This is a genomic window from Ruegeria sp. BHSC223, from assembly GCF_059613025.1.
The window spans coordinates 53,647-143,019 of the sequence record NZ_JBXWRR010000009.1; the positions used below are offsets into that span (position 1 = coordinate 53,647).

The window sequence follows — 89,373 nt, forward strand, 5'->3', positions numbered from 1 at the left end:
GGTACCATCCGCGTGCTGGTCGAGCCGGTGGGCAGCGTGCTGCCCGAACCGATGCTGGCCGAGCTGGTCGATGCCCGCGCCGCGCGTCAGGCGCTGGCCTATGTGGTCGACACTGCGCGCGGCACAAGGGCGCTGGTACGGGATGGCTATCGCGAACGGATGCGGATGGACCGGTCCGGCTTCGAAGAGGACGGGCGCACCTTTGTTGCCGTGCACAACCCGCCCCTGCGGCTGATCGTGGTGGGGGCCGTTCATATCGCCCAGGCGCTGGTGCCGATGGCGCGCATCGCGGGCTATGATCCGGTGGTGATCGACCCGCGCGAGGCCTTTGCCAGCGACGCGCGCTTTCCCGGCGAGACGATCCTGCATGACTGGCCCGACGAGGCGGTTTCGAAACTGGGTCTTGATGCGCGCACCGCGCTGGTGCTGCTGACCCATGACCCCAAGCTGGACGACCCCGCGCTCGAGGCTGCCTTGGCGGCGGATGTGTTCTATATCGGCGCGCTGGGTTCGACTCGGACCCATGCGAAACGGGTTGCGCGCATGCACGAGGCCGGGTTTACCGATGCCCAGATCGGGCGCATTCACGGGCCTGTCGGCCTCGATATCGGGGCGGCGGGCCCGGCCGAGATCGCGGTGGCGATCCTGGCGCAGATGACGGCGGTGCTGCGGGGGCGGGCATGAGGTTCGGCCCTGTCCCGGTGGCCGGGGCCGACGGCGCGATTCTGGCCCATTCGGTGCAGGCGGGGTCGAAGAAACTGCGCAAGGGGCTGCGGCTGGAGCCCGAGCATCTGGAACAGCTGACTCAGGCGGGCATCGCCGAGGTGATCGTGGCGCGGCTCGACCCCGGCGATTGTCACGAGGATGCCGCCGCCCGGCAACTGGCCGATGCGCTGGCGCCCGACCCGGGCGCCGCCGGGCTGCGGGTGACCGCGCCCTTTACCGGCCGTGTCAACCTGCTGGCGGACGGGCCGGGGGTGGTCTGCCTCGACGTCGACGCGATCGAGCGTTTCAACCTGGTGCACCCGATGATCACCGTGGCCACGGTGCCGCAGCATCAGCAGATGGGGCCAGGCGGCATGGTCGCCACGATCAAGGTGATCTCCTACGCGGTGCCGCAGGCCGATGTCGACCGCGCGGCAGATGCGGCACGTGGCGCGATCCGCCTTGCGGCGCCGGTGTTGCGCAGCGCCGGGCTGGTGGTCACCGACATTCCCGGCGGTCCGCCCAATGACAAGGGCATCGCCGCGATCCGGGGCCGGATCGAGGCGCTGGGCCTGACGCTCGACGACCTGCGGCTGGTGCCTCATCGCGGTGCCGAGCTTGCGGCGGCGATCTCCGAGGTTCGGGGCGACATGGTCTTGATCCTCACCGGCTCGGCCACTTCGGACCCCGAGGACGTGGCCCCCGCCGCCCTGCGTCGCGCGGGCGGCGTGGTCGAGCGGTTCGGCATGCCGGTCGATCCGGGCAACCTGCTGTTTCTGGGTGCTCTGGGCGCGCGCCCGGTGATCGGCCTGCCGGGCTGCGCCCGCTCACCGGCGTTGAACGGGGCCGACTGGGTGCTGTCCCGGGTGGCCTGCGGGGTGCCGGTAAGCGGCCGCGACATCGCCGCAATGGGGGTCGGAGGGCTTCTCAAGGAGATCCCAACCCGTCCGCAACCGCGCGCCGGACGCGGTGCCACGTCATAAACGGGGCCAAGCAGGGCTCGCAATCTGCTTCGTGGGCTGACCGAGCCTTGGCGGATCGGTTCGGGCGCGCCAGCTCTTCCACCGCATGAACTGGCATGTCGGTGACAGAGTTTGCCAATGCAAACTCTGCAACCAAAATCTCTGACGAGATTTTGCTAGCGCCCCAACAAAGAAAACCCCGCCGGGATGCGGCGGGGCTAGGTCTTTGCGCTGCGAGTAAGATTACTTCTGCGGCAGCGGGCCGATCATCATGATCATCTGACGGCCTTCCATCTTGGGCATATTCTCGATCTTGCCCACTTCCTTGACGTCTTCTGCCACCCGTTCCAGCAGCTCGCGGCCCAGGTTCTGGTGCGCCATCTCGCGCCCGCGGAACCGCAGCGTGACCTTCACCTTGTCGCCATTCTCCAGGAACTTGAAAACGCTGCGCATTTTGACGTCATAGTCATGAGTGTCCGTGTTGGGGCGGAACTTGACTTCTTTGACCTCGATGATCTTTTGTTTCTTGCGTGCTTCGCTTTCGCGTTTCTGCTGCTCGTACTTGTATTTGCCAAAGTCCATGATCTTGCAGACCGGGGGCGTGGCATTGGGGGAAATTTCGACCAGATCCAGACCGGCTTCCTCGGCCATGGCCATGGCCTTGGCGGGATGCACGACACCGACATTTTCACCATCTGCGCCGATCAGGCGGATCTCGGGTGCACGGATCTTGTCATTGACGCGCGGGCCGGTGTCGCGTTGCGGCGGCGCGTTGTGGGGTCTGCGGGCTATGGGAATATTCCTTTGTTGTTGCCAGAAATTCGAGGCCGGAAGGTAAACCGGCCCGCCCCGCGTTTCAAGCGGCATCGGCGGGCAGGCCCTTAAAAAAGGGGATATGTGCCGTTCAGGTTCACCCGGGCCGCGGCCTGGGCCGAAACTTAGCCCACAAAGGCCTTTTCGATCACGAATTCGCGCGGGTCGGAATTGGCGCCCTCGGTCAGGCCGAACTCTTCCAGAATGGCCTTGATGTCGTGGTTGAAGGCAAGGCTGCCGCAGACCATGGCGCGGTCGGTTTCCGGCTTGATGCCGCCCTCGATACCCAGATCGGAGAATACGGTGCCGTCTTTGAGCAACTCGGTGATCCGGCCCATGCGCGGGCTCTCTTCGCGGGTGGTGGTGGGGTAATAGCGGATCTTGTCGGCAAAGCCCTCGCCCATCATTTCGGCCAACAGCTCGTCCTGCCGGACCTCCTCGATCAGCTGGCGGCCATATTCCAGCTCGGCCACCTCGCGGCAGGTATGGGTGATGATGACCTCGTCGTAATCCTCATAGGTCTGCGGCTCGCGCAGGAGCGAGGCAAAGGGGGCAAATCCGGTGCCGGTGGCAAAGAACCAGATGCGCTTGCCGGGCAAAAGCGCGTCATGCACCAGCGTGCCAACCGGCTTGGGCCGCAGAATGATCTCGTCGCCGGGCTGGATATGCTGAAGCTTCGAGGTCAGCGGGCCGTCCTGCACCTTGATCGAGTAGAACTCCAACTCTTCGTCCCAGGCGGGCGAGGCGATGGAATAGGCGCGCAGAAGCGGTTTGCCATTGTCGCCCAAGAGGCCGATCATCACGAACTCGCCCGAGCGGAACCGCAGGCTGGCGGGCCGGGTCACGCGGAACGAGAACAGCCGGTCAGTCCAGTGTTTCACTTGCGTCACGGTCTGGGCGTCGGGCAGGGTGGGGGCCTTGATGGCGGCGGCTTCGGTCACGGGTCTCATCTCGGTCATTGTTCATGTCACCGGTGCGGTAAGCCGGCGCCTCTCTCTAGTCTTTGACATACATCATGAAAAGGGGAATGTCTCCCCTTTTCATTAGTATACTAATGAATTTGGACGTCAGGTCAGCCGCGCAGACGGGCCTGATAGTCATGCGCCTGCCAGTCGGCGCGGGCCAGCCATTGCGCCTCGGGCTGGCGGTCGGCCAGGGTTGTGTCGATCTCGACCTCGTCGAACCCGGCCCGGCGGGCCATGGCATATTGATCGGCCAGCACATGACCCTTGGCCCGCAGCCGCCCGGTATAGCCATGCAGGCGCAGGGTGCGCGCGATGGTAAAACCGCGCCCATCGGCGAAAGAGGGGAAATCCACCCGCACCATGCGCACCCGCTGCAACCGAGCCGCCAGCGCGTCGGGGTCGGCATCGGCGGGAACGTCCAGCGCCACCACGTCATTGGCCACATCGCCCAGGGCGGTGAAACCGTCGGTCCAGTCGTCGGGCCGAAAGCCCTGGTCGGTCACGATCACAGTCATGTCTTGTCTCCGTTGCGCACCATCTTGCCATCGACGAAATGAATGCCGCATTCTTCCTTGTTCTGATTGCGCCAGCGTCCGGCGCGCGGGTCTTCTCCGGGAGCCACCGGCGAGGTGCAGGGCGCGCAGCCGATCGAAGGGTATCCCTGTGCCACCAGCGGATGCCGGGGCAGGCGGTTTTCCTCCATATAGGCGCGCACGTCCTCGGGGGCCCAATGGGCCAGCGGGTTGACCTTGATCCGGCCGGTGCCGTCCTCGACCTCGAAGAAGTCGAGCGCGGCGCGGGTGCCGGCCTGGAACCGCTTGCGCCCGGTGATCCAGCCGTCATAGCCCGTCAGCGCCCGTTGCAGCGGGATCGTCTTGCGCAGGGTGCAGCAGGCATCGGTGTCGCGCAGGCGCAGCGCGCCATAAGGGTCGTCGCGGGCGACGTCATCTTCGGCGGCGCGGATCACGTGGACGTTCTTCAGGCCCAGGCGCTCGCTCACCTCCTGCTGATAGACCAGCGTTTCGGCAAACAGCATCTGGGTGTCGATGAACAGCACCGGTACCTGCCGGTCGATCACCGCCGCCATGTGCAACAACACCACCGATTCCGCGCCAAAGCTTGACACCAGCGCGATATTGCCCGCCTCGCGCAGCGCCCCATGCATGACATCGGTGGCGCTGTGATGCTTGTAGCGGGCGTTGAGCGCCGCGAACTTCTGCGTCAGAACGCTTCGGTCGCGGCCCAGTTCGGTCTGGAACTCGTCAAGCGGCATCGGCGCGGGCCTCGGGATAGAGCGCCGCCTTGAACGGCGCCATGCCAACCCGGCGATAGGTGTCGATAAAGCTCTCCTCGCGGTCACGCCGCTGGTCCAGATAGGTTTCCACGATCCGCTCGATGGCGGGCACGATCTGATCATAGGCAAAGCCGGGGCCGGTCCGCTCGCCGATGGCGGCGGTTTCGGTGGCGTCGCCGCCAAGGGTGATCTGGTAGTTTTCGACGCCCGCCCGGTCGAGGCCGAGGATGCCGATATGGCCCACATGGTGGTGGCCGCAGGCATTGATGCAGCCCGAGATCTTGATCTTGAGCGCGCCGATCTCATGTTCCAGCTTCAGCTCTTCGAACCGGGTCGCAATCTCCTGCGCCACGGGGATCGAGCGGGCGGTGGCCAGCGCGCAATAATCCATACCGGGGCAGGCGATGATATCGCTGATCAGGCCGATATTGGCGGTGCCCAACCCGTTCGTGGCCAGCGCGTCATGGATCGCGGGCAGGTCGGATTTGTGCACATGCGGCAGGATCACGTTCTGCTCGTGGCTGATGCGCAGCTCGTCATAGCCAAAGCGTTCGGCCAGGTCGGCCATCACCCGCATCTGTTCGGCGCTGGCATCGCCCGGCGTGGCGCCATGCGCCTTGAGCGAGATGGTGACGATGGCATGATCGTCCCGCTTGTGCGCGGCGATATTGGTATCGACCCAGGACCGGAACACCGGATCCTTGGCATAGGCCGCATCGAACGGCGCCAGCGAGGACGTCCGCCAGGACGGAGGAGCGAAATGCCCCTTGATCTCTTCCAGCAGCGCCATGTCGGCGCCCTTGAACTGGCCGCGCACCTTGACGAAGCGTTCGTTCACCTTGGCCCGGATCGCGTCTATGCCGTGCTCGAAGACGGTGATCTTGATGCGCGCCTTGTACTTGTTGTCGCGCCGCCCGATCTGGTTCCAGACCGAAACGGTGGCCTCGAGATAGGCCAGCAGGTCGTCAAAGGCGACAAAGGGGCTCAGTTCCTGTCCGATCATCGGCGTGCGGCCCAGGCCGCCGCCGACGATGACGCGGGCGCCCAGCACGCCGTCGCGTGTCACCAGTTGCAAGCCGATGTCATGCGCCTTGATCACTGCGCGGTCATTGGCGGACCCGGTGATGGCGATCTTGAACTTGCGCGGCATGAACTGGAACTCGGGGTGGTCGGTCGACCATTGCCGCAGCAGTTCGGCATAGGGGCGGGGGTCGGCCACCTCATCGGCGGCGGCACCGGCGAAATGGTCGGCGGTCACGTTGCGGATGGTGTTGCCGCTGGTCTGGATCGCGTGCAGCCCGACCTCGGCCAGCGCGTCCAGCATGTCGGGCACGTCGCGCAGCTTGGGCCAGTTGTACTGGATGTTCTGGCGGGTGGTGAAATGGCCGTAACCCTTGTCCCATTTCTCGGCCAGAAGGGCCAGCTGCCGCATCTGCGCCGAATTCAGCGTGCCATAGGGGATCGCCACCCGCAGCATATAGGCGTGCAGTTGCAGATAGAGCCCGTTCATCAGGCGCAGCGGCTTGAACTCGTCTTCGGTCAGCGAACCGTCGATGCGGCGTTCCACCTGGGCGCGGAACTGGGCGTTGCGCTCGGCAAGAAAGGCGGTGTCGAATTCGGAATAGCGATACATGTCTGGCTGTCCTTGGGTGCAGCCCCGGAGCCGGGGCCTTTTGAGGGGGGAAGGGCCTGTGGCTCAGGCCCGGGGCTGCGGAGAGGTTTCCTGCTTGCCATGGGCATAGTTGGACGGGCCGGTCCGGCGGAAATCCTCTCGAAAATGGACCGGCTCGGGGCCGTTCGGGCCGGGGCGGGCATCGGCCAGATAGGCGCCCACGACGCGGGCGGCCTGGCGTGAGGCGTCCAGCAACCGCAGCTGTGCATGCGCCTCGTCGGTGATCAGCTCGGCCTCGGACAGCTCGCGCGACCAGCGGTCGTCGGCGGTCTGATAGATCACGTCGCCGTCGAGCAGGTCATTGGCGGTGACAATCTTGGGGGTGAATGCGCGGGCCATCAGGCAAGCTCCTTGTTGATCGTGCTGAGGGCGGCCGCCGCATCGCGCGGGGCCAGGCCCAGAAAGGTGAGGGCAGGGCCGTCCATCCCGGCGGCGGCCAGATCGGCGGGCAGTCGGTCGAGCGTGGTGGCCAGCACCCGCTGCTCCGGGCGCGAGGCGTTTTCCACCAGCGTCACCGGTGTCGCGCGGTCGGCGCCGTGCATGATCAGCCGCCCCTGAACAAAGCGGGCCGATTTCTTGCCCATGTAGATCGCGGCCACCGCACCGGGACGGGCCAGCGCCGTCCAGTCGTGATCGGCAAAGCCCTGCATGTCATGGCCGGTCAGAAAGCGCACCGCGCTGTTGCGCCCGCGCCGGGTCAGGCTCTGGCCGATGCCCGCCACCGCCGCCGAGGCGGCGGTGATGCCCGGCACGATGCGCCAGCTGATCCCTGCGGCCGAGACCGCGTCGATCTCTTCATCCAGGCGCCCGAACACGGTCGGATCGCCCGATTTCAGCCGCACCACCCGGGCGCCGCGGCTGGCATGGACCAGCAGCAGCGCGTCGATATCGCCCTGTTTCCACGAGGGGCCGAACCCGGCCTTGCCCACATCGACCAATTCGGCGCGTTTCCCCGCCAGCGCCAGCACCGCCTCGCTGATCAGCCGGTCATGCAGCACCACATCCGCCGCCGCAAACGCCTTGAGCGCGGCAACCGTCAGCAGATCGGGATCGCCCGGACCTGCGCCGACGAAATCGACATGTCCGGGTCCCGGGTATATGCGCGGGGCTGTCATGCGGCTTGTCTCCTGTTTGACTTGCCTCTCAATATAGGAAATATTCCCACTCAAGCTCCATATGCTGCGCCAAATAAGGACATTTGTTCCATCTTGGTGGCGGCAAGGGACGCGGGTTCGGATTTTGAGGAAAAAGCAGAATGTCAGTGCGCATTGACGAAACGGACCGGAAAATTCTGGTCGAGCTGCAACGCGATGCCAGCCAGTCGCTGGACGAGATCGCCAGCCGGGTGGGCAGTTCCAAGACCCCGGTCTGGAATCGGATACGCAAGCTCAAGGGGGCGGGCGTGATCGGTCAGCAGACGGTGATCCTCGACCCCGAGGCGCTGGGGTTCGAGGCCTGCTTCTTTGTCCTCATCCGCACCTCTGAACACGAGGCGGACTGGCAGAAACAGTTCCTCAAGGCGCTTCAGGATCGCCCCGAGGTGCAGGAGGCGCACCGGCTGGCGGGCGATATCGACTATATCCTCAAGGTCCGGGTCAAGAATGCCCGCGCCTATGATGCCTTCTATCAGGCGCTGATCTCCGAGGTGCGGGTGCATAATGTGACCGCGCTGTTGTCGATGGAAGAGATCAAATCGACCACCGTCCTGCCGCTGTGACAGGGCGCGTTGCCCTCTTGCCTTGGCCGCGCTTGGGTGCAAGACCCTAGGATATGCGGCGTTGGTGGGTCATCTCGGGCTTTCTGGCGGCGGTGGCTGTTCTGGCCACCGGCGTCTGGAGCTATGGCTATCGTCAGGCATTGGGGCAGCTTGCGCAGCGGGCCGAGGCAGATCTTGAACTGGCGAGCGACCGGTTGACCGCGCAATTGCAGCGTTACCAGGAAACCGCCGTTCTGCTGGCGGATCATCCGGCTCTGGGTAATCTGGGCGCCGAGACGGGGCGCCAGCAAGCACAGTCGCTGTTTCTTGATGTGGCAGACAAGACCTCGGCGCTGGAAATCCTCTATGCCGATACCCGAGGTCGCGTACTGGCATCTGCGCGCGGAACGCTGTTCAGCGACATATCCGAGACCGGGTATTTCCGGCGCGCGCTGCATGGCGCGCTTGGTAGCGCGCATGGCGTTCAGCACCCGCTGGATCTGCGCGCGATATATTATGCCGCTCCCGCGTTCGGCACTGATGGAAAGGTGCGCGGCGCCCTGGTCGTTGCCGTGGATATCGCGCATCTGGAGTGGGATTGGCGCGGCAACACTCCGGCGGTCTTCTTCACCGATGTCTCGGGCCAGGTCTTCATCTCGAACCGCAGCGAGTTGCTGTGGTGGAGGCGGCCTGCCGGTCAGCCCGGCCTGGTACCGGCAAAGGGGCCGTCCTTGCCTTTTTCGGCGCATCGAGTGGGGGGATACGAGATCTGGCAGCTCGACTGGGGGCCGTACCTGCCCGCGCGGGCGCTTCACATGACGCGGCCGCTGCCGGTGATCGGCATGACCGGCGAGGTGTTGGTCGACGTGGCGCCCGCCCGTCGTATCGCCGGGTTGCAGGCTGCGGCGGTGGCCGCGATCTGCCTGGCCTTCGGTGCCATGCTCTATCTGGCGACCGAACGCCGTCGTACCCTGGCTGACGCCAACAAGGTGCTGGAAAGCCGGGTGGCCCAGCGCACACGGGCCCTGACCGCCGCCAACAGCGCGCTGCGCCGCGAGGTGGCCGAACGGCAAGAGGCCGAGGCAGCGCTGAAGCGTGCCCAGGCCGAACTGGTGCAGGCGGGCAAGTTGAGCGCGCTGGGCCAGATGTCGGCGGGCATCAGCCACGAATTGAACCAGCCGCTGATGGCGATCCGGCAATTCGCCGATAACGGCACCGCCTTTCTGGCGCGGGGCAATACCGGCAAGGCGACCGAGAATCTTGGTCGTATCTCGGACATGGCGGCGCGGATGGCGCGGATCATCAAGAATCTGCGCGCCTTTGCCCGTAACGAGAGCGAGCCGGTGAGCCGTGTGGATCTGGTGCAGGTGATCGAGGCTGCGGTCGAACTGACCGAAGCGCGGCTGCGCGAACACGCCGTGACACTCGACTGGAACCCGGGCACCGTCGGCCCGGTGCTGGCGCGCGGCGGCGAGGTGCGGTTGACCCAGGTCTTTGTAAACCTGATCAACAATGCGGTCGACGCGATGATGGATCAGGAGACGCGTCATATCCGCATCGCGATCGAAACCGGTCCCCGCTTGCTGGTGCGGGTGCAGGATTGCGGTCCGGGCCTGAAGGAACCCGAGAAGGTGTTCGAACCCTTCTACTCGACCAAGGCGGTCGGCAGTTCCGAGGGGATGGGGCTGGGCCTGTCGATCTCCTACGGGCTGGTGCAGAGCTTTGGCGGCAATATCCGGGGCAGCAACACCCGCGGCGGCGCTGAATTCACGGTCGAGCTTGACCCCTGGCAAGAGGAGGCGGCGGCATGATCGACAAGGTCCTGCTGGTCGATGACGACGCGGCGGTGCGCGAGGCGCTGGGGCAGACGCTGGAACTGGCTGATTACGCGGTGCAGACGGCGGGGTCCTTCGTGGCGGCCAAGGATCACATCACCGCCGGATTCCGGGGGGTGATCGTGTCCGATATCCGCATGCCGGGGCGGGACGGGTTCCACCTTCTGTCCTATGCGCAGGACGTCGACCCGGACTTGCCGGTGATCCTGCTGACCGGCGAGGGGGACATACCGATGGCGGTGCGTGCCATGGGGGATGGCGCCTTTGATTTTCTCGAAAAACCCTGTGCTGCGGCCGATCTGCTGGCAGTGATTGCCCGCGCCATGGCGGCACGGGCGCAGGTGCTGGAGACCCGGGCGCTGAAACGTCAGCTTGACCGGGGCGATCCGGCGGCGCGGATGCTGTTTGGCAGCTCGGCCCGGGCCGAGGCGCTGCGCGAGCGGGTGCGCGGCGTCGCCCCGACCGGTGCCGAGGTGCTGGTCACCGGTCCCGCCGGCAGCGGCATTTCCAAGGTGGCCGAGGTGATCCACCTGATGTCGCCGCGCGCGCAGGGCAGTTTCGTCAAACGCGCCGCCGCTGGGCTGGATGTGGCCGAGCTGTCCCGGCTCTGCACCGAGACCGGGCAAGGCTCGCTGTTCCTGGATGAGGTTTCGGCCCTGTCGCAGGCGGCGCAATATGCCCTCGTGGAGGAGATGGAGCAGCCAGGTGGTGCGCGGTTGCTGGCGGGCAGTACCGCGGATCTGGCCGCGCTGGTGGAAAAGGGCAGCTTCAGCGCCGAACTCTTCTACCGGCTGGAGGGGATGCAGGTGCGGATCCCGGCATTGGCCGAGCGGCCCGAGGATATCCCGGTGATCTTTCGCCATTACGTGATGCAGGCGGCGGAGCAGGCGGGTATCGCGCCACCCGCCGTCTCGCCGGACCACCTCGCGGCTCTTATGGCGCAGGACTGGCCGGGCAATGCGCGCTCGCTGATGTCGGCAGCGATGCGATTTGTGCTGGGCATGCCCGAAGAGGTGAGCGAGGCCACGGAACTGGGTTTGGCCGAACAGATGGCAAGGGTGGAACGCACCCTCTTGATCGCGGCGCTTGGGCGGCACAACGGCCGCGCCGCCGAGGCGGCGCAGGCGCTGAAACTGCCGCGCAAGACCTTCTACGACAAGCTGGCCCGCTACGGCATCAAGCCCGAGGCCTATCGTCGCTAGCGTTACGGCCGCGGCGGGCGCCAAGAAAATTCGACGAATTTTCTTGGCCGGCGCTTCAGGCGCGCGGCAGCGCGCGATTCGCAGAGTTGTGCGGGAATCCGCACATGGGCGAAATCGGCTGTGCGGAAACTCGCACAGCAGAGGCGGCCTGCCGGTGATTGGCGAATCGGTGTTTCGCTTAAGGTGCTGAAAATATAGATTAAAACTCTATCCTCTCAGGGCGCCGTCAGAACCGTTGAGTGGCGTCAGGCGATTCGCTTCACTACCTGCATGTGGCGCCTCTGGCGTCCGAGGAACATGTGACAGACTTTTGGGAGGACAAAAGACATGAAATTCCTGACAACCGCCGCAACCGCGCTGGCCCTGACTGTGACCGCCGGTGCCGCCATGGCCGCCTGCGACGACGGCGAGATCGTGGTCAAATTTGCCCACGTGACCAATACCGACAAGCACCCCAAGGGGATCGCCGCCTCGCTTCTGGCCGAGCGCGTCAATGCCGAGATGAACGGCACCATGTGCATGGAGGTCTATCCGAACTCGACCCTCTACAATGATGACAAGGTGCTCGAGGCGATGTTGCAGGGCGATGTGCAGCTGGCTGCGCCCTCGCTGTCGAAATTCGAGAAGTTCACAAAGAAATTCCGCCTCTTCGATCTGCCCTTCATGTTCAAGAACGTGGATGCGGTGGACGCGTTCCAGACCTCGGATGCCGGTCAGGCCCTGCTCGACAGCATGCAGAAGCGTGGCCTTCAGGGCCTTGCCTATTGGCACAACGGCATGAAGCAGATGTCGGCGAGCAAGCCGCTTCTGGTACCGTCGGATGCCAACGGGCTGAAGTTCCGCGTTCAGTCCTCGGACGTGCTGGTCGCACAGATGGAAGCGATGGGCGCAAGCCCGCAGAAAATGGCCTTCTCCGAAGTCTATGGCGCGTTGCAGCAGGGCGTTGTCGACGGGCAGGAGAACACCTGGTCGAACATCTACGGCCAGAAGTTCTTTGAGGTACAGGACGGCACCACCGAGACCAACCACGGCATCATCGACTATCTGGTGGTGACCTCGGTCGACTGGCTGGACAGCCTGGATGCGGGCGTGCGCGACCAGTTCCTGACCATCCTCAAGGAAGTGACCGATGCCCGCAACGCGGAATCGACCAAGGTCAACAACGAGGCCCGCAACGCGATCCTCGCCGCCGGTGGTGTAGTACGCGAGCTGAGCGCCGAGCAGCGCCAGGAATGGGTCGATACCATGAAGCCCGTCTGGGACAAGTTCGTGGACGACGTGGGCCAGGACGCCATCGACGCCGCCCAATCCATCAACGCCTCGATGTAATCCAGGCACAGCCTGACGGGGCGCGGGCAGGACTGTCCGCGCCCTTTTTCATAAAAACAAGGGACGAGGGACATGCATCCGCACAAGAGCGAAAGCTGGGTGGATCGCATTGAAGAGACGATCATTGCCGTGCTGCTGGGCTTCATGACAGTGATCACCTTTGCCAATGTGGTCGCACGCTACGTGTTCAATCACAATATTCTCTGGGCGCTCGAACTGACGGTGTTCATGTTCGGCTGGCTGGTGCTGCTGGGCGCGAGCTATGCCGTCAAGAAGAACGCCCATCTGGGGGTCGACGCGGTCATCAACATGCTGTCGCCCAAGGGCCGCCATGTATTGGCGATGGTATCGGTCACTATCTGCATCCTGTTCACGTTGTTGCTGCTCAAGGGCGCGTGGGACTACTGGTCCAACTTCGCCAACCTGCCGCAGACCACCGGGCGCGTGTTTCCGACCGGGTTCGAGGACGAGTTCCGCCCCAAGGGCTGGTACGAGACCAACGACATCCCGCATCCGGCGATCCTGGGCTGGATGGAGACCGTGTTCAACGAGGGCGACGAATACGAGAAACTGCCGCGGCTTGTGCCCTATCTGGTGCTGCCGCTCAGCATGGGCCTGCTGCTGTGGCGGTTCCTGCAAGTGGCCCGCAGCATCTGGACCGGCGGGCAGGACCGCATGATCGCCAGCCACGAGGCCGAGGACGAACTGGAAGAGGTTCGCGAGCAACTGGGGAAGGATGACTGATGGACGTGGTGCTTCTCTTTGTGATGGTGGTGGGGTTCCTGCTGATCGGGGTGCCCATCGCGGTTGCGCTCGGTTTCAGCTCGGTCCTGTTCCTGCTGATCTTCTCGGACAGTTCGCTCGCCTCGGTGGCGCAGACGCTGTTCCAGGCATTCGAGGGACATTTCACCCTGCTTGCGATCCCCTTCTTCATCCTCGCTTCGTCCTTCATGACCACGGGCGGGGTGGCACAGCGGATCATCCGGTTTGCCATCGCCTGTGTCGGCCACCTGCGCGGCGGTCTGGCGATCTCGGGCGTGTTTGCCTGCATGATGTTCGCGGCTCTGTCCGGGTCGTCCCCGGCGACGGTGGTGGCGATCGGGTCCATCGTCATCGCGGCGATGAAACAAGCGGGCTATACCAAGGAATTCGCCGCCGGTGTGATCTGTAACGCGGGCACGCTGGGTATCCTGATCCCGCCTTCGATCGTGATGGTGGTCTATGCCGCCTCGGTCGAGGTCTCGGTGGGCCGGATGTTCCTGGCCGGCGTCATTCCGGGCATTCTGGCCGGTGTCATGCTGATGGTGGCGATCTATGTCATGGCGACGGTCAAGGGCATGCCCAAGGGCGACTGGGCCGGCTGGGGCGAGATTGGCGACAGTTTCCGCGACGCTTTGTGGGGGTTGATGCTGATCGTGGTGATCATGGTCGGTATCTACGGCATCCCCGGCATCACCAGCGCCATCTTCACGCCGACCGAGGCGGCGGCAGTGGCTTCGGTCTATGCCTTCCTGGTGGCCTCCTTCGTCTATCGCGACATGGGACCGCTGGCGGCCGAGCATAATGGCGGCGTGCGCAAGAGCCTGCTGACCCGGCCGCTGGCACTGGTGGGAGCGTTCTTTCACAAGGATACCCGCAACACCCTGTTCGAGGCGGGCAAGCTGACAGTGACGCTGATGTTCGTGATCGCCAACGCGCTGATCCTGAAGCATGTTCTGACCGACGAGCAGGTGCCCCAACATGTGGCCAACGCGATGCTGTCGGCGGGTCTGGGCCCGATCACCTTCCTGATCGTGGTCAACGTGATCCTGCTGATCGGCGGCCAGTTCATGGAGCCCTCGGGCCTGCTGGTTATCGTGGCGCCGCTGGTGTTCCCGATCGCGATCGAGCTTGGGATCGATCCGATCCATCTGGGCATCATCATGGTGGTGAACATGGAAATCGGGATGATCACGCCGCCCGTGGGTCTGAACCTCTTCGTGACCTCGGGTGTGGCGGGGATGCCGATGATGAGCGTTGTGCGCGCGGCGCTTCCCTTCCTGGCCGTGCTCTTCGTCTTCCTGATCCTGGTCACCTATGTGCCCTGGCTGTCGACGGTGCTGCCCAACGCTCTGATGGGGCCAGAGATCATCATCAAGTAACGGATGCGGCTCTAATCGAGAAACCATGCCGGGCAGGGAAACTTGCCCGGCATTTTTGTTTTCGGACCTCTGCCTGTGCGGTTCGTCGCCTCAGCCCTCGGGGCGTGGCGCTACGCGCCGCTTCTGGAACCCGGTCTTGGACTGTTCGAAACCCGTGTCAAGATAGAAGCGCAGCACCTTGGCCTGGCGTGAACCGGTCATCAGCATGAGTTTGTAGCAGCCCGCCTCCCAAGCCGCCGCCGTCGCATGATCCAGCAGTGCCTTGCCGAATCCACGCTTTCTGAAATCGCCATGGGTCACCACATTCTCGATCAGCCCATAGGGGCTGCCGCCCCGCGTCAGGTTGGGAATGACGATCAGGGTGCAGGAGGCGACCAGAGTATCCGCGACCTCGCCCACGAAGATGGCGCTGCCTTCGTAGCAGCTCAGTCGCGTCAGGATGCCCCGCGCCGCATCCGGCGCGGGCGGCGGCGCATCCTCGGGGTTGAGGTGCCGGTAGAGGTCGAACAATTGCGGCAGGTCGTCGGGCGATGCCTGCCGCACCGCGAGCGTTGGTGAGGTCATGCGGCCATGATCCCGAAGCAGCCCGCCGGGGGCAAGCTGTATATCAGCCCGCCGCCTGTTCCAGCGCGGTGACGATGGGCGAGAAATCGGCGGCAGTCAGGCTGGCGCCACCGACCAGCGCGCCATCCACGTTCGAAACGGCAAAGATCTCGGCCGCGTTGCCCGGCTTGACCGAACCGCCATAGAGCAGGCGGATCGCCTCGGCGGTTTCCGAGCCGAACCGCCCGATCAGCTGCTGGCGCAGCGTGTCGTGCACCTCGGCAATCTGCTCCAGCGTCGGCACCAGCCCGGTGCCGATGGCCCAGACCGGCTCATAGGCGATCACCACCCGGCTGCCGTCGATCCCGTCGGGCACTGACCCGGCCAGTTGCGCGCAGACCACGTCGAGCGTCTGGCCCGCCTCACGCTGGGCCAGCGTCTCGCCGATGCAGATGATGGCGATCAGCCCGGCATCAAGCGCCGCGCGCGCCTTGTCGCAGACCTGAGCGTCGGTCTCGCCATGATCGGCGCGGCGTTCGGAATGGCCGAGGATGACGGCGCTGGCACCGGCATCGGCCAGCATCGACGCGCTGATGTCACCGGTATGGGCGCCTGCATTGGCGGCGTGGCAATCCTGGCCCCCGATCCGCACCCGGCTGCCACTGACGGCCTGAGCGGCACGGTAGAGCAGTGTGGCGGGCGGGCAGATCAGCAGATCGACAGTGGCGGCGGGATGCGCTCCGGCAATCGCCTCCAGCGCTGTCAGCGCTTCGCCGGTGCCGTTCATCTTCCAGTTTCCTGCCGCCAGTTTGCGCCGCATCGCTCTCTCCCGAAATAGCCGTCCAGAATGTCATCGGGTTCCGATAGCATCGGGGAAGGGGCGTGACAATCGCGGGTGGTGGGCGAGAGGGCCGCGGATCAGCGGTTGGAGAGGCTTTCGTCGAACTTGATCGACTCCCCGCAACCGCAGGCATCGACCACGTTGGGGTTCTTGAACTTGAACCCGGATTCCAGCAGCGAGACCTCGTAGTCGATCTCGGTGCCAAAGAGGAACATCTGTGCCATGGGCGCGATCAGGATGCGGGCGCCGTCCTGTTCGACCACCTCGTCATGCGGGTCGGCCTGATCCACATAATCCATGGTGTATTCCATCCCGGCACATCCGCCTTTCTTGACGCCGATGCGCAGCCCGGTATGGCCGCCCTTGTCCATCAGGCGGGCGATCTGGGTCGCCGCCCGGGGGGTCATGGTCACCGCCTGCTTGCCGGGTATACCGAACATGAAAGTCTCCATTGTCGCGCGTTGCCCTTAATCTAGGGCGCTTGGGGGCTTGGCTCAAGTGTGGCTGAAAGAAAGCGGGCCGCCCTCGGGCAAGAGCGGCCCCGTCTTTGCGGGCCCTGCCCGGGGAAGGCGCGGGACCCAGGGCCGGTGGTAACACCTTGTCCGGGTGTGGGTTAAGCCCGGGTACCAACTGCGGCAAGTCTGGCCGCGATCTGTAACGAAAGGATCAAGGCTGGGTGACGATCTTGTAAATGTTCTGCGACAAGGGCGGTTTTTCGACGAGAACTGCCCCTGTGCCGCTCACATGAAACCCAGTTCCAGCCGCGCCTCGTCGGACATCATCTCCATGCCCCAGGGCGGGTCCCAGGTCATTTCGACCTCGACCGATTTGACACCGGGCACGCTTTCGACCGCCGCTGCGACCCAGCCGGGCATTTCGCCAGCCACCGGGCAGCCGGGCGCGGTCAGGGTCATGATCACCCGGACCTCGTTCTCCCCCGAGATCTCGACGGTATAGATCAGGCCCAGCTCGAAGATATTGACCGGTATTTCGGGGTCATAGACCGTGCGGCAGGCCTCGACCACCGGCTCGTACAGGTCGTGGTCGACGGAAGAGGGCGCAATCAGCGGCGCGCCTTCCATGGGTTCTGTCGCGTGGGTCATCGGATCCTCGGCTTGTTTCCTGAGCGATTATATAGGGAATGGGGCCGGGGGCGTCCAGAGGCAGGACACCCCTTGTTGCTGGGCGGGGGACGGAAAAATTGAATTTTTCCGGCCTGTTTTCCGTGCCGGAAAACAGATCCGCCTCAGCCGTTGATGTCATCCTTGAAGGTTTTCACCTGGCCTGAGGGCAGGGAAAACCTGTGCCTGAGCAGCAGCCATGCGGCCAGCGACAGCGCGGCGAAGATCAACAACAATAGTGGCAGCGACGGCGTCACAATAAGCAGCAGCAGCCCGGTCACTGCCGCGCCGATGGCAAAGCCCAGAAAGATGAAACCTGGCAGCAGCATCTCGACGACGCCCAGAACCAGCGCAGCGGCAAGCCAGAGCCACCAGACGGACCAGAGCGCGTCAATCATCCCTTGCCCCCTTTCAGCAGCTTGAAGGCGTCGCCAAAGGCTTCGAGCGCATTTGCGGGCAAAACGATGGTCTGTTTGCCGGCACCATTCCCAAGCGCGTTCAGCGCCTCGACCTGTTTCAGCGCCACCTGGTATTGCGCGGCCTCCAGTCCGTGCGCCGCGATGGCGCGCGCCACGACTTCGGTTGCATAGGCCTCGGCCTCGGCCTCGATGCGGCGGGCCTTGGCGGTCTGTTCGGCGGCATAAAGCTCGGCGTCGGCGTTAAGCTCGACCGCGCGCTTGGCGCCTTCGGCCTTGGTCACCTGGGCGCGGCGTTCGCGTTCGGCGTTGAGCTGCTGCAGCATGGCGTCGCGGGTGGCCTGATCCAGGTTCACATCCAGGATCTCGGCCCGCGTGACCTCGATCCCCCAGTCGTCCACCGCGTCCTCGACCGAGGCCTTTATGGTGGAGATCAGCTGCGCCCGGTTCGATTGCACCTCGTCCAGGTCCATCTTGCCGATCTCGGCCCGCACGATCCCGGCCACGGTGGTGGAGATCGCGCCGTCCACGTCTCGGATGCGATAGACGGTCTTTTCCGGCTCGGTGATCCGGTAGAACACCGATGTGTCGACCTGCACCAGCACGTTGTCCTTGGTGATCGCGTCCTGGCTGGCGGTGGGGAGCTGGCGTTCGAGGATCGAGATCTTGTGGCGGACAACATCGAGGAAGGGCACGATGAAGTTGATGCCCGGCCCCAGCACCGCATGCAGCCGTCCAAAGCGTTCGACCACGTATTTCTCGGATTGCGGCACGATGCGGATGCCCTTGAGAATGACGACGACGATAAAGATCGCGGCGGCGAGAAAGACGATGTTCTGGCTGAGAAGCCCGATGATCTGGTCCTCGGTCATGCTGTTTCCCTGAATATTGTGTGCTATGGTATACATATGGGGCGGGTGTTGCCGCCATTCAATACAGGTATGGGCTGTATCGTCTGCGCTGCAAAGGGGAAAGCGGGCGGGCCGCTTGCATTGCGGGCGTGCTTGGGGCAAAGCCTGCGCGGTTGACCCGAGCCGCGAGGATGAGATGAGCGAGCGTTTCTCTTTTGACCTGCATGCCACCGACGGCAAGGCCCGTACCGGCGTGATCCAGACGCCGCGGGGCGAGGTGCGCACGCCGGCCTTCATGCCGGTGGGGACGGCGGCGACGGTCAAGGCGATGATGCCCGAAAGCGTGCGCGCGACCGGGGCCGATATCCTGTTGGGCAATACCTATCACCTGATGCTGCGGCCCACGGCCGAGCGGATCGACCGGCTGGGGGGGCTGCACAGGTTCATGAACTGGGAGCGGCCGATCCTGACCGACAGCGGCGGGTTCCAGGTCATGTCGCTGGCGGGGCTCAGAAAGCTGACTGAGAAAGGCGTGACGTTCAAATCCCATATCGACGGGTCCAAGCACGAGCTGACCCCGGAACGGTCGATGGAGATCCAGCGGCTTTTGGGCAGCGACATCGTGATGTGTTTCGACGAATGCCCGGCGTTGCCGGCCGACCGCGACAGGATCGCCGAGTCGATGCGGCTTTCGATGCGGTGGGCCGAACGTTCGCGTACGGCGTTTGGTGACCGGCCGGGGCATGCGCTCTTTGGCATCATGCAGGGTGGGCTGGAGCAGGATCTGCGCGAGGAGAGCGCCGAGTCGCTCAAGGCCATAGGGTTCGAGGGCTATGCGGTGGGCGGCCTCGCTGTGGGCGAGGGGCAGGCGGCGATGTTCGGTTGCCTCGACTACGCGCCCGGTTTCCTGCCCGAGGACAAGCCGCGTTACCTGATGGGGGTGGGCAAACCCGACGATATCGTCGGCGCCGTCAAGCGCGGCATCGACATGATGGATTGCGTATTGCCTTCGCGCTCGGGTCGTACCGGGCAGGTGTTCACCCGCCACGGTGTTCTCAATATCAAGAACGCCCGCCATATGGACGACCCGCGCCCGCTGGACGAGGCCTGCACCTGTCCGGCCTGCCGCAACTATAGCCGCGCCTATCTGCATCACGTGTTCCGCAGTCAGGAAATCATCAGCTCGATGCTGCTGACCTGGCACAACCTGCACTATTATCAGGAAATCATGGCAGGGATGCGCGACGCCATCGCGGCGGGCACCTTTGCCGCCTGGGAGGCGGATTTCCACGCTGGCCGGGCGCAGGGGGATATCGAACCGCTGTGACCGCGGGCGGGTGGGTCCGATGCCATGCCTTGATGGCATGGCAGAGTTGTGAAGAAAACGTTATCCGGCATTCTGCCGATAGGGCGGGAAGATGTTCCTGCCCTTTGCGGCTTGGAACAAAGGCGCGGCGCTGACCGCAATGGGCAGATGTTCTTCTCTTTCGTCCGGATCTGCCTGAACTGTCTGCCCTTGCGGATCGGCGCCGAGGGCATAGCTGGGGCTGCACCGGCTGCGCTGGCCATCGCCGCCACCGGACGAGCACAGGAGAACCCACGATGACCGAGACACTCTTTACCCCCCATAAGGCCGGCAATATCGCGTTGAAGAACCGCATCGTGATGGCACCGCTGACGCGGAACCGGGCCGATGACACAACTGGTGTCGTGTTCGACCGGCACGCGGAATACTACGCCCAGCGCGCCAGTGCCGGGCTGCTGATCACCGAGGGCGCGCAGATCAGCGCCGAGGGCAAGGGCTATATCCAGACGCCGGGCATCCATACGCCCGAACAGGTGGCCGCCTGGCGCAAGGTGACCGATGCGGTCCACGCAAGGGGCGGTAAGATCGTGATCCAGCTCTGGCATGTTGGGCGGATCTCTCACACATCGCTGTTGCCGGGTGGTCAGGCGCCGGTTTCGGCCTCGGCGATTGCGGCCAAGGCCAAGACCTTTACCCATGCCGGGTTCGAAAACACGTCGGAGCCGCGCGCGCTGGAGACGGATGAGATTGCCCGTGTCGTGGCCGACTATGCTCACGCCACCCGGTGCGCGCGCGAGGCCGGGTTCGACGGTGTCGAGATCCATGCCGCCAACGGCTATCTCGTCGAGCAGTTCCTCAAGGATGGCAGCAACCGGCGGCAGGATGCCTATGGCGGGTCGGTCGAGAACCGTGCCCGGTTCCTGTTCGAAGTCGTCGATGCCGTCGTGGGTGCCTGGGATGCGGGCCATGTCGGCATCCGCCTGTCGCCCTTCTCGGATGTGAACGGCATCTCGGACAGCGACCCGATCGCCACCTATACGCCGGTGATCGAACGGCTGGATACCTATGGTCTGGCCTATCTGCACATGGTCGAGGGCCAGACCGGCGGCGCGCGTGAGGGCGCGTTCGACGACCTGCGCCAGCACTGGACCGGCACCTATATGGGCAACAATGGCTATGACCGGGCCAGCGCGCTGGAGCGCGTCGAAATGGGCGCGGTGGATCTGGTCGCCTTTGGCCGGCCGTACATTGCCAATCCCGACCTGGTCGAGCGGTTGACCGTCGACGCGCCGCTGAATGCAGGCGATACCGCCACCTATTACGGCGGCGGCGACGAGGGTTATACCGACTATCCGGTGTTGCAGACGGCCTGATAGCCCCCGGGGCGGCGATACGGGGCCTCTGCGCGCTGGCGTAGATCGCCACGCCCGCCGTCCCGCAGAATTCCGCCACAGTGGCGGTTTTGCGCCCTTGCGGTCCAAAGTCAGTCGCGTCATTGTGCGCGAAACCAATTGACAGGTCTGGTTGAAACGGACGGGGACTCATCCCACCTTATCAACCAGAGACAGGAGATGGCCGGGGGTCGCCTAGAACAGGGGCCAGTGCCATCTTGCCAATGATAAGGATAGAGCATGCAAGAGCCTCTGAACGCCTCTTACCCCGTCCTGCCACTGCGCGACATCGTGGTGTTCCCGCACATGATCGTGCCGCTTTTCGTCGGCCGCGAGAAATCGGTGCGGGCGCTGGAAGAGGTGATGCAGGAAGACAAGCAGATCCTGCTGTCCAGCCAGGTCGACCCCGGTATCGACGATCCCGACAGCGACGGCATCTACCGCACCGGCGTGTTGGCCAATGTGCTGCAGCTGCTGAAGCTGCCCGATGGCACTGTCAAGGTGCTGGTCGAGGGGCAGGCACGGGTCAAGATCACCGGATTTTTGGAGAACGACGTCTTTTTTGAAGCGCGCGCCGAATATCTGACCGAGATCCCCGGCGACGTGACCACCACCCAAGCGCTGATCCGCACCGTGGGCGACGAATTCGAACGCTATGCCAAGGTGCGCAAGAACATTCCCGAAGAGGCGTTGGCCGCTGTCGGCGAAACCACCGAACCGGCCAAGCTGGCCGATCTGGTTGCCGGGCATTTGGGCATCGAAGTGGGCCAGAAACAGGATCTGCTGGAAACGCTCAGCGTCAGCGAGCGGCTGGAAAAGGTCTATGGCCTGATGCAGGGCGAGCTGAGCGTTCTGCAGGTCGAGAAGAAGATCAAGACCCGGGTCAAATCCCAGATGGAGAAGACCCAGCGCGAGTATTACCTCAACGAACAGATGAAGGCGATTCAGCGCGAGCTGGGCGACGGCGAAGAAGGTGCCGGCGAGATTGCCGAGCTGGAAGAGAAGATCGCCGCCACCAAACTGTCGAAAGAGGCGCGCGAAAAGGCCGAGGCCGAGCTGAAGAAGCTCAAGAACATGTCGCCCATGTCGGCCGAGGCCACGGTCGTGCGCAACTATCTCGACTGGCTGCTGTCGATCCCGTGGGGCGTCAAATCCCGCGTGAAAAAGGATCTGGGCCGCGCCGAGGGCGTGCTGGATGCCGATCACTATGGGCTGGAGAAGGTCAAGGAGCGCATCGTCGAGTATCTGGCGGTGCAGCAGCGCTCGGCCAAGTTGAAGGGGCCGATCCTGTGCCTTGTCGGCCCTCCGGGTGTGGGCAAGACCTCGCTGGGCAAATCGGTCGCCCGGGCAACGGGGCGCGAGTTCATCCGCATCTCGCTGGGGGGCGTACGTGACGAAAGCGAGATCCGCGGCCACCGCCGGACCTATATCGGCTCGATGCCGGGCAAGATCATCCAGGCGCTAAAAAAGGCGAAAACCACCAATCCGCTTATCCTGCTCGACGAGATCGACAAGATGGGTCAGGATTTCCGGGGCGACCCGGCGAGCGCGATGCTCGAGGTGCTGGATCCGGAACAGAACAACACCTTCATGGATCACTATCTCGAGGTGGAATACGACCTCTCGAACGTGATGTTCCTGACCACGTCCAACAGCTACAACATGCCCGGGCCGCTGCTGGACCGGATGGAGATCATTCCGCTGGCGGGCTATACCGAGGATGAAAAGCGCGAGATCGCCAAGCGCCATCTGCTGCCCAAGCAGACCAAGAACCACGGTCTGCGGGCCAAGGAGTTCGATCTGTCCGACGCGGCGCTGACCGACATCATCCGCTATTACACCCGCGAGGCGGGCGTGCGGAATCTGGAACGCGAAGTGGCCAAGATCTGCCGTAAGGCGCTGACGAAGATCCTCAAGAAAGACACTGAAAAGGTCTCGGTAACACCCGAGAATCTGGAAGATTTCCTGGGTGTGCGCCGGTTCAGGTTCGGTCTGGCCGAGAAGGACGATCAGGTCGGTGTCGTCACCGGTCTGGCCTGGACCAGCGTTGGCGGCGACCTGTTGTCGATCGAGGCGCTGCGCCTGCCCGGCAAGGGCCGGATGAAGACCACCGGCAAGCTGGGCGAGGTGATGAAGGAGTCGATCGACGCGGCGGCGTCCTATGTACGCTCGATCGCGCCTTCCATCGGGGTGAAACCGCCGCGGCTGGACCGCTGGGATATCCACGTACACGTCCCCGAGGGTGCGACACCCAAGGATGGCCCCAGCGCCGGTATCGCCATGGTCACTTCGATCGTGTCGGTGCTGACCCAGACGCCTGTCCGCAAGGACATCGCCATGACCGGCGAGGTCACGCTACGCGGCAATGTGCTGGCCATCGGCGGGCTGAAGGAGAAGCTGCTCGCCGCCCTGCGCGGCGGCGTCAAGACCGTGCTGATCCCTGCCGAGAACGAAAAGGACCTGCGCGAGATACCCGACAACGTGAAGGAGGGGCTGACGATCATCCCCGTCGCTCATGTGTCCGAGGTGCTGAAACACGCGCTTGTTCGCCAACCCGAAGCGATTGAATGGGACGAGGCCGCCGAGGAAGAGGCCGCCGCCGCCAAATCGGCGCTTCCGGGTGGCGAAGGCGCCTCGGCCACGGCGCACTGAACGAGTTTGCACTTGCTGACAAGGGCGGGCCTTTTGGCCCGCCCTTGTTGTATCCGGACACCTGATTTCAACTATTTTGTGAGTGAATGTAGCCAGATCGGAAACAAATAGCTAAGGTTCCGAAAACAAAACAACGGGGCACCAGAATGGTAAAACGCAGTACACGGACCACCACCACCGCACGCAAGACCACCACGCGCCGCAGCACACGCTCCACCTCCAGCACCGCCACCGCAAAGGAAAAGACCGCCGTTGTCGAAGCGGAGCCGGTAGACCCGGAGATCGAATCTGTCGAAGCCGCCGAAGCGCTCGATACGCCGTTGCCCCGTGTGGTGCGCGCCGACGAAGCCGAGGATCAGGACAACGGAAACGAGTTGCGCAAGCGCGAGCTGATCGATCTGGTTGTCGCCCGGTCCGACGTGAAGAAGAAATATGTCAAGCCCGCCGTCGAGGCGATGCTGGCGATCATGGGCGAGGCGATTTCGGAAGAACGCGATCTGAACCTCCAGCCGCTTGGCAAGCTCAAGGTGAACCGCTCGACCGACAAGGGCAACGGGCAGGTGATCATCTGCAAATTGCGCCGCAGCACCCAGGCAGAGGAAGAAGTGGAAAAACTTGATGCGGACCCTCTTGCAGAGGTCGCCGAGTAACGCTAAAAGCCTGCCTCACGGGTGATTAGCTCAGTGGTAGAGCGCTTCGTTCACATCGAAGATGTCAGGAGTTCAAATCTCTTATCACCCACCAGATTTCAAAACCGCCGAACCTCAGGTTCGGCGGTTTCTTGTTTTAGATCAGGTATTTATGATCCATAGCTGATGCTGACGAGGTCAAAGCCCAGGAAGGCGATCCAGCAGGGCACGGCGACCGAATGTCGTGCCGGGACGGTCGCCAAGGTCAAACCGCAGGCCGACCCCGACAAAGGCGTCGTTGTTGCTGAAATTGGCCACCCGGGCATTGCCGGTTCCGATTTCGCCATAGAGATTGACGCCGCTGCCCAACCCGTAATCGGCGCCGATGGCCATGCGGGTCATGTTGGCGCCGGTCTTGTTGTCCATGAAATCGACGCTGGCGTTCAGGCTCAGCGGGCCGTTGCCCACATCGCTGCTGATCTTGCCGCCCAGCAGGGTCGCGTTGCTCCCCTGCACGCGGCCACGAGAGAAATAACCCTCCAGCCGAATGGCCGAGAAGTCGTAGGCGGCTTCGAGGCCGTAGAAGTTGCGGTCGATGCCGCCACCATCCTCGGTACCCCAGAACCCGCCGACCGCGCCGCCATAGCCGAACTTGTAGATACCATGCAGCGTGGCGCTGCGGCCGCTGCCGCCAACCTGATCGAACTTGTAATACCCAACATCAAGCTGGGTTGCGACAGAACTGCCAAGGCCAAGCTCGAAAGAGCCTTGCAGCGCCTGGCGCGCGCCCTTGGATTTGTTGGTGAACTGATAGTGGTTGATGTCGACATTGGCGCCGACAAGACCGATACTCTGTGCCGAAAGGCTGGCGGGGGTCATGCCGACCGCCAATATCGCCGCTGCCACGCGGAGTTTCATGCTGCTGCTCCTTTGCCTGATGCGCTGGGATGCGCGGGCGCTTTGCGCGCTCTCAGGCGCGATCATATACATCGCACCGAATCAGGTAAAGGTGTTTGATTCTGCGAGCGGAATCCAGTTGGCGCCGCTGCCGGTGCCGCCGGGCAGGGGCCTCGCACCCCCGCCCGGCGAAACTATCAGAACAACGATTCCAAAAGCGGGCGCGTGTTCTCTGCCGTCATCACGACGGGGTTGCCACCGGTCGAGGGGTCGTTCAGTGCGTCACGCACCAGCACGTCGATATCGGGATTGGTGACGCCCAGATCGGTGAGCGTCTTGGGGATGCCGAGCGACGTATTCAGATCATCGACATAGGCTGCAAACCCGTCGAACCCGCCCGCGATGCCCAGATAGGCGGCGGCTTGCGCCAGCACGCCCTCGGCCGCGGGGCGGTTGAATTGCAGCACGGCAGGCATGCAGACCGCGTTGGTGGTGCCGTGATGGGTGTGGTGATGCGCGCCGATAGGGTGCGACAGCGCATGGATGGCGCCCAGCCCCTTTTGGAAGGCTGTGGCGCCCATGGCGGCGGCCGACATCATATGCGCGCGCGCCTCAAGGTCCGACCCGTCGGCATAGGCGCGGGGCAGGTATTCCTTGACCAGCCGCATGCCTTCCAGTGCGATGCCCTGGCTCATCGGGTGGTAATGGGGCGAGCAGTAGGCTTCGACACAATGGGCAAAGGCATCGAGGCCGGTGCCTGCGGTGATGAATTTCGGCATGCCCACGGTCAGTTCCGGGTCGCAGATCACCACCTTGGGCAGCATCAGCGGGTGGAAGATGATCTTTTTCTCGTGGGTTTCCGAATTGGTGATCACGCCCGCACGACCGACCTCGGAGCCGGTGCCGGCAGTCGTCGGCACCGCCACAATGGGGTGAATGCCCGCCGGATCGGCGCGCGTCCACCAGTCGCCGATATCCTCGAAATCCCAGAGCGGACGGGTCTGGCCCGCCATGAAGGCCAGCGTCTTGCCAAGGTCCAGTCCCGAGCCGCCGCCAAAGGCGATCACCCCGTCATAGCCGCCCTCGCGATAGACTTTCAGCCCGGCCTCGACATTGCGCTCGGTCGGGTTGGGGTCCACCTCGGAAAACATCGCCCGGCCCAGGCCCGCGGCCTCCATCAGGTCCAGCGTGCGGGTGGTGATCTCCATCGCCGCCAGCCCCTTGTCGGTGACCAGCAGCGGCTTGGTGATGCCGGCGGCCTTGCAGGCCTCGGCGATCTCGGCGATCCGCCCCGCGCCAAAGCGGATGGCGGTGGGATAGGACCAGTTTCCAACAAGTTTCATGGGCCTCAAGCCTTTTTCAGATGATAGGATTTGGGACGGGTCAGGGCGTGGAAGCCCAGCACGGACAGACCCGCGCCGCGGCCGGTATCCTTGCAGCCGGTCCAGCAGAGCGCGGGGTCAAGGTAATCGCAGCGGTTCATGAACACGGTGCCGGTTTCCAGCCGCCTGCCGATCTCGTCGGCACGGGCGGTGTCCCGGGTCCAGATCGAGGCGGTCAGCCCGAACTGGCAATCGTTCATCAGCGCAATCGCCTCTTCGTCATCGGCGACCGGCATGATGCCCACGACGGGCCCGAAGGTCTCTTCGCGCATGATCTCCATGTCATGAGTGACATTGGTTAGGATCTGCGGTGTCAGATAGGCGCCGCCGTCATCCTGCGGGAACCGCTCGATATGGGCGGTCGCACCCTTGGCAATGGCGTCCTCGATCTGGTCGCGTGCCACCTGGGCAAAGCGCACATTGGCCATTGGCCCGATCGTGGTCTCGGGGTCCAGCGGATTGCCCAGTTTGTAGCCGTTCACCAGCGCCACAGCCTTGTCGACAAAGGCGTTGAACAGGCTGGCATGCACATAGATCCGCTCGATCCCGCAACAGCACTGGCCCGAGTTGAACATGGCCCCGTCGATCAGCGTCTCGACGGCGGCGTCCAGATCGGCATCGGCGCGGACATAGCCCGGATCCTTGCCGCCCAACTCGGTCGAGACGGGGATGAAGGTGCCGGCGGCGGCGCGTTCCATCGCCTGACCACCCCGGACCGAGCCGGTGAAGTTGACGAAGTTCACCTTGCGGCGGGAAATCAGCTCGGCGGTGGTGTCATGGTCCAGCACGATGTTCTGGAACACGTCCTCGGGGATGCCCGCGGCATGAAACGCCTCGGCCATCCGCTCGCCCACCTGCAAGGTCTGGGCGGCATGTTTCAGGATCACCGTATTGCCCGCCATCAGCGCGGGCGCCACCGTGTTGATCGCGGTCATATAGGGATAGTTCCAGGGCGCCACCACCAGCACCACGCCAAAGGGCTCGCGCTCGATCTTGCGCAGAAAGGCGTCGCTGTCCTCGATCACCAGCGGTGCCAGCGCGCTTTCGGCGATCCCGGCCATATAGGTGGCGCGTTCGTTGAAACCGCCGAACTCGCCGCCATAGCGGACGGGGCGGCCCATCTGATGGGCCAGTTCCACCGCCATGCGGTCGGTGGTCTTGCCCACCTCGGCCACCGCCGCCAGCACCAGCGCCACGCGCTCGGCCAGGGGGCGCGCGGCCCAGGCGGCTTGCGCGGCACGGGCGCGGTCGGCAGCACCCATGGCCGCCTCGCGCGTGGCCGTGGGCCGCTCCAGATATACCGATCCGTCGATCGGCGAGATGCATTTGACTGTCTGAGCCATCACGATCCTCTTGGCGCCCTCGCGCCCTTCCTCTTGCCCGAAATATCCCGGGGGTGAATGCCGCGCCAGCGGCAGAGGGGGCTGGCCCCCTCCTTGCCCGGCCTTAAGCCTTTTCGAAACCGCGCGCGATTTCCCAATCGGTCACCACGCGGTCGAATTCTTCCTGCTCCCACTGGGCGCAGCGGGTGTAATGGTCGATCACCCAATCCCCCATCGCCGCCCGCAGCATGGCCGATCCGTCCAGGGTCGCGACCGCGTCGCGCAGGCTGCGCGGGATCTCGCCCGCCTCGGCATTGTCATAGACATCGCCGCTGGTGGGGGGCGCCAGCTCCAGTTTCTCCTCGATCCCCTGGAGGCCTGCCGCCAGCAGCGCCGCCTGCGCCAGATAGGGGTTCAGGTCCGAGCCGCCGATGCGGCATTCCATCCGCACGCCCTTGGTGCCTTCGCCGCACATGCGGAACCCGGCGGTGCGGTTGTCCACCGACCAAACGGTCTTGGTGGGCGCAAAGGTGCCCTTCATGAAGCGTTTGTAGCTGTTCACGTAAGGCGCCAGGAAGAACGTGTAATCGGGCGCATAGCGGATCATCCCGGCGCAGAACTGGCGGCCCAATTCGCTCAGCCCGTGGGCTGCATCCTTGTCGTAGAAGGCGGGTTCCGACCCGCGCCACAGCGACAGGTGCACATGGCTGGCGCTGCCGACCCGGTCGTGATGCCATTTCGGCAGAAAGCTGGCGGCATGGCCGTGCTGATGGGCGATCTCCTTGGTGGCATGTTTGGCGATCGTGTGGTGATCGGCACAGGCCAGCGCGTCGGCATAGCGGATGTTCAGCTCTTCCTGGCCCGCCTCGGCCTCGCCCTTGGTGTTCTCGACCGGGATGCCTGCGGCAAAGAGATGGTTGCGCAGCGGGCGCATGACATGCTCTTCCTTGCTGGTCTGCAGGATATGGTAATCCTCGTTATAGCCCGAGATCGGAGTCAGGTTGCGATAGCCGGTCTTGCGGATCTCGTCGAACGTGCCCTCGAACAGAAAGAATTCCAGCTCGGTCGCCATCATCGGTGTCAGCCCCAGCGCCTCGGCGCGGGCGATTTGCGCCTTCAGGACCTGGCGCGGCGAATGCGGCACCGGTTCATGGCTGTGATGATCCAGCACATCGCACAGCACCATCACCGTGCCTTCGAGCCAGGGCAGGGGGCGCAGCGTGCTCAGGTCGGGCTTCATCACGTAATCACCATAACCGGCCTGCCACGAGGTGGCGCGATAGCCGTCCGGCGTGGCCATCTCCAGATCGGTGGCCAGCAGGTAGTTGCAGCAATGGGTTTCCTCATAGGCGCTGTCGAGGAAGTTCTGCGCATGGAACCGCTTGCCCATCAGGCGGCCCTGCATGTCGACCAGGCAGACCAGAACCGTGTCGACGGTGCCCGCGGCAACCTGGGCTTTCAGCGTTTCGAATGTGAGCATGTCACGACCTTTGGATTGGGTGGGGTCAAGAATTTTCGTCGAAAATTCTGTCGCGGGGACCGGCCCGCCGCAAGGGGCGGCGGGCCGGGTCTGTGATTTAGCCGTAGCGATAGGGCCGTCCGGCCTTGGCCATGTCGGCGTTATACTTCTTGAAGATCTCGACCACCTTGGCCTTGGTCTCGGATTCCGCCGCGATCTCGTCCCAGAACTTGACCGCCGCTTCTTCGACCTGCGCCCATTCCGCATCGGGGATCGAGGTCAGCTGCATCTTGGTGCCATTGACACGCAGGCTGGCTTCGCCGCCCCAGTACCACCACTGGCGATAGTAATGCGACTGGTCGCAGCAGACCCGGAACAGGGTTTGCAGGTCTTCGGGCAGCTCGTTCCAGCGGTCCATATTGGCAAAGAAGGAGCCCGCCCAGGCGCCCGAGATGTTGTTGGTCAGGAAGTAGTTGGTCACATCGGCCCAGCCGACGGTGTAATCCTCGGTGATACCCGACCAGGCGATGCCATCAAGCTCGCCGGTCTGTACCGCGACCTCGATATCTTCCCACGGCAGGGTGACCGGCACCACGCCGAACTGGCTCAGGAAGCGGCCCGCGGTGGGGAAGGTGAAGACCCGCTTGCCGTTCAGGTCGGCCAGGCTGTTGATCGGGTCCTTGGTGGCGAAATGGCAGGGGTCCCAGGCGCCCGCGCTGATATGCTTGACGCCGACCTTGGAATACTCCGCGTCCCAGATCTCGTTCAGCCCGTACTGGTTGAACAGCACCGGCACGTCCAGCGAGTAGCGCGAGGCGAAGGGGAAATAGCCGCCGAACACGGTGACCTCGGTGGGCGAGGCCATCGAGTCGTCATCGGACTGCACCGCGTCGATGGTGCCGCGCTGCATGGCGCGGAACAGCTCGCCCGTCGGGACCAGCTGATCGGCATAGAACAGCTCGATCTGCATGCGGTCGCCGGCGATCTTGTTGAACATGGCAATCGCCGGGTCGATCACATGGGCGGCCAGTGCCGGACCCGCATAGGTCTGCATGCGCCATTTGATCGTCGATTGCGCCAGCGCCGGGGTGGCCAGCGGCGCGGCCGCCGCGCCAACGGCGGCGGTGGTGATAAACTTGCGTCTTGTGGTCATCGGTTCTCTCCCAGTTGAAAAAGGGGTGGATTGGATGTCCCGGTTCGCTCCGGGATCACTTGTTGTAGACATATTCAGGCAGCCACAGTGCGATCTGCGGAAAGGTCATGATGATCGCCAGCGCCAAGGTCATCACCAGCACGAAAGGCAGGATCGAGCCGTAGATATCGCGCAGGGTGATCTCGGGCGGGGCCATGGCCCGCATCAGGAACAGGTTATAGCCGAATGGCGGTGTCATATAAGCGATTTGTGTCGTGATGGTATAAAGCACACCATACCAGATCAGGTCGAAGCCAAGCGCGCCCACCAGCGGCACGTAAAGCGGTGCCACGATCACCAGCATCGCGGTGTCGTCTAGGAAGGTGCCCATCACGATGAAGCTGAGCTGCATCAGGATCAGGATCATCCAGGGGTTGAGGCCCAGTTTCTCGGTAAAGAGGTTCTCGATCGCCTTGACCGCGCCCAGCCCGTCGAACACCGCGCCAAAGGCCAGTGCGGCCAGGATGATCCACATGAACATGCAGGAGATGCCCAGGGTGGAGCGGACCGAAACCTCGAACACCTGACGGGTCATCCGGCCCTTGAGCACGGCGGCCAGAAAGGCCGTGAGCGCGCCGATGGCCGAGCTTTCGACGAGCGAGGTCCAGCCGTTCACAAAGGGCACCATCATCGCGGCAAAAATACCCAGCGGCAGCAGGCCCGCGCGCAACAGGCGCAGTTTCTCACCCATCGGCACGTCACGCTCTTCAGCCGACAGCGCCGGACCAAGGGCCGGGTTCAGCTTGCAGCGGATGGCGATGTAGAGGATGAACATGGCGGCCATCATCAGGCCCGGCAGCACGCCCGCCAGCCAGAGCTGGCCCACCGGCTGGCGCGCGATCATCGCGTATAGCACCAGCACCACCGACGGCGGCACCAGGATCCCCAGGCTGGATCCGGCCTGGATCACCCCCGTGACCATCTTCTTGTCATAGCCGCGTTTGAGAAGCTCGGGCAGGGCGATGGTGGCACCGATGGCCATGCCCGCCACCGAAAGCCCGTTCATTGCCGAAATCAGCACCATCAGCCCGATGGTGCCGATCGCCAGCCCGCCATTCAACCCGCCCATCCAGACATGGAACATCTTGTAGAGGTCGTCGGCGATCTTGGATTCCGACAGCACGTAACCCATGAAGATGAACATCGGCAGGGTCAGCAGCGGATACCATTTCATCAGCTTCATCGCCGCCGAGAAACCGATATCATAGCCGCCCCGGTCGCCCCACAGCAGCAGCGAGGCCAGCACCGCGACAAAGCCGATGGCGCCGAACACGCGCTGGCCGGTCATCAGCATCACCATCATGGTGGAAAACATCAGGATGGCGATCAGTTCATAGGACATCTCAGATCACCTCGCGCGGGATATGTTCGCCACGGATCCGCAGAATGTCCTTGGCCAGTTCGGACAGGGCCTGCAGCAGCATCAGAAACAGGCCCGCGCACATGATGGTCTTGATCGGCCACAGCACCGGGCGCCAGGCGGTCGGGCTGCGCTCGCCATATTGGAAGGAATAGCTGAGGCTGTCGTAGCCGCCATAAAGGAGCACGCCGAGATAGAAGATCAGGAACAGCACGGTAATCGCGTCGGTCCAGGCCTTGCGCCGGTCCGACCATTCGCCATAGAGCAGGTCCATCCGCACATTCGACCCCATCTGGATCGAATAGGGACCGCCCAGGATGTAATATGCGACCATGGCGAATTGCGCCATTTCCAGCGTCCAGAGCGAGGGGTTGATATCGAGCCCCAGATCGCTGCCGACCTTGGAGAAGCTCGACCACAGCAGGATCGCCATCATCACGAAGATACCATACATCACCAGCCGCCCGATCCAGCGGTTCATCCGGTCGACGATGCGGATATAGGCGCGCAGCGCGGTCATTTCGGGATGCCTCCGGTCATGCCTGTGCCCCTGCGGGTGCAAGCGTTTCGATCATCCCGGCCAGCATCGGGGCCAGCAGCCCGGTGATGCGGTTGACGCCCGAAGGCGTGTCGATCAGGTCGTTTCGGACCTCGATCATCACGTTGGGCAGTCCGCGCGCGATGGCATGTTCGCGCAGGGTATGGGTCACGCCGTCGGTGGCGGAATAGGGCTCGTTCAGCGCGGCCTTGAGACCCGACCCCTGCGCGGCGGTCAGCAGCAGCCGGGCCGCGCGGTCGTCGCTGTCATGCAGGATGCCCAGTTCGACACTACGCGTCCGACCCTGATAGACCGGGGTGAAGCTGTGCAGGGTGATCAGCACCAGCGGCGCGGGCCGGGTGTCGAGCGTTGCCGACAACAGCTGGCGGAACGGGTGATAAACCGCATCGGCGCGTCGGGTGCGCTGGGCGGGGCTCAGCTCCGCATTGCCCGGGATGGTGTAAATCTCGCTTTGCGCGGGCATGGCATCGGCGCGTTCGGGGGGGCGGTTGCAGTCATAGACCAACCGGCTGACACGGGAATAGACCAGCGGCGCATCCAGTGCGCCCGACAGCTCCACCGCCAGATCCATGGCGCCGATATCCCAGGCCGCGTGCGAGCGCGCCGCCTCGGGCGAGAGGCCCAGTCCCGACAGTGCGGCAGGGATGAACCGGCTGGCATGTTCGCACACCAGCACAGCGCGCCTTGTGCCACGGGCGTTCAGCACCCGCGCGGGCGGGCCTTCGACTGCGGACAGCAAGGGAGATTCGGCATCGCTTGACATGTGTAGCATTGGTTACAATCCCCAGCTCTCTGTCAATAAAATTTCTGTAGACATGATTACAGAAACGGATAACCTGTAAAAAACGCTAGAACAAAGGGCGGCCCGTGCCCGGCACATCGAAACTGGTCAAACAACGCATTCAGGACGAGACCGAGCACCTGACCCGGTCCGAACGTCAGTTGGCCTCGATCCTGTTGCAGGACTATCCGATGGGCGGGCTGCAATCGATCACCAAGCTGGCCGCCGCTGCCGGAGTTTCGACACCCACCGTGATCCGCATGGCGCGCAAGCTGGGGTTCGACGGGTTTCCCGCCCTTCAGGACGCACTACGCGAGGAAGTGGCGGCGCAGATCAAGAAGCCGATCTCGAAACGCGACGGCTGGGTGGTGGACGAAGGCGCCGAACACCCGCTGATGCGCTTTGCCCAGGTGGTCTGGGCCAATATGCGCCACACGCTGGAGCGGACAGACACCGCGCTGTTCGACCGCGCCGCCGCGATCCTGGCCGATACCACGCGCCCGCTTTACGTGGTGGGCGGGCGCATAACCCGCTCGAACGCGGACTATCTGTACAACCACATGCAGATCATCCGGCCCAATGTCACCATGCTGGGCAATTCGGCCAATGTCTGGCCGCAATACCTGCTGGACATGGATCAGAGCTCGGTCCTGGTGATCTTCGACATCCGCCGTTACGAGGCGCATCTGGAGAAACTGGCCCAGATCGCCAGCGAGCGCGGGGTCACGGTGATCCTGTTCACCGACCAATGGGGCTCGCCCATCGGGCGGGTGGCGAACCTAACTTTCAATGGCCTGGTCGAGGCGCCGTCGAGCTGGGACAGCACCATCGCGCTGCAACTGATTGTCGAGGCGCTGATTGCCGAAGTGCAGGGCGCACGCTGGGAAGAAAGCAAAGAGCGGATCGAGGAACTGGAGGCGATGTTCTCGTCCACCCGCCTGTTCCGAAGCCCCACCTGAAATTGTGCAAATTTGCACATAAAGGCGCAAATTCTTCTGAATTGTGCATTTTGCATCAGATGCTACCTTAGCCTCATCCCAACCGAACGGAGGTCTGAGATGAGCTGGAACCCCTTGCTGGATGCCGATATCCCCCTGGGCAACGATGTGGATGCCATAGAAACGGTGATCGTGCCGCGTGCCCGCGATCTGGGCGGGTTCGAGGTGCGCCGCGCCCTGCCGGCGCCGCGCCGCCAGATGGTCGGGCCGTTCATCTTCTTCGACCAGATGGGGCCGGCCGAGTTCCTGACCGGGCAGGGCATCGACGTGCGCCCGCACCCCCATATCGGGCTGGCCACCGTCACCTATCTTTACAAAGGGCGGCTGCATCACCGCGACAGTCTGGGTACCGACCAGTGGATCGAGCCGGGTGCTGTCAACTGGATGATAGCGGGCAATGGCGTCACCCATTCCGAACGCACCGATGGTCCGGCGCGTCAGGCACCGCTCAGCATGTTCGGCATCCAGACCTGGGTCGCGCTGCCCGAACACCTGGAAGAGACCGGCGCCAGCTTTGAACATGCCCCCGCCAGCGCGCTGCCGCTGCTCGAGGCAGAGGGCAAGCAGGTGCGGCTGGTGCTGGGTGATGCCTGGGGTGCTTCGGCGCCGGTCGAAACCACATCCGAGATGTTCTATGCCGACGCGCAGCTTGAACCCGGCGCGGCTCTGCCGCTGCCCGACAATCACGAGGATCGCGGCGTCTATGTCACCCAAGGATCGGTCGAGGTCGCCGGACAGAGATTCGAGGCGGGCCGGATGATGGTGTTCCGCCCCGGTGACCGTCTGAGCCTGAAGGCGGGTCCTCAGGGCGCACGGCTGATGCTGCTGGGCGGTGCCACGCTGGGCGGGCCGCGTCATATCTGGTGGAATTTCGTGGCCAGTTCGAAAGAGCGGATCGATGCGGCGAAAGAGGCCTGGCGCGCCGGGGATTGGCGCCATGGCCGGTTCCGACTGCCGCCCGGTGATGACGGCGAATTCACCCCGCTGCCAGTACGCTGATAGATGTCCGATAGCGGGGGAAACCGGGATAATGTTTTGAAATTAAAAACAATCCCGCCAGGCGGCTGACGCCTGGACCGAGAATTTCCTGACCCGTGGGCAAAAAAGTGAGAAACCCGCTTGACGATGCACGAGCCGCGCCATAATACACCCCAACGTTCCGCAGGGAACGCCAGATCACAGTGTGCGGTTGTAGCTCAGTTGGTTAGAGTACCGGCCTGTCACGCCGGGGGTCGCGGGTTCGAGCCCCGTCAACCGCGCCACTTCTCCCCACAGACCATCGAGTAGCTGGGACGATGGGCGCCTTGCGTCTCTCCGCCTCTTGCCTGTCACGTGCGCTTTCCTGTATCGGCTTGGGAAAACGGGCAGAGGTGTTTCAGGTGAAGGTAGACTCGAACACGGCGGTTGTGACGATCTGTCGGGACGACGCGTATTTCCTGACCCGCTTCGTGCAATATTATGGCGGGCTTTTCGGGCGCAACAACCTCTATATCATCAGCCATGGGGACGAGCCGCTGGTGCGCGAGCTGGCGCAGGGCTGCAACATCTTTCCGGTGCCCGCCATTGAAACAAGCCAGTTCACCATGCTGCACTGGCGCACCAAGAACCACCTCAAGAACGCGCTCAGGCAGTGGTACAAACACGTTCTGGTCTGTGACGTGGACGAGTTCGTGGTGGTCGATCCGTCGACGGGGATGAACCTGCGCACCTGGCTGGACGATGCGCCGGGGCGGACCGTATATACTGCGATGGGACTGGAGATCGTGCATCTGCGCGACCGCGAGAAGGACGATATCGGCGGCGGCATCCTGGGACCGCGCCGCCACGCGCAGGTGGCGCTGCACTATGCCAAACCCTGTATCGTATCACGCCCTGCCAAGATCGGGCGCGGCGGCCATTACGCCGAATACGAAAAGCTGAACATGCCGGATTTCCTCTACATGTTCCACATGAAGTATTGCGACTATGGGCTTTATGTCGAAACGCTCAATCGCCGCAACGCCTTCATCGAGAAGCAGAAAGAGGTGGCCGGTGACGGCACCGTGCGCACCAACCCGAAATGGTTCGCCGACGGGCGCGACGATGATGCGGTGTTCAGTGCCTTCGAGCGGCGACCGGTGGTCGAGAGCTTTGATCTGAGCCATGTGCGAGAGGTTATGCATTCCACCTGGGAGCAGCGCGGCGATGGGCTGTGGCATTTCCAGCGGCCCGAATATGACGAGCTCTACATGCTGCCCGTCCGGTTTGGCGGGGCCGACTGCGCCTGAGCCGGCCCCACGGGACGTGGCGCTGATCAGCGGGTCAGCGCATCCAGGATCCGCGCCCACGAGCGGATACCCTTGTGGAAGCTTTCCACATCATATTTCTCGTTGGGCGAATGGATGGCGTCGTCGTCATTGGCATAACCCACCAGCATCGAATCAAGCCCGAGCACCGATTTGAAGAACCCGACCACCGGGATCGAGCCACCCATGCCGGTGAACACCGCCTCGCGGCCCCATTCGTCGGACAGCGCGCCGCGGGCGGCCTCCATCTCGGGGCGGGTGATATTCATCACCGAGGCTTTCGACCCCTCCAGATCGTTGTCCCAGATCACCCCCGCATCGGGGCTGAGCTGTGCCTCGACATGTTTGCGGATCGCGACGCGCAGCTTGTCGGGGTCCTGATCGCCGACCAGCCGGCAGGTGATCTTGCAATGGGCCTGGGCCGGGATCACGGTCTTGGACCCAGCGCCGTTATAGCCGCCCCACAGCCCGTTTACTTCAAGCGTCGGGCGCGCCCATTGCTGTTCCAACGTCGAATAGCCCTGTTCGCCATGCGCCTGGCTATAGCCGACCGAGCTGAGGTACTCACCCTCGTCGAAGCCGCAATTTTCCCATTGCCGCAGCTGCTCGGCGGGCACTTCGTGCACGCCTTCGTAGAAGCCTTCGACCGCGACGCGGCCCGTCTCTTCGTCATAGAACGAGGTTACGATGCGCGACAGCTCGCGCAGCGGGTTCAGGCCGGGGCCACCGTAATGGCCCGAATGCAGGTCGATGCGCGGGCCGGTGATGGTGAATTCATCCTTGAGCATGCCGCGCAGCTGCGCGGCGATCGACGGCACCCCGCGCGACACCATCGAGGTGTCACAGACCAGCGCGATATCGGCCTTCAATTCTTCGGCATTGGCCTGAAGGAAGGGCACCAGCGAGGGCGAGCCGCTCTCCTCCTCGCCCTCGAAGAAAAAGGTGATCCGGCAGGGCAGGGTGCCATGCACCGCCTTCCAGGCGCGGCAGGCCTCGACAAAGGTCATCAACTGGCCCTTGTCGTCCGAAGACCCGCGGCCCCGGATCACGCGCCCGTTCGGCGTGTCCTCGATCTGCGGTTCGAACGGCGGGCTGGTCCACAGGTTCAGCGGGTCGACCGGCTGCACATCGTAATGGCCGTAAAACAACACATGCGGGGCGTCGTCATGATCAGCGGCCACATGGCCCACCACCATCGGGCGGCCCGGCGTGACCCGCTTTTCGGCGGTAATGCCGATCCCGGCCAGATCGGCCACCAGCCAGTCCGCGGCCTGGTCGCAGGCCTCGGCATAGGCCGGATCGGTCGAGATCGAGGGGATGCGCAGCAGCTCCATCAGCCGGTCGATGGCGGCGGGCAGGTCGGTGTCGATACGCGAGAGGACGTCGTCGAGAGACATCGGGCGGTTCCTTGTCTTGCGGGATATTCGGAGCGGAGCCTAGCAGCCCCGCCCGCCCTGTCCAGTGGCCGACGTTCACGATGGGAAACCGCGCAAAAAGATTGCGTCACCTGCTGACGTTTTTCACGCTTGGTAAGGCGCTCCTTGTCTTGTCCCCGAAAAAGCGGCGGTTTAATTGACGCAAGTCAAGGCTGCGACATCGGGGCCGGATGTAACAGTTGAAAAAATGATGCGCCGCAGATATCCATTCACGAACGCGAATGTGGCGTAGAGCCTGACCTGCCGCAACCCGGCCGCACGATACGAAGGAGGATCCGGTGGACTATTCGGTTAAACTCGACGCCGCCATTCAGAAGCTTCACGACGAAGGCCGCTATCGCACCTTCATCGACATCGAACGGCGCAAGGGCCATTTCCCACATGCGATCTGGACCCGTCCGGACGGCAGCGAGAAAGAGATCACCGTCTGGTGCGGCAACGATTATCTGGGCATGGGCCAGCAACCGGTCGTGCTGGAGGCGATGCAAGAGGCGCTGACCGCCGCTGGTGCCGGTTCGGGCGGCACCCGCAACATTTCCGGCACTACCGTCTATCACAAGCGGCTCGAGGCCGAACTGGCCGATCTGCATGGCAAAGAGGCAGCGCTGCTGTTCACCTCGGCCTATATCGCCAATGACGCAACGCTGAGCACCCTGCCCAAGCTGTTCCCCGGCCTGATCATCTATTCAGACGCGCTCAACCATGCTTCGATGATCGAGGGCGTGCGTCGTAACGGCGGCGCCAAGCGTATCTTCCGCCACAACGACGTGGCGCATCTGCGCGAGCTGCTGGCCGCCGACGACCCGGCCGCGCCCAAGCTGATCGCTTTTGAATCGGTCTATTCGATGGACGGCGATTTCGGCCCCATCGAAGAGATCTGCGACCTGGCCGACGAAATCGGCGCCCTGACCTATATCGACGAGGTGCACGCGGTCGGCATGTACGGTCCGCGCGGTGGCGGCGTGACCGAGCGTGACAACCTGGCCCATCGCATCGACATCATCAATGGCACCCTGGCCAAGGCCTATGGCGTGATGGGCGGCTATATCGCGGCCAGCGCGAAAATGTGCGATGCCATCCGCTCTTATGCGCCGGGTTTCATCTTTACCACCTCGCTGCCACCGGCGGTTGCGGCAGGCGCTGCGGCCTCGGTCGCCTATCTGAAGAATGCGCAAGAGCTGCGCGACCAGCATCAGACCCAGGCCCGCATCCTGAAAATGCGGCTCAAGGGGCTGGGCCTACCGCTGATCGACCACGGCAGCCATATCGTGCCGGTGATCGTGGGCGACCCGGTGCACACCAAGAAGCTGAGCGATATGCTGCTGGAAGATTTCGGTATCTATGTGCAGCCGATCAATTTCCCCACCGTGCCACGCGGAACCGAACGCCTGCGCTTTACCCCGTCGCCGGTGCATGGTCCCAAGGAAGTGGACAAACTGGTAAAGGCGATGGATGCGCTTTGGTCGCATTGTGCGCTAAATCGCGCCGAATTGGCGGGTTGAAAACACGCGCCCGTGTGCAAATCCTTTGTCCTATGATAGGGTTGAGGATAACAACAGGCACGGACGAATCGTTATGGGGACGATTCTTGGCGCTGTCAGTAGCTTCTGGCAGCCAACTTTGGGGCGGCAGGAATGATCGGGCGCAGGTCTCAGCGCAAGTCGACACACGTAGAGGAGGAGAAGCCGCGCGGCTTCGACGACTTCGAGCTGCGTCTGGGCGATACCATGCGCGGCGAACGCGCGACCATGGGGAAGTCGCTGCTGGATGTGCAGCGCGAGTTGCGGATCAAAGCCAACTACATTGCTGCCATCGAGAATTGCGATCCGTCCGCATTTGACACTCCGGGTTTCATCGCTGGTTACGTACGCTCGTACGCCCGCTATCTGGGGATGGACCCCGACGATTGCTTCACCAAATTCTGCGCCGAAAGCGGCTTTGAGGTGGCGCATGGCATGTCCGCGCAGGCGTCCAGCGTCAAGAAGCCTGGTGCCACCCCGCAACGCCGCCAGGCGGCCAGTGATCCGTTCATTGCCCCCAATACACCCTTTGCGCCGGGTCGAGATTCGTTCCTGTCGCAGATCGAGCCGCGCGCCGTTGGCTCGGTTCTCGTGTTGGCTGCACTGATCGGCGGTATTGGTTTTGGCGGCTGGTCGGTTCTGAAAGAGGTTCAGCAGGTGCAGGTGGCACCTGTCGAACAGGCACCACTTGTACTATCCGATCTCGATCCTCTGAACGGCGCTGGCGACACGCTGCAATCCGTGATGGCACCGCCCTCGGTCGAGGCACTTGACCGGCTCTACCGTCCGCAAGCTCTGGACGTGCCGGTGTTGGTAGCGCGAGACGCACCCATCGCTACGCTGGACCCGCGTACAGTGGGTAATTTCCAGCCCCCCGAACTGCCCGAAGTGCAGCTGAGCGAGACGCAGCGCGCGGTTGAGGCTCTGTTGCCGCAGGTGGTCGAGGAGATTGAACCGACGCTCAAGATCGTTGCCGTCAGCCCAGCCTGGATGCGGGTTACCGCCGCCGATGGCAGTGTGATCTTCGAAGGGACTCTGGGCACGATCGAACAGGGCAATGTCTATGAGGTGCCGCTGACCGAGGAGCCGCCGAAGCTTCTGGTGGGCGAATCCGGTGGTGTCTATTTCAGCATGAATGGCGCGCATTACGGTCCGATCGGGGCACGTGGCACCGTCACGCGCAATGTGGTCCTGTCAATGGATGCAGTTGACGAACGGTTCGATGTCGCCGATCTAGAGGCCGATCAGAACAACGCCCTGCGCCAGTTGCTGGTGGCCGAGGCGCAGAGCACCCAGCCCCAACAGGCCGCCGCCGACTGATCCGCTTGCCGCCAACGGCGCGGGGGCCTATCTAGGGGGCAACCCGTCCCGCTGAACAGGCTTGTCCCCATGTCCCACAATCCCGTGCGCCCCTGGCGCAATGTCTATCGCCGCAAATCGCGCCAGATCATGGTGGGCAACGTGCCTGTGGGCGGCGATGCGCCGATCTCGGTCCAGACGATGACCAACACGCTGACCACCGATGTGGCCGCCACCGTGGCCCAGGTGCAGGCGGCGGCCGAGGCGGGGGCGGATATCGTGCGGGTCTCGGTCCCGGACGAGGCCAGCGCGCGGGCCCTGCGCGAGATCGTGCGCGAAAGCCCGGTGCCGATCGTGGCCGATATTCATTTCCACTATCGCCGCGGGATCGAGGCGGCCGAGGCGGGCGCGGCCTGCCTGCGCATCAACCCCGGCAATATCGGCAGCCCGGACCGGGTGCGCGAGGTGATCAAGGCGGCGCGCGATCACGGCTGTTCGATCCGGATCGGGGTGAATGCCGGAAGCCTGGAAAAGCACCTGCTGGAGAAATACGGCGAGCCGTGTCCCGAAGCGATGGTGGAAAGCGGGCTGGAACATATCCGCATCCTGCAGGACAACGATTTCCACGAGTACAAGATCAGCGTGAAGGCCAGCGACGTGTTCCTGTCGGCCGCCGCCTATCAGGGCATTGCCGAGGCCACCGACGCACCCATTCACCTTGGTATCACCGAGGCGGGCGGGCTGGTCAGCGGCACCATCAAATCGGCCATCGGCCTGGGGAACCTTTTGTGGATGGGGATCGGTGACACGATCCGCGTCAGCCTCAGCGCCGATCCGGTCGAAGAGGTGAAGGTCGGCTACGAGATCCTCAAGTCGCTGGGTCTGCGCCATCGCGGCGTCAACATCATCTCGTGCCCCAGCTGCGCGCGGCAGGGGTTTGACGTGATCAAGACGGTCGAGGCGCTGGAGAAGCGGCTGGAGCACATCAAGACGCCGATGAGCCTGTCGATCATCGGCTGCGTGGTGAACGGTCCGGGTGAGGCGCTGATGACCGATGTGGGTTTCACGGGCGGCGGCGCCGGGTCGGGCATGGTCTATCTGGCGGGCAAGGCCAGCCACAAGATGTCCAACGAGCGCATGATCGATCATATCGTCGAAGAGGTCGAGAAAAAGGCCGCCGCGCTCGAGGCGGCCTCCGCCGCCGAAGCGGCGGAGTAGAGCCGGGCTATCCGGCGCGGGCCAATGGGGCGGCGTGCCGGCTGCGCGACTGGGTCAGATCGCGCGACAGCCGCGCGATCCGGGCTTCCTTCATCGACAGTTCCAGATCCAGTCCCTCAAGCGTGCGGCGCAGGTCCTGTATCCGGTCCGTCTGTTGCCGGATATGGAACTGCGACAGGCGCAGCCTGCGCGCGGTAAGATACCAGAGCGCAAAGAATCCGACGGCGGGCAACAGGCCCGCAAGGGGGGCAAGGGTAATCATATCCATGCCCCGAGCCTAACCGCAAAAAGGTTAAAAACCCGGTGATGCCCATCACGAAAATCTGGGCATTTTCGGGGCAGCGGCGCCGACCCTGGCCGGCGCCATCAGATCAGCTGCGTTCGGCGCGCAACGCGTCCGCGACCTGCTGCATCTGGTCGGCAGGCAGATAGCCGCGCAACATCTCGGTTTCCATCACGAAGGATGGGGTGCCGGAAATGTTCAGTCGCTGCGCCAGCGCTCGTGTTTCGGCCAGGCGGCGGGTGACTTCTTCGCTTTCCATCTCCGCCAGGATGGCGTCGGTATCAAGCCCCAGCCCCTCGCCGATACGGCGTAATGCGACGGCGTCGGCCTCGCCGGTAAAGTCGAGCAGCGCGTCATGCACCTGTTTATAGGCATCCGGCCCCGCCACGATCAGGGTGGCCACGGCAAAGCGGGACGAGGCCAGCGAGGCCTCGCCCAGAATCGGGAATTCCTTGATGATCAGGCGGATATTGCCATCCGATTGCAGCAGTTCGGCCACCTCGGGCACGGCGCGGCGGCAATAGCCGCAGCGGTAATCCATGAACTCGACCAGGGTGATGTCGCCCTCGGGGTTGCCGCCGACCCAGGAATAGCCGTCATTGAACAGCTCTTCGGCATTGACCTGCACCAGGTGCAGATCCTGCTGCGCCTCTTCCTGCGCCTTGCGCTGTTCCAGCAGGTTCACCGCCTCGATGATCACCTCGGGGTTTTCCAGCAGATAGGCGCGCACCTGCTCGCCAAAGGCGGCGCGCTGGTCGGGGGTCATGTCGGACAGGTCCAGCGCCTGGGCCGGGACCGAGAGAAGCGACAGGGCCGTCACGGCCGGGGCGATATGGCGGAGCATCATCATTTCCTTTTCACTGAGCGTTCCGATGCCAACAGCACATCCTGCGCCCGTTGCCAACCGGGAGATCCGGTGGGCAGGGCGCCAACGGCGCGTTTGGCGTGAATAAGAGCGTCTTCGGGGCGGCCCTGAAGCGCATAGCGTTCGGCGGTCACCATCGAGGCCATGCCGTCATTGCCAAGCTTGGCATAGGCAACGGCCAGATCGCGCAACATGCGCAGGTCGCGATATTCGCGGGCGCGGGCGCGTTCCAGCACGTCCAGCGCGGCGCGGTCCTGTCCGGCGCTCAGCAGCGCGCGGCCATATCCCGCCAGGATCAGCGCGTTGTTGGGGGCAAGGTCCACCGCCTGTTCATAGGTGGCGACGGCGGATTGGGTCTGTCGGTGCTCCATCAGGATCTGGCCCTTGAGTTCCACATAGAACGGGTCCTCGGGGCGCAGCGCGATGGCGCTGTCGATGGCGGCGCGGGCGCGGGACAGGTTGCGGTCGCGGTGCCAGGCGATTGCCTCGCGCATCAGGCGGATGTCGCGATGTGCTTCCTCGGGCGCGCGCCCCAATGTCCATTTCGAACTGCGCGAAAAGGCCGACAGCTTGCCGCGCACGCGCGCGAACCAATAGTCGGCATTGGGATTGTCGGGCGCCTTGTCGCCATAGGATTGCAAAAACGCCTCGGCGTTGCGGATGCGGTCGCGGGTCAGCGGGTGGGACTGCATATAGGGGTCCTGCCGCCCGACGCTCAGCAATTCCTGCCCGGCAAAGGTACGGTGCAGGTCGACCAGCCCGCGCAGGGAAATATCGGACCAGCGCAGATAGCTGGCGGCCGAATTGTCGGCCGCCGACTCTTCGGCCCGTGTATGTTTCAGAAAGCCGCGCAGGGCCGAGCTTTGCGTGCCCGCCGCGATCCCGGCAGCAGCCTCGCCGCCGCCCGCCGCCGCCGCGATCAGCGACAGGGCCAGGCCCAGCTTCGACAGGGTCTGCGCGTTTTCGAAATTGCCGATCCGCCGGGCGATATGGCCATTGGCGATATGGGCCGCCTCGTGCGCGATCACCGCTTGCAGGATATCGGCGCGGGCGACCTTCTGGATCAGGCCGGAATGGATGAAGATGGCATTGTGATCCAGCACAAAAGCGTTGAGCGAGCTGTCATCCACCACCAACAGCTTGACCCGGCGTGGGTTCAGCCCGGCGGCGCGCAGGATGGGAAAGGCCAGCTCCTCGAGCCCGTTTTCGATATCAGGGTCGCGCAGCAAGGTGATGGCCGAGGCGCTGCCTGCCGTGACCAGCCACAGCAAAGCAACCAGCAACAGGGCCGGGATTGACGCCAGCCGGGATACGCGGTCAAAAGCCATGGCCGCACATTGGGAGAATGCCGTGAGAAACTCAAGCCGATCCGCCGTCGATCCCTTTATCGTGATGGATGTGATGGAGGCTGCCCGCCGTGCCGAAGAGGCCGGGCGCCGCATCATCCACATGGAGGTGGGTCAACCCGGTACCGGCGCCCCCAAGGGGGCAGTAGAGGCATTGGCCAAGTCGTTGGAAACAGACGCTTTGGGTTATACCGTGGCGCTGGGCCTGCCGGCACTGCGCCAGCGCATCGCGCGGCTGTATGGCGAGTGGTACGGGGTCGATCTGAACCCCGAAAGGGTGGTGATCACGCCCGGGTCGTCCGGCGGATTCCTGCTGGCCTTTACCGCGCTTTTCGACAGCGGCGACCGGGTGGGGATCGGCGCGCCGGGATATCCCTCGTACCGCCAGATCCTGCGGGCGCTGGGGCTGGTGCCGGTCGATCTGCCCACAGCGCCGGAAAACCGGCTACAACCGGTGCCGGCGGATTTTGCCGGGCTCGATCTGGCCGGGCTGATGGTCGCCTCACCCGCCAATCCGACCGGTACCATGCTGGATCATGCCGCCATGGGTGCCCTGATCGAGGCGGCGCAGGCGCAGGGCGCCAGTTTCATCAGCGACGAGATCTATCATGGCATCGAATACGAGGCCAAGGCGGTGACCGCGCTGGAACTGACCGACGAGTGCTATGTGATCAACTCGTTCTCGAAGTATTTCTCGATGACCGGCTGGCGCGTGGGCTGGATGGTGGTGCCCGAGGATCAGGTGCGCGTGGTCGAGCGGATCGCGCAGAACATGTTCATCTGCGCGCCGCATGCCAGCCAGGTCGCGGCCCTGGCGGCGCTGGATTGTGAAGCGGAATTGCAAGCAAATCTGGATGTTTACAAGGCAAACCGCAAGCTGATGCTGGAGCGGTTGCCGCAAGCGGGCTTTACCCGCATCGCGCCACCCGACGGGGCCTTTTACGTCTATGCCGACGTGTCCGAGCTGACCGATGACAGCCGCGCCTTTGCCGCCGAGATCCTGGAACAGGCGGGCGTGGCGGTGACGCCAGGGCTGGATTTCGACCCTGTGCGCGGGGCCGGTACGCTGCGCTTTTCCTATGCGCGCGCCACGGCGGATATCGAGGAAGGGCTGGCGCGCCTCGAAGCCTTCATGAAGGCACGCGGATGATGGTTTGCGGCATCGGTCCGTCGCGGTATCGTGTGGGATACCGGCGAGAGAAAGCAGGGACATGAGCAGGATCATCCTTTTCATCGCGCTGATCTGGGCGGCGCTGCCGGCGCTGGCGCAGGATTTCAGCGGCCTGGCCCGTATCCGGCCCGACGAAAGCCGCATCGAGACGCTACCGCGCGGCGGGCTGCGCCTGGAACTGGGGTTGAGCCAGGGCGTGCCTTATCGGTTGTTCACGCTGGACGCGCCGCGTCGGTTGGTACTGGACTTCCAGGAAGTGGACTGGACCGGGCTGCGCGCCGAGGCGCTCGACCAGAGCGACAAGGTGCTGGCGGTGCATTTCGGCACCTATCTGCCGGGCTGGTCGCGCATGGTGCTGGAACTGGCCGCTCCGTTGGCCGTCGATCTGGTGGCGATGCAGGTGGACGAAGGAACCGGCGGCGCCCGGCTGGAGGTGTCCCTGCGCGCCTCGGACGAGGAAAGCTTTGCCGCCGCCGCGGGGGCGCCGCAAGACCCGCGCTGGGACCTGCCCGCGCCCGAGGCCCTGCCTGCGCTGCCCGAGCGCGGCGCGGACGCGCCGCTGCGGGTGGTGCTCGATCCCGGTCACGGGGGCATCGACCCGGGCGCCGAGACCGAGGGCGTGGTGGAGAAACACCTGATGCTGCGCTTTGCCCGCGAGTTGCGCGAGGTGCTGCTGCGGTCGGGCGGGTTCGAGGTGGTTCTGACCCGCGACGGCGATCATTTCGTGTCGCTGGAACGGCGCATCGCGCTGGCCCATGAGGCGGGGGCGGATGTGTTCATCTCGTTGCACGCGGATTCGCTGAGCGAGGGGCTGGCCCATGGCGCCACCGTGCATGTGCTGGCCGAAGAGGCCTCGGACATCGCATCGGCCAAGCTGGCCGAGCGGCATGACCGCGACGACCTGCTGGCGGGCGCCGATCTGAGCGCCATCGACGACCGGGTGACCGATGTGCTGCTGGATTTGGCGCGGCAGGAGACCCGCCCGCGCAGCGAGGCGTTGGCACGCGCGCTGGTCGATGGCATGACCCAGCAAGGCGGCCCGATGAACCGCCGCCCCCTGCGCGGAGCGTCGTTTTCGGTGCTCAAGGCCGCCGATATTCCCTCGGTCCTGATCGAGATCGGCTTTCTATCGAGTCCCCGCGATCTGAAAAATCTGCAGAACACAGAATGGCGCGCCGCGATGGCCGCGGGCATCCGCAACGGGTTGGAAAACTGGCGGCAGGCCGATCTGGAACGGCAGGGGCTGGTCCGGCAATAGCGCGTGCCTTGGGATGGAACCGGGGCGCTGCCCCGGACCCCGAGGTATTTTTCAACAGAAGAAAGTGGCACGTGGCGGCAAAACGGCGCCGGGCGTTTTGACCATGGCGCGCGACGCGCCTATATAGAGGCCACCGCGTTAAAAAGGCAGCCTACGTGATCCGGTTCATCCTCTCTTTCTTCGGGGCGATCTTCAGCCTCGTCACCTTGGGTGTTTTCATGGTCGCCCTGACCATCGGGGGCGTGTTCTGGATGTATGGCCGCGACCTGCCCAGTCACGAATCGCTGGCCCAGTACAAGCCGCCGACGATCAGCCGGATCTATTCGGGCGAGGGCCAGCTGATCGACGAATTCGCCAAGGAGCGGCGCCTGTTCACCCCGGCGGACGAGATCCCGGACCTGATCAAGCAAGCTTTCATCTCGGCCGAGGACAAGAATTTCTATACCCACCAAGGCTATGACATCCGCGGCATTGCTGCCGCCGGGGTCGAGGCGATCCGCTCGCGCGGCAGCAATGTGCGCGGCGCCTCGACGATCACCCAGCAGGTGATGAAGAACTTCCTCTTGTCCGGGGATCGTCGGGCAGAGCGCAAGATCAAGGAGATCATCCTGGCCGCAAGGCTGGAGCAGACGCTGAACAAGGAACAGATTCTCGAACTCTACATGAACGAGATCTTCCTCGGCCAGAACTCGTATGGCGTAACGGCCGCCGCGCAGACCTATTTCAACAAGACACTTGCCGAACTGGCCCCGCATGAGGCCGCGACGCTGGCCGCCATGCCCAAGGCGCCCTCGGATTATCACCCGGTGCGCGAGTATCAGCGGCTGCTGGACCGTCGCAACTATGTGCTGCGCGAGATGCGCGAGAACGGCTATATCGACAAGACCACCTATGAGGCCGAGCGCGCGATGCCGCTGCGCTCGGTCCAGAACGGCGACTTCGAGGGCTTCCGCACGGCCTTGCCGCCGCGTGACTATTTCACCGACGAGATCCGGCGCCAGCTGAGCGAGGGATTCGGCGAGGGGGAGTTCTTTACCGGCGGCTTCACCGTGCGCGCCTCGATCGACGAGGAGATGCAGGTCGAGGCCGCCCGCGCGCTGCGCGAGGCCTTGCAGAAATACGACCGTGGCCGCGGCAAATGGCACGGCACCGGCAAGAGCATCGAACCGGCCAAGCTGGGGGATGAGGATGTCTGGCGGGCAGAACTGGCAGCAACCGAGGTGCCGCGCGATGTGGATCTGGGCGGGCGCTGGCATCCGGCGGTGGTGCTGGGCGTTGGCGACCAGGAGCTGACCGTCGGTATCGAGGATGGTCCGGCCAAGGGGCGCGTGCCGCGCGCCGACATCAAGTGGATGAAGGGCAGCTTCAAGGACAATTTCGCGCTGGGCGATGTGGTGCTGGTGCGCAAGGCGGACGAGGACTGGTCGCTGCGCCAGGTACCCGAGGTGCAGGGCGGGTTCATGGCGATGGACGTGAATACCGGTCGCGTTCTCGCGATGCAGGGCGGGTTCAGCTATCAGGACTCGGTGTTCAATCGCGCCACCCAGGCGCAGCGTCAGCCCGGGTCGAGCTTCAAGCCCTTTGTCTATGCGGCCGCGCTGGACAGTGGCTATAGCCCGGCGACCATCGTGGTCGACGCGCCGATCGAGGTGAATACGCCGCAGGGCCTGTGGCGGCCCAAGAACGCGTCCAACAAGTTCTACGGCCCGACGCCGTTGCGGACCGGGATCGAACGGTCGCGGAACCTGATGACCATCCGTCTGGCGCAAGAGGTGTCGATGCCGGTGGTGGCGGGTTATGCCGAACGGTTCGGGGTCTATGACCACATGGGGCCGTTCCTGGCCAATGCGCTGGGATCGGAAGAGACAACGCTCTACAAGATGGTGGCGGCCTATGCCATGTTCGCCAATGGCGGCGAGCGGGTGGAACCGACCCTGGTCGACCGGATTCAGGACCGGTTCGGCAAGACCATCTATCGCCACGACAGGCGCGACTGCGTCGATTGCCTGTCGGACCGGCTGGCGCCGGATCAGTCACCGCGCATCGTGACCAACCGCGAGCGGGTGATGGATGCGATCACCGCCTATCAGCTGACTTCGATGATGCGTGGCGTGGTCGAACGCGGCACTGCGAGCGGCGCCGTGAACCTGCCGGTGCCCACGGCGGGCAAGACCGGTACCACCAACGACGCCAAGGACGTATGGTTCATCGGCTTCACCTCGAACATCGTGGCGGGTTGCTATATCGGTTATGACCGCCCACGCCCCCTGGGCCGGGGTGCCTCGGGCGGCGGCATGTGCGGCCCGGTGTTCCAGAGCTTCATGACCGAGGCGGTCAAGAAATACGGCGGTGGTCCCTTCGACATTCCGCCGGGGGGCCATTTCATCAAGATCGACCGCTTTTCCGGCGCCCGCCTTCCGGACGACGCGTCGGGCGACTATGTGGTGGCCGAGTATTTCCGGGATGGCGAAGAGCCGATCTTTGGCCTGACCTATGATGGCGGCTTTGCGATGGGGTCGAACCTGCCACTGGTCGAAGAGGTGCAGCAGGCCGGCCGGCAGGTCAGGACTTCGACTGGAGAGGTCACCACTGTGGGACCCAAGGCCAATTTCGGCACTGTCAGTTCGGGCGGGCTCTACTGAGGGGGCTGTCCCTGCCGCGCACTGCCCTGCAAAGGGGGGCGGCCCATCGATCCAGAGCCAGTTACGCGCCGGCCGCTGGGGGAAGGCCCTGATGGCCGCAAAAACATCGGGCCTCGCTTGCCCGCGCCCCGGCACTGGTTTATCAGGCTGTTTCACGAGAGAACGAGAGCAGGACAGCCCATGCGCGCCGAAATCCAGAACGTCGTGACCGACATCGAGAAATCCTTGCGCCTGCTGGCACAGCGGATGGATCACGAGACTGCGCAGCACCGGCTTGAGGAGTTCAACGCGCGGGTCGAGGATCCGAACCTGTGGGACAATCCGGAAAACGCCCAGAAGCTGATGCGCGAGCGTCAGACGCTGGTCGATGCGCTGGACATCTACAAGGGGATCGAGACCGATCTTGCCGACAACATCGAGCTGATCGAACTGGGCGAGATGGAAGATGACCAGGACGTGGTCAAGGATGCCGAGGCGGCGCTCAAGGCGCTGCGCGAGCGCGCCGCCGAGAAAGAGCTGGAGGCGCTGCTGGATGGCGAGGCCGACGGCAACGACACCTTTCTGGAGATCAATGCGGGTGCCGGTGGCACTGAAAGCTGCGACTGGGCCTCGATGCTGGCGCGGATGTATGTGCGCTGGGCCGAAAAGAAGGGCTACAAGGTCGAGCTGCAATCGGAAAGCGCGGGCGACGAAGCGGGGATCAAATCGGCGGCCTACAAGATTTCCGGTCACAACGCCTATGGCTGGCTGAAATCGGAAAGCGGGGTGCACCGGCTGGTGCGGATCTCGCCCTATGACGCGGCGGCCAAGCGGCACACCTCGTTCAGCTCGGTCTGGGTCTATCCGGTGGTCGACGACAATATCGAGATCGAGGTGAACCCCAGCGATATCCGCATCGATACCTACCGGTCCTCGGGTGCGGGCGGGCAGCACGTGAACACGACCGACTCGGCGGTGCGGATCACCCATATCCCGACCGGCATCGTGGTGACCAGTTCCGAGAAATCGCAGCACCAGAACCGCGACATCGCCATGAAGGCGCTGAAATCGCGGCTCTACCAGCAGGAGCTGGACCGTCGCAACGCAGAGATCAACGCCGCGCATGAGGCAAAGGGCGATGCCGGCTGGGGCAACCAGATCCGGTCTTACGTGTTGCAGCCCTATCAGATGGTCAAGGACCTGCGCACCGGGCACGAAACCAGCGACACCAAGGGCGTTCTGGACGGTGACCTGGACGGGTTCATGGCGGCGACGCTTGCCATGAAGGTTTCCGGCAAAAGCCGCGCCGACGCCCAGTCCGAGGACTGAGGCGGGCCGGGCAGGGGGCGCTGCCCCCGCCCAAAAAAATTCGTCGAATTTTTTTTGGCTCCCCCGGAGTATTTCTAGCGAAATGAAGCGGTGGGTTCAGGCCTGTTCCAACTCGATCAGATTGCCCTCGGGATCGCGCATGTAAAGCGCGCGGCAGGGGTGTTCGGCGCTGCCGAGATCGGTGATTTCGCCCTGCTGGCTGCCGCCTGCGGCCAGGATGGCGCGGGCTGTGGCCTCGATATCGGCGGTTGCAAAGGCAAGATGGCGCAAGCCCGGCGTGTCGGGCTGGGGTGGCGGGTGACCTGGGTTAAGGGCGAATTGCTGGATTTCGAGGAAGGGTGCGCCGCTATCGGGCAGGTTCAGCCAGATCGACAGGATCTCGGCCCCGGGAAGGCCGATGCCGCGCCCGACCCAGGCACCGCTCAGCCGGGTGGCCGACCGTCGGGGCGAACAGCCCAGCGCGGTACAGTAGAATTCGGCCAGCGCGGGGGCATCGCGAGCGATGAGGCTGACATGAGCAAGTCGCATGGGCCGATCCTATCGCAGGAGTGGTTCGCCGGGAAGCGGGCGATTGCAGAAAAGATACATGCAAACAGTGGGTTTAAATGCCGCCCCGGCGTCGCTAGGCTCGGTTCGAAACCAGCCTAGGGAGGCTCCGCCGCATGGATGTGATCCGTTCTTCCGCCAGTGATCTTCTCGGGGCGCTGCGTAGCGGGCAGCTGTCATCCGAGGCTGTGATGGAGGCCACGCTGGCGCGGATCACCGCCGTCAATCCCGAACTGAACGCCATCGTGGCGCTGCGTTCGGCAGAGGAACTGATGGCCGAGGCACGGGCGGCGGATGCGGTGGCGCCCGAGGCGCGCGGTGCGCTGCACGGCCTGCCGATCGCGATCAAGGATCTGGAAAGCATTGCCGGTGTGCCGACAACCATGGGCTCGCCGTTGTTTGCGGATTTTGTCCCGGACAAGGACAGTCTCTTGCCGTCACGCCTGCGGGCGGCCGGCGCGATCCTGATCGGCAAGACGAACGTGCCGGAGTTCGGGATCGGATCGCATACCTTCAACCCGGTCTATGGCGCGACGGGCAACCCCTATGCGCCGGCCCTGTCCTGTGGAGGGTCATCCGGCGGGGCGGCGGTGGCGCTGGCCACCGGCATGACGGCCCTGGCGGATGGGTCCGACGAAATGGGGTCGCTGCGCAATCCCGCGGCCTGGAACAACGTGTACGGCTTCCGTCCGACCTGGGGCACCGTGCCCCTCGATCCGGAGCGTGAATTGTTCCTGCATCAACTGGCCACGCTGGGCCCGATGGGGCGCAGCCCGGCGGATATCGGGATCATGCTGGATGTGATTGCCGGGTCGGATGCGCGCGTGCCTTTGTCGGTGAACGTTCCCAAGGCATCGCCGGTGTCCCCTGCGGATCTGAAGGGTGTCCGCATCGGCTGGCTGGGTGACTGGGGCGGTGCCTATGCGATGGAGTCGGGGATTCTCGAACTGTGCGAAAGCGGGTTGCGTGTGCTTGAGACGCTTGGTGCCGCAGTCGAACCGGTTCCGGCCCCGATGGACGCGGCGGCGATCTGGGAGGCCTGGCTGGACCTGCGATCCTGGGGCAAGGCCGGTTCGTTGGAGCCTTTGCTGCGCCAGAACCGGTCGGCGTTGAAGGATACCGCGATCTGGGAGATCGAACGCGGACTCGGCCTCTCGGCGATGGATGTCCACCGCGCCAGTGTCAAACGCTCGAACTGGTACAAGCGGTCGGTCGAGCTTTTCGATGAATTCGATGCACTGGTATTGCCCTCGGCGCAGGTCTGGCCCTTTGACGTGAACGTGCCGTATCCGAAGGAAATCGCGGGCCGCAGCATGGATACCTATCATCGTTGGATGGAGGTCACGATACCGATCGGTCTGATCGGCCTGCCATCACTGGCGGTTCCGGCCGGGTTCGGCCCCCAGGGCGTGCCCATGGGGTTCCAGATCTTTGGCCCGCGCGGCGGCGATGCGGCACTGCTGGCACTGGGCGAGGCCTATCACCAGGCCACGACCTGGCCGCAACGGCACCCGGCCATGTAGACGCGAGACAACAGAGAAGGAGCAGGCATGATCGAGAAACCTTTTGGTGTGCCGCCAATGCATCCGGCCAGCTTCGACATGCTGCGCCATGCGCTGGCGGCCGGGCTGCGCGATTACTTGCGGGCGCCGCTGTTCGGGCTGCTGTTTTCGGGTTTTTATGTGATGTCGGGTCTCTTGATGGCCTGGGTGACGGCCTGGACCGGCACCACCTTCTGGCTGGTGTTGGCCGCGATCGGTTTTCCGCTGCTTGGCCCCTTTGCCGCCGTTGGCCTCTATGAGGTATCGTACCGATTGGAACAGGGAGAGCCGCTGGATTTCGGAGAGATATTCGGCGTCGTGATCTTGCAGAGCCGCCGCCAGCTGCCCTCGATCTGCGCCATCATGGTGCTGGTCTTTCTGTTCTGGTTCTTCCTGGGCCACATGATCTTTGCCCTCTTCCTCGGCCTGTCGACCATGACCAATGTCTCCAGCTCTATGGAGGTGTTTCTCAGTCCCAACGGGTTGATGATGCTGGCGATGGGAACGGTTGTCGGCGCCGGTTTTGCGGCGTTGCTTTACATGATTACCGTAATGTCGATCCCGATGCTGCTGGACCGGGAACTGGATTTCGTGACGGCGATGATCGCGAGCTTCGGCTTTGTGACTTCGAACTTGGCGGTGATGCTGGCCTGGGCCGTGATTCTGGCGATGATGACTTTTGTCGCGATGGTACCCGGGTTCCTCGGTCTATTCCTGGTATTGCCTTGGCTCGGCCATGCCTCGTGGCATCTGTACCGTCAAGTCACGCGCGAAGACACCGCGCCCTGACGTGCGGCGGCCTGTTCGTCGGTCCGCTAGACCGTTGCTCGGCGCGGTGTCAAAGAAAGGGGTCGTCGGGACGCAGTAGGCGCCTGTGAAAAGGCAAAAGCTGATCAACATCCAGAAACCCGGCTTGGCGCGCTGTCTTCCAGATGGAGGACTTGTCGCGACCCAGGTGCTCGTAGACGAGCCGGGTGATTCGGTGGCCGCTGACCGGCTCGCGCACCGAGCGAGACACGTAGCCGACCCAGAAGTTGTTCTCAAACGAGGCCACCCGTGACAGGTAGTTGAACGAGAAGGTCATCGCGTTGCGGCGCGAGATCAACAGCGTCACCCCGTCATCCTCGCGGGTGACGTAGCCACGAAACTCGCGGGTCCGGGGATCATCAGGCAAATCCTGCTGCCGCATGGCCTCGAGAGCCTCGTAGCCGCGGATGTAAGTGGTGTTGCTTTCACGAAACACATAGACCAGTCCCAGAACGAATTTGCTCTCGTTTACGAAGCTGCGCCGGGTGAAGCGGTAGAAGCCGCTTGGAAAGTCGTCCTCGTTCAGACTGGTGACATCCGGGCCAAAGAACTCGGAGAGGACTGGACCTGACAGTATCTGGTCAGACACCGGGATGGCATCCACCGGGTCCAGCAGGATGCGCGCGTCGACATTAAAGAAATTGCATATCCGGTCCAGGACATCGGGGCGGGGAAAGCTCTCTCCTGACAGGTATCGGTTGAACTGGGTGCGGTTGATACCGAGTTGTCGCGAAAGCTCGGAGATGGAGGGGTAACGGCGTGACAGTCGGCGCAAGTTTTCGCCGAACATGTTGCGGAGCTCCGCCGGTGTCCTTGTTGTTTTTGTCATAGTGTCCCGAAACAGAATTGCTCATTTAGACCGAAACGTGAAGGGTGAGTGGTGGGTCCCTTCGGTCGACACTTAATCTGATACTATATGGCGTCATAATGGACGCCAAAGCGTGTCAGGAAGCTACCCTTCCAGACACAAAAAGCAATAGTCAGACACGCATTTTACCATGTTTGAGTCGTGTTAATTCGCTCAATCTAAAGAAAATAGATCATTGGGACGGGATATGCTTGGTGTAGTACTCTGGAGCGACAGGGATGATCAAAAAGCGGTCATCTGGTGTGAGGATCATGGCGACCTCGCATTTTATCGGAAAACGGATGCGCAGGCATCGGTTAGCCTGGATGTGGGGGACTGGGTCCAGTTTGATCTGGTGACCGAGCGCAAGCAGCGTTTAGCTCTCAACCCGCGCCTGATCGATCAGGGAAGCTATCGCGGCTTGCCCGACCTGTTGCGCACTACTGGGGAAGAGAAAGCTGGCAATACAGCCCCGGATAGGTCGGTTGCCAAGGTGATCCCGTTCGCAGGCTTTGCCCTGCGCAAGCGTGACAGGCAGGCCGAAGGCGAAGCCTGCCACGCCTGATCGGCTGACAATCAGTCGCCGCGCAGGAGCGCTGCCACTCCTGTTCGTGCGATCTCGGCCAGGCCCAGTGGTCGCATCAGATCGGCGAAGGCGTCGATCTTTTCTGGTGCGCCGGTGATTTCGAAGACAAAGCTCGACAGGGTGCTGTCGACCACGTTGGCGCGGAAGATATCCGCCAGCCGCAGTGCCTCGACCCGCTTGTCGCCGCTGCCCACCACCTTGAGCATCGCCAGTTCGCGCTCGACCGAGCGCCCCTCGACCGTCAGGTCATGCACGTCGCGGACCGAGACGATCCGGCCCAGCTGCGCCTTGATCTGCTCGATCACCTGTGGCGTGCCGGTGGTGACGATGGTGATACGGCTCAGATGGCCGGTGTGATCCACCTCGGCGACGGTCAGGCTTTCGATGTTGTAGCCGCGTCCCGAGAACAGGCCGATGACGCGGGCCAGCACACCGGGCTCGTTCTCGACCAGAAGGGCGATGGTGTGCCGTTCGGCCACGTCCGAGAAGGTCGGGCGCAGGTTATAGGCGGAATGGCTGCTGGAGCCTTTCTTGATGTGTAGGGCAGACATATGCGTCCCTTTCAGAGTGGAGAGTACCGGTCGCACAGGGCGCGACCGACAAAATTCGCAGGATTTTGTCAGACCAGAACCGCGCCGCCGGCCTGGATGACACCTTGGGTTTCAGCGTCGCCCAGAAGCATCTCGTTATGCGCCTTGCCCGAGGGGATCATCGGGAAGCAGTTTTCGTGCTTTTCGACAAGGCAATCGAAGATCACCGGCCCGTCATGGTTGATCATCTCCATGATCGCGTCATCCAGATCGGCGGGGTCCTTGCACAGGATGCCCTTGGCGCCAAAGGCCTCGGCCAGTTTCACGAAATCGGGCAGCGCTTCGGACCAGGATTGCGAATAGCGCTCGCCATGCAAGAGCTCCTGCCACTGGCGCACCATGCCCAGACGTTCATTGTTCAGAATGAACTGCTTGACCGGCAGGCGGTACTGCACGGCGGTGCCCATCTCCTGCATGTTCATCAGCCAGCTTGCCTCGCCCGCCACGTTGATCACCAGCGCGTCCGGATGCGCGATCTGCACCCCGATCGAGGCCGGCGTACCGTAACCCATGGTGCCCAGGCCACCGGAGGTCATCCAGCGGTTCGGATCCTCAAAGCCCAGATATTGCGCCGCCCACATCTGGTGCTGGCCCACTTCGGTACACACGTAGCGGTCACGCCCCTTGGTCAGCGCCTCCAGACGCTCCAGCGCGTATTGCGGCTTGATGGTCTTTTCCGACGGCTTGTAGGTCAGGCAGTTCACCTTGCGCCATTCGGTTATCTGGGCCTGCCATTTCTGCACCGCCTCGGCATTTGTCTTGCGCCCGCGCGCCTTCCAGACCTTCAGGATGTCTTCCAGCACATGGCCCACATCGCCGACGATGGGGATATCGACCCGGATCACCTTGTTGATCGAACTGGGGTCGATGTCGATATGAGCCTTCTTCGATTTCGGGCTGAACGCGTCGATGCGGCCGGTGATCCGGTCGTCGAAGCGGGCGCCGATATTGATCATCAGGTCACAGCCATGCATGGCCATGTTCGCCTCGTAAAGCCCGTGCATGCCCAGCATGCCCAGCCAGTTCTTGCCCGAGGCGGGATAGGCGCCCAGACCCATCAGGGTCGAGGTGATGGGAAAGCCGGTCGCATCCACCAGCTCGCGCAAGAGCTGGCTGGCAGCGGGGCCGGAATTGATCACGCCGCCGCCGGTATAGAACACCGGGCGCTTGGCCTTTTCGATGGCCGCGACCAGTTCGGTGATCTCTTCCATGTCGCCCTTGACCGGCGGGTTGTAATGGGTCTCGAGCCCCTTGGGGCCCTGATACTTGCCGGTCGCGAACTGAACGTCCTTGGGGATGTCGATCAGGACCGGACCGGGCCGGCCCGAGGTCGCCACATGGAATCCCTCGTGGATGGTCTTGGCCAGCTTGTCGGTATCCTTGACCAGCCAGTTATGCTTGGTGCAGGGACGGGTGATGCCAACGGTGTCGGCCTCCTGGAACGCGTCCGAGCCGATCATGAAGGTCGGCACCTGGCCGGTGAGGACCACGATCGGGATCGAGTCGAGCAGCGCGTCGGTCAGGCCCGTCACCGCATTGGTGGCGCCGGGACCCGAGGTCACTAGCACAACGCCGGGCTTGCCGGTCGAGCGGGCATAGCCCTCGGCCGCGTGCACCGCGCCCTGTTCGTGCCGCACCAGAATGTGGCGAATGTCGTTTTGCAGAAAGATCTCGTCATAGATCGGCAGCACGGCGCCGCCCGGATAGCCGAATACCGTGTCCACGCCCTGATCCTTGAGGGCCTGGACCACCATCTTTGCGCCGGTCATCTCACGTGTCATCTGCTTTGCTCCATTGGCGACATGCGTCTTCTCGTTTCAGCATAAAAAAAGCCCCCGAACTTTCGGAGGCGCATGGGTTCGATTATGGCTTACCGTTACCGGCCCATGCGCGTTGTTCCTACGATTACGACTAGCGCGGTCATTCCCAGCGGCTCCTTCATGCTTGGCGGGGACATTATGGGCGAGGGCAGGGGGCGTCAACACTCAATCGGGTCGAAAACCTGTCGCTGCGAGCAGTTTTGGCGACATTTTGTTGCGCGGAATGCCGCAGGGCGGGACATTTCCGCGAATTTGACCCTTCGTCGCGTGACGGAACTGATCCATTGGCGGCGCGCGATGCCGGAAACAGGCCAGAAATCCGCGACTCGTTTACCGACCCTGTAGGGGCGGCAAAGCAGGAGGACGCGATGGAATTGCATGATTTGATCGATCTGGGGCGCTATCCGATCGACCGGCCCGATGCGCCGGCCTATGCGGACTTGCTGGCCGATCTCAGACGCGAAATCGCCGAGGACGGTTGCGCGGTGCTGCCGGGCTTTGCCCATCCGGCCGGCGTGGCGCGGCTGGTGGCCGAGGCCGATGCGGTGGCGCATCTGGGGCATCGCTCCTTCAGCCGCACCAATGTCTACTTCTCGCAGGACGACCCGAACCTGCCCGCCAACCACCCGGTTCGGCAGTTCTTCGACCGCTCGAACGCCTTCGTGCCGGCCGATAATTTCCCACCCGACAGACCGCTGCGCCGGATCTATGAGGCCGGGCCCTTCATGCCCTTCATCCGTGACGTGCTGGGTGAGCCGGAGAACAGGTTCTTTCGCTATGACGACCCGCTGGCGGATGTAATCGTAAACGCGGTCGAAACGGGGCAGGGGTTCCCCTGGCATTTCGACACCAACAATTTCACGGTCACGCTGGCGATCCAGAACGGCAGCGCGGGTGGCGCGTTTGAATATGTGCCCGACCTGCGGACGGCGAGCGACGAGAATTTCGAGGGCGTGGCCGAGGTATTGGCGGGCGCCCGCGACCGGGTTCGGGTGCTGGACCTGCAACCGGGTGATTTGCAGATCTTCAAGGGCCGATACGCGCTGCATCGGGTCGCCCCGGTCGAGGGGCCGCGACGGCGTTATGTGGGTATCTTCTCGTTTGTCGAGACCGAGGGGATGTGCGGTGGGGTCGAACGGACGCGGCAGCTGTATGGCAGGGTGCTGCCCCGGCATCACCAGCGCGCGGGATTGCGCGCAGACGCGTTGCGGGACTGACCCGAGCCGCTGCCGCTGCCGGGTCAGAGACCGACGCCGGTGCCTTGCAGCACGCCGTGTTCCAGCGCATAGCGGGTCAGCCCGGCGGTCGAGGAAATGCCGAGCTTGCGCTTGATGTTCTTGCGGTGGGTTTCCACCGTGCGCACCGAGATATCGAGCGCGATGGCCACTTCCTTGTTCGACTTGCCCTGCGCCAATTGCAGCAGGATGGTCTGTTCGCGCCCGGTCAGCGCCTCGCGCGCCTCCTCGCCCTCCTTTGGCTCCAGCGAGCCCTTGGCGCCGGTGCACAGATACCGCTCGCCCCGCATCACCGCGTCGATGGCCTGCTTGATCTCTTCGGTCGGCACGTCCTTGAGCACATAGCCCATGGCGCCATGGCTGAGCGCGGTGGAGATATATTCGGGGCTGTCATGCATGGACAGGATCAGGATGCGGGTATCGGGCATCTGTTCCAGCAGGATCTCGGTTGCGCCCAGCCCGCCGAGACCGGGCATGTTCAGATCCATCAGGATCACATCGGGCAGCAGCGCCAGCGCGCGGCCCACCGCCTCGCGCCCGTCGCCCACGGTGCCGATCACCTGAATGTCGTCATAGCTTTCGAGAATGGCCTGAATGCCTTCGGCCACCATCGGGTGATCGTCGACGATCAGAACGCGGACGGGGGTGTCGGTCATGGCAGGGCCTTTCTCTTCGACGCCGGCTCCTCCTGGGGCGGCAACAGGTGGCTCAGCGGCAGGCTCACCTCGATCACGGTGCCGGTTTGCGCGCCGCGGGATGACAGGATGCGCAGGCTGCCGTCAAGCTGTTCGATCCGTTCCTGCATGTTGCGCAGGCCAAGGCCGGGGCCGGGTTTGCCCGGGGTCGAGCGGATGCCGCGGCCATTGTCCGAGATGCGCATGGTGGCGCCCTTCTTGTGACCGCGCAGGTCGATCGAGACCCGGGTGGCACCCGAATGACGCTCGATATTGGTCAGCGCCTCCTGGGCGATGCGGTAGAGCGCGATCTTGCTGTTGTGATCCAGCCGGTTGCGGAACACCACGGTGGTGAAATCGGTCGCGATGCCGGTGCGCTCGCGGAAATCGTCGGTCAGCGATTTCAATGCCGGACCAAGGCCCAGATCGTCGAGCACGCCGGGGCGCAGGTCGCGGCTGATGCGGCGCACCTCGGTGATCGCGATGCCGAGGTTCTCGATCCCCTTGTCCAACGGCGGTTCGGCGCCGTCATGATCGCCGCGTGCCAGCCGGCGACGAGCATTGTCCAGCGCATAGCGCACCCCCACCAGGATCTGGCTGATGCCATCATGCAACTCGCGCGCCACCCGCCCGCGCTCTTCCTCTTGCGCGTCGAACACCCGCTGCGTCAGCTCCTTGAGCTTGGCATCGGCCAGCCGGCGTTCGCGGATGTTCAGAACCATGCCCGAGCCGAACACGATCAACAGCGCCGCCAGCGCGATGGCGCCGATATAGACAAAGGTGCGGCGGACGCGGGCCTCTGTCTCGGCCCGGGCCGCGGCGACGGAGGCCAGCACATCGTCGATGAACACGCCAGTGCCCACCGCCCAGCGCCAGTCCTGAAGGCCCACCACATAGGCCACCATCTGCGCCTCTTCCCCGGTCGAGGGTTTCTCCCACATGAAGGAGTGCCAGCCCGCGCCCTGCCGGGCGAGGCGGATGAACTCGTCCACAACCGGTACGCCCTTGCTGTCGGTCAACCCCTCCCAGTTGCGGTTGATGAATTCGGTCTGGCGCGGGCTGACCAGGTTCTTGCCCTCGTAATCGTAGACGAAAAAGAACCCGTCCTGTCCGTAGATCATCGCCGCCAGCATCTGCGCCACCCGGGTCTTGGCCTCGGCATCGTCGGGGGCGGCGGGGCCATAGATATGGGCAAACCCGTTGCGCGCCTGGGTGACGTAGTTGCGCAGCTCGGCCTTCTTGGCCTGCAACAGCTGCCGCTCCAGCGCTTGGATCTCGCGTTCGGCCAGGGTGCGCGCCTGATAAGCCACCAGCGCCGCGATGGCGGCCACCGCCACCACAAGCGGCAGGGTCGCCAGAAGCGAGATCTTCTGGGCGTAGTTGGGGCGGATCAGGTTGCGCAGGCGGTGCATGGCGAATCGATACGCAAAACCGGCGGCAAAATCAAAGCATGCGATCAAGTCGTGACCGGCCGCCACGCACTTGTGTGGTCGCGCAGTGCCCGAAAAACAGTGGATTTCTAGGTCAGTGGCCGCATTTTTCCGCGCCGCTACGTAGTACTAGGTATTCACAGAGCGGATCATCGCTCGTTACCCTTGCGCCACTGGAAACGATCCGCCCACCGGGATGACCCGGCGGGCGTCCATGACTTGCAAGGGGAGGAAATACTCTTATGGATCGTCGTTCTTTTCTGAAAACCTCGGCCATGGGCGGTGCAGCCGCTGCCGCCACCACCGCTCTGGCCGCTCCGGCCTATGCGCAGGGCAAGCGCACCCTGACCATGGTCACCACCTGGGGCCGCGGCCTGGCCGGTGTGCATGATTCGGCACAGCGCGTCGCCGACAACATCACCGCCATGTCCGATGGCAACCTGACCGTGGACCTGAAGGCCGCCGGCGAACTGGTGGGCGCGTTCGAAGTGTTCGACGCCGTCTCCTCGGGCCAGGCCGACATGTATCACGGCGCCGACTATTACTTCGTCGGTCAGCACCCGGGCTATGCGTTCTTCACCGCCGTGCCCTTTGGCATGACCGCGCAGGAACTGGTGAACTGGTACTATCACGATGGCGGCCACGAGCTGCATGACGAGCTGGGCCAGATCTTTGGCCTGAAATCCTTCCTGGCCGGCAACACCGGCGCGCAGGCGGGCGGCTGGTTCTCGAAAGAGATCAATGGCCCCGAGGATTTCAATGGCCTGAAGTTCCGGATGCCTGGCCTGGGCGGCAAGGCGCTGGGCAAGCTGGGCGCAAGCGTGCAGAACATTCCGGGTTCGGAAGTGTACCAGGCGCTGTCCTCGGGTGCCATCGACGGCACCGAGTGGATCGGCCCCTGGGCGGACGAAAAGGCCGGCTTCCAGGAGATCACCAAGACATATTACACCGCGGGCTTCCACGAGCCGGGCGCAGGTCTGTCGGTGGCAACCAACCGCGAAGTGTTCGAGAGCCTGAGCCCCGCGCATCAGAAGATCATCGAGGTTGCGGCGGGCGAGTGCCACCAGTGGAACCTGGCACAGTTCCTGTCCAACAACGGCTCGGCGCTGCAGCGCCTGCAAGCCGGTGGCGTCAAGGTCCTGGAATTCCCCGACAGCGTCTGGGATGCCTTCGGCAAGGCGAGCCAGGAAGTCATGGCCGAGAACATGGGCGACGAGCTGTTCAAGAAGATCCACGACAGCGCCATGGCGTCGATGAAATCCTCGTCGGCCTGGCTGAACATGTCGTCGGGCGTCTACACCGCACAGCGCGACCGCGTTCTGGGCTGATCCCGCCAAGCGGCCAATACCGGACCCCCGCCCCAGGGCGGGGGGCCTACGCTTTGCCAGGACCTTGCGGCGCTGTTCCGCAGGACGATCCGGCACTCCTGAATCGGGGACATCATGCAGGACGATAACGGTATCTCCTTTTTCGGCGCCCTGTGGAACGGTCTGATCTGGCTGTTTCAGAACATCGCCGAGGCATTCTATAATTTCGGCTACGCGGTCACCCATCCACAGCTCTGGCTGGACTGGTCCGACAAGGCCTCGATCATGCGCTTTGTCTATTATGGCGGCTCGGTCGAGTTCTTCTTCGTGGTCTTCACCTTCGTTCTGGTCCTCACCGCGATCGGAATGTATTTCCGCTCGTTCATGTGGTTGATGGTGCGCGGGCTCGAAGGTTTCGCCAACACGGTCGGGCGCTTCTTTGCCTGGGCGGGCCTGCTGATGGTGCTGCAACAGATCATCATCGTGTTCATGCAGCGCGTTTTTGCACGGCCCGATCTGTCCTTTGGCTTTGGCATCCCGGTGACGCTCGACGTCAGCTGGTGGTCCGAAGAGCTGAAGCTTTACAACGCCATGGTTGTCTGCCTTTGCGCCACCTACACGTTCGTGCAGGGCGGTCATGTCCGCGTCGACCTGATTTATTCCGGCCTCAGCCACCGTGGAAAGCGGGTGGTGGACATGGCCGGATCGCTTCTGTTCATGATGCCCGTGGCAGTGGTGACCTGGCTTTACGGCTGGTACTTTCTGTGGCGGCACCTGATCGTGCCGAACCCTTCGGCCAGCGACCAGCTTGACCGCCTGCTGATGAAATCTCGGGCGCTACGCTGGAACGTGGAGACCATCGGGTTCAGTCCCAACGGGTTCAACGGGTATTTCCTGTTCAAGATCCTGCTGATCACGTTCGCCGCCATGGTGTTCATCCACGCAGTCGCCTTTTTCTACCGCTCATGGCTCGAATTCGTCGAAGGCGAAAGCAGCGCGGGTAAATATCTCGACAAGGATACTCTTGGCGAGGGCGAAGAGGCCTATGAAGGCACGCATTAAGAATAGGAACCGGGAACATGCTATTCGGTCTTGATGGCGTCGAAATCGGCCTCATTATCGTCTTTCTCTGTCTCTTCGGAGGCATCCTGTCGGGATTTCCGGTGGCCTTTGCCATCGGCGGCGCCGGCATCATCTCATTCGGTATCATCGCCGCGCTGGACAGCGCGGGGCTGTTGATCCACCAGGCTATCGACACCTCGTCGCAGGCCTATAACGATCTGATCGGCTCCGGGGTCAAACCGGATGTGATCTCGATCTTCCGATACCCCGAATTGCCACGGGTTGCCGAACATGTGTTCCAGGGTGGCTGGCAGACGGCGATGGACCGCAACGTCTCCTTCATCGTGAACCGGATGAACGAGCGGGTGCTGGCGGGCCAGTCCATCGAGACGCTGCTGGCGGTGCTGATGTTCGTGCTGATGGGCATCACGCTGGAGCGTTCGAAGATCGCCAACGATCTGCTGACCACCATGGCGCGCGTCTTTGGCCCGCTGCCCGGCGGTCTGGCGGTGTCGATCGTGGTCGTGGGCGCGTTTCTGGCCGCTTCGACCGGGATCGTCGGCGCGACCGTGGTGACCATGGGCCTGCTGGCCCTGCCCACCATGCTGCGCAACAACTACTCGCCGGAACTGGCGACCGGTGTGATCGCGGCGAGCGGCACATTGGGGCAGATCATTCCGCCCTCGATCGTGATCGTTCTGCTGGGCACGCTGGCGGGCGATCTCTATTCGACCGCGCAGGAGACGCGCGCCATCGAGGCGGGTTGTACCGACGCGCTGACCTATCTGGGCGAACCGGCAGTGGTGTCAGTCGGCACCCTCTTCCAAGCAGCGCTGCTGCCTGGCATTTTGCTGGCGCTGCTCTATGCGCTCTATGCCTTTGGCTATGCGCTTCTGAACCCCGAGAAAGCGCCGGCCGTGGCGATGGGGGGAGGCACTGGCGAGCCGATCACCCGCGCCGAGGGCTTTACCTGGCTGCTGGGGGCACCGGTGGCGCTGATCGCCGGGGTCTTGCTGCTGGGCAGTCTTGGTGTCGTGGGCAGTCAGGATGTGACCGTTTCGACCTTTTCGGACAGTTCCAAGAGCGCCAGCCTGCGCACCAATGTGGGCCCTGACTGCAAGGCCTCGATGATCGCGCTGCACGGGCAGGAAGCCTGGGACGCGGCCGTCGCCGAACAGGAATCGATCGACGCCGCAGGTGGGGTGCAGGAATCGCACCGCCTGACTGACGAGGAGATCGCCGAGGCCCGAGCCTCCAAAATTGCGAATGCCGCGCCGATCGGCACCGGTGTCGCGGTGATCGTCGTGCTGCTGGGTCTGACGCTGGTGGTGGGCCGGGGCATCGCGCCCTCGCGTGATCCGAAACCGCTGCTCGTTGGCGGGCTGGGTCTGGTCCTGATGCTGCTGGCCGACATCCTGTTCATCGGACCGCTGACCTCTCCCGGTGTGACAGTGCTTATCCTGCTCTTACCATTGGCGCTGGCGCTTTACGGCTGCAAGGAGGCGGCGATCCGCTGCACCGGCAATGATCTGATCCGGGTGGTGTTCCCGCCGCTGGTGCTGATCATCGCGGTGCTGGGCTCGATCCTGGGCGGTGTGACCAACCCGACCCCGGCGGCGGCGCTGGGCGCGGGCGGGGCGATCATGCTGGCGGCCTATCGCAAGCTGCGCGATGAGGGCCGGTCGGGAAAGGTGATCATCTGGTCCACCTTTGCCATCATCATCTGCCTGCTGATCGGGGTGAATTTCGACCTGCGCATCAATCAGGACGGTGTCAGCGTCGAAACCTGGATCGCCTTTGTCTTCGCCTATGCGACCTATATCTATGCGCTGGGCGGGCTGCTGTTCGGCTGCTGGGTGCTGTTTGCCGGCGGTGTCCTGTCACCGATCGTGCGTGAGACGGCCAAGGTGACCTCGATGGTGTTCACCATCCTGATCGGCTCGCAGCTGCTGAACCTGGTGGTGATCAGCTTTGGTGGCGAGCATTACATCCAGCAATTCCTGAAGAGCTTTGACAACGAGTTCACGGTGTTCTTGATCGTGATGCTGGTGCTCTTCGTGCTGGGTTTCGTGCTCGATTTCCTTGAGATCATCTATATCGTGATCCCGATCGTGGGGCCGGTGATCTATGGCGGGTCGTTCGATCCGAAATGGGTGACCATCATGGTGGCGGTGAACCTGCAGACCTCGTTCCTGACGCCGCCCTTCGGCTTTGCCCTGTTCTATCTGCGGGGCGTGGCGCCGAAGGAGGTGACCACGGGCCATATCTATCGCGGTATCGTGCCTTTCGTGATCATCCAGGTGGTCGGGATCGCGATCTTGTGGAGCTTCCCCTCGATCGTGACCATCGTTCCGTCGCTGATCCCGAACTGATCGGAGTTTATCAAATGGAAAAGGGGGCCTTCGGGCCCCCTTTGCTTTTTGAGTTTCGGTCAAGGGGCGCTGCCCCTTCTTGCCCCTTTGGGGCAATTCATCCCCGGGATATTTCGGGCAAGAGGAACAAGCGGTACCGAGGCGCGTGAATTAGCGGACATTTCCCGCAGTCGGCGAAACCATTTTGTCGTTGGGAAGACCCGCTACGCGTTCAGTCGCGGGTAGGCATGCGGTCGGGCAACTGGATATTAGCTACCTGTTCGGCAATCGGGTCTGTGGAAAGCGGATGTCGGATGACGTCATGCGCATCCGGGTTCGTCATCGGTTGCCAGCTTCCGCCCAAATAGATTTCAAGCCCCGAGAAGCGGGCCTTGTATCCCATCTTGGGGCTACGAGGCACCCAGTAGCCAAGGTAGACATAAGGCAGCCCCGCTTCGCGGGCGATGTCGATATGATCGAGGATCATGTGAGTGCCAAGCGAAGCACGGTGCAGGTCGGGGTCATAGAAGGAATAGACCATGCTGAGACCATCATCTAGCACATCGGTCAGGCTGACTGCAGTGAGCGCTCGGGTCTCGCGATGGGCGTATTCGATAACCCGGCTGCGGATCGGCGTTTCTTCGATCATTGCGGCGAATTCGAACACGTCCATGTCCGCCATGCCGCCATCGGCATGACGACTGTCCAGATAGCGGCGGAACAGGTCATATTGCTCGTCAGTCGCCCAGGGCGAAGTGGCGCGTCTGGTCAGGTGCGCATTTCGGCGCAGGGCGCGTTTCTGGCTGCGGCTGGCGCGAAAGGCCGACACGTTGATCCGGGCCGAAAGACAGGCGGCGCAATCGGTGCAGGACGGGCGGTAGAGGACATTCTGAGACCGGCGAAAGCCCTGTTGCGACAGCGCATTGTTCAGTTGTTCGGCGCCTTCACCTTGCAAAGCAGTGAATAGCTTTCGTTCCATCCTGTCCGCAAGATACGGACAGGGTTGCGGAGCGGTCACATAAAATTGTGGTGCGATTGGCAGGCTGTGGCGCATGGGGTTCTCGTTGATTTCGGATTGGATGATAACAATCCATCAAGGACCCGCCAAGTGACCAAAATCACAAGAGTTAAGCATAGGCCCGACGATTCAGCGCCACGGTCCCCAGTACCGCGTCGGTCAGCCCCTGAGAGCGAGCGCCGGTCAGCATCATCAGGATCGAGATCACCTGAAGCAATGGCAGTGCCATGCTGACGGTGTAGCCAGCGGTATGGGCCAGCGCCTGACCGCCGTTCAGATGAGCGCCATGGGCGTCGCGCAGCTCGATCCCGACAAAGCGCATGCCCCAGGTGGCCGAGCCGCCAGCAATCGTGGCGACACGATAGACGAAACCCACGATCAGATAGAGCAGGGGCCAGACAAAGGCGCCGACAAAAGCGGTGAGCAACACCACGACCAAGCTGAGCATCAGGATCACGCAGGTGTCGAACACCCAGGCAAAAAAGCGTTTGGCCGGGATGCTTTGATAGAATTCCGGCTGATGGTCGGGATGGGGAAGGTGGGTCATCGGGGCAGGGTCCGTGTCATGGGATGGCCGCCCCGTGAGGGGGCGGCCGGTTGGGTTCAGGCGTCGGCGTCGTTCTTGTCGTCGCGGGCCGTACGGGCGCGCTCGTCCATGAAATCGTCGAACTCGGCCTTATCCTTGGCCTCGCGCAGGCGGTGCAGGAACGCCTCGAAATCGGCCTGCTCGCGTTCCAGGCGGGCCAGCGTATCGGCCTTGTAGGCGTCAAAGGCGCTGTTGCCGGTGGTCGACATCGCCCGCATGCCATGATGGCTCCAGGCTTTGCGGCGGGTGCAGGATTTGCTGAACATGCGTTTGCTCCAGATCATATAGGCGAGAAGGGCGAGGCCAAGGGGCCAGAAGAAGATGAATCCAAGGACCATTGCGGCGATCCAGGCGCCTTTGCCCTTGCTGTCCAGCCAGGCTTCGCTTCGATGTAGCCAACCCGGATTTGACGGGGCGGCGACGGGGTCGGTCATCATGGTCATTTTGGGTCTCCAGATCAGTTGATGTGAATGTCTTTCACATTACTCATTTGGGGCGGCGTGACGGGGAATGCAAGAGGGGATGTGAAAAAGATTTACATTCTGATTTTGGCGAGTGACTTTCAGCAACGCAATCTTGGGTTGCGCTTCGCGCGAAAATCAGATTTGCTATTACTTTAGTGAAATCCGCCTCTCAGAAAGTAAATTGGAAGCTTTATGCCGACATCGGGTGCGAACAGGTTTGGCCAGGACGTGTTGCAGCGGGACGACCGGATGTCGCCAGGGTGGTGGATTTTGCCCAGTGCGCTATTGGGGGCTTGTTTCTGGGCGGTTCTGATCAGCCAGGCGCTGCCGCTGATCTAACCCGATTTCACGAAATTCGCGATGTGTGCACTGGTCAGGTCATGCAGCTGACCGGGTGCGATGGCAAAGACATGCCGGGGCGTACCTGCCGCGGCCCAAACTACAGGAAAGTCCATCAGTGCGGGATCCAGGAAACAGGTGATCGGCGACAAATGCCCCACCGGCGCAACACCGCCGATGGCAAAGCCGGTTTTCTGCCGCACCGTATCGGCATCGGTGCGTGTCAGCGGCGTGCCGAACAGGGCGGTGGCGGCTTCTGGGTCGACCTGATTGCCTCCTGCGGTCAGAAACAATGCTAGCGCATCGCCCTCGCGCGCCTGAAAGATGATCGACTTGACGATCTGGTTCAGCGCGCAGCCGACAGCGGCGGCGGCGTCTTCGGCGGTCCGGGCGTTGCCGGTCTCGCGGATTTCGGTGGCGATCTGCGCGGCCTCAAGTGCGGCGCGGACCCGTTTCAGGCTCTTGCTCATGGCGCATGAACTGCCCGCACTGGTGGCAAAGGTCAAGTTTTGACGCATTGACGGCGGCTGGGGCGGCTGCGCTATTTGGCGCATGACCACACGCCTAGCCATTACCCGACTCCCCCGTGCCTATGACCCCGAACTGGGGGCAGAGGCGCGTGCCCTGCTGCCCGAACTGGGGGGTGATCTGGCCGATCTTGTCGCCGGTGCGGGGGGCACCAGCCCCTATCTGATGGGGCTGATGCGGGCCGAGGCCGCATGGCTGGCGCCCGCGCTCGAGGATGCCGATGCGGCGGTGGCCACCGAACTGACCGCAGCCCGCGCGTTGCCGCCCGATCAGCTCAAACCCGGTTTGCGACAGGCCAAGCGGCGACTGGCGCTGTTGACCGCGCTGGCCGATCTGGCGGGCGCCTGGCCGCTGGAGAAGGTGACCGCGCTGCTCACCGATTTCGGCGCGCTGGCCGCCGATCTGGCCGCCAAGGCCGAGATCGCCGCCCTGATCCGGCGCGGCAAGCTGCCGGGCCAGACCGAGGCGGATGTGGAGACCGCCGCCGGGATGGTGATCCTGGCCATGGGCAAGATGGGCGCGCATGAGCTGAACTACAGCTCGGATATCGACCTGATCGTGCTGTTTGACGAAACCCGCTATGAGCCCGACGATTTCTTTGAGGCGCGTCAGGGCATGGTGCGTGCCACCCGCAACTTCTGCGCCACGCTCAGCGACAAGACCGCCGATGGCTATGTATTCCGCACCGATCTGCGGCTGCGCCCCGATCCGGCGGTCACCCCGGTCTGTCTGGCGATGGAGGCGGCGGAACATTATTACGAAAGCCTTGGCCGCACCTGGGAGCGTGCCGCCTATATCAAGGCGCGGCCCTGCGCGGGCGATCTGGCGGCGGGGGGGCGGTTTCTGGAAACCCTGCGCCCCTTTGTCTGGCGGCGGCATCTGGATTTCGCCGCCATCCAGGACGCCCATGACATGCGCCTGCGCATTCGCGAGAACAAGGGCACCGGCGGCGCCCTGACCATTCCGGGCCATGACATGAAGCTGGGCCGGGGCGGCATTCGCGAGATCGAGTTCTTTACCCAGACCCGGCAGCTGATCGCGGGCGGGCGCGACCGTGACCTGCGCCTGCGCGGCACGGTCGAGGGGCTGGCGGCCCTGGCGGCCAAGGGCTGGGTGCCATCCGAGGTGGCCGAGGCGCTGACCCGCCACTACCGCGCCCATCGCGAGGTCGAACACCGCATCCAGATGGTGCATGACGCCCAGACCCACCGCATTCCGCAGACCGAAGAGGGTATCGCTCGCGTCGCCTGCCTGATGGGGATCGACGCCGCAGACCTGCGCGCCGACCTGACCCGGCGCCTGACCGAGGTGCATGGGCTGACCGAGGATTTCTTTGCCCCCGATAGCGCCGCCGCCCCGGCGCCCGCCCTGCCGGCAGAGGTGGTGTTCGACGACAACGTGCTGTCGCGCTGGCCCACCTATCCGGCGCTGCGCTCGCAGCGGGGGCGGCGCATCTTCGAGCGGCTGAAGCCCGAATTGCTGGCGCGGCTGGCGCGCACCGCCAAACCGGACGAGGCGCTGCTGGCGCTTGACGGGTTCCTGGCCGGGTTGCCCGCCGGGGTGCAGCTGTTTTCCCTGTTCGAGGCCAATCCGCAACTGATCGACCTGTTGGTCGATATCGTCGGTACCAGCCATGCGCTGGCGACCTTCCTGTCGCGCAATGCATCGGTCTTTGACGCGGTGATCGGCGGCTCGTTCTTCGATGACTGGCCGGGCGGGGCAGCGCTGCGCGCCGATCTGGCCGAACGCCTGGCCGCCGAGGACGATTACGAGGCCCGGCTCGACATGGCGCGGCGCTGGACCAAGGAATGGCATTTCCGCATCGGCGTGCACCATCTGCGCGGGCTGATCGACGGCGCCCGCGCCGGTGCGCAATATGCCGAACTGGCCGAGGCAGTGATCTCGGCGCTGTTCCCGGTGGTCGAGGCGCAATTTGCCCGCAAACACGGCACGCCGCCCGGACGCGGCGCCACGGTGCTGGGCATGGGCTCGCTGGGGGCGGGGCGGATCAATGCGCAATCCGACCTTGACCTGATCGTGATCTATGACCCCGAAGACGCCGAAGGCTCGGACGGGCCGCGCCCGCTGGCGACCCGGCCCTATTATGCAAGGCTCACGCAGGCGCTGATCACCGCGCTGACCGCGCCGATGTCGCAGGGCAAGCTGTACGAGGTCGACATGCGCCTGCGCCCCTCTGGCACCCAGGGGCCGGTGGCGACCAGCTGGACCAGCTTTACCGAATATCAGCTGAACGAGGCCTGGGTGTGGGAGCATCTTGCGCTGACCCGCGCCCGCCCGGTGGCGGGTTCAGAGGCACTGGGCGCGGATATCGAGCGGTTCCGGCAAGAGCTTCTGAACCGCCCTGCCGACCGGGACAAGGTGCTGCGCGAGGTGGCCGAGATGCGCGCCCGGCTGGCGGCGGCGAAACAGCCCGCCGGAGTGTGGGATGCCAAGACCGGGCCGGGCCGGATGCTGGATATCGAACTGGTGGCCCAGACCGGCGCGCTGTTGTCGGGCAGCGCCGCGCGCGATGTGGCGCAGGGCCTACAAGGTGCGGTCGCCGCTGGATGGCTGGATGTCGCGGATGCGCAGTCGCTGACCCGTGCCTATGACCTATGCTGGTCGGTACAGACGGCGGCGCGGCTGCTGTCGGGCGAGATGATCGACGCGGAGCGGATCGGCGAGGGCGGCGCGGCCTTCCTCTGCCGCAGCACCGGGTTCGAGGACATGGCGGCGCTGGAGGCGGCGCTGGAGACAACATATGCCGAGGCGGCGGCGCTGATTGGTGCCGCGGTGGGAGGACCAGAGGATGCCGAAGACGGGTGACCCGCATGACCCCAAGGGTTTGATCTACGAGGCCTACAGGATCGAGGGGATCACGGCCCCCGAATGCCGCACCATCTTCCTTGACTGGGCGCTCAGCCTGCCGGTGGGTACAGACCAGCGCGACGCGTTGGCGGACCTGCACGGGCGCTATGGGGCCGAGGCGCCCGATCATCCCATGACCGCCGTCATGCAGGACGGGCTGAGCGCCGAACAGGCGCCCCGCCGACGTGGCGGATGGCGTAGCCGACCCAGAAACTGAGTGATCCCGGATCGGAAACAATCTCTGAAACGTACGGAATTTGTCGCAAAGTTGCCCTAATTGCGGGGCAAATTCTCCTCAAACGGGTGCGGCTGTGGGAGTCGGAACCCGAAAATGGAGAAGAGACATGAAAACCATGCGGATGATCCTGCTTGCCGGTCTGGGCCTGTCGGTTGCGGCCTGCACGGCCGTCGATGTCCCGACCCGGAACGCCCCTTACGAGCGATTGCCGACCACGTCGATTACGGCTCCGGCGGGGTATGACCTGCTGCAACCGGAAAGCCGGGTCCAGTCAACCGCGGCGGTGGGGCAGGTGGTGATCCCGCATGCCGACATCGACACCGTTGCGCGCGCAGCGACGCAAGAGCCGGGAGTTGGCGGCTTGGTTGCAGGGCAGGCGCCCGTGACCATCAACTCGGTCACCGTATTGGTGCCTCGCTCGCTGAAAGTATCCGAGCGCAACAGCTATCTGCCGCGCGGCGACATCGTGTGGCGCGAGGATCCGATCGGCGACCGTCACGCCCAGGTTCAGAAGATCGTGCAGGACGCGATGGTGCGTGGCGTCAGCCCGCTGAGCGGCCCGGTCAAGGCCGATCTGGAAATCGTCGTCAAGCGGTTCCACGCCTTGACCGAAAAGGCGCGCTATACCACCGGTGGCGTGCACGCGATCACCTTTGACATCACCCTCAAGGATCCGGCCACCGGCGCGCAGCTGATGCCGCCGCGTGAGGTGCGCGCCGATCTCGAGGCCTTTGGCGGCCAGCAGGCGATCAACGCCGAGGCCCGCGGTCAGACCCAAAAGGTCCGCATCACCGACCACCTGACATGGGTGATCCAGCAAGAGTTGACCAACCCCGAAGGCTACGAGAACGCCTCGTTGGGCATCATCCAGGTGATGAATCGTCTCTGACACTTCCCAGCCAACGGGAATGAGATTAAGAGGGCGCTCATGACAGCGCCCTCTGACGTTTTTGACCGTCCCCGCATCCGCCTGAAGCCCAAGGCAAACGCCCGTGCCATCCGTCACGGCGCGCCTTGGGTGTTCGACAACGAGGTGGTCACCGACCGCCGCACCCGCAAAATCGCACCGGGCACCGTGGCGGTGCTCGAGGATGACAACCGCGCGCCCCTGGGGCTGGTGGCGGTCAATCCCGGCTCGCGCATCCTGGCCCGGATGCTGGACCGCGATCCGGACGCGGTGCTTGATGCCGCCTGGTTCGAGGCGCGGCTGACCCGGGCGCTGGCACTGCGCGAACGCCTGTTTGACGCGCCCTTTTACCGGCTCGTTCATGCCGAGGCCGATGGCTTCCCAGGTGTGATCATCGACCGGTTCGGCGACGCCTGCGTGATCCAGCCCAATGCCGCCTGGGCCGAGGCGCATCTGGAGCTGCTGAGCGCGGCACTGATCAAGGTGACCGGCGTAAACACGGTTCTGAAGAATGCTTCGGGCCGGACGCGGTCTCTCGAAGGGCTGGATAACAAGAACGCGGTGCTGGCGGGGGCGGCGCCAGTGGCGCCGGTTCCTGTGCCGATGAATGGGGCGACCTATATGGCCGATCTGACCGGTGGCCAGAAAACCGGCCTGTTCTTCGACCAGCGCCCCAACCATGCCTTTGCCCAGCGGCTGGCGGGGCAGGGTGCGCGGGTGCTCGACGTGTTTTCCCATGTGGGCGGCTTTGCGCTGGCGATGCTGGCCGGCGGCGCTGGCAGCGCGCTGGCGGTCGATGGCTCGGCCCCGGCGCTGGCCTTGGCCGAACAGGGGGCGCTGGCCTCGGGTCTGGCCGGGCGGTTCGGGACGCGGCAGGGCGATGCGTTCGACGTGTTGACCGCGCTGGCCGAGGAAGGCGAGACATTCGACGTGGTGATCTGCGATCCGCCCGCCTTTGCGCCCTCGAAACAGGCGCTGGACGCAGGCCTGCGCGCTTATGAACGGGTGGCGCGGCTGGCTGCGGCGCTGGTGCGACCGGGTGGCTATCTGGGTCTCTGCTCCTGCTCGCATGCCGCCGACCTGTCGCGGTTCCGCGAGGCCAGCGTGCGCGGCATCGGCCGCGCCGGGCGCAGCGCGCAGCTGATCCATACCGGCTTTGCCGGGCCGGATCATCCGCAATTGCCGCAACTGGCCGAGAGCGGCTATCTCAAGGCGGTGTTCTTCCGGCTGTGAAAGCGGTGCTCGACACTTGCGTGATCTATCCCACGGTCATGCGCGAGATGCTGCTGGGTGCGGCGCGGCTGGGGCATTTCACCCCGCTCTGGTCGGCCCGCGTTTTGGAGGAATGGGCGCGTGCGGCGGTCAAGCTGGGACCGGCGGGCGAGGCGCAGGCGCGCGCCGAGATCGCCCTGACCCGCGCCGCCTGGCCCAGGGCCGAGCTGCCGCCCGCGCCCGGTGTCGAGGCACGGCTGTGGCTGCCCGATCCGGCGGATATCCATGTGCTGGCCACGGCCATCGCCGGATCTGCGGATGTGATCGTGACCCTCAACCGGGCCGATTTCCCGCGCAACATCCTGGCCGAGGAAGGGCTGGAGCGGATCGACCCGGATGCGTTCCTTTTGCAGTTTTTCAAAGATGACCCGGACAATATGGCCCTCATGGCCGAAAAAGTGCTGGATGAGGCCAACCGTCTGTCGGGCGAGACATGGACGATCCGCAGTCTGATGAAAAAGGCGCGGCTGCCTCGGCTGGGCAAGGCGCTGGAACACCACCGCTCAGAGTGAGCGCAGGATCCCGGCCGCGATTTCGAACGAACGTTTGCGCGCGGTGTGATCGTGAATTTGCCCGGTCAGGATCACTTCGTCGGGCTGATAACGGTCGATGATGCGGGTCAGATCGGCGCGCACCGTCTCGGGGCTGCCCACCGCCGAAACGCTGAGCGCGGCATTCACCCCGGCCAGCGTGGCGCGATCCAGATGCGCGGCGATATCGTCAACCGGCGTCGGCAGTTTGCCGGGCCGCCCCAGCCTGAGCCGGGCAAAGGCCTGTTGCATGGTGGTGCGCAGGCGTACCCCTTCAGCGTCGGTTTCGGCGGCAAAGACATTGATCGCCATCATCGCATGGGGGTGATCCAGATAGACCGAGGGGCGGAAGCTGCGGCGATAGATCTCCAGCGCCTCCTCCAGCGCCTGAGGCGCGAAATGCGAGGCAAAGGCATATGGCAGGCCCAGTTGAGCCGCCAGTTGCGCGCCATAGAGGCTGGACCCCAGGATCCACACCGGCACATGGGTGTTCTGGCCGGGAAAGGCGCGCACCCGTGCCTCTGGATCCTCGGGGCCAAGAAAGCCGATCAGGTCGATCACATCCTGAGGGAAACTGTCCTGTTGTGACAGACCCCGGCGCAAGGCGCGGGCGGTCGCCATATCGGTCCCGGGCGCCCGCCCCAGCCCTAGGTCGATGCGGTCGCCATAGAGCGACGCCAGCGTGCCAAAGGCCTCGGCCACCATGTAAGGCGCATGATTGGGCAGCATGATGCCGCCCGCGCCGATCCGCATGGACTTGGTCCGGCTGGCGATATGGCCGATCAGCACCGCGGTTGCGGCGCTGGCGATGCCGGGCATGTTGTGATGCTCGGCCAGCCAGTAGCGGTGATACCCCAGCGCCTCGGCATGCGCGGCCAGATCGCCGCTGTTGGCCAGCGCCTGGGGAATATCGCTGCCCTCGGGCACCGGGGCAAGGTCGAGCAGGGAATAGAGCATGCGGGTCGGTCCTGAGGATCAATGCGCCTGCCAGCGCGCTTCGAGCCGGTCAAGCGCGGCGATGCGCTCGGCGGTTTTGGGATGACTGAGCAGCCATGCGGGCGCCACCCCGGCGCGCTGGGCAGTGAGCGCGTCAAGCTTGTGAAACAGCGCCTTTTGCGGCGCCACGCCGATACCCGCCTTGGTCAGCAGGGCGGCGGCATAGGCGTCGGCCTCATATTCATCGGCGCGGCTTAGTCGCGCGGCAAGCAGGGTGGTCAGCATATTGGCGATCCAGACCCCGAAGAAGGGGATGAACCGGCCCAGCAGCATGGCCAGCGCGGTGCGCATGGCGTTCTGGCCGGAAAAGTCGATCATCCGGCGCCGCGAATGGCCCAGCGCCACATGCCCCAGCTCATGCGCAATGACCGAGGTCAGCTCTTCGCCGGTAACCTCGCCGCTTTGATATTTGCGGTAGAAGCCGCGTGTGATGAAGATGCGCCCGTCAGGCGCGGCCAACCCGTTGACCGGGTCGATTTCATAGATATGCACCGGCACCCGCGCCACGCCCAGCGCCGCCGCCAGCCGGTCGGTCAGCCGTTTCAGCGCCGGGTCGGCCAGCTCGGTCGAGCGGGCATCCAGCTCGCGCCGGGTCCGCCAGGCCGAGAAATGGTACATCGCAAAGGCGTAGAGAACCGCCAGCAGGATCGGGGTGACGCGCAACATGGATCAGATATGGGGCGTTCCGGCGACGGGGGCAAGCGGCAAGCCGCCGATGACGGGTCGGCCCGGTGGGCAGGGCGCCATCCTGGGCAGAGTTCTGCCCCCGCATCCGGCACCGCAGACAGGGTTTCCGCCGGTTTAGCCGCGTCCCTATTGTGGCGCTTGTCGGTTCGGGCCGTGCGCGCCTAGCGTGCCACTGGCGGCCCGATGCAGCCGCACATCTTGATGCGAGGAACCACGAGCGATGACGACCAGATTGACCCTTTTGATTGCCTTTGCGCTTCCGCTGATGGGCTGTTCCGAGCCTGAGCCCGAGCCGGTTCAGATCCTTGAAGCCCCCTCGTTCGACAAACTGGGCAATCCGGTCTGTCCCGAAGGCTATAGCCTGTCCACCACCGAGACCGGCGAACCGGTTTGTGCCGGGGTCGTGTACTGAACGCATGAAGCCGCTGGCCGCCGCGCAGCTGGTGGTCAGCGGGTCAGCACCCGCATGCCCTGTTCCAGCCCCGACAGGGTCATCGGCACCATACGGTCCTCGAATATCTCGCGGATCATGCCGATCGAATGGGTATAGTCCCAGTATTTCTCGGGCACCGGGTTGATCCAGAGGTTGCTGGCCCATTGCTCGCGCGCGCGTGCCAGCCAGACCTGGCCCGCCTCCTGGTTCCAATGCTCGTTGGCACCGCCGGGATAGGCGATTTCGTAGGGGCTCATCGAGGCATCGCCCACGAAGATGCATTTGTAATCGGGCCCATAGGTGCGCAGCACCTCATGGGTGGGGATCTGCGCATCCCAGCGGCGACGGTTGTCGCGCCAGACGCCTTCGTAGAGGCAATTGTGAAAGTAGTAATATTCCAGATGCTTAAACTCGGCACGCGCCGCCGAAAACAGCTCTTCCACCACCTTCACATGCGGGTCCATCGAGCCGCCCACATCGAGGAACAGCACCACCTTGACCGCGTTATGCCGTTCGGGGCGTTCCTTGACGTCCAGATAGCCGTGTTCGGCGGTGGCGCGGATGGTGCCATCCAGGTCCAGTTCCATCGCCGCGCCCTCGCGCGCCCAGCGGCGCAGCCGTTTCAGCGCCACCTTGATGTTGCGGGTGCCCAGTTCGACCGTGTCGTCGAGATTCTTGAACTCGCGCTTGTCCCAGACCTTGACTGCGCGCTGGTGGCGGCTTTCCTTCTGGCCGATCCGCACCCCTTCGGGGTTGTAGCCATAGGCGCCAAAGGGCGAGGTGCCGGCGGTGCCGATCCACTTGTTGCCGCCCTGGTGGCGGCCCTGTTGTTCCTTGAGCCGCTCGCGCAGCGTCTCCATCAGCTTGTCGAACCCGCCCAGCGCCTCGATCTCGGCCTTTTCCTCGGGCGACAGGTGTTTCTCGGCCATCTTCTCCAGCCAGTCGGCGGGGATGTCCACGGCCTCCATCACCTGCTCAAAGGTGATCTCTTCTAGTCCCTTGAAACTGGCGGCAAAGGCGCGGTCGAACTTGTCGATATTGCGCTCGTCCTTCACCATCGAGACGCGGGCCAGGTAATAGAAGGCCTCGACATCGTAGGTCGCCAGCCCCTTTTTCATGCCTTCGAGAAAGGTCAGGTATTCGCGCAGCGACACCGGCACCCCGGCTTTGCGCAAATTCTCGAAAAAGGGCAGGAACATCGGCTCAGACCATCAGACGGTGGATCACCAATGTTGCTATCATCCCGAGGAGCGCGAAGGCAATCGCGTAGCCCGCAGCATATTGCGCGATATCCGCGGTTGTGCCGTTACGTCGCTTGGCGGTCAGCCCGCCAAGCAAGGCGCCGAACAGCGCCGCTGCGATGACAATCATGCGTTCTTACCCGCCCAGTGCGTTGCGGGGGTTCAGGGCCGCGATCTCCTGCATCTTGGCCCGAACCGCCCAGTCCGAGCCGAACCCGTACCGCGCCCAGCCGACACTGTCCAGCCGCAGGTCGCGGGCCGCGTCGGTTTTGCCCAACAGGGTCAGCGCCTCGGCCTCGAGCATCATGAGGGTGGCCAGCAGCGCGGCATTCTCGGCCCGAGCGGCGACGTCACGCATCGGGCGCAACTGGGCCAGCGCCCCGGCACCATCGCCGCGCGAGATGGCAAAGGCGGCGGTCTGGGTGGTCACATAGGCCTGATGCAGCCGGGTGCCCGGTGTCGATTGCAAGACCTGCATCGCGGTCAGGAAATGCCGCTGTGCCAGATCGGGATCGGCGGTTTGCAGCATCCGGCCAAGCATGTAGTGGCCAAAGGCGCGGCGCTGATCCACCCAGCCCCAGGACTGGGCCATCTGCGCGGCTCGGTTGGCGGCGTCAAGCCGGGCCTGATAGGCCGTTCCGGGGCCAAGCGCGGCCTGTACCTGGTCGATCCAGGCGCGCGGGGTCGACACGACCGGTTGCGCGGCAACAGTGACGCCGCGCGGGTTGAGCCGACCCAGCAGGTCGGGCAGCACCGCGGCGACCTGCGCCTGGCTCATGCCGCTGCGCAGTTCCGGCGCATAGGTGGCACGCAGCACCAGCATGTCGAACCCGGTCAGGATGGTGTGGATATTGTCGTCGTTGAACACCGAATCCGGCAGGCGGTAGAGGTCGTTGAGCGGCCCGATTGCCTGCGCCAGCTCTTCGTGCAGGCAGTCGCGCAATTCCTGCGGGCTGCTGTCATAGGGCACGAAGATGCCAAGTCGCTCGCGCTTGCGCAGGTTGGCCCAATTGGTCTTGTCCTTGCGGCGGTCACGACGGAATTCGGCCAGGCTCGACACGTTGGGAACCACGAAACAGGCGGCATGGGGCAGGGCGCGGCCGATCTCCTCGCGGCTGACGGCCTCGATGGTGATATTGGCGCTGGCGTCGCTGACCTGACGGATGTCGATCCCGGCCTCACCGCGCAGGCGCCCCAGCAGCCGGGTCAGGTCCGGTTGCAGGCTTGCGGGCGGCGAGCCGGTCACGCGCACGGTGATCGGGGTCTCGAACCGGGTAAACACCGGCAGGTCGCGCCCGCTTTCCAGCTGGAAATGCAGGGCCAGGAAATCGGCGGCGATATTGCCGTTCGATCGTTGCGGCGGCTGCACCCGTGTGGTGCCAAAGCTCTTCATCGGCTCCAGCGACAGGCCGGGCGTCTGCGCGCGGGTCGGCGTATCCTCGAGCGGGACGGTATCACAGGCAGCAAGGCCAAGGCCCGAGACCAGGGCAAGCGCCCTGACAAGCGGGCGGGAGATGGTGCGGGACAAGGCGCTTTTGACTGTCATTCTCTTACTGCTGCTCAATGATACCAAACCTGTCAATCTATTGCGCGGTGATTGGTTACCGCCGCAATAGGAACATGGTGGCATCCGCAGCCTTCTCGAAGCAAGCGCGTGAAGGCCATTTAAGGCTCTGTTTACCAATTTTTTGGAAACAAAAAGTGCGGTTCGGAACGAACCGCCCGCATTTTGTTGCTAATCTGGCCTGAATCAGCGTTTACCGCGTGCCATGAAGGCCAGCCGTTCGAACAGGTGCACATCCTGCTCGTTCTTGAGCAGCGCACCATGCAGTTTCGGCAGCGCATTGGCCCCGTCGCGGCGCAGATCCTCGGCGCTCAAATCCTCGGCCAGCAGCAGTTTCAGCCAGTCGATCACCTCGGACGTCGAAGGTTTCTTCTTCAACCCCTGCGTCTCGCGAATCTCGTAGAACTGGGTCAGAGCGGCGGTCAGCAGCGCCTCCTTGATGCCGGGGTGATGCACCTCGACGATGCGGCGCATGGTGGCCTCGTCAGGGAAACGGATATAGTGAAAGAAACAGCGCCGCAGAAACGCGTCGGGCAGTTCCTTTTCGTTGTTCGAGGTGATGATGACGATGGGGCGCTGCCGGGCGCGGATGGTCTGGCCAGTCTCGTAGACATGGAACTCCATCTTGTCGAGCTCCTGCAGCAGGTCGTTGGGAAACTCGATATCGGCCTTGTCGATCTCGTCGATCAACAGCACCACTTTCTCGTCCGCGTCAAAAGCCTGCCACAGCTTGCCCTTCTTGATGTAGTTGCTCACATCATGCACGCGCTCCTCGCCCAGCTGGCTGTCGCGCAGACGGCTGACCGCGTCATATTCATAGAGGCCCTGTTGAGCGCGGGTGGTGGATTTCACGTTCCATTCGATCATCCGCAGGCCCAGGGCGCCCGCGACCTGTTTGGCCAGCTCGGTCTTGCCGGTGCCCGGTTCGCCTTTGACCAGCAGCGGTCGCTCCAACGTCACGGCGGCGTTCACCGCGATCGTCAGATCGTCGGTGGCCACATATTCAGCGGTTCCCTGAAAACGTGCGGTCATGGCGGTCCTCGTCCTAGCGTGCTCGGCCCTGAGGTAAAGCGCGCGCTTCGCTTTGGCAAGGCGCGCCGCGGCGTCGTTGAGAAGGTTGGAAACACCCTGTTTCCACGTCAAAGATTGAGAAAATGCGCCCTTCGGCTCCATATGTCGTAACGTCATGTCGATGCCAACAGTCACACAGCCCTCAGGAATTCACTAAATTTCAAGAGGTTGGGCATAGATTTTGGGTCGTTTGATCAATTGCTGACGAGGGCGGGAAATTGGGCTCTTTCGCATGTCTTTGTGTAGTGACATTCCCCGGTTCGTCAGATAAACGCTGCGGCAGAAGGGGGAGCCGAATGTCTGAACCAATTACCAAAGCGGACGTTGTAGGCCAGACCGAGGGAGCAAAGATGAAGCCGGAATCCTTTCTGCCGGAAGACTATCGCCCGGCCGAAGACGAGCCATTCATGAATGATCGTCAGCTTGAGTATTTCCGTCGCAAGCTGATCAACTGGAAACACGAATTGATGGCGGGCAGCCGCGACACGATCGAAGGGTTGCAGGACGGCACACGCAACATTCCCGACGTGGCCGACCGCGCCAGCGAAGAAACGGACCGAGCGCTGGAACTCAGAACCCGTGACCGTCAGCGCAAGCTGGTTGCCAAGATCGATGCCGCGCTGCGACGCATCGACGAAGGTGAATACGGCTACTGCCAGGTCACCGGCGATCCGATTTCGCTCAAACGTTTGGATGCACGCCCGATCGCGACCATGACGCTCGAGGCGCAGGAACGCCATGAGCGCCGCGAGAAAGTGCATCGCGACGATTGACGTCGCGGCCTGCGACAATCAGCGGAAACGCCGGGGCCTTTCGCCCCGGCGTTTTTGCGTTAAAGGGGGCGCATGGGAATGTTCGGAACCAGGATCATCGTGGTGGGCGCTGGAATCGGCGGGTTGGCTGCGGCGCTGGCGCTCAAGGCGCGCGGCGCCGATGTCACCGTGCTGGAACAGGCAAATGCCATCGAAGAGGTGGGCGCCGGTATCCAGGTCAGCCCCAATGGAGCCGCTGTCTTGGGTGCGCTGGGTCTGGGGGCGGATTTCGAGCGGGCCTCGGTGCGCGGCCGGGCCGTGGTGCTCTCGGACTATCGACGTCCGGGCGAGGTGGTGCGGCTCGACCTCATGCGTCATGCGGGCGATCAGCGCTATGCCTTCGTGCACCGGGCGGACCTGATCGACCTGCTGGCCGGGGCGGTGCGCCGGGCAGGCGTGCATGTCAGGCTGTTGCAGAAAGTGGACCACGTCGACCCCGGATCGCCACCTGTCCTGCATATGTGCAACGGGGCCCATCTGACCGCCGATCTGGTGGTGGGCGCCGACGGGCTGCATTCCCGGGCGCGTGCCGCGCTCAACGGGGCGGGCAAACCCTTCTTCACCGGTCAGGTTGCGTGGCGCGCCACCGTACCGAACATGGTGAACCTACCGGACGAGGCGCACGTGTTCATGGCCCCCGGGCGGCATCTGGTCTGCTACCCGCTGCGCGGCGGCAGCCTGGTCAATCTGGTCGCGGTGCAGGAACGCGCCGACTGGACCGCCGAAAGCTGGAGCCAGTCTGACGACCCCGCCAACCTGCGCGCCGCGTTTGCAGATTTCAGCGGCCTGCCCGCCGCCCTTCTGGCGCAGGTCAGCGCGCCGGGCCTCTGGGGCCTGTTCCGTCACCCGGTGGCGGAAACCTGGCATCGGGGCCGGGTCACTCTGGTCGGCGATGCGGCCCACCCGACGCTGCCTTTCATGGCACAGGGCGCCAATATGGCGCTCGAAGACGCCTGGGTGCTGGCCGATGAACTGGGCAAGGCGCCGGGGATCGAGCTGGGGCTGGCCGCCTATCAGGCCCGCCGTCAGGCCCGCGCCCGCCGGGTGATCGCGGCGGCAAACAGCAATGCCTGGAAATACCACCTGCGCAGCCCGTTGCGCGGCCCCGCGCATCTGGCCCTGTCACTTGGCGGCAGGCTGGCGCCCGCCCGCATGGTGCGCCAGTTCGACTGGCTCTACCGTCACGACGTGACTCAAGGCGTCTAAACGGCGCCCCTCTCTCTTCTTCTGTTCCCAAATACCTCGGGGGAGACGCGCTTGCGCGGCGGGGGCAGCGCCCCCAAACAACCGTACGGCTCAGATATCCAGCTCGACCCAGACCGGCACGTGATCGGATGGCTTGTCGCCGCCGCGCACCTCCTTGTCGATGCCGCAATCGCGCATCAGGTCGGCGGCCTGCGGGGTCAGAAGGAAATGGTCGATGCGAATACCGTCATTGCGGTTCCAGGCGCCGGCCTGATAGTCCCAGAACGAATAATGCCCCGGTCCCTGCACCCGTGCTCGGAACGCCTCGGTAAAGCCCAGGTTCAGGATACGGCGAAAGGCGGCGCGGCTTTCGGGCCGGAACAGCGCGTCCTCGCGCCAGGCCTCGGGACGCTTGGCGTCTTCGGCTTGCGGGATGATGTTGTAATCCCCCGCCATCAGCGCCGGTTCCTCTGCCGCCAACAGCTCTGCCGCGCGGGTCCGCAGCCGCTCCATCCAGCGCAGCTTGTAGTCGTACTTGCCGCCCGGCACCGGGCTGCCATCCTCGGCCAGTTCGACCGGGTTGCCATTGGGCAGGTAGAGTCCACAGATCCGCAGCGCCTGTTTGCCCACCACCGTGGCCTCGATCCAGCGCGCCTGTTCGTCGCTCTCGTCGCCCGGTAGCCCGCGCGAGACATCCTCGAGCGGAAGCTTCGACAGGATCGCCACCCCGTTGAAGCCTTTCTGGCCATGTGTTTCCACGTTATACCCGCGCTCTTCGAACAGATCGCGGGGGAAAGCCTCGTCCACCGACTTGATCTCTTGCAGCAGCACCACATCGGGTTGGGCGCTGTCCAGCCAGTTTGGAAGCGCCTCGGCGCGGGCCTTGATCCCGTTGATGTTGAACGTGGCGATCTTCATGTCCGGGTCCCCCGTGCTGGCTTTGCCCCGATCTATCCCCGATCCCGGCGGCGGGGGCAAGCGATGCAAGAACCCGCAGATCGGCAAGTTCGGGCGAATCTGCCCCGCCGATTCGCTGTGAAGTTGCCGAACTTTCGCCCCAATTCGCTGAATTTTCGGGTTGTGGATAAAAATTTTTCAATGATTTCCGTGGCCTGCAATTTTGTTGAATGACTTATTTTTGCCTCATTTCCTTAATGTGGATAACTCATTATTTTGCAACGCATGATTGAAAAATATCTTTTCGAGAGCCGTCGGTCCTGCAACCGTGAGGGGGTCATCAACACCAACTCTGGGGGACAGACCAATGACTGCCATGCTCAAGATCAACCAAATCCAAGGCGAAAACAAAGACGGTGCCAGCATGATGGATGGCGACGCAACGGAAATGTTCTCGTCCGGCTCCGCGCCGATAACCTCGGCACGCGCAATGATGGGCGAGGGTGTTCAGATGTTCTCGACCAGCTGCCAGGCCTCGGGCGCCGACACCGCCACGGGCGAGGGTGTTCAGATGTTCTCGACCAGCTGCCAGGCCTCGGGCGCCGACACCGCCACGGGCGAGGGCGTTCAGATGTTCTCGACCAGCTGCCAGGCCTCGGGCACCGACACCGCCACGGGCGAGGGCGTGCAGATGTTCTCGACCAGTTGCCAGGCCTCGGGCACCGACACCGCCACGGGCGAGGGCGTTCAGATGTTCTCGACCAGCTGCGAGAAAGTGGGCGCGGTTGCGGTCAAGCTGGGCGAAGGTACTCAGATGTTCTCGTCGGGCACCTAAGCGAAGGCAAGACAGAGGCCGGGCGTTTGTTGGGCGCCGCGAAACAGGGGAGAATTCTCATGTCGAACGTAATCCATCTGAACGCCCGGCGTCCAAGCTTCGGGTCCCTTCGGGGGCTCGCGGCACTGATCGAAGGTTTTGCAAGCCATCGCCGTTTTGGGGACGACGTATTCTGGCTCAAGGAGAACGCAGAGCTTCTGAATATATTGGAATGTACCGGCCAGGCGCCGGGCGAAGAGGCCTTGGCGCCGCATCTGACCTTTTACCGCGAGTTGCCTGAACGGCTGCGCTTTTTTCCCCAATACTATCGCTTCCTGTTGTCACTGTGCCTAGATCTGGAGGATCTGGGGATGACGGGCGAGATGGGCGTCGAACTGGCCGAATGGGTGGCCGGGCAGGGCTTACCCGAGGCCGAGCTGTCGGATCTGCAACGCGCCGAGGCGCGCCGCCTGCTGGCACGACGCGGCATCGAGTTTACGTCGCGCGACGCAGGTCTGACCGACCGCTTACATGATTTCATCGCCCGCTCAGAAACCTTTGCTCTGCCCAACAAGAAGGCGGCCTATGAGCTGACCCATATCGTTTTCTACCTTTCCGAGTATGGGCGGCGTGCGCCGGACCTACCTGCCGAGGCGCTTGTCAGCCTCGAATTTGCAGGTCTTTTGGCCTATCTCGAGCAAAATGCGGATCTTTTAGCGGAAATCTGTGTCGCAATGCGCTATGCTGGAGCGACGCCCTCGCCGATCTGGGAAGATTGGCTGGCGGGCGCGTTAGGGGGTTTTACCCTTTTTAGTGGAGCGCAGGCAGAGATGCGGGACGATTATCACGAGTATCTGGTATGTGCCTGGGCCGGGTTGGCGGCAGGGCGAGGCGCGCCTGATCAGGCCGTGGCACAAGGCCCGGTCTCGTTCCATCGGGCGACCGACTGGGGCGGGCCGCTACGAGAGATTTCCGAATGCATCTATCGTATGGGCGCCGCACGCAGCGGTGACTGGGGCTCGATGCGTCCGCAAATCGCGGCACAACTCTCCGAGACCGGCCACGATATCCTGAGCGCGGCCGAGGCCAGCAGCCCCCGGTTTGACGCTTTCTTTGCCGGCTTTGCTCGCACTGGACTGTTACGGGTGGCGGTATGAGGTCGGCCCTGACAGGGGGAGGGCTGGTTCTGGCCTACACCGCGGTGATCTCGTCGGCAGACGCGATCACCAAGCTCATCGCACAAGGGTATGCGGCGCCACAGCTTTACGCGATCTCGGGGTTCATCGTAGCGGCCATCAGCCTCGCGGCGGCACGGGGTAACCGGACGCGGGCGCTCAGAACCGTCTGCCCCCGCGCCATGGCGCTGCGGGCATTGGCAACGGTGGTGGCCTCGCTCTGCTTCTTTCATACCTTCCGGCTGCTGCCTTTTGCAGATGTCTTTGTCTTTATCGGTCTGATGCCGATCGTGGCGGCGCTGATGTCGGGGCTGATGCTGGACGAATATGCCCGCCCGGCGGCCTGGGCCGCGCTGGTGGCGGGATTTGTGGGCGTGCTTTGCCTTATGCCGGGTGGCATCGGCGCCATCGGGGCGGGGCATCTCTGGGCGCTGGGCGGGGTGGTGACGGGCACCTTCTCTCTGATCCTGTCGCGCTATATCGGCCGCCATGAAAGCAACGCGCTGGCGCAGGTATTCTATCCGAACCTGGCGCTGGGGCTCAGCATGGCGGCGGCGCTGCCCTTTGTCTGGGTGCCGATGCCGATGCTGGATCTGGCCTGGGTCGGGGCCTATGCAGCGCTGTTGTTCCTGGCGCGCTGGCTGCTGGTGATCGCGCTCAGGCTGCTGGCGGCCTATGTGGTCACGCCGCTGTTGAACCTGCAATTCGTCTGGATGGTGGCGCTGGGCGCGCTGGCCTTTGGCGAATGGCCCGCGCCGATGACCTGGCTGGGTGCTGCCATCGTGATGGTTTCGGGCCTCTATCTGATCTGGGATCAGATGACCCCGACGCGCGCGCAGGAGGAGCTGAGCCTGCGCACCGATCCCTGAGGTTCAGATCGAGAACGAGGTGCCGCAGCCGCAAGAGGCGGTGGCGTTCGGATTGTCGATCACGAAACGGGCGCCGATCAGCTCTTCGGAAAAGTCGATGACGGCGTTTTCCAGAAACGGCAGCGATACCGCGTCGACCACCACCCGTTGACCCTGGCCTTCGAGCACCAGATCGTCGGACTTGGGTTCGTCCAAGGCGATCTCGTACTGAAAGCCGGAACAGCCGCCGCCTTCGACCGCAACGCGCAGCGCCTGGCCCTGATCCGCGGCGCCGATCTCGGCCAGCCGGGCAAAGGCGCGGTCAGTCACTTTGGGGGGCAGGCGCATCGCGGTCTCCACGGTTTCTTTCCGGTGCAGCCTGCAATATAGAGGGGGCAGGGACAGGCGACAAGGACGAGACCATTGAAAAGAGCGGGGTTTGCCTCGGATCCGGGCCGCGCGCGCGGGCGGCTGGTGGCCGAAGAGGAAAGCGGCTTTCGCTCCTGTTTCCAGCGTGATCGCGACCGGATCATCCATGCCAGCGCCTTTCGCAGGCTGAAGCACAAGACCCAGGTCTTTGTCGAACATGAGGGCGACAGTTATCGCACCCGGCTGACCCATTCGATCGAGGTGGCGCAGGTGGCGCGCACTATCGCGGGGGCGCTGGGGCTGAACCCTGAACTGACCGAGGCGGTGGCGCTGGCCCATGACCTGGGCCACACGCCCTTTGGCCATACCGGCGAGGATGCGTTGCACGCGCTGATGGAACCCTATGGCGGGTTCGACCACAACGCCCAGGCCATTCGCATCGTCACCCGGCTGGAACGGCATTACGCCGCCTTTGACGGGCTGAACCTGACCTGGGAAACGCTTGAGGCGATTGCCAAGCATAACGGCCCGGTCACCGGGCCGCTGCCCTGGGCGCTGGCGGAATGCAACGCTGCCTTTGATCTGGAACTGGCCACCCATGCCAGCGCCGAGGCGCAGGTGGCCGCCCTGTCCGACGATATCGCCTATAACAATCACGACCTGCATGACGGGTTGCGCGCCGGGCTGTTCAGTGATGACGAGATCGCTGAACTGCCCATCGTCGGCGACTGTTATGCCGAGGTCGACCGCACCTATCCCGATACCGATGCCTATCGCCGTCGGCACGAGGCGCTGAGGCGGGTGTTCGGCGTGATGGTGGCCGATGTGATCGACACGTCGCGCGCGGCGCTGGCCGGGTCGGGGGCCGAAAGCGTTGAGGACATCCGCCATCTGGGCCGCCCGGTGATCCGGTTTTCGGATGCGCTCTGGTCCGATCTGCGCCAGATCAGGGCCTTTTTGTTCACCCGCATGTATCGCGCGCCCTCGGTCATGGTGGTGCGCGAACAGGTGGCGCGGGTGGTCGAGGAACTCTTTCCGATCTATCTGAACGATCCCCGGCAGATGCCGAAACACTGGCATGGTGAAATCGACGCCGCCCCGGACGAGACCGCGCTGGCGCGGATCGTGTCCGATTATGTCTCGGGCATGACCGACCGCTTTGCCTTGCAGGACCATGCGCGGCTGACGGGAAGCGAACCGATACGGCACTGACGCGCGCGCCGGGCTGCATTGACCTTGGCGGTTTGCGTGGTAAACCGCCAGTCAAGCAAAAGGATGCCGAGATGAACCTCTTTACCGAGATGCGCGGCCTCGTTCTGGAGGCGCTGGACCAGATGCAGGCCGGGGGCGCGCTGCCCCAGGGTCTCGATTTCGCCAATGTGGCGGTCGAACCGCCGCGCGATGCCGCCCATGGCGACATGGCCACCAACGCCGCCATGGTGCTGGCCAAACCCGCCGGCCAGAAACCCCGCGACATCGCCGAGGCGCTGGCCACCCGGCTGGCCGCCGATGACCGCGTGGCCAAGGCCGAAGTGGCCGGGCCCGGCTTTCTCAACCTGACCCTGGCCGCCCCCGTCTGGCAGCGGGTCGTCGGCACCGTGCTGCAGGATGGCACCGCCTATGGCCGCTCGGACATGGGGCAGGGCAAGAAGGTCAACGTGGAATATGTCAGCGCCAACCCCACCGGCCCGCTGCATGTGGGCCACACAAGGGGCGCGGTGTTCGGTGATGCGCTGGCCAGCCTGCTGGATTACGCCGGCTATCAGGTGACGCGCGAATATTACATCAACGATGGCGGCGCCCAGGTCGACGTGCTCGCCCGCTCGGTCTATCTGCGTTATCTCGAGGCGCATGGTCAGGCGGTGGAGTTTGCCGATGGCACCTATCCCGGCGAGTACCTGGTCGAGGTCGGTCAGGCGCTCAAGGACAAGGTGGGCGACGCCTATGTCGGTCAACCCGAAGAGGTCTGGCTGGAGGACATCCGCAACTTTGCCACCGATGCGATGATGGATCTGATCCGCGCCGATCTGGCCCAGCTCGGGGTTCAGATGGATGTGTTCTATTCGGAAAAGTCGCTCTATGGCACGGGCCGGATCGAGGCGGCGATTGACAGTCTGCGCGCCAAGGGGCTGATCTATCGCGGCACGCTGGAGCCGCCCAAGGGCAAGCTGCCCGAGGATTGGGAGCCGCGCGAGCAGACCCTGTTCAAATCCACCGAACATGGCGATGACGTGGACCGGCCGATCATGAAATCGGATGGCGCATGGACCTATTTCGCCCCCGATATCGCTTATCATTATGACAAGGTTTCCAGGGGCTTCGACGCGCTTATTGATGTGTTTGGCGCCGATCATGGCGGCTATGTCAAACGGATGAAGGCCGCCGTTTCGGCCCTGTCGGACGGGCGTGTGCCGCTCGACATCAAGCTGTGTCAGCTGGTCAAGCTGTGGAAGAATGGCGAGCCGTTCAAGATGTCGAAACGGGCAGGCAACTTCGTCACCCTGCGCGACGTGGTCGAACAGGTTGGTCCGGATGTGACGCGCTTTGTCATGCTGACCCGCAAGAACGATGCGCCGCTGGATTTCGATTTCGACAAGGTGCTGGAGCAGAGCCGCGAAAACCCGGTGTTCTACGTGCAATACGCCCATGCGCGGGTGTCCTCGGTGCTGCGTCGGGCGGCCGAGGCGGGGATCGACACCTCGGATGCGGCGCTACGCGCGGCCGATCTGGGCCTTTTGGGCCACGAGGCGGAACTGGCCGTCATGCGTAAACTGGCAGAATGGCCACGTC

General features: G+C 63.8%; 85 protein-coding genes and 2 tRNA genes (1 of these 87 only partly in view). 44 read left to right on the forward strand and 43 right to left on the reverse strand.

The genetic code is table 11. The annotated features are described in order from the left end of the window. Positions 1 to 684: the 3' portion of an XdhC family protein gene (locus AC2FNY_RS14385; RefSeq protein ID WP_234143595.1), read on the forward strand. The gene continues 285 nt to the left of window position 1, outside the view; the window shows 684 of its 969 coding nt (coding positions 286-969); its start codon lies beyond the left edge, outside the window; the stop codon is at positions 682 to 684. Beyond that, positions 681 to 1,688, forward strand: coding sequence for a molybdopterin-binding protein (locus tag AC2FNY_RS14390; RefSeq protein WP_234166189.1), 1,008 nt, complete (start codon positions 681 to 683; stop codon positions 1,686 to 1,688). Before AC2FNY_RS14385 ends, AC2FNY_RS14390 begins: the two co-directional genes overlap by 4 nt. A 222-nt stretch (positions 1,689 to 1,910) precedes the next feature. Here AC2FNY_RS14390 and infC read toward each other — a convergent pair whose 3' ends face one another. From infC to cobA, 7 genes are all read right to left on the reverse strand, one after another. Continuing rightward, on the reverse strand, positions 1,911 to 2,534 hold the full coding sequence (gene infC, locus AC2FNY_RS14395) for a translation initiation factor IF-3 (RefSeq protein WP_234136221.1): 624 nt from the start codon (positions 2,532 to 2,534) through the stop codon (positions 1,911 to 1,913). Positions 2,535 to 2,605: 71 nt separating this feature from the next. Continuing rightward, positions 2,606 to 3,439, reverse strand: coding sequence for a ferredoxin--NADP reductase (locus AC2FNY_RS14400; RefSeq protein WP_496802883.1), 834 nt, complete (start codon positions 3,437 to 3,439; stop codon positions 2,606 to 2,608). Between the two features lie 113 nt (positions 3,440 to 3,552). Beyond that, positions 3,553 to 3,960, reverse strand: coding sequence for a DUF934 domain-containing protein (locus AC2FNY_RS14405; RefSeq protein ID WP_496802884.1), 408 nt, complete (start codon positions 3,958 to 3,960; stop codon positions 3,553 to 3,555). Next, on the reverse strand, positions 3,957 to 4,718 hold the full coding sequence (locus tag AC2FNY_RS14410) for a phosphoadenylyl-sulfate reductase (RefSeq protein ID WP_496802885.1): 762 nt from the start codon (positions 4,716 to 4,718) through the stop codon (positions 3,957 to 3,959). Before AC2FNY_RS14410 ends, AC2FNY_RS14405 begins: the two co-directional genes overlap by 4 nt. After that, entirely contained in the window at positions 4,708 to 6,372 is a 1,665-nt protein-coding gene (locus tag AC2FNY_RS14415) for a nitrite/sulfite reductase (protein WP_496802886.1), read from the reverse strand. The genes AC2FNY_RS14410 and AC2FNY_RS14415 overlap by 11 nt, the downstream gene beginning before the upstream one ends. A gap of 63 nt (positions 6,373 to 6,435) precedes the next feature. Then, positions 6,436 to 6,750: a DUF2849 domain-containing protein gene (locus AC2FNY_RS14420; protein WP_234166194.1), complete on the reverse strand. Its 315-nt coding sequence runs from the start codon at positions 6,748 to 6,750 to the stop codon at positions 6,436 to 6,438. Next, positions 6,750 to 7,526, reverse strand: a complete 777-nt coding sequence (cobA, locus tag AC2FNY_RS14425) for a uroporphyrinogen-III C-methyltransferase (RefSeq protein WP_496802887.1) — start codon at positions 7,524 to 7,526, stop codon at positions 6,750 to 6,752. Before cobA ends, AC2FNY_RS14420 begins: the two co-directional genes overlap by 1 nt. Positions 7,527 to 7,666: 140 nt before the next feature. Between cobA and AC2FNY_RS14430 the strand changes: the two genes are divergently transcribed. The 6 genes from AC2FNY_RS14430 (at position 7,667) to AC2FNY_RS14455 (ending at position 14,614) form a co-directional block, all read left to right on the forward strand. Next, positions 7,667 to 8,128, forward strand: a complete 462-nt coding sequence (locus AC2FNY_RS14430; protein ID WP_234136228.1) for an Lrp/AsnC family transcriptional regulator — start codon at positions 7,667 to 7,669, stop codon at positions 8,126 to 8,128. Between the two features lie 53 nt (positions 8,129 to 8,181). Next, a complete protein-coding gene (locus AC2FNY_RS14435; protein ID WP_234145393.1) occupies positions 8,182 to 9,918 on the forward strand; it encodes a sensor histidine kinase in 1,737 nt (578 codons plus the stop codon). After that, entirely contained in the window at positions 9,915 to 11,144 is a 1,230-nt protein-coding gene (locus tag AC2FNY_RS14440) for a sigma-54-dependent transcriptional regulator (RefSeq protein ID WP_234136230.1), read from the forward strand. Before AC2FNY_RS14435 ends, AC2FNY_RS14440 begins: the two co-directional genes overlap by 4 nt. Positions 11,145 to 11,471: 327 nt before the next feature. Then, entirely contained in the window at positions 11,472 to 12,473 is a 1,002-nt protein-coding gene (locus AC2FNY_RS14445; RefSeq protein WP_234136231.1) for a DctP family TRAP transporter solute-binding subunit, read from the forward strand. A 72-nt stretch (positions 12,474 to 12,545) separates the two neighbouring features. After that, positions 12,546 to 13,217, forward strand: coding sequence for a TRAP transporter small permease (locus AC2FNY_RS14450; RefSeq protein WP_234136232.1), 672 nt, complete (start codon positions 12,546 to 12,548; stop codon positions 13,215 to 13,217). Next, a complete protein-coding gene (locus tag AC2FNY_RS14455) occupies positions 13,217 to 14,614 on the forward strand; it encodes a TRAP transporter large permease (protein WP_234136233.1) in 1,398 nt (465 codons plus the stop codon). The genes AC2FNY_RS14450 and AC2FNY_RS14455 overlap by 1 nt, the downstream gene beginning before the upstream one ends. Before the next feature lie 90 nt (positions 14,615 to 14,704). On the opposite strand, the gene AC2FNY_RS14460 is transcribed toward AC2FNY_RS14455, so the two are convergent. From AC2FNY_RS14460 to AC2FNY_RS14485, 6 genes are all read right to left on the reverse strand, one after another. Then, positions 14,705 to 15,178, reverse strand: coding sequence for a GNAT family N-acetyltransferase (locus AC2FNY_RS14460; protein ID WP_496802888.1), 474 nt, complete (start codon positions 15,176 to 15,178; stop codon positions 14,705 to 14,707). A gap of 43 nt (positions 15,179 to 15,221) precedes the next feature. Further along, positions 15,222 to 15,977, reverse strand: a complete 756-nt coding sequence (tpiA, locus tag AC2FNY_RS14465) for a triose-phosphate isomerase (RefSeq protein ID WP_234166198.1) — start codon at positions 15,975 to 15,977, stop codon at positions 15,222 to 15,224. A gap of 98 nt (positions 15,978 to 16,075) precedes the next feature. Further along, a complete protein-coding gene (locus tag AC2FNY_RS14470) occupies positions 16,076 to 16,438 on the reverse strand; it encodes a HesB/IscA family protein (protein WP_234136236.1) in 363 nt (120 codons plus the stop codon). 300 nt (positions 16,439 to 16,738) lie between these two features. Next, positions 16,739 to 17,101: an SUF system Fe-S cluster assembly protein gene (locus AC2FNY_RS14475; RefSeq protein WP_234136237.1), complete on the reverse strand. Its 363-nt coding sequence runs from the start codon at positions 17,099 to 17,101 to the stop codon at positions 16,739 to 16,741. Between the two features lie 143 nt (positions 17,102 to 17,244). Then, positions 17,245 to 17,517, reverse strand: a complete 273-nt coding sequence (locus AC2FNY_RS14480) for an NfeD family protein (protein ID WP_234136238.1) — start codon at positions 17,515 to 17,517, stop codon at positions 17,245 to 17,247. Then, the gene (locus AC2FNY_RS14485) at positions 17,514 to 18,407 is read right to left on the reverse strand and encodes an SPFH domain-containing protein (RefSeq protein WP_234172568.1); all 894 of its coding nucleotides are present in this window, start codon (positions 18,405 to 18,407) and stop codon (positions 17,514 to 17,516) included. The genes AC2FNY_RS14480 and AC2FNY_RS14485 overlap by 4 nt, the downstream gene beginning before the upstream one ends. A 175-nt stretch (positions 18,408 to 18,582) precedes the next feature. Between AC2FNY_RS14485 and tgt the strand changes: the two genes are divergently transcribed. From tgt to AC2FNY_RS14510, 5 genes are all read left to right on the forward strand, one after another. Next, a complete protein-coding gene (gene tgt, locus AC2FNY_RS14490) occupies positions 18,583 to 19,713 on the forward strand; it encodes a tRNA guanosine(34) transglycosylase Tgt (RefSeq protein ID WP_234215938.1) in 1,131 nt (376 codons plus the stop codon). A 275-nt stretch (positions 19,714 to 19,988) separates the two neighbouring features. Continuing rightward, positions 19,989 to 21,065 carry an alkene reductase gene (locus AC2FNY_RS14495; protein ID WP_496802889.1) on the forward strand — a complete coding sequence of 359 codons (1,077 nt, stop codon included), beginning with the start codon at positions 19,989 to 19,991 and terminating at the stop codon, positions 21,063 to 21,065. Positions 21,066 to 21,323: 258 nt separating this feature from the next. Then, positions 21,324 to 23,735, forward strand: a complete 2,412-nt coding sequence (lon, locus tag AC2FNY_RS14500) for an endopeptidase La (protein WP_234166201.1) — start codon at positions 21,324 to 21,326, stop codon at positions 23,733 to 23,735. 146 nt (positions 23,736 to 23,881) lie between these two features. Next, on the forward strand, positions 23,882 to 24,385 hold the full coding sequence (locus AC2FNY_RS14505; protein WP_496802890.1) for an HU family DNA-binding protein: 504 nt from the start codon (positions 23,882 to 23,884) through the stop codon (positions 24,383 to 24,385). Positions 24,386 to 24,404: 19 nt separating this feature from the next. After that, positions 24,405 to 24,479, forward strand: a tRNA-Val gene (locus AC2FNY_RS14510). 83 nt (positions 24,480 to 24,562) lie between these two features. Here the strand turns inward: AC2FNY_RS14510 and AC2FNY_RS14515 are convergent. From AC2FNY_RS14515 to AC2FNY_RS14550, 8 genes are all read right to left on the reverse strand, one after another. Further along, positions 24,563 to 25,282 (reverse strand): porin, encoded by a 720-nt coding sequence (locus tag AC2FNY_RS14515; RefSeq protein WP_496802891.1) that lies wholly within the window; start codon positions 25,280 to 25,282, stop codon positions 24,563 to 24,565. A gap of 176 nt (positions 25,283 to 25,458) precedes the next feature. Next, positions 25,459 to 26,604 carry an iron-containing alcohol dehydrogenase gene (locus AC2FNY_RS14520; RefSeq protein WP_234162363.1) on the reverse strand — a complete coding sequence of 382 codons (1,146 nt, stop codon included), beginning with the start codon at positions 26,602 to 26,604 and terminating at the stop codon, positions 25,459 to 25,461. Positions 26,605 to 26,609: 5 nt separating this feature from the next. Then, the gene (locus AC2FNY_RS14525; protein WP_496802892.1) at positions 26,610 to 27,986 is read right to left on the reverse strand and encodes an aldehyde dehydrogenase family protein; all 1,377 of its coding nucleotides are present in this window, start codon (positions 27,984 to 27,986) and stop codon (positions 26,610 to 26,612) included. A 103-nt stretch (positions 27,987 to 28,089) separates the two neighbouring features. Then, positions 28,090 to 29,445: a glutamine synthetase family protein gene (locus AC2FNY_RS14530; RefSeq protein WP_496802893.1), complete on the reverse strand. Its 1,356-nt coding sequence runs from the start codon at positions 29,443 to 29,445 to the stop codon at positions 28,090 to 28,092. Between the two features lie 97 nt (positions 29,446 to 29,542). Beyond that, a complete protein-coding gene (locus AC2FNY_RS14535; protein WP_234136248.1) occupies positions 29,543 to 30,577 on the reverse strand; it encodes a TRAP transporter substrate-binding protein in 1,035 nt (344 codons plus the stop codon). Between the two features lie 55 nt (positions 30,578 to 30,632). Beyond that, positions 30,633 to 31,958: a TRAP transporter large permease gene (locus AC2FNY_RS14540; protein WP_496802894.1), complete on the reverse strand. Its 1,326-nt coding sequence runs from the start codon at positions 31,956 to 31,958 to the stop codon at positions 30,633 to 30,635. A gap of 1 nt (position 31,959) precedes the next feature. Continuing rightward, positions 31,960 to 32,496, reverse strand: coding sequence for a TRAP transporter small permease subunit (locus tag AC2FNY_RS14545; protein WP_496802895.1), 537 nt, complete (start codon positions 32,494 to 32,496; stop codon positions 31,960 to 31,962). A gap of 16 nt (positions 32,497 to 32,512) precedes the next feature. After that, positions 32,513 to 33,298 carry an N-formylglutamate amidohydrolase gene (locus AC2FNY_RS14550; protein ID WP_496802921.1) on the reverse strand — a complete coding sequence of 262 codons (786 nt, stop codon included), beginning with the start codon at positions 33,296 to 33,298 and terminating at the stop codon, positions 32,513 to 32,515. Between the two features lie 104 nt (positions 33,299 to 33,402). Between AC2FNY_RS14550 and AC2FNY_RS14555 the strand changes: the two genes are divergently transcribed. From AC2FNY_RS14555 to AC2FNY_RS14570, 4 genes are all read left to right on the forward strand, one after another. Further along, positions 33,403 to 34,275, forward strand: coding sequence for a MurR/RpiR family transcriptional regulator (locus AC2FNY_RS14555; RefSeq protein WP_234136251.1), 873 nt, complete (start codon positions 33,403 to 33,405; stop codon positions 34,273 to 34,275). A gap of 99 nt (positions 34,276 to 34,374) precedes the next feature. Next, on the forward strand, positions 34,375 to 35,313 hold the full coding sequence (locus AC2FNY_RS14560; protein WP_496802896.1) for a pirin family protein: 939 nt from the start codon (positions 34,375 to 34,377) through the stop codon (positions 35,311 to 35,313). A gap of 186 nt (positions 35,314 to 35,499) precedes the next feature. Beyond that, positions 35,500 to 35,576 (forward strand) — tRNA-Asp (locus tag AC2FNY_RS14565). Between the two features lie 117 nt (positions 35,577 to 35,693). Then, the gene (locus tag AC2FNY_RS14570; RefSeq protein WP_234166209.1) at positions 35,694 to 36,581 is read left to right on the forward strand and encodes a glycosyltransferase family 2 protein; all 888 of its coding nucleotides are present in this window, start codon (positions 35,694 to 35,696) and stop codon (positions 36,579 to 36,581) included. Between the two features lie 26 nt (positions 36,582 to 36,607). Here the strand turns inward: AC2FNY_RS14570 and AC2FNY_RS14575 are convergent, their stop codons facing one another. Beyond that, on the reverse strand, positions 36,608 to 37,996 hold the full coding sequence (locus AC2FNY_RS14575) for a M20/M25/M40 family metallo-hydrolase (RefSeq protein WP_234166210.1): 1,389 nt from the start codon (positions 37,994 to 37,996) through the stop codon (positions 36,608 to 36,610). 317 nt (positions 37,997 to 38,313) lie between these two features. Here AC2FNY_RS14575 and hemA point away from each other — a divergent pair, with 317 nt between their 5' ends. The 3 genes from hemA (at position 38,314) to ispG (ending at position 42,072) form a co-directional block, all read left to right on the forward strand. Continuing rightward, positions 38,314 to 39,537, forward strand: coding sequence for a 5-aminolevulinate synthase (gene hemA, locus AC2FNY_RS14580; protein ID WP_496802897.1), 1,224 nt, complete (start codon positions 38,314 to 38,316; stop codon positions 39,535 to 39,537). A gap of 132 nt (positions 39,538 to 39,669) precedes the next feature. Continuing rightward, complete coding sequence (locus AC2FNY_RS14585; RefSeq protein ID WP_496802898.1) at positions 39,670 to 40,875, forward strand: helix-turn-helix domain-containing protein; 1,206 nt, start codon at positions 39,670 to 39,672, stop codon at positions 40,873 to 40,875. A 69-nt stretch (positions 40,876 to 40,944) separates the two neighbouring features. Then, positions 40,945 to 42,072, forward strand: a complete 1,128-nt coding sequence (gene ispG / locus AC2FNY_RS14590; RefSeq protein ID WP_234145414.1) for a flavodoxin-dependent (E)-4-hydroxy-3-methylbut-2-enyl-diphosphate synthase — start codon at positions 40,945 to 40,947, stop codon at positions 42,070 to 42,072. A 7-nt stretch (positions 42,073 to 42,079) separates the two neighbouring features. Here the strand turns inward: ispG and AC2FNY_RS14595 are convergent, their stop codons facing one another. The 3 genes from AC2FNY_RS14595 to AC2FNY_RS14605 all read right to left on the reverse strand — a co-directional run bounded on the left by AC2FNY_RS14595 (position 42,080) and on the right by AC2FNY_RS14605 (position 44,548). After that, positions 42,080 to 42,340, reverse strand: a complete 261-nt coding sequence (locus AC2FNY_RS14595; RefSeq protein WP_234136258.1) for a hypothetical protein — start codon at positions 42,338 to 42,340, stop codon at positions 42,080 to 42,082. A 103-nt stretch (positions 42,341 to 42,443) separates the two neighbouring features. Then, entirely contained in the window at positions 42,444 to 43,202 is a 759-nt protein-coding gene (locus AC2FNY_RS14600; protein WP_234137008.1) for a DsbA family protein, read from the reverse strand. Next, positions 43,202 to 44,548: a M48 family metalloprotease gene (locus tag AC2FNY_RS14605; protein ID WP_496802899.1), complete on the reverse strand. Its 1,347-nt coding sequence runs from the start codon at positions 44,546 to 44,548 to the stop codon at positions 43,202 to 43,204. Before AC2FNY_RS14605 ends, AC2FNY_RS14600 begins: the two co-directional genes overlap by 1 nt. A 22-nt stretch (positions 44,549 to 44,570) precedes the next feature. Here AC2FNY_RS14605 and AC2FNY_RS14610 point away from each other — a divergent pair, with 22 nt between their 5' ends. The 4 genes from AC2FNY_RS14610 (at position 44,571) to prfB (ending at position 50,945) form a co-directional block, all read left to right on the forward strand. Further along, complete coding sequence (locus tag AC2FNY_RS14610) at positions 44,571 to 45,716, forward strand: pyridoxal phosphate-dependent aminotransferase (protein WP_496802900.1); 1,146 nt, start codon at positions 44,571 to 44,573, stop codon at positions 45,714 to 45,716. Positions 45,717 to 45,777: 61 nt separating this feature from the next. After that, entirely contained in the window at positions 45,778 to 46,995 is a 1,218-nt protein-coding gene (locus tag AC2FNY_RS14615) for an N-acetylmuramoyl-L-alanine amidase (RefSeq protein WP_496802901.1), read from the forward strand. 155 nt (positions 46,996 to 47,150) lie between these two features. Continuing rightward, the gene (locus tag AC2FNY_RS14620; protein ID WP_496802902.1) at positions 47,151 to 49,637 is read left to right on the forward strand and encodes a penicillin-binding protein 1A; all 2,487 of its coding nucleotides are present in this window, start codon (positions 47,151 to 47,153) and stop codon (positions 49,635 to 49,637) included. Positions 49,638 to 49,817: 180 nt separating this feature from the next. Beyond that, entirely contained in the window at positions 49,818 to 50,945 is a 1,128-nt protein-coding gene (prfB, locus tag AC2FNY_RS14625; protein ID WP_234136263.1) for a peptide chain release factor 2, read from the forward strand. A 96-nt stretch (positions 50,946 to 51,041) separates the two neighbouring features. On the opposite strand, the gene AC2FNY_RS14630 is transcribed toward prfB, so the two are convergent. Further along, positions 51,042 to 51,473 (reverse strand): VOC family protein, encoded by a 432-nt coding sequence (locus AC2FNY_RS14630; RefSeq protein ID WP_234176044.1) that lies wholly within the window; start codon positions 51,471 to 51,473, stop codon positions 51,042 to 51,044. 134 nt (positions 51,474 to 51,607) lie between these two features. On the opposite strand from AC2FNY_RS14630, the gene AC2FNY_RS14635 reads away from it, so the two are divergent. Both AC2FNY_RS14635 and AC2FNY_RS14640 read left to right on the forward strand, forming a co-directional pair. Continuing rightward, on the forward strand, positions 51,608 to 53,014 hold the full coding sequence (locus AC2FNY_RS14635) for an amidase (protein ID WP_234215928.1): 1,407 nt from the start codon (positions 51,608 to 51,610) through the stop codon (positions 53,012 to 53,014). Between the two features lie 27 nt (positions 53,015 to 53,041). Next, positions 53,042 to 53,821, forward strand: coding sequence for a DUF2189 domain-containing protein (locus AC2FNY_RS14640; RefSeq protein ID WP_496802903.1), 780 nt, complete (start codon positions 53,042 to 53,044; stop codon positions 53,819 to 53,821). Between the two features lie 49 nt (positions 53,822 to 53,870). Here the strand turns inward: AC2FNY_RS14640 and AC2FNY_RS14645 are convergent, their stop codons facing one another. Then, a complete protein-coding gene (locus tag AC2FNY_RS14645; protein WP_234136267.1) occupies positions 53,871 to 54,629 on the reverse strand; it encodes a helix-turn-helix domain-containing protein in 759 nt (252 codons plus the stop codon). Positions 54,630 to 54,894: 265 nt separating this feature from the next. Between AC2FNY_RS14645 and AC2FNY_RS14650 the strand changes: the two genes are divergently transcribed. Continuing rightward, a complete protein-coding gene (locus AC2FNY_RS14650; protein WP_234136268.1) occupies positions 54,895 to 55,251 on the forward strand; it encodes a hypothetical protein in 357 nt (118 codons plus the stop codon). Positions 55,252 to 55,262: 11 nt separating this feature from the next. Here AC2FNY_RS14650 and ilvN read toward each other — a convergent pair whose 3' ends face one another. Together ilvN and AC2FNY_RS14660 are read right to left on the reverse strand one after the other, a co-directional pair. Then, positions 55,263 to 55,823 carry an acetolactate synthase small subunit gene (gene ilvN, locus AC2FNY_RS14655; protein WP_011048284.1) on the reverse strand — a complete coding sequence of 187 codons (561 nt, stop codon included), beginning with the start codon at positions 55,821 to 55,823 and terminating at the stop codon, positions 55,263 to 55,265. A gap of 68 nt (positions 55,824 to 55,891) precedes the next feature. Beyond that, a complete protein-coding gene (locus tag AC2FNY_RS14660) occupies positions 55,892 to 57,643 on the reverse strand; it encodes an acetolactate synthase 3 large subunit (RefSeq protein WP_234172424.1) in 1,752 nt (583 codons plus the stop codon). A gap of 407 nt (positions 57,644 to 58,050) precedes the next feature. On the opposite strand from AC2FNY_RS14660, the gene AC2FNY_RS14665 reads away from it, so the two are divergent. After that, positions 58,051 to 58,899: a HalD/BesD family halogenase gene (locus tag AC2FNY_RS14665; RefSeq protein WP_496802904.1), complete on the forward strand. Its 849-nt coding sequence runs from the start codon at positions 58,051 to 58,053 to the stop codon at positions 58,897 to 58,899. 23 nt (positions 58,900 to 58,922) lie between these two features. Here AC2FNY_RS14665 and AC2FNY_RS14670 read toward each other — a convergent pair whose 3' ends face one another. Together AC2FNY_RS14670 and AC2FNY_RS14675 are read right to left on the reverse strand one after the other, a co-directional pair. After that, positions 58,923 to 59,573 (reverse strand): response regulator transcription factor, encoded by a 651-nt coding sequence (locus AC2FNY_RS14670; protein WP_234145428.1) that lies wholly within the window; start codon positions 59,571 to 59,573, stop codon positions 58,923 to 58,925. After that, positions 59,570 to 61,003 (reverse strand): cache domain-containing protein, encoded by a 1,434-nt coding sequence (locus AC2FNY_RS14675; RefSeq protein ID WP_496802905.1) that lies wholly within the window; start codon positions 61,001 to 61,003, stop codon positions 59,570 to 59,572. Before AC2FNY_RS14675 ends, AC2FNY_RS14670 begins: the two co-directional genes overlap by 4 nt. A 260-nt stretch (positions 61,004 to 61,263) precedes the next feature. On the opposite strand from AC2FNY_RS14675, the gene AC2FNY_RS14680 reads away from it, so the two are divergent. The 3 genes from AC2FNY_RS14680 to AC2FNY_RS14690 all read left to right on the forward strand — a co-directional run bounded on the left by AC2FNY_RS14680 (position 61,264) and on the right by AC2FNY_RS14690 (position 65,762). Then, positions 61,264 to 62,349 carry a TRAP transporter substrate-binding protein gene (locus tag AC2FNY_RS14680; RefSeq protein WP_496802906.1) on the forward strand — a complete coding sequence of 362 codons (1,086 nt, stop codon included), beginning with the start codon at positions 61,264 to 61,266 and terminating at the stop codon, positions 62,347 to 62,349. Between the two features lie 114 nt (positions 62,350 to 62,463). Continuing rightward, positions 62,464 to 63,390 (forward strand): TRAP transporter small permease subunit, encoded by a 927-nt coding sequence (locus AC2FNY_RS14685; RefSeq protein ID WP_234136275.1) that lies wholly within the window; start codon positions 62,464 to 62,466, stop codon positions 63,388 to 63,390. 17 nt (positions 63,391 to 63,407) lie between these two features. Beyond that, entirely contained in the window at positions 63,408 to 65,762 is a 2,355-nt protein-coding gene (locus AC2FNY_RS14690; RefSeq protein ID WP_496802907.1) for a TRAP transporter large permease subunit, read from the forward strand. A 211-nt stretch (positions 65,763 to 65,973) separates the two neighbouring features. Here AC2FNY_RS14690 and AC2FNY_RS14695 read toward each other — a convergent pair whose 3' ends face one another. The 4 genes from AC2FNY_RS14695 to AC2FNY_RS14710 all read right to left on the reverse strand — a co-directional run bounded on the left by AC2FNY_RS14695 (position 65,974) and on the right by AC2FNY_RS14710 (position 68,618). Further along, on the reverse strand, positions 65,974 to 66,795 hold the full coding sequence (locus tag AC2FNY_RS14695) for an arginyltransferase (protein WP_234136277.1): 822 nt from the start codon (positions 66,793 to 66,795) through the stop codon (positions 65,974 to 65,976). A 73-nt stretch (positions 66,796 to 66,868) separates the two neighbouring features. Continuing rightward, on the reverse strand, positions 66,869 to 67,306 hold the full coding sequence (locus tag AC2FNY_RS14700; protein WP_234136278.1) for an RDD family protein: 438 nt from the start codon (positions 67,304 to 67,306) through the stop codon (positions 66,869 to 66,871). Positions 67,307 to 67,362: 56 nt separating this feature from the next. Next, positions 67,363 to 67,788, reverse strand: coding sequence for a DUF2852 domain-containing protein (locus tag AC2FNY_RS14705; protein ID WP_234136279.1), 426 nt, complete (start codon positions 67,786 to 67,788; stop codon positions 67,363 to 67,365). A 356-nt stretch (positions 67,789 to 68,144) separates the two neighbouring features. Beyond that, positions 68,145 to 68,618, reverse strand: coding sequence for a YbaK/EbsC family protein (locus tag AC2FNY_RS14710; protein WP_496802908.1), 474 nt, complete (start codon positions 68,616 to 68,618; stop codon positions 68,145 to 68,147). An 82-nt stretch (positions 68,619 to 68,700) separates the two neighbouring features. Between AC2FNY_RS14710 and AC2FNY_RS14715 the strand changes: the two genes are divergently transcribed. The 5 genes from AC2FNY_RS14715 to AC2FNY_RS14735 all read left to right on the forward strand — a co-directional run bounded on the left by AC2FNY_RS14715 (position 68,701) and on the right by AC2FNY_RS14735 (position 74,473). Next, on the forward strand, positions 68,701 to 71,502 hold the full coding sequence (locus AC2FNY_RS14715; RefSeq protein ID WP_496802909.1) for a [protein-PII] uridylyltransferase family protein: 2,802 nt from the start codon (positions 68,701 to 68,703) through the stop codon (positions 71,500 to 71,502). Beyond that, positions 71,486 to 71,761, forward strand: coding sequence for a hypothetical protein (locus tag AC2FNY_RS14720; protein ID WP_234136282.1), 276 nt, complete (start codon positions 71,486 to 71,488; stop codon positions 71,759 to 71,761). Before AC2FNY_RS14715 ends, AC2FNY_RS14720 begins: the two co-directional genes overlap by 17 nt. Before the next feature lie 127 nt (positions 71,762 to 71,888). Beyond that, positions 71,889 to 72,671: a DUF6778 family protein gene (locus AC2FNY_RS14725; RefSeq protein ID WP_496802910.1), complete on the forward strand. Its 783-nt coding sequence runs from the start codon at positions 71,889 to 71,891 to the stop codon at positions 72,669 to 72,671. A 39-nt stretch (positions 72,672 to 72,710) separates the two neighbouring features. Further along, a complete protein-coding gene (locus AC2FNY_RS14730) occupies positions 72,711 to 73,922 on the forward strand; it encodes an RSP_2647 family RNA methyltransferase (protein WP_496802911.1) in 1,212 nt (403 codons plus the stop codon). After that, on the forward strand, positions 73,919 to 74,473 hold the full coding sequence (locus AC2FNY_RS14735) for an RSP_2648 family PIN domain-containing protein (RefSeq protein WP_496802912.1): 555 nt from the start codon (positions 73,919 to 73,921) through the stop codon (positions 74,471 to 74,473). Before AC2FNY_RS14730 ends, AC2FNY_RS14735 begins: the two co-directional genes overlap by 4 nt. On the opposite strand, the gene AC2FNY_RS14740 is transcribed toward AC2FNY_RS14735, so the two are convergent. Beyond that, positions 74,465 to 75,448 carry an LLM class flavin-dependent oxidoreductase gene (locus tag AC2FNY_RS14740; protein ID WP_234176034.1) on the reverse strand — a complete coding sequence of 328 codons (984 nt, stop codon included), beginning with the start codon at positions 75,446 to 75,448 and terminating at the stop codon, positions 74,465 to 74,467. The genes AC2FNY_RS14735 and AC2FNY_RS14740 overlap by 9 nt on opposite strands. A gap of 18 nt (positions 75,449 to 75,466) precedes the next feature. Continuing rightward, positions 75,467 to 76,153, reverse strand: coding sequence for a M48 family metalloprotease (locus AC2FNY_RS14745; protein WP_234145440.1), 687 nt, complete (start codon positions 76,151 to 76,153; stop codon positions 75,467 to 75,469). Positions 76,154 to 76,394: 241 nt separating this feature from the next. Between AC2FNY_RS14745 and AC2FNY_RS14750 the strand changes: the two genes are divergently transcribed. Further along, positions 76,395 to 76,586, forward strand: a complete 192-nt coding sequence (locus AC2FNY_RS14750) for a hypothetical protein (protein WP_234136287.1) — start codon at positions 76,395 to 76,397, stop codon at positions 76,584 to 76,586. A 35-nt stretch (positions 76,587 to 76,621) separates the two neighbouring features. Here AC2FNY_RS14750 and AC2FNY_RS14755 read toward each other — a convergent pair whose 3' ends face one another. From AC2FNY_RS14755 to AC2FNY_RS14770, 4 genes are all read right to left on the reverse strand, one after another. After that, entirely contained in the window at positions 76,622 to 77,806 is a 1,185-nt protein-coding gene (locus tag AC2FNY_RS14755; protein WP_234162376.1) for a vWA domain-containing protein, read from the reverse strand. Between the two features lie 4 nt (positions 77,807 to 77,810). Further along, complete coding sequence (locus AC2FNY_RS14760; RefSeq protein ID WP_011048221.1) at positions 77,811 to 77,978, reverse strand: hypothetical protein; 168 nt, start codon at positions 77,976 to 77,978, stop codon at positions 77,811 to 77,813. A gap of 6 nt (positions 77,979 to 77,984) precedes the next feature. Further along, complete coding sequence (locus tag AC2FNY_RS14765; RefSeq protein ID WP_496802913.1) at positions 77,985 to 79,394, reverse strand: DUF2927 domain-containing protein; 1,410 nt, start codon at positions 79,392 to 79,394, stop codon at positions 77,985 to 77,987. A gap of 204 nt (positions 79,395 to 79,598) precedes the next feature. Further along, positions 79,599 to 80,444, reverse strand: a complete 846-nt coding sequence (locus tag AC2FNY_RS14770; protein ID WP_234136290.1) for an AAA family ATPase — start codon at positions 80,442 to 80,444, stop codon at positions 79,599 to 79,601. A 389-nt stretch (positions 80,445 to 80,833) separates the two neighbouring features. On the opposite strand from AC2FNY_RS14770, the gene dksA reads away from it, so the two are divergent. Then, the gene (dksA, locus tag AC2FNY_RS14775) at positions 80,834 to 81,256 is read left to right on the forward strand and encodes an RNA polymerase-binding protein DksA (RefSeq protein WP_234136291.1); all 423 of its coding nucleotides are present in this window, start codon (positions 80,834 to 80,836) and stop codon (positions 81,254 to 81,256) included. A 72-nt stretch (positions 81,257 to 81,328) separates the two neighbouring features. Then, positions 81,329 to 82,501, forward strand: a complete 1,173-nt coding sequence (locus AC2FNY_RS14780) for an FAD-dependent monooxygenase (protein WP_496802914.1) — start codon at positions 81,329 to 81,331, stop codon at positions 82,499 to 82,501. Positions 82,502 to 82,591: 90 nt separating this feature from the next. Here the strand turns inward: AC2FNY_RS14780 and xth are convergent, their stop codons facing one another. Further along, the gene (gene xth, locus AC2FNY_RS14785) at positions 82,592 to 83,398 is read right to left on the reverse strand and encodes an exodeoxyribonuclease III (protein WP_496802915.1); all 807 of its coding nucleotides are present in this window, start codon (positions 83,396 to 83,398) and stop codon (positions 82,592 to 82,594) included. 346 nt (positions 83,399 to 83,744) lie between these two features. Between xth and AC2FNY_RS14790 the strand changes: the two genes are divergently transcribed. Genes AC2FNY_RS14790 through AC2FNY_RS14800 form a run of 3 tightly spaced genes read left to right on the forward strand, consistent with a single transcriptional unit; the run spans position 83,745 to position 86,235 of the window. After that, the gene (locus tag AC2FNY_RS14790; RefSeq protein ID WP_496802916.1) at positions 83,745 to 84,212 is read left to right on the forward strand and encodes a hypothetical protein; all 468 of its coding nucleotides are present in this window, start codon (positions 83,745 to 83,747) and stop codon (positions 84,210 to 84,212) included. A 59-nt stretch (positions 84,213 to 84,271) separates the two neighbouring features. Then, positions 84,272 to 85,348, forward strand: a complete 1,077-nt coding sequence (locus AC2FNY_RS14795) for a DUF6902 family protein (protein ID WP_496802917.1) — start codon at positions 84,272 to 84,274, stop codon at positions 85,346 to 85,348. Beyond that, on the forward strand, positions 85,345 to 86,235 hold the full coding sequence (locus AC2FNY_RS14800; RefSeq protein WP_496802918.1) for a DMT family transporter: 891 nt from the start codon (positions 85,345 to 85,347) through the stop codon (positions 86,233 to 86,235). Before AC2FNY_RS14795 ends, AC2FNY_RS14800 begins: the two co-directional genes overlap by 4 nt. Positions 86,236 to 86,238: 3 nt before the next feature. Here AC2FNY_RS14800 and AC2FNY_RS14805 read toward each other — a convergent pair whose 3' ends face one another. After that, positions 86,239 to 86,562 (reverse strand): HesB/IscA family protein, encoded by a 324-nt coding sequence (locus AC2FNY_RS14805; RefSeq protein WP_234136297.1) that lies wholly within the window; start codon positions 86,560 to 86,562, stop codon positions 86,239 to 86,241. A 75-nt stretch (positions 86,563 to 86,637) separates the two neighbouring features. Between AC2FNY_RS14805 and AC2FNY_RS14810 the strand changes: the two genes are divergently transcribed. Further along, complete coding sequence (locus AC2FNY_RS14810) at positions 86,638 to 87,795, forward strand: deoxyguanosinetriphosphate triphosphohydrolase (RefSeq protein ID WP_234145451.1); 1,158 nt, start codon at positions 86,638 to 86,640, stop codon at positions 87,793 to 87,795. Between the two features lie 71 nt (positions 87,796 to 87,866). Continuing rightward, a partial coding sequence (argS, locus tag AC2FNY_RS14815; RefSeq protein WP_496802919.1) for an arginine--tRNA ligase occupies positions 87,867 to 89,373 on the forward strand: 1,507 nt, incomplete at its 3' end.

Coding starts and splice junctions, on each gene's coding strand:
- AC2FNY_RS14660 (WP_234172424.1), bottom strand. CDS start 57,643: ATGACACGTGAGATGACCGGCGCAAAGATGGTGGTCCAGGCCCTCAAG.
- AC2FNY_RS14750 (WP_234136287.1), top strand. CDS start 76,395: ATGACGACCAGATTGACCCTTTTGATTGCCTTTGCGCTTCCGCTGATG.
- AC2FNY_RS14805 (WP_234136297.1), bottom strand. CDS start 86,562: ATGCGCCTGCCCCCCAAAGTGACTGACCGCGCCTTTGCCCGGCTGGCC.
- AC2FNY_RS14480 (WP_234136238.1), bottom strand. CDS start 17,517: ATGATTGACGCGCTCTGGTCCGTCTGGTGGCTCTGGCTTGCCGCTGCG.
- AC2FNY_RS14430 (WP_234136228.1), top strand. CDS start 7,667: ATGTCAGTGCGCATTGACGAAACGGACCGGAAAATTCTGGTCGAGCTG.
- AC2FNY_RS14455 (WP_234136233.1), top strand. CDS start 13,217: ATGGACGTGGTGCTTCTCTTTGTGATGGTGGTGGGGTTCCTGCTGATC.
- AC2FNY_RS14720 (WP_234136282.1), top strand. CDS start 71,486: ATGCCGAAGACGGGTGACCCGCATGACCCCAAGGGTTTGATCTACGAG.
- AC2FNY_RS14560 (WP_496802896.1), top strand. CDS start 34,375: ATGAGCTGGAACCCCTTGCTGGATGCCGATATCCCCCTGGGCAACGAT.
- tpiA (WP_234166198.1), bottom strand. CDS start 15,977: ATGCGGCGCAAACTGGCGGCAGGAAACTGGAAGATGAACGGCACCGGC.
- AC2FNY_RS14420 (WP_234166194.1), bottom strand. CDS start 6,750: ATGGCCCGCGCATTCACCCCCAAGATTGTCACCGCCAATGACCTGCTC.
- AC2FNY_RS14700 (WP_234136278.1), bottom strand. CDS start 67,306: ATGACCCACCTTCCCCATCCCGACCATCAGCCGGAATTCTATCAAAGC.
- AC2FNY_RS14795 (WP_496802917.1), top strand. CDS start 84,272: ATGTCGAACGTAATCCATCTGAACGCCCGGCGTCCAAGCTTCGGGTCC.
- AC2FNY_RS14390 (WP_234166189.1), top strand. CDS start 681: ATGAGGTTCGGCCCTGTCCCGGTGGCCGGGGCCGACGGCGCGATTCTG.
- AC2FNY_RS14650 (WP_234136268.1), top strand. CDS start 54,895: ATGCTTGGTGTAGTACTCTGGAGCGACAGGGATGATCAAAAAGCGGTC.
- AC2FNY_RS14545 (WP_496802895.1), bottom strand. CDS start 32,496: ATGACCGCGCTGCGCGCCTATATCCGCATCGTCGACCGGATGAACCGC.
- AC2FNY_RS14415 (WP_496802886.1), bottom strand. CDS start 6,372: ATGTATCGCTATTCCGAATTCGACACCGCCTTTCTTGCCGAGCGCAAC.
- AC2FNY_RS14640 (WP_496802903.1), top strand. CDS start 53,042: ATGATCGAGAAACCTTTTGGTGTGCCGCCAATGCATCCGGCCAGCTTC.
- AC2FNY_RS14740 (WP_234176034.1), bottom strand. CDS start 75,448: ATGCTCTATTCCCTGCTCGACCTTGCCCCGGTGCCCGAGGGCAGCGAT.
- AC2FNY_RS14410 (WP_496802885.1), bottom strand. CDS start 4,718: ATGCCGCTTGACGAGTTCCAGACCGAACTGGGCCGCGACCGAAGCGTT.
- AC2FNY_RS14450 (WP_234136232.1), top strand. CDS start 12,546: ATGCATCCGCACAAGAGCGAAAGCTGGGTGGATCGCATTGAAGAGACG.
- AC2FNY_RS14540 (WP_496802894.1), bottom strand. CDS start 31,958: ATGTCCTATGAACTGATCGCCATCCTGATGTTTTCCACCATGATGGTG.
- AC2FNY_RS14615 (WP_496802901.1), top strand. CDS start 45,778: ATGAGCAGGATCATCCTTTTCATCGCGCTGATCTGGGCGGCGCTGCCG.
- AC2FNY_RS14575 (WP_234166210.1), bottom strand. CDS start 37,996: ATGTCTCTCGACGACGTCCTCTCGCGTATCGACACCGACCTGCCCGCC.
- AC2FNY_RS14435 (WP_234145393.1), top strand. CDS start 8,182: ATGCGGCGTTGGTGGGTCATCTCGGGCTTTCTGGCGGCGGTGGCTGTT.
- AC2FNY_RS14525 (WP_496802892.1), bottom strand. CDS start 27,986: ATGGCTCAGACAGTCAAATGCATCTCGCCGATCGACGGATCGGTATAT.
- AC2FNY_RS14665 (WP_496802904.1), top strand. CDS start 58,051: ATGGAATTGCATGATTTGATCGATCTGGGGCGCTATCCGATCGACCGG.
- AC2FNY_RS14670 (WP_234145428.1), bottom strand. CDS start 59,573: ATGACCGACACCCCCGTCCGCGTTCTGATCGTCGACGATCACCCGATG.
- AC2FNY_RS14780 (WP_496802914.1), top strand. CDS start 81,329: ATGGGAATGTTCGGAACCAGGATCATCGTGGTGGGCGCTGGAATCGGC.
- AC2FNY_RS14760 (WP_011048221.1), bottom strand. CDS start 77,978: ATGATTGTCATCGCAGCGGCGCTGTTCGGCGCCTTGCTTGGCGGGCTG.
- AC2FNY_RS14585 (WP_496802898.1), top strand. CDS start 39,670: ATGATCGGGCGCAGGTCTCAGCGCAAGTCGACACACGTAGAGGAGGAG.
- AC2FNY_RS14645 (WP_234136267.1), bottom strand. CDS start 54,629: ATGTTCGGCGAAAACTTGCGCCGACTGTCACGCCGTTACCCCTCCATC.
- AC2FNY_RS14710 (WP_496802908.1), bottom strand. CDS start 68,618: ATGAGCAAGAGCCTGAAACGGGTCCGCGCCGCACTTGAGGCCGCGCAG.
- AC2FNY_RS14765 (WP_496802913.1), bottom strand. CDS start 79,394: ATGACAGTCAAAAGCGCCTTGTCCCGCACCATCTCCCGCCCGCTTGTC.
- AC2FNY_RS14475 (WP_234136237.1), bottom strand. CDS start 17,101: ATGACCCACGCGACAGAACCCATGGAAGGCGCGCCGCTGATTGCGCCC.
- AC2FNY_RS14520 (WP_234162363.1), bottom strand. CDS start 26,604: ATGAAACTTGTTGGAAACTGGTCCTATCCCACCGCCATCCGCTTTGGC.
- AC2FNY_RS14790 (WP_496802916.1), top strand. CDS start 83,745: ATGACTGCCATGCTCAAGATCAACCAAATCCAAGGCGAAAACAAAGAC.
- AC2FNY_RS14745 (WP_234145440.1), bottom strand. CDS start 76,153: ATGTTGCGCGTCACCCCGATCCTGCTGGCGGTTCTCTACGCCTTTGCG.
- AC2FNY_RS14505 (WP_496802890.1), top strand. CDS start 23,882: ATGGTAAAACGCAGTACACGGACCACCACCACCGCACGCAAGACCACC.
- AC2FNY_RS14530 (WP_496802893.1), bottom strand. CDS start 29,445: ATGCTCACATTCGAAACGCTGAAAGCCCAGGTTGCCGCGGGCACCGTC.
- lon (WP_234166201.1), top strand. CDS start 21,324: ATGCAAGAGCCTCTGAACGCCTCTTACCCCGTCCTGCCACTGCGCGAC.
- AC2FNY_RS14725 (WP_496802910.1), top strand. CDS start 71,889: ATGAAAACCATGCGGATGATCCTGCTTGCCGGTCTGGGCCTGTCGGTT.
- AC2FNY_RS14685 (WP_234136275.1), top strand. CDS start 62,464: ATGCAGGACGATAACGGTATCTCCTTTTTCGGCGCCCTGTGGAACGGT.
- AC2FNY_RS14440 (WP_234136230.1), top strand. CDS start 9,915: ATGATCGACAAGGTCCTGCTGGTCGATGACGACGCGGCGGTGCGCGAG.
- AC2FNY_RS14535 (WP_234136248.1), bottom strand. CDS start 30,577: ATGACCACAAGACGCAAGTTTATCACCACCGCCGCCGTTGGCGCGGCG.
- ispG (WP_234145414.1), top strand. CDS start 40,945: ATGTCCCACAATCCCGTGCGCCCCTGGCGCAATGTCTATCGCCGCAAA.
- AC2FNY_RS14675 (WP_496802905.1), bottom strand. CDS start 61,003: ATGCACCGCCTGCGCAACCTGATCCGCCCCAACTACGCCCAGAAGATC.
- AC2FNY_RS14730 (WP_496802911.1), top strand. CDS start 72,711: ATGACAGCGCCCTCTGACGTTTTTGACCGTCCCCGCATCCGCCTGAAG.
- AC2FNY_RS14445 (WP_234136231.1), top strand. CDS start 11,472: ATGAAATTCCTGACAACCGCCGCAACCGCGCTGGCCCTGACTGTGACC.
- ilvN (WP_011048284.1), bottom strand. CDS start 55,823: ATGTCTGCCCTACACATCAAGAAAGGCTCCAGCAGCCATTCCGCCTAT.
- AC2FNY_RS14495 (WP_496802889.1), top strand. CDS start 19,989: ATGACCGAGACACTCTTTACCCCCCATAAGGCCGGCAATATCGCGTTG.
- AC2FNY_RS14485 (WP_234172568.1), bottom strand. CDS start 18,407: ATGACCGAGGACCAGATCATCGGGCTTCTCAGCCAGAACATCGTCTTT.
- AC2FNY_RS14770 (WP_234136290.1), bottom strand. CDS start 80,444: ATGACCGCACGTTTTCAGGGAACCGCTGAATATGTGGCCACCGACGAT.
- AC2FNY_RS14600 (WP_234137008.1), bottom strand. CDS start 43,202: ATGATGCTCCGCCATATCGCCCCGGCCGTGACGGCCCTGTCGCTTCTC.
- dksA (WP_234136291.1), top strand. CDS start 80,834: ATGAAGCCGGAATCCTTTCTGCCGGAAGACTATCGCCCGGCCGAAGAC.
- AC2FNY_RS14755 (WP_234162376.1), bottom strand. CDS start 77,806: ATGTTCCTGCCCTTTTTCGAGAATTTGCGCAAAGCCGGGGTGCCGGTG.
- AC2FNY_RS14705 (WP_234136279.1), bottom strand. CDS start 67,788: ATGACCATGATGACCGACCCCGTCGCCGCCCCGTCAAATCCGGGTTGG.
- AC2FNY_RS14715 (WP_496802909.1), top strand. CDS start 68,701: ATGACCACACGCCTAGCCATTACCCGACTCCCCCGTGCCTATGACCCC.
- AC2FNY_RS14470 (WP_234136236.1), bottom strand. CDS start 16,438: ATGTTCGGTATACCCGGCAAGCAGGCGGTGACCATGACCCCCCGGGCG.
- AC2FNY_RS14595 (WP_234136258.1), bottom strand. CDS start 42,340: ATGGATATGATTACCCTTGCCCCCCTTGCGGGCCTGTTGCCCGCCGTC.
- tgt (WP_234215938.1), top strand. CDS start 18,583: ATGAGCGAGCGTTTCTCTTTTGACCTGCATGCCACCGACGGCAAGGCC.
- AC2FNY_RS14550 (WP_496802921.1), bottom strand. CDS start 33,298: ATGTCAAGCGATGCCGAATCTCCCTTGCTGTCCGCAGTCGAAGGCCCG.
- AC2FNY_RS14460 (WP_496802888.1), bottom strand. CDS start 15,178: ATGACCTCACCAACGCTCGCGGTGCGGCAGGCATCGCCCGACGACCTG.
- AC2FNY_RS14690 (WP_496802907.1), top strand. CDS start 63,408: ATGCTATTCGGTCTTGATGGCGTCGAAATCGGCCTCATTATCGTCTTT.
- AC2FNY_RS14400 (WP_496802883.1), bottom strand. CDS start 3,439: ATGACCGAGATGAGACCCGTGACCGAAGCCGCCGCCATCAAGGCCCCC.
- AC2FNY_RS14800 (WP_496802918.1), top strand. CDS start 85,345: ATGAGGTCGGCCCTGACAGGGGGAGGGCTGGTTCTGGCCTACACCGCG.
- prfB (WP_234136263.1), top strand. CDS start 49,818: ATGCGCGCCGAAATCCAGAACGTCGTGACCGACATCGAGAAATCCTTG.
- AC2FNY_RS14635 (WP_234215928.1), top strand. CDS start 51,608: ATGGATGTGATCCGTTCTTCCGCCAGTGATCTTCTCGGGGCGCTGCGT.
- AC2FNY_RS14605 (WP_496802899.1), bottom strand. CDS start 44,548: ATGGCTTTTGACCGCGTATCCCGGCTGGCGTCAATCCCGGCCCTGTTG.
- infC (WP_234136221.1), bottom strand. CDS start 2,534: ATGCCGCTTGAAACGCGGGGCGGGCCGGTTTACCTTCCGGCCTCGAAT.
- AC2FNY_RS14695 (WP_234136277.1), bottom strand. CDS start 66,795: ATGCGCCACAGCCTGCCAATCGCACCACAATTTTATGTGACCGCTCCG.
- cobA (WP_496802887.1), bottom strand. CDS start 7,526: ATGACAGCCCCGCGCATATACCCGGGACCCGGACATGTCGATTTCGTC.
- AC2FNY_RS14680 (WP_496802906.1), top strand. CDS start 61,264: ATGGATCGTCGTTCTTTTCTGAAAACCTCGGCCATGGGCGGTGCAGCC.
- AC2FNY_RS14515 (WP_496802891.1), bottom strand. CDS start 25,282: ATGAAACTCCGCGTGGCAGCGGCGATATTGGCGGTCGGCATGACCCCC.
- xth (WP_496802915.1), bottom strand. CDS start 83,398: ATGAAGATCGCCACGTTCAACATCAACGGGATCAAGGCCCGCGCCGAG.
- AC2FNY_RS14630 (WP_234176044.1), bottom strand. CDS start 51,473: ATGCGACTTGCTCATGTCAGCCTCATCGCTCGCGATGCCCCCGCGCTG.
- AC2FNY_RS14405 (WP_496802884.1), bottom strand. CDS start 3,960: ATGACTGTGATCGTGACCGACCAGGGCTTTCGGCCCGACGACTGGACC.